117 protein-coding genes and 1 riboswitch (2 of these 118 only partly in view) are annotated in these 111,172 nt (G+C 69.8%); of the genes, 49 read left to right on the top strand and 68 right to left on the bottom strand.

The annotated features are described in order from the left end of the window. A protein-coding gene (locus ASE12_RS16505) for an NAD(P)/FAD-dependent oxidoreductase (protein WP_056403035.1) crosses the window boundary here: on the bottom strand, positions 1-1,223 show its 5' portion. Its footprint begins 118 nt before the window's first position; 1,223 of the gene's 1,341 nt are visible here — the first part of the coding sequence; the start codon lies at positions 1,221-1,223; its stop codon lies beyond the left edge, outside the window. 95 nt (positions 1,224-1,318) lie between these two features. Here ASE12_RS16505 and ASE12_RS16500 point away from each other — a divergent pair, with 95 nt between their 5' ends. Beyond that, positions 1,319-2,185: a DUF1707 domain-containing protein gene (locus ASE12_RS16500; RefSeq protein ID WP_056403032.1), complete on the top strand. Its 867-nt coding sequence runs from the start codon at positions 1,319-1,321 to the stop codon at positions 2,183-2,185. On the opposite strand, the gene ASE12_RS16495 is transcribed toward ASE12_RS16500, so the two are convergent. Next, the gene (locus tag ASE12_RS16495; RefSeq protein ID WP_056403029.1) at positions 2,186-3,385 is read right to left on the bottom strand and encodes a S8 family serine peptidase; all 1,200 of its coding nucleotides are present in this window, start codon (positions 3,383-3,385) and stop codon (positions 2,186-2,188) included. A gap of 162 nt (positions 3,386-3,547) precedes the next feature. On the opposite strand from ASE12_RS16495, the gene ASE12_RS16490 reads away from it, so the two are divergent. Continuing rightward, entirely contained in the window at positions 3,548-4,366 is an 819-nt protein-coding gene (locus ASE12_RS16490) for a DUF1707 domain-containing protein (protein WP_157413018.1), read from the top strand. On the opposite strand, the gene ASE12_RS16485 is transcribed toward ASE12_RS16490, so the two are convergent. Next, positions 4,351-4,827 (bottom strand): PGPGW domain-containing protein, encoded by a 477-nt coding sequence (locus ASE12_RS16485; RefSeq protein WP_056403023.1) that lies wholly within the window; start codon positions 4,825-4,827, stop codon positions 4,351-4,353. The two genes, ASE12_RS16490 and ASE12_RS16485, sit on opposite strands and share 16 nt — an antisense overlap. A gap of 114 nt (positions 4,828-4,941) precedes the next feature. Continuing rightward, the gene (locus tag ASE12_RS16480; protein ID WP_056403020.1) at positions 4,942-5,631 is read right to left on the bottom strand and encodes a metal-dependent transcriptional regulator; all 690 of its coding nucleotides are present in this window, start codon (positions 5,629-5,631) and stop codon (positions 4,942-4,944) included. A gap of 55 nt (positions 5,632-5,686) precedes the next feature. Between ASE12_RS16480 and ASE12_RS16475 the strand changes: the two genes are divergently transcribed. From ASE12_RS16475 to ASE12_RS16460, 4 genes are read left to right on the top strand one after another with little or no spacing between them, the layout of a single operon-like run. Further along, positions 5,687-7,036 carry a deoxyribodipyrimidine photo-lyase gene (locus ASE12_RS16475; protein ID WP_369797219.1) on the top strand — a complete coding sequence of 450 codons (1,350 nt, stop codon included), beginning with the start codon at positions 5,687-5,689 and terminating at the stop codon, positions 7,034-7,036. 9 nt (positions 7,037-7,045) lie between these two features. Further along, complete coding sequence (locus tag ASE12_RS16470) at positions 7,046-7,759, top strand: hypothetical protein (protein ID WP_056403016.1); 714 nt, start codon at positions 7,046-7,048, stop codon at positions 7,757-7,759. A 39-nt stretch (positions 7,760-7,798) separates the two neighbouring features. After that, on the top strand, positions 7,799-9,085 hold the full coding sequence (locus ASE12_RS16465; RefSeq protein ID WP_056403012.1) for an MFS transporter: 1,287 nt from the start codon (positions 7,799-7,801) through the stop codon (positions 9,083-9,085). 43 nt (positions 9,086-9,128) lie between these two features. Then, positions 9,129-9,422, top strand: coding sequence for a hypothetical protein (locus tag ASE12_RS16460; protein ID WP_056403010.1), 294 nt, complete (start codon positions 9,129-9,131; stop codon positions 9,420-9,422). Here ASE12_RS16460 and ASE12_RS16455 read toward each other — a convergent pair. Together ASE12_RS16455 and rfbA are read right to left on the bottom strand one after the other, a co-directional pair. Next, entirely contained in the window at positions 9,419-10,084 is a 666-nt protein-coding gene (locus ASE12_RS16455) for a DedA family protein (protein ID WP_056403007.1), read from the bottom strand. The genes ASE12_RS16460 and ASE12_RS16455 overlap by 4 nt on opposite strands. Before the next feature lie 71 nt (positions 10,085-10,155). Then, positions 10,156-11,022 (bottom strand): glucose-1-phosphate thymidylyltransferase RfbA, encoded by an 867-nt coding sequence (gene rfbA, locus ASE12_RS16450; RefSeq protein ID WP_056403004.1) that lies wholly within the window; start codon positions 11,020-11,022, stop codon positions 10,156-10,158. 49 nt (positions 11,023-11,071) lie between these two features. On the opposite strand from rfbA, the gene rfbB reads away from it, so the two are divergent. The 3 genes from rfbB to ASE12_RS16435 are packed head-to-tail and all read left to right on the top strand — an operon-like array spanning position 11,072 to position 13,841. Further along, entirely contained in the window at positions 11,072-12,070 is a 999-nt protein-coding gene (rfbB, locus tag ASE12_RS16445; RefSeq protein WP_056403001.1) for a dTDP-glucose 4,6-dehydratase, read from the top strand. A 2-nt stretch (positions 12,071-12,072) separates the two neighbouring features. Next, the gene (locus tag ASE12_RS16440; protein WP_056402998.1) at positions 12,073-12,540 is read left to right on the top strand and encodes an adenylyltransferase/cytidyltransferase family protein; all 468 of its coding nucleotides are present in this window, start codon (positions 12,073-12,075) and stop codon (positions 12,538-12,540) included. Continuing rightward, a complete protein-coding gene (locus tag ASE12_RS16435) occupies positions 12,537-13,841 on the top strand; it encodes a bifunctional dTDP-4-dehydrorhamnose 3,5-epimerase family protein/NAD(P)-dependent oxidoreductase (protein ID WP_056402993.1) in 1,305 nt (434 codons plus the stop codon). The genes ASE12_RS16440 and ASE12_RS16435 overlap by 4 nt, the downstream gene beginning before the upstream one ends. Here ASE12_RS16435 and pdxH read toward each other — a convergent pair. Beyond that, complete coding sequence (gene pdxH, locus ASE12_RS16430; RefSeq protein WP_056402990.1) at positions 13,838-14,482, bottom strand: pyridoxamine 5'-phosphate oxidase; 645 nt, start codon at positions 14,480-14,482, stop codon at positions 13,838-13,840. The genes ASE12_RS16435 and pdxH overlap by 4 nt on opposite strands. A gap of 36 nt (positions 14,483-14,518) precedes the next feature. Between pdxH and ASE12_RS16425 the strand changes: the two genes are divergently transcribed. Continuing rightward, on the top strand, positions 14,519-15,625 hold the full coding sequence (locus ASE12_RS16425; protein WP_056402989.1) for a citrate synthase 2: 1,107 nt from the start codon (positions 14,519-14,521) through the stop codon (positions 15,623-15,625). Positions 15,626-15,749: 124 nt separating this feature from the next. Here the strand turns inward: ASE12_RS16425 and ASE12_RS16420 are convergent, their stop codons facing one another. After that, positions 15,750-16,559, bottom strand: a complete 810-nt coding sequence (locus ASE12_RS16420; RefSeq protein ID WP_056402986.1) for an ABC transporter permease — start codon at positions 16,557-16,559, stop codon at positions 15,750-15,752. After that, positions 16,556-17,518, bottom strand: a complete 963-nt coding sequence (locus ASE12_RS16415; protein ID WP_056402984.1) for an ABC transporter ATP-binding protein — start codon at positions 17,516-17,518, stop codon at positions 16,556-16,558. The genes ASE12_RS16420 and ASE12_RS16415 overlap by 4 nt, the downstream gene beginning before the upstream one ends. A gap of 92 nt (positions 17,519-17,610) precedes the next feature. On the opposite strand from ASE12_RS16415, the gene ASE12_RS16410 reads away from it, so the two are divergent. Beyond that, the gene (locus ASE12_RS16410; RefSeq protein ID WP_200955043.1) at positions 17,611-18,393 is read left to right on the top strand and encodes a TetR/AcrR family transcriptional regulator; all 783 of its coding nucleotides are present in this window, start codon (positions 17,611-17,613) and stop codon (positions 18,391-18,393) included. Here the strand turns inward: ASE12_RS16410 and ASE12_RS16405 are convergent. Next, a complete protein-coding gene (locus ASE12_RS16405) occupies positions 18,390-18,974 on the bottom strand; it encodes a hypothetical protein (protein ID WP_157413016.1) in 585 nt (194 codons plus the stop codon). The genes ASE12_RS16410 and ASE12_RS16405 overlap by 4 nt on opposite strands. Between ASE12_RS16405 and ASE12_RS16400 the strand changes: the two genes are divergently transcribed. The 3 genes from ASE12_RS16400 (at position 18,973) to ASE12_RS16390 (ending at position 21,166) form a co-directional block, all read left to right on the top strand. Then, positions 18,973-19,257, top strand: a complete 285-nt coding sequence (locus ASE12_RS16400; RefSeq protein WP_056402979.1) for a DUF4287 domain-containing protein — start codon at positions 18,973-18,975, stop codon at positions 19,255-19,257. The two genes, ASE12_RS16405 and ASE12_RS16400, sit on opposite strands and share 2 nt — an antisense overlap. 24 nt (positions 19,258-19,281) lie before the next feature. Beyond that, on the top strand, positions 19,282-20,205 hold the full coding sequence (locus ASE12_RS16395) for a hypothetical protein (RefSeq protein ID WP_157413014.1): 924 nt from the start codon (positions 19,282-19,284) through the stop codon (positions 20,203-20,205). A 316-nt stretch (positions 20,206-20,521) separates the two neighbouring features. Next, entirely contained in the window at positions 20,522-21,166 is a 645-nt protein-coding gene (locus tag ASE12_RS16390) for an NADPH-dependent F420 reductase (RefSeq protein ID WP_056402977.1), read from the top strand. Between the two features lie 3 nt (positions 21,167-21,169). On the opposite strand, the gene ASE12_RS16385 is transcribed toward ASE12_RS16390, so the two are convergent. Continuing rightward, positions 21,170-21,961, bottom strand: a complete 792-nt coding sequence (locus ASE12_RS16385; RefSeq protein ID WP_056402974.1) for a transglutaminase family protein — start codon at positions 21,959-21,961, stop codon at positions 21,170-21,172. A gap of 43 nt (positions 21,962-22,004) precedes the next feature. Between ASE12_RS16385 and ASE12_RS16380 the strand changes: the two genes are divergently transcribed. Beyond that, positions 22,005-23,336 carry a hypothetical protein gene (locus ASE12_RS16380; RefSeq protein WP_157413013.1) on the top strand — a complete coding sequence of 444 codons (1,332 nt, stop codon included), beginning with the start codon at positions 22,005-22,007 and terminating at the stop codon, positions 23,334-23,336. Positions 23,337-23,349: 13 nt separating this feature from the next. Here the strand turns inward: ASE12_RS16380 and meaB are convergent, their stop codons facing one another. From meaB to ASE12_RS16365, 3 genes are read right to left on the bottom strand one after another with little or no spacing between them, the layout of a single operon-like run. After that, positions 23,350-24,321, bottom strand: coding sequence for a methylmalonyl Co-A mutase-associated GTPase MeaB (gene meaB, locus ASE12_RS16375; RefSeq protein WP_056402969.1), 972 nt, complete (start codon positions 24,319-24,321; stop codon positions 23,350-23,352). Further along, positions 24,321-26,501 (bottom strand): methylmalonyl-CoA mutase, encoded by a 2,181-nt coding sequence (gene scpA, locus ASE12_RS16370; RefSeq protein ID WP_056402966.1) that lies wholly within the window; start codon positions 26,499-26,501, stop codon positions 24,321-24,323. The genes meaB and scpA overlap by 1 nt, the downstream gene beginning before the upstream one ends. Next, positions 26,498-28,303 (bottom strand): methylmalonyl-CoA mutase family protein, encoded by a 1,806-nt coding sequence (locus tag ASE12_RS16365; protein ID WP_056402962.1) that lies wholly within the window; start codon positions 28,301-28,303, stop codon positions 26,498-26,500. Before ASE12_RS16365 ends, scpA begins: the two co-directional genes overlap by 4 nt. A 100-nt stretch (positions 28,304-28,403) precedes the next feature. On the opposite strand from ASE12_RS16365, the gene serC reads away from it, so the two are divergent. Continuing rightward, positions 28,404-29,510 carry a phosphoserine transaminase gene (gene serC, locus ASE12_RS16360; RefSeq protein WP_056402959.1) on the top strand — a complete coding sequence of 369 codons (1,107 nt, stop codon included), beginning with the start codon at positions 28,404-28,406 and terminating at the stop codon, positions 29,508-29,510. A gap of 86 nt (positions 29,511-29,596) precedes the next feature. Here the strand turns inward: serC and ASE12_RS16355 are convergent, their stop codons facing one another. The 3 genes from ASE12_RS16355 to ASE12_RS16345 form a co-directional block, all read right to left on the bottom strand. Next, on the bottom strand, positions 29,597-30,115 hold the full coding sequence (locus ASE12_RS16355; protein WP_056402956.1) for a gamma carbonic anhydrase family protein: 519 nt from the start codon (positions 30,113-30,115) through the stop codon (positions 29,597-29,599). A gap of 22 nt (positions 30,116-30,137) precedes the next feature. Next, positions 30,138-31,586 (bottom strand): NCS2 family permease, encoded by a 1,449-nt coding sequence (locus ASE12_RS16350; RefSeq protein WP_056402952.1) that lies wholly within the window; start codon positions 31,584-31,586, stop codon positions 30,138-30,140. 70 nt (positions 31,587-31,656) lie between these two features. After that, on the bottom strand, positions 31,657-32,676 hold the full coding sequence (locus tag ASE12_RS16345; RefSeq protein ID WP_056402950.1) for a hypothetical protein: 1,020 nt from the start codon (positions 32,674-32,676) through the stop codon (positions 31,657-31,659). A 59-nt stretch (positions 32,677-32,735) separates the two neighbouring features. Between ASE12_RS16345 and ASE12_RS16340 the strand changes: the two genes are divergently transcribed. After that, positions 32,736-33,143 (top strand): DUF2530 domain-containing protein, encoded by a 408-nt coding sequence (locus ASE12_RS16340; RefSeq protein ID WP_235508934.1) that lies wholly within the window; start codon positions 32,736-32,738, stop codon positions 33,141-33,143. A gap of 10 nt (positions 33,144-33,153) precedes the next feature. On the opposite strand, the gene ASE12_RS16335 is transcribed toward ASE12_RS16340, so the two are convergent. Next, entirely contained in the window at positions 33,154-33,900 is a 747-nt protein-coding gene (locus ASE12_RS16335) for a DUF3027 domain-containing protein (RefSeq protein WP_056402947.1), read from the bottom strand. Positions 33,901-33,961: 61 nt separating this feature from the next. On the opposite strand from ASE12_RS16335, the gene ASE12_RS16330 reads away from it, so the two are divergent. Then, positions 33,962-35,437: an MFS transporter gene (locus ASE12_RS16330; protein ID WP_235508933.1), complete on the top strand. Its 1,476-nt coding sequence runs from the start codon at positions 33,962-33,964 to the stop codon at positions 35,435-35,437. Here the strand turns inward: ASE12_RS16330 and ASE12_RS16325 are convergent. The 10 genes from ASE12_RS16325 to ASE12_RS16280 form a co-directional block, all read right to left on the bottom strand. Beyond that, entirely contained in the window at positions 35,357-36,232 is an 876-nt protein-coding gene (locus ASE12_RS16325) for an AEC family transporter (RefSeq protein ID WP_255355484.1), read from the bottom strand. The genes ASE12_RS16330 and ASE12_RS16325 overlap by 81 nt on opposite strands. 38 nt (positions 36,233-36,270) lie before the next feature. Continuing rightward, entirely contained in the window at positions 36,271-36,666 is a 396-nt protein-coding gene (locus ASE12_RS16320; protein WP_056402941.1) for a cold-shock protein, read from the bottom strand. A 43-nt stretch (positions 36,667-36,709) separates the two neighbouring features. Then, the gene (locus tag ASE12_RS16315) at positions 36,710-37,729 is read right to left on the bottom strand and encodes a YihY/virulence factor BrkB family protein (RefSeq protein WP_056402937.1); all 1,020 of its coding nucleotides are present in this window, start codon (positions 37,727-37,729) and stop codon (positions 36,710-36,712) included. Further along, on the bottom strand, positions 37,726-38,103 hold the full coding sequence (locus ASE12_RS16310; RefSeq protein ID WP_235508932.1) for a type II toxin-antitoxin system PemK/MazF family toxin: 378 nt from the start codon (positions 38,101-38,103) through the stop codon (positions 37,726-37,728). The genes ASE12_RS16315 and ASE12_RS16310 overlap by 4 nt, the downstream gene beginning before the upstream one ends. Positions 38,104-38,151: 48 nt before the next feature. Beyond that, complete coding sequence (locus tag ASE12_RS16305; RefSeq protein WP_056402932.1) at positions 38,152-39,747, bottom strand: AMP-binding protein; 1,596 nt, start codon at positions 39,745-39,747, stop codon at positions 38,152-38,154. A 160-nt stretch (positions 39,748-39,907) separates the two neighbouring features. Then, the gene (locus ASE12_RS16300) at positions 39,908-40,297 is read right to left on the bottom strand and encodes a DUF779 domain-containing protein (protein ID WP_056402928.1); all 390 of its coding nucleotides are present in this window, start codon (positions 40,295-40,297) and stop codon (positions 39,908-39,910) included. Between the two features lie 19 nt (positions 40,298-40,316). Continuing rightward, positions 40,317-41,840 carry an aldehyde dehydrogenase family protein gene (locus ASE12_RS16295; RefSeq protein WP_056402925.1) on the bottom strand — a complete coding sequence of 508 codons (1,524 nt, stop codon included), beginning with the start codon at positions 41,838-41,840 and terminating at the stop codon, positions 40,317-40,319. Positions 41,841-42,008: 168 nt separating this feature from the next. Further along, the gene (locus tag ASE12_RS16290; RefSeq protein ID WP_056402920.1) at positions 42,009-43,289 is read right to left on the bottom strand and encodes a GAF domain-containing protein; all 1,281 of its coding nucleotides are present in this window, start codon (positions 43,287-43,289) and stop codon (positions 42,009-42,011) included. A 40-nt stretch (positions 43,290-43,329) separates the two neighbouring features. Next, on the bottom strand, positions 43,330-44,148 hold the full coding sequence (locus ASE12_RS16285) for an ABC transporter permease (protein ID WP_056402917.1): 819 nt from the start codon (positions 44,146-44,148) through the stop codon (positions 43,330-43,332). After that, positions 44,145-45,062 carry an ATP-binding cassette domain-containing protein gene (locus ASE12_RS16280; protein ID WP_200955042.1) on the bottom strand — a complete coding sequence of 306 codons (918 nt, stop codon included), beginning with the start codon at positions 45,060-45,062 and terminating at the stop codon, positions 44,145-44,147. The genes ASE12_RS16285 and ASE12_RS16280 overlap by 4 nt, the downstream gene beginning before the upstream one ends. A 52-nt stretch (positions 45,063-45,114) precedes the next feature. Between ASE12_RS16280 and kynA the strand changes: the two genes are divergently transcribed. After that, a complete protein-coding gene (gene kynA, locus ASE12_RS16275; RefSeq protein ID WP_056402915.1) occupies positions 45,115-45,969 on the top strand; it encodes a tryptophan 2,3-dioxygenase in 855 nt (284 codons plus the stop codon). Between the two features lie 12 nt (positions 45,970-45,981). Here kynA and ASE12_RS16270 read toward each other — a convergent pair whose 3' ends face one another. The 16 genes from ASE12_RS16270 to ASE12_RS16195 form a co-directional block, all read right to left on the bottom strand. Continuing rightward, positions 45,982-46,641, bottom strand: a complete 660-nt coding sequence (locus ASE12_RS16270) for a methionine ABC transporter permease (protein WP_056402912.1) — start codon at positions 46,639-46,641, stop codon at positions 45,982-45,984. Further along, on the bottom strand, positions 46,641-47,669 hold the full coding sequence (locus tag ASE12_RS16265) for a methionine ABC transporter ATP-binding protein (protein WP_056402909.1): 1,029 nt from the start codon (positions 47,667-47,669) through the stop codon (positions 46,641-46,643). Before ASE12_RS16265 ends, ASE12_RS16270 begins: the two co-directional genes overlap by 1 nt. Positions 47,670-47,743: 74 nt before the next feature. Then, entirely contained in the window at positions 47,744-48,664 is a 921-nt protein-coding gene (locus ASE12_RS16260; RefSeq protein WP_056402907.1) for a MetQ/NlpA family ABC transporter substrate-binding protein, read from the bottom strand. A gap of 298 nt (positions 48,665-48,962) precedes the next feature. After that, positions 48,963-50,594 carry a chaperonin GroEL gene (groL, locus tag ASE12_RS16255; RefSeq protein ID WP_056402903.1) on the bottom strand — a complete coding sequence of 544 codons (1,632 nt, stop codon included), beginning with the start codon at positions 50,592-50,594 and terminating at the stop codon, positions 48,963-48,965. A 160-nt stretch (positions 50,595-50,754) separates the two neighbouring features. Beyond that, positions 50,755-51,324 carry a dihydrofolate reductase family protein gene (locus ASE12_RS16250; RefSeq protein ID WP_056402900.1) on the bottom strand — a complete coding sequence of 190 codons (570 nt, stop codon included), beginning with the start codon at positions 51,322-51,324 and terminating at the stop codon, positions 50,755-50,757. Between the two features lie 22 nt (positions 51,325-51,346). Beyond that, positions 51,347-52,594, bottom strand: a complete 1,248-nt coding sequence (locus ASE12_RS16245) for a hypothetical protein (protein ID WP_235508931.1) — start codon at positions 52,592-52,594, stop codon at positions 51,347-51,349. Then, positions 52,591-52,950, bottom strand: coding sequence for a hypothetical protein (locus tag ASE12_RS16240; protein ID WP_056402898.1), 360 nt, complete (start codon positions 52,948-52,950; stop codon positions 52,591-52,593). Before ASE12_RS16240 ends, ASE12_RS16245 begins: the two co-directional genes overlap by 4 nt. Continuing rightward, on the bottom strand, positions 52,947-53,135 hold the full coding sequence (locus ASE12_RS16235; protein WP_056402894.1) for a hypothetical protein: 189 nt from the start codon (positions 53,133-53,135) through the stop codon (positions 52,947-52,949). Before ASE12_RS16235 ends, ASE12_RS16240 begins: the two co-directional genes overlap by 4 nt. Then, the gene (locus ASE12_RS16230; RefSeq protein WP_082582338.1) at positions 53,132-54,961 is read right to left on the bottom strand and encodes a hypothetical protein; all 1,830 of its coding nucleotides are present in this window, start codon (positions 54,959-54,961) and stop codon (positions 53,132-53,134) included. The genes ASE12_RS16235 and ASE12_RS16230 overlap by 4 nt, the downstream gene beginning before the upstream one ends. Before the next feature lie 108 nt (positions 54,962-55,069). Next, positions 55,070-55,270: a cold-shock protein gene (locus ASE12_RS16225; RefSeq protein WP_056211909.1), complete on the bottom strand. Its 201-nt coding sequence runs from the start codon at positions 55,268-55,270 to the stop codon at positions 55,070-55,072. A gap of 82 nt (positions 55,271-55,352) precedes the next feature. Continuing rightward, positions 55,353-55,631 (bottom strand): MoaD/ThiS family protein, encoded by a 279-nt coding sequence (locus ASE12_RS16220; RefSeq protein WP_056402891.1) that lies wholly within the window; start codon positions 55,629-55,631, stop codon positions 55,353-55,355. Positions 55,632-55,656: 25 nt separating this feature from the next. Continuing rightward, a complete protein-coding gene (thrC, locus tag ASE12_RS16215; protein ID WP_082582337.1) occupies positions 55,657-56,928 on the bottom strand; it encodes a threonine synthase in 1,272 nt (423 codons plus the stop codon). Positions 56,929-56,937: 9 nt separating this feature from the next. Beyond that, positions 56,938-57,050, bottom strand: a riboswitch (SAM riboswitch). Between the two features lie 226 nt (positions 57,051-57,276). Continuing rightward, positions 57,277-57,726 (bottom strand): hypothetical protein, encoded by a 450-nt coding sequence (locus tag ASE12_RS16210; protein ID WP_056402888.1) that lies wholly within the window; start codon positions 57,724-57,726, stop codon positions 57,277-57,279. Continuing rightward, positions 57,716-58,507: a trehalose-phosphatase gene (gene otsB / locus ASE12_RS16205; RefSeq protein WP_056402885.1), complete on the bottom strand. Its 792-nt coding sequence runs from the start codon at positions 58,505-58,507 to the stop codon at positions 57,716-57,718. The genes ASE12_RS16210 and otsB overlap by 11 nt, the downstream gene beginning before the upstream one ends. 4 nt (positions 58,508-58,511) lie before the next feature. Then, positions 58,512-59,039: a LytR C-terminal domain-containing protein gene (locus ASE12_RS16200; RefSeq protein ID WP_056402882.1), complete on the bottom strand. Its 528-nt coding sequence runs from the start codon at positions 59,037-59,039 to the stop codon at positions 58,512-58,514. A gap of 8 nt (positions 59,040-59,047) precedes the next feature. Continuing rightward, entirely contained in the window at positions 59,048-59,344 is a 297-nt protein-coding gene (locus tag ASE12_RS16195; RefSeq protein ID WP_082582336.1) for a DUF3263 domain-containing protein, read from the bottom strand. 66 nt (positions 59,345-59,410) lie between these two features. Here ASE12_RS16195 and ASE12_RS16190 point away from each other — a divergent pair, with 66 nt between their 5' ends. The 5 genes from ASE12_RS16190 (at position 59,411) to ASE12_RS16170 (ending at position 65,350) form a co-directional block, all read left to right on the top strand. Beyond that, the gene (locus tag ASE12_RS16190; RefSeq protein WP_056402874.1) at positions 59,411-60,400 is read left to right on the top strand and encodes a Gfo/Idh/MocA family protein; all 990 of its coding nucleotides are present in this window, start codon (positions 59,411-59,413) and stop codon (positions 60,398-60,400) included. A gap of 30 nt (positions 60,401-60,430) precedes the next feature. Beyond that, complete coding sequence (locus ASE12_RS16185; protein ID WP_056402873.1) at positions 60,431-61,858, top strand: trehalose-6-phosphate synthase; 1,428 nt, start codon at positions 60,431-60,433, stop codon at positions 61,856-61,858. A 29-nt stretch (positions 61,859-61,887) separates the two neighbouring features. Next, a complete protein-coding gene (locus ASE12_RS16180) occupies positions 61,888-63,192 on the top strand; it encodes an MFS transporter (RefSeq protein WP_235508930.1) in 1,305 nt (434 codons plus the stop codon). Continuing rightward, positions 63,182-64,606, top strand: a complete 1,425-nt coding sequence (locus tag ASE12_RS16175) for an aminotransferase class V-fold PLP-dependent enzyme (RefSeq protein ID WP_056402868.1) — start codon at positions 63,182-63,184, stop codon at positions 64,604-64,606. The genes ASE12_RS16180 and ASE12_RS16175 overlap by 11 nt, the downstream gene beginning before the upstream one ends. A 138-nt stretch (positions 64,607-64,744) precedes the next feature. Continuing rightward, on the top strand, positions 64,745-65,350 hold the full coding sequence (locus ASE12_RS16170) for a GNAT family N-acetyltransferase (RefSeq protein ID WP_056402865.1): 606 nt from the start codon (positions 64,745-64,747) through the stop codon (positions 65,348-65,350). Here ASE12_RS16170 and ASE12_RS16165 read toward each other — a convergent pair. Together ASE12_RS16165 and ASE12_RS16160 are read right to left on the bottom strand one after the other, a co-directional pair. Then, positions 65,337-65,729 (bottom strand): OsmC family protein, encoded by a 393-nt coding sequence (locus tag ASE12_RS16165; protein WP_056402862.1) that lies wholly within the window; start codon positions 65,727-65,729, stop codon positions 65,337-65,339. The two genes, ASE12_RS16170 and ASE12_RS16165, sit on opposite strands and share 14 nt — an antisense overlap. Beyond that, complete coding sequence (locus tag ASE12_RS16160) at positions 65,726-66,193, bottom strand: Lrp/AsnC family transcriptional regulator (protein WP_056402859.1); 468 nt, start codon at positions 66,191-66,193, stop codon at positions 65,726-65,728. Before ASE12_RS16160 ends, ASE12_RS16165 begins: the two co-directional genes overlap by 4 nt. Before the next feature lie 133 nt (positions 66,194-66,326). Here ASE12_RS16160 and ald point away from each other — a divergent pair, with 133 nt between their 5' ends. Next, positions 66,327-67,436 (top strand): alanine dehydrogenase, encoded by a 1,110-nt coding sequence (gene ald / locus ASE12_RS16155; protein ID WP_056402856.1) that lies wholly within the window; start codon positions 66,327-66,329, stop codon positions 67,434-67,436. Positions 67,437-67,445: 9 nt separating this feature from the next. On the opposite strand, the gene ASE12_RS16150 is transcribed toward ald, so the two are convergent. Further along, entirely contained in the window at positions 67,446-68,660 is a 1,215-nt protein-coding gene (locus ASE12_RS16150; RefSeq protein WP_056402853.1) for an MFS transporter, read from the bottom strand. 45 nt (positions 68,661-68,705) lie between these two features. Between ASE12_RS16150 and ASE12_RS16145 the strand changes: the two genes are divergently transcribed. The 6 genes from ASE12_RS16145 (at position 68,706) to ASE12_RS16120 (ending at position 74,740) form a co-directional block, all read left to right on the top strand. Next, complete coding sequence (locus tag ASE12_RS16145) at positions 68,706-69,854, top strand: MFS transporter (RefSeq protein ID WP_056402850.1); 1,149 nt, start codon at positions 68,706-68,708, stop codon at positions 69,852-69,854. Continuing rightward, complete coding sequence (locus ASE12_RS16140) at positions 69,851-70,519, top strand: uracil-DNA glycosylase (RefSeq protein ID WP_056402847.1); 669 nt, start codon at positions 69,851-69,853, stop codon at positions 70,517-70,519. Before ASE12_RS16145 ends, ASE12_RS16140 begins: the two co-directional genes overlap by 4 nt. Before the next feature lie 72 nt (positions 70,520-70,591). Further along, positions 70,592-71,527, top strand: a complete 936-nt coding sequence (locus tag ASE12_RS16135) for a zinc metalloprotease (protein ID WP_056402844.1) — start codon at positions 70,592-70,594, stop codon at positions 71,525-71,527. Between the two features lie 37 nt (positions 71,528-71,564). Then, positions 71,565-72,698 carry an AI-2E family transporter gene (locus ASE12_RS16130; RefSeq protein WP_056402841.1) on the top strand — a complete coding sequence of 378 codons (1,134 nt, stop codon included), beginning with the start codon at positions 71,565-71,567 and terminating at the stop codon, positions 72,696-72,698. 7 nt (positions 72,699-72,705) lie between these two features. Then, positions 72,706-74,070: an FAD-binding oxidoreductase gene (locus ASE12_RS16125; RefSeq protein ID WP_056402840.1), complete on the top strand. Its 1,365-nt coding sequence runs from the start codon at positions 72,706-72,708 to the stop codon at positions 74,068-74,070. 37 nt (positions 74,071-74,107) lie between these two features. Beyond that, the gene (locus ASE12_RS16120) at positions 74,108-74,740 is read left to right on the top strand and encodes an IclR family transcriptional regulator (protein ID WP_056402838.1); all 633 of its coding nucleotides are present in this window, start codon (positions 74,108-74,110) and stop codon (positions 74,738-74,740) included. Positions 74,741-74,744: 4 nt separating this feature from the next. Here ASE12_RS16120 and fahA read toward each other — a convergent pair whose 3' ends face one another. Continuing rightward, complete coding sequence (gene fahA / locus ASE12_RS16115) at positions 74,745-75,887, bottom strand: fumarylacetoacetase (protein ID WP_056402837.1); 1,143 nt, start codon at positions 75,885-75,887, stop codon at positions 74,745-74,747. After that, on the bottom strand, positions 75,884-76,699 hold the full coding sequence (locus ASE12_RS16110; RefSeq protein ID WP_056402835.1) for a hypothetical protein: 816 nt from the start codon (positions 76,697-76,699) through the stop codon (positions 75,884-75,886). Before ASE12_RS16110 ends, fahA begins: the two co-directional genes overlap by 4 nt. A 68-nt stretch (positions 76,700-76,767) precedes the next feature. On the opposite strand from ASE12_RS16110, the gene ASE12_RS16105 reads away from it, so the two are divergent. Genes ASE12_RS16105 through ASE12_RS16095 form a run of 3 tightly spaced genes read left to right on the top strand, consistent with a single transcriptional unit; the run spans position 76,768 to position 79,866 of the window. Beyond that, positions 76,768-77,985 carry a homogentisate 1,2-dioxygenase gene (locus tag ASE12_RS16105; RefSeq protein ID WP_056402833.1) on the top strand — a complete coding sequence of 406 codons (1,218 nt, stop codon included), beginning with the start codon at positions 76,768-76,770 and terminating at the stop codon, positions 77,983-77,985. 54 nt (positions 77,986-78,039) lie between these two features. Then, positions 78,040-79,224, top strand: coding sequence for an acyl-CoA dehydrogenase family protein (locus ASE12_RS16100; RefSeq protein WP_056402831.1), 1,185 nt, complete (start codon positions 78,040-78,042; stop codon positions 79,222-79,224). Positions 79,225-79,254: 30 nt separating this feature from the next. Continuing rightward, entirely contained in the window at positions 79,255-79,866 is a 612-nt protein-coding gene (locus ASE12_RS16095; RefSeq protein ID WP_056402828.1) for a TetR/AcrR family transcriptional regulator, read from the top strand. 10 nt (positions 79,867-79,876) lie between these two features. Here ASE12_RS16095 and ASE12_RS16090 read toward each other — a convergent pair whose 3' ends face one another. The 6 genes from ASE12_RS16090 to paaA are packed head-to-tail and all read right to left on the bottom strand — an operon-like array spanning position 79,877 to position 84,097. Continuing rightward, positions 79,877-80,281, bottom strand: a complete 405-nt coding sequence (locus ASE12_RS16090) for a carboxymuconolactone decarboxylase family protein (protein WP_056402826.1) — start codon at positions 80,279-80,281, stop codon at positions 79,877-79,879. A 59-nt stretch (positions 80,282-80,340) separates the two neighbouring features. Beyond that, complete coding sequence (gene paaE, locus ASE12_RS16085) at positions 80,341-81,426, bottom strand: 1,2-phenylacetyl-CoA epoxidase subunit PaaE (protein ID WP_157413009.1); 1,086 nt, start codon at positions 81,424-81,426, stop codon at positions 80,341-80,343. Position 81,427: 1 nt separating this feature from the next. Further along, positions 81,428-81,916: a 1,2-phenylacetyl-CoA epoxidase subunit PaaD gene (gene paaD, locus ASE12_RS16080; protein WP_056402824.1), complete on the bottom strand. Its 489-nt coding sequence runs from the start codon at positions 81,914-81,916 to the stop codon at positions 81,428-81,430. Beyond that, the gene (gene paaC, locus ASE12_RS16075) at positions 81,916-82,857 is read right to left on the bottom strand and encodes a 1,2-phenylacetyl-CoA epoxidase subunit PaaC (protein WP_157413002.1); all 942 of its coding nucleotides are present in this window, start codon (positions 82,855-82,857) and stop codon (positions 81,916-81,918) included. The genes paaD and paaC overlap by 1 nt, the downstream gene beginning before the upstream one ends. A gap of 5 nt (positions 82,858-82,862) precedes the next feature. Continuing rightward, the gene (gene paaB / locus ASE12_RS16070) at positions 82,863-83,156 is read right to left on the bottom strand and encodes a 1,2-phenylacetyl-CoA epoxidase subunit PaaB (RefSeq protein WP_056402822.1); all 294 of its coding nucleotides are present in this window, start codon (positions 83,154-83,156) and stop codon (positions 82,863-82,865) included. Beyond that, the gene (paaA, locus tag ASE12_RS16065) at positions 83,153-84,097 is read right to left on the bottom strand and encodes a 1,2-phenylacetyl-CoA epoxidase subunit PaaA (protein ID WP_056402819.1); all 945 of its coding nucleotides are present in this window, start codon (positions 84,095-84,097) and stop codon (positions 83,153-83,155) included. Before paaA ends, paaB begins: the two co-directional genes overlap by 4 nt. 100 nt (positions 84,098-84,197) lie before the next feature. Between paaA and paaZ the strand changes: the two genes are divergently transcribed. Continuing rightward, positions 84,198-86,240, top strand: a complete 2,043-nt coding sequence (paaZ, locus tag ASE12_RS16060) for a phenylacetic acid degradation bifunctional protein PaaZ (protein ID WP_056402817.1) — start codon at positions 84,198-84,200, stop codon at positions 86,238-86,240. Positions 86,241-86,258: 18 nt separating this feature from the next. Further along, on the top strand, positions 86,259-86,564 hold the full coding sequence (locus tag ASE12_RS16055) for an EthD family reductase (RefSeq protein ID WP_056402815.1): 306 nt from the start codon (positions 86,259-86,261) through the stop codon (positions 86,562-86,564). A gap of 4 nt (positions 86,565-86,568) precedes the next feature. On the opposite strand, the gene ASE12_RS16050 is transcribed toward ASE12_RS16055, so the two are convergent. From ASE12_RS16050 to pdhA, 3 genes are read right to left on the bottom strand one after another with little or no spacing between them, the layout of a single operon-like run. After that, positions 86,569-87,843: a dihydrolipoamide acetyltransferase family protein gene (locus ASE12_RS16050; protein WP_056402813.1), complete on the bottom strand. Its 1,275-nt coding sequence runs from the start codon at positions 87,841-87,843 to the stop codon at positions 86,569-86,571. Further along, positions 87,840-88,829, bottom strand: a complete 990-nt coding sequence (locus tag ASE12_RS16045) for an alpha-ketoacid dehydrogenase subunit beta (protein ID WP_056402811.1) — start codon at positions 88,827-88,829, stop codon at positions 87,840-87,842. The genes ASE12_RS16050 and ASE12_RS16045 overlap by 4 nt, the downstream gene beginning before the upstream one ends. Next, positions 88,829-89,914 carry a pyruvate dehydrogenase (acetyl-transferring) E1 component subunit alpha gene (gene pdhA / locus ASE12_RS16040; protein ID WP_056402808.1) on the bottom strand — a complete coding sequence of 362 codons (1,086 nt, stop codon included), beginning with the start codon at positions 89,912-89,914 and terminating at the stop codon, positions 88,829-88,831. The genes ASE12_RS16045 and pdhA overlap by 1 nt, the downstream gene beginning before the upstream one ends. A 165-nt stretch (positions 89,915-90,079) precedes the next feature. Here pdhA and ASE12_RS16035 point away from each other — a divergent pair, with 165 nt between their 5' ends. From ASE12_RS16035 to ASE12_RS16025, 3 genes are all read left to right on the top strand, one after another. Then, positions 90,080-90,538, top strand: a complete 459-nt coding sequence (locus ASE12_RS16035) for an Lrp/AsnC family transcriptional regulator (RefSeq protein WP_056402804.1) — start codon at positions 90,080-90,082, stop codon at positions 90,536-90,538. Beyond that, entirely contained in the window at positions 90,535-91,428 is an 894-nt protein-coding gene (locus ASE12_RS16030; protein ID WP_056402802.1) for a PfkB family carbohydrate kinase, read from the top strand. The genes ASE12_RS16035 and ASE12_RS16030 overlap by 4 nt, the downstream gene beginning before the upstream one ends. A 155-nt stretch (positions 91,429-91,583) precedes the next feature. Continuing rightward, entirely contained in the window at positions 91,584-92,150 is a 567-nt protein-coding gene (locus ASE12_RS16025; RefSeq protein WP_082582335.1) for a TetR/AcrR family transcriptional regulator, read from the top strand. Between the two features lies 1 nt (position 92,151). On the opposite strand, the gene ASE12_RS16020 is transcribed toward ASE12_RS16025, so the two are convergent. Beyond that, positions 92,152-92,550, bottom strand: a complete 399-nt coding sequence (locus tag ASE12_RS16020; protein ID WP_056402799.1) for a nuclear transport factor 2 family protein — start codon at positions 92,548-92,550, stop codon at positions 92,152-92,154. A gap of 132 nt (positions 92,551-92,682) precedes the next feature. Between ASE12_RS16020 and ASE12_RS16015 the strand changes: the two genes are divergently transcribed. Together ASE12_RS16015 and ASE12_RS16010 are read left to right on the top strand one after the other, a co-directional pair. After that, on the top strand, positions 92,683-93,699 hold the full coding sequence (locus ASE12_RS16015; RefSeq protein ID WP_056402798.1) for an aldose epimerase family protein: 1,017 nt from the start codon (positions 92,683-92,685) through the stop codon (positions 93,697-93,699). Between the two features lie 106 nt (positions 93,700-93,805). Beyond that, entirely contained in the window at positions 93,806-94,228 is a 423-nt protein-coding gene (locus ASE12_RS16010; RefSeq protein WP_235508929.1) for a cyclic nucleotide-binding domain-containing protein, read from the top strand. Here the strand turns inward: ASE12_RS16010 and ASE12_RS16005 are convergent. After that, positions 94,225-95,025 (bottom strand): adenylate/guanylate cyclase domain-containing protein, encoded by an 801-nt coding sequence (locus ASE12_RS16005; protein ID WP_056402797.1) that lies wholly within the window; start codon positions 95,023-95,025, stop codon positions 94,225-94,227. The genes ASE12_RS16010 and ASE12_RS16005 overlap by 4 nt on opposite strands. Before the next feature lie 121 nt (positions 95,026-95,146). Here ASE12_RS16005 and ASE12_RS16000 point away from each other — a divergent pair, with 121 nt between their 5' ends. Next, entirely contained in the window at positions 95,147-96,655 is a 1,509-nt protein-coding gene (locus ASE12_RS16000; protein ID WP_056402796.1) for an AarF/ABC1/UbiB kinase family protein, read from the top strand. 63 nt (positions 96,656-96,718) lie between these two features. Continuing rightward, positions 96,719-97,180, top strand: coding sequence for a PPOX class F420-dependent oxidoreductase (locus ASE12_RS15995; RefSeq protein ID WP_056402794.1), 462 nt, complete (start codon positions 96,719-96,721; stop codon positions 97,178-97,180). A gap of 3 nt (positions 97,181-97,183) precedes the next feature. Here ASE12_RS15995 and ASE12_RS15990 read toward each other — a convergent pair whose 3' ends face one another. Together ASE12_RS15990 and ASE12_RS15985 are read right to left on the bottom strand one after the other, a co-directional pair. Then, the gene (locus ASE12_RS15990; RefSeq protein WP_056402792.1) at positions 97,184-97,723 is read right to left on the bottom strand and encodes a DUF1697 domain-containing protein; all 540 of its coding nucleotides are present in this window, start codon (positions 97,721-97,723) and stop codon (positions 97,184-97,186) included. Positions 97,724-97,754: 31 nt separating this feature from the next. Then, positions 97,755-99,404, bottom strand: a complete 1,650-nt coding sequence (locus ASE12_RS15985; protein ID WP_056402789.1) for a phosphoenolpyruvate--protein phosphotransferase — start codon at positions 99,402-99,404, stop codon at positions 97,755-97,757. A 110-nt stretch (positions 99,405-99,514) separates the two neighbouring features. Here ASE12_RS15985 and ASE12_RS15980 point away from each other — a divergent pair, with 110 nt between their 5' ends. Both ASE12_RS15980 and ASE12_RS15975 read left to right on the top strand, forming a co-directional pair. After that, the gene (locus ASE12_RS15980; protein ID WP_056402788.1) at positions 99,515-100,276 is read left to right on the top strand and encodes a DeoR/GlpR family DNA-binding transcription regulator; all 762 of its coding nucleotides are present in this window, start codon (positions 99,515-99,517) and stop codon (positions 100,274-100,276) included. Positions 100,277-100,313: 37 nt separating this feature from the next. Beyond that, positions 100,314-100,562: an HPr family phosphocarrier protein gene (locus tag ASE12_RS15975; protein ID WP_056404908.1), complete on the top strand. Its 249-nt coding sequence runs from the start codon at positions 100,314-100,316 to the stop codon at positions 100,560-100,562. Here the strand turns inward: ASE12_RS15975 and ASE12_RS15970 are convergent. Further along, a complete protein-coding gene (locus ASE12_RS15970) occupies positions 100,559-102,181 on the bottom strand; it encodes an AMP-binding protein (protein WP_056402787.1) in 1,623 nt (540 codons plus the stop codon). The two genes, ASE12_RS15975 and ASE12_RS15970, sit on opposite strands and share 4 nt — an antisense overlap. Positions 102,182-102,365: 184 nt before the next feature. On the opposite strand from ASE12_RS15970, the gene ASE12_RS15965 reads away from it, so the two are divergent. The 3 genes from ASE12_RS15965 to ASE12_RS15955 all read left to right on the top strand — a co-directional run bounded on the left by ASE12_RS15965 (position 102,366) and on the right by ASE12_RS15955 (position 104,705). Beyond that, entirely contained in the window at positions 102,366-103,220 is an 855-nt protein-coding gene (locus ASE12_RS15965) for an alpha/beta fold hydrolase (RefSeq protein WP_056402785.1), read from the top strand. A gap of 24 nt (positions 103,221-103,244) precedes the next feature. Beyond that, positions 103,245-104,042: a hypothetical protein gene (locus tag ASE12_RS15960; protein WP_056402782.1), complete on the top strand. Its 798-nt coding sequence runs from the start codon at positions 103,245-103,247 to the stop codon at positions 104,040-104,042. 63 nt (positions 104,043-104,105) lie between these two features. Beyond that, entirely contained in the window at positions 104,106-104,705 is a 600-nt protein-coding gene (locus tag ASE12_RS15955; protein WP_056402779.1) for a TetR/AcrR family transcriptional regulator, read from the top strand. Positions 104,706-104,744: 39 nt separating this feature from the next. Here the strand turns inward: ASE12_RS15955 and ASE12_RS15950 are convergent, their stop codons facing one another. Further along, positions 104,745-105,422, bottom strand: a complete 678-nt coding sequence (locus ASE12_RS15950; RefSeq protein ID WP_056402775.1) for a TetR/AcrR family transcriptional regulator — start codon at positions 105,420-105,422, stop codon at positions 104,745-104,747. Positions 105,423-105,575: 153 nt separating this feature from the next. On the opposite strand from ASE12_RS15950, the gene ASE12_RS15945 reads away from it, so the two are divergent. Continuing rightward, positions 105,576-107,522 carry a fatty acid desaturase gene (locus ASE12_RS15945; RefSeq protein ID WP_056402772.1) on the top strand — a complete coding sequence of 649 codons (1,947 nt, stop codon included), beginning with the start codon at positions 105,576-105,578 and terminating at the stop codon, positions 107,520-107,522. Positions 107,523-107,530: 8 nt separating this feature from the next. Here the strand turns inward: ASE12_RS15945 and ASE12_RS15940 are convergent, their stop codons facing one another. The 4 genes from ASE12_RS15940 to ASE12_RS15925 form a co-directional block, all read right to left on the bottom strand. Further along, the gene (locus ASE12_RS15940; protein ID WP_056402769.1) at positions 107,531-108,880 is read right to left on the bottom strand and encodes an NAD(P)/FAD-dependent oxidoreductase; all 1,350 of its coding nucleotides are present in this window, start codon (positions 108,878-108,880) and stop codon (positions 107,531-107,533) included. A gap of 50 nt (positions 108,881-108,930) precedes the next feature. Further along, positions 108,931-109,503, bottom strand: coding sequence for a TIGR03086 family metal-binding protein (locus tag ASE12_RS15935; protein ID WP_082582334.1), 573 nt, complete (start codon positions 109,501-109,503; stop codon positions 108,931-108,933). A 106-nt stretch (positions 109,504-109,609) separates the two neighbouring features. Next, positions 109,610-110,434, bottom strand: coding sequence for an NAD-dependent epimerase/dehydratase family protein (locus ASE12_RS15930; protein ID WP_200955041.1), 825 nt, complete (start codon positions 110,432-110,434; stop codon positions 109,610-109,612). After that, positions 110,431-111,172, bottom strand: the 3' portion of a protein-coding gene (locus tag ASE12_RS15925) for a LysR family transcriptional regulator (RefSeq protein ID WP_056402762.1). The gene runs 191 nt beyond the window's last position; only the last 742 of its 933 coding nucleotides appear in the window; its start codon lies beyond the right edge, outside the window; its stop codon occupies positions 110,431-110,433. Before ASE12_RS15925 ends, ASE12_RS15930 begins: the two co-directional genes overlap by 4 nt.

Raw genomic sequence — 111,172 nt, 5'->3', positions numbered from 1 at the left:
CCGGTCGGCCCCGCGCTGGTCGCACCGACGATGACGTCGCGGTCCGTGTCGATGACGAGCTTGATCAGCCCTGCGTTGCCGATCCCGTGGACGAAGCCCCGGCTGCTCACCGCGACGTCGGTCAGCCCCACACGTACGTTCAGCCCCTTGTCGCGGGCCTGCGCCTCGGTGAGGCCGACTCCCCCGACCTCCGGGTCCGTGAACGTCACGCGCGGGAAGCTGTCGTCGTACGCGCCGAGCGGCTCGCCGAGGATCGACTTGGCCGCCCGCTCCGCGTGATACATCGACAGGTGGGTGAACGCGCCGCGCCCGACGATGTCGCCGATCGCCCAGAGCCCGTCGGTGACCTGCATGTCGTCGCCGACGGTCAGGAACTTGCCCGCCTCGACGCCGACCGTGTCGAGGCCGATGTCGTCGACCCGCGACCTGCGCCCGGCGGCCACCAGCAGCTGCTCGGCCTCGTACGTCGTGTCGCCGCAGTTCACGGTGAACCGGTTGCCGTCGTGGTCGACCCGGTCGATGGTGATGCCGGCGTGCACGCCGATGCCTTCCGACTCGAAGACCTTGGTCAGCAGCTCGGACGACTCGGGCTCCTCGGGCGCGAGGATGCGCGGCGCGACCTCGAGCACCGTGACCTCGGTGTCGAAGCGCGAGTAGGCCTGCGCCAGCTCGAGCCCGATCGCCCCGCCGCCGATCACGATCAGCGACGCGGGAGCCTGCTCGGCCTTGAGCGCCTCGCGGTTGGTCCAGTACGGCGTGTCGGCGAGGCCCGGGATCGGCGGCACCGCTGCCGTCGTGCCGGTGTTGAGCACGACGCCTTTGGACGCGACGTACGTCTCCCCGTCGACCTCGACCGTACGATCGCCGGTCAGCCGTCCGCGCCCACGTACGAGCGTCGCACCGGCGGCGGTGATCCGGTCGGCTGCGACGGTGTCGTCCCAGTTGTCCGTGGCCTCGTCGCGGATCCGCTTGGCGACGAGCGAGAAGTCGGGGCTGACCGTCGCGGTGCCCGACAGCGTGGCGATGCGCCGCGCCTCGGCGAGCAGGTTGCCGGCACGGATGAACATCTTCGAGGGGATGCAGCCCCAGTAGGGACACTCGCCGCCGACCAGCTCGGCCTCGACGGCGACCACGGACAGTCCTGCCTTGGCGAGCCGCGCGACGAGCGCCTCGCCTCCGGGACCGAGACCGACAACGACGACATCACACTCGTGAGCACTCATGCCCCCATCCTCTGGCATGCGCCCACTCGGGAGCCAGAGCACCCGTGGGGTGATTTCGCCTCCGCGACCGCCGCGGCGTGGTTACGCTGCGCTGCATGGAGGGCGTTCCGGCAACTGACGACGATCGGCGCGGGGCGTTCGACGACCTCAAGGAGTTGCTCTCGAGCGGCCGGATCGACGCCGCCGAGTTCGCGACCCGGTCCTCGAAGATCTCGTCGGCGACCACCCTGTCGGAGCTCGCCGCGCTGGTGACCGATCACGGTCGCGCTCCGGCGACTGCGTCAGCACCCAAGGAGTCGTTCGGCACCGTGGTCGGCGACGCCCTCACGAGCCCGCAGGTCGGGCGTACGGTGGGCCGGTTCGCGACGGCCATCGGCATGCGCCGGGTGATCCTGTGGGCGCTCGCCCTCGCGGTCACCGGCGGTGCGGCCCTCGCCACGCAGTTCTTCGACAACACCGGTGGTGACCCGTCGACGGGTGCGGGCATCCCGGGCCTCACGCAGCCGACCGCCACCGCGGCCCCGCACCCGGAGCTGCTGACGCGTACCGGCTTCGCCAGGCTCCGCGACGACATGCGCGCCAAGATCGGCAGCACGCACTACCTCAGCGCCGTGATCTATCCCGACTACGCGACGATCGAGGTGCCGGTCTCAGGCGACCCCGACCACTCGCAGCGCTGGTACTACAACGGCAGCTTCCCCTACAACCCGACGCCGAGCCCGCGGCGGCCCGGCTCGAAGTCGGCCGACCTGGGCGACGTACGGGTGACGGCGCTCGCCAAGGCGATCCGGCTGGCCCCGGCGCAGCTCAACGTCCCCGATCCCGACCGGACCTACGTGATCTTCGACAGCCGCTCCGGACGCAGCGTCATGTCGGTGTACGTCACCAACCCGTCGAACGACACCGGCTACTGGACCATGCGGCTCGACGGCAGGACGGTGACGAAGTACAAGGCGCCGTGATCACCGCGACAGCATGCGGCGGGGATTGATGACGCCGTATCCGCTGCGCGTGTCGTAGCCCGCACGTCCGGTGTCGTCCGCCGTCGCCTGGATGAGCCCGCGGATCGTCGCCTGGCTGGCACCGGGTCCCAGCTTCGAGATCTCGAGTGCCGCGGCACCAGCCACGTGTGGCGCTGCCATCGACGTCCCGGACAGCGTGCAGTAGTCCGGCGGGCAGCCCAGCGTCGGGCTCGGCTTGGCCGTCGTCGTGGACAGGATGCCGCTGCCGGGCGCCGCGACGTCGACCCAGTCACCGCAGCTCGAGTACGACGCGACGTCGCCGGCCGAGGTGATCGCCGCGACGCCGAGCACACCGGGATAAGCCGCGGGATACGTACGCGGTGAACCCAGCAGCCCACAGCCCCGGTTGCCCGCGGCTGCGACGACGACGACGTTCTTGGAGATCGCGTACGCCACCGCGGCCTTGGTGGCCGTGTCGGCACGGGTGGAGGACAGCGAGAGGTTGATGACCTTGGCGCCGTGCTGCACCGCCCAGATGATCGCCTTGCCGACCGTCGCCGAGTCGCCGACGCCCGACGAGTCGAGGACGCGTACGGGCATGATCCGCGACCCGGGGGCGACGCTGGCGACACCGCGGTGATTGTTCACGAGCGCGGCGATGACCCCGGCGACGTGCGTGCCATGACCGTTCTCGTCGCTCGGCAGGGTGCCCGGCGAGATGAAGTCGTAGCCCGCCACGATGTGGCCGTTGAGATCGGGGTGGCCGGCGCGAACGCCGGTGTCGATGACCGCGACGACGACACCGCGGCCGGTCGACGTCTTCCAGGCCGTCTCGGCGCCGAGGCGGGTGAGTCCCCACTGGCGCGGACGGAGCGGATCGTTCGAGACGTCGATGCTCACCTCGTGCGCCATGTCGACGCCGATCGTGGCCGGCTTCCTGAGACCCGCGAGGATCTGCTTGAGAGCGCCGGACCGGCTCGTGGCGACCGACGTGGTGATCGTGGGGGCGCCGGCGGTACGGGTCGTGGTCACGACCTCGAGCGGTCGGCCCGGCAGCGCGGTCGCGAGGATCTTGGTCGCCGTACGGTCGAGGGCACTGGCCCCGGGACCCGGCTCGTCGTTGGCGGTGGCCCCGCTCGACGTCGTCGCCACCAGGGCCGCGCCAAGCGCGACGACTCCGGCTGCTCGTCCGATCTGCATACGCACTCTGGTCACCTCTCGTCCCCCGTGGACCAACGCCCACGGTGGGTCCCGGGTTACGACGTGCCGACGGATGGTCGGGCCGAGTGGCACTCCTGCCGACAGTACCTGAGTCGACTGATCCGGCGCGGCGAAGGCGCGAGTGCGGATATCGTGCTCGGCATGGTGGCCACCCGAGCAAGCGATGCCGACCGTGACAGCTGCCTGGAGGACATCGAGGCCGCGTACGCGGACGGCCGCATCAATGACGCGGAGCGCGAGGCGCGTACGCAGGCCGCGCTGCAGGCGACGACCCTGCAGGAGCTGGCCGATCTCGTCGCCGACCTCGGTCCCGCGGCCAAGCTCCCGACGAAGGTGGCCGCAGCCTTCAAGCCGTCGGGCAACGCCGCCGGCACCCAGCTGTCACGACGATTCCTGCGCCGGCTGCTCGTGGCCCTGCTGATCCCCGCGGCGATCGCGGTCGTCGTCTGGGTGTCGAACGCCGGTGGTGACGACCAGCCGACGACCCCCGGTTCGGCCGCGCAGGAGTCCAATCCCAAGGACCGCCTGGAGCTGCACACGGCGGCCGGCTTCGAGCAGCTCGTGGCGCTGACCAAGGCGAAGTTCGGCACGACGGTCATCGACTCGGCGGCGATCTACCCCGACTACGCCAGCATCGAGGTCGTGATGAAGGACGACGAGCGGCGCGTGGAGAACTGGTACTTCGCCAAGGGGTTCGAGGGTGAGCCGAGCAAGGGCACCCGCACCGCAGAATCCGGAACGATCGACCTGGCGGCGGTCAACCCTGCCGCGTACGCCCGGGCGCTCAAGCGCTCACCGTCGGTGCTGGGCGTCGAGGACATCACCTCGACGTACGTCGTGATCCGCAACTCCGGTGACCAGCCGACGTTCTCGGTGTACGTGTCGAACGAGTACAGCGAGAACGGCTACTGGACGTTCACGCTGGACGGCAAGGAGCTTGCCCGCTACGCGTTCGAGTGAGTCTTGGCCTTGCGGGGCTCGTGCCACCGGACGACGCTGTAGGCCAGCAGACCCCAGGCGGCGATCGCCGACGTCCACAGGCCGATCGCCGTGCCCCAGCCATGAGCCGGCAGCTCGGGGCCGAAGCCCACGCTGAGGATCGAGAACTCCGGGATCTCGGGGCTGAGCCACCACACGACGCCCAGCGCGACGAGCCACACGCCGCCGAGGAAGCTGACGGTGATGCGCGGCCAGGTCGCGACGCCGAACTTCGCCGCCTCGACCGCCTTGCGCTCGAGCGGGCCGAGCAACTTCTGCGCCCAGACGTAGTTGCGGGACAGCAGCGAGATGCCCGCGACCAGGACGAGCGTTCCGGGGCCGGGAGCCGGGATGAGGATGATGCCGGCGATCGTCAGGATCCAGCCGAGGATCTCACTGCCCGTGCGTCGAAACCAGCTCTTCAAGGCCAACCCGACGTTCATGGGACAAGTCTGCCAGCCGGTCCACCACAGAAGGGCGACAACCCGGCGAGAACAGCCAGAACCAGGGTCATCCCGGATGAGGAACCGGGACGGCGTACGGGGCGACCCCGACGATCAGACCGAGACGAAGACGTGCACGGCCGCTTCGGCGTCGATCTCAGCGGTCTCACCCTGTCGCGCGACGACGAGGCCGTCGTGTCCCTGTGACACCAGGATGTCGTTGCCGGGCAGCGCGCCGACCCTGCGAAGCACCGACATGACCTCGGTGTCCTTCTGCAGCTCCTCGGCGATGCGTCGCACCACGAGGCGGATCGGCTCGACCGCACCGCTGACCGCCTTGGTCATCGGCTGCACGCCTTCGAGGAAGTCGGCGTCCTTGCCGAGCTCGCCCAGCTCGGAGAGACCCGGGATCGGATTGCCGTACGGCGACTCGGTCGGGTGCTCGAGCAACTCGACGAGGCGACGCTCGACCTGCTCGGACATCACGTGCTCCCAGCGGCAGGCCTCTTCGTGCACGAACTCGATCTCGAGGCCGATGATGTCGGTCAGCAGGCGCTCGGCGAGGCGGTGCTTGCGCATCACGCGTGTCGCGAGCTGCCGCCCCTTGGGCGACAGCTCGAGGTGCCGGTCACCCTCGACCGTGAGCAGCCCGTCACGCTCCATGCGGGCGACCGTCTGGCTGACCGTGGGCCCGCTCTGGTGGAGGCGCTCGGCGATGCGCGCGCGCAACGGGATGATGCCCTCCTCTTCCAGCTCGTAGACCGTGCGGAGGTACATCTCGGTGGTGTCGATCAGGTCGCTCACCAGGCCATTGTTCCACGTCCTGCAGCATCGCCGTCGCCACCGGACAATGGGAGACGTGACGACGTCAGTGATGTGGTTCAGGCGGGACCTGCGGCTGGGCGACAATCCGGCGATCCTCGAGGCGCTCGCCTCCGGGCCCGACGGTGTCGTGCCGCTGTTCGTGCTCGACGACCGTCTCTGGTCGACCCGGGCCAAGGCCCGTACGGCCGCCCTGTCGGTCCTGTTGGCGGACCTCTCCGAACGCATCGGTGGCCTCCACGTGGTGCACGGGGATCCTGTCGAGGAGGTCGTCCGCGTGGCGCGTCGCGTCGGAGCCGCCAGCGTGCACGTCTCGGCCGACTTCGCACCGTACGGCGCCCGGCGTGATCGCCGAGTAGAGGAGGCGCTGGCGTCGCACCGCATCGCGCTCGTCCGGACCGGTTCGCCGTACGCCGTCGCGCCGGGGCGGGTCACGAAGGCCGACGGCTCGGGCTACCGGGTCTTCACACCCTTTGCACGAGCGTGGCGCGAGCACGGCTGGCGCGGGCCCGCGGACGAGACGACCGACGTGCCGTGGATCCGGCCCGACGGGCGTACGCACGAGATCCCCGATCTCGCGCCGCCGGACGGGATGACCCTGCCACCGCTCGGCGAGCGGGCCGCGCTGGAGCGATGGGAGGCATTCCTCGACGACGACATCGCCGACTACGACGTGGCGCGCGACCTGCCCGGCGACGACCGGACGTCGCGCATGTCCGTGCACCTCAAGTGGGGCACGATCCACCCGCGCACGATGCTCGCGGACCTCGCGCCCCTGCGGTCGAAGGGCGCCACGGCGTACGTCCGGGAGCTCGCGTTCCGCGAGTTCTACGCCGACGTGCTGCACCAGCGCCCCGACTCGGCGTTCGGCTACTACAACCCCGCGTTCGCCGCGATGGAGTACGACGAGCCCGGGGACGCGCTCGAGGCGTGGAAGGCCGGCCGCACAGGCATCCCGATCGTCGACGCGGGGATGCGCCAGCTCGAGGCCGAGGGCTGGATGCACAACCGCGTACGCATGATCGTCGCGAGCTTCCTGGTCAAGGACCTCCACGTCGAGTGGCAGCACGGCGCACGGCACTTCCTCGAGCTGCTCGTCGATGCTGACCTCGCGTCCAACCAGCACGGCTGGCAGTGGGTCGCGGGCTGTGGCACGGACGCAGCGCCGTACTTCCGGGTGTTCAACCCGATGACACAGGGCAAGAAGTTCGACCCCGACGGGACGTACGTACGCCGGTGGGTGCCCGAGCTCGCCGAGGTCGACGCGCGGCACGTGCACACGCCTTGGGAGCTCGACGAGCCGCCGGCGGGCTACCCGGCCCCGATGGTCGACCACGCGGCGGAGCGCCAGGAGTCACTGCGTCGCTACGGGGCCATCACGACCTAGGCTGGTCGGGTGGTCACGATTCCCGGTCAGTTCAACGGTCCCCTCCACTCCGGCAACGGCGGCTACGTCGCCGGCCTGCTGGGCCAGGAGGTCGACACCGACGGGCCGGCCACCTCGACCCTGCGGATCCCGCCGCCGTTGGACGTACCTCTCAGCTGGGAGCGCGACGGCGACCAGGTCCGGCTGCTGACGGCCGGCGGCGCCGTGATCGGTGACGCCGCCCCAGGGGCGTTCTCGCGTGACGTGGCGCCGTGCCCGTCGCCGGAGGAAGCCGCTGCAGGGCTCGCGCACTACCCGGGCTTCGCGCACCACCCCTTCGACCACTGCTTCACGTGCGGCACGGCCCGCGACGAGGGCGACGGGCTGCGCCTGTTCGCCGGGCCGATCGACCCCGCGCAGCCCGGCCTGACCGCTGCTCCGTGGACGCCGCACGAGGCGTTCGACGGCGACGACGGCATCGACCTCCCGGTCGCCTGGGCGGCGCTGGACTGCCCCGGTGGCTGGGCGGCCGACTTCAGCCGCAACACGATGGTGCTCGGCCGGATGACCGCACAGGTCGACCGCCGCCCCCACGCGGGCGAGCGCTGCCTCGCGGTGGGCCACCTGGAGGCGCAGGAGGGGCGCAAGTTCCTGGCCGACACCGCGCTCTACACCGAGGACGGGGAGCTGCTCGGTCGTGCGGAGCAGACCTGGATCCTGATCGACATCGCGGCGTTCTCCTGACCTGAGCCCCGTTGGGTCCGTGCCGTAGATTGTCACGACGTGGCGCGGCGATCCTTCTCTCACTTTTTCGCCGACACGAGGCCGCTGCGCAACCAGCACTTCCGCAGGCTCTGGCTCGCCAACATCATCACGGTCATCGGCGCCCAGCTGACGGTCGTCGCGGTGCCCGCCCAGATCTACGCCGACACCGGCTCCTCGGCCTACGTCGGGCTCGCGGGCGTCTTCGGGCTCGTGCCGCTGATCGTGTTCGGTCTGTACGGCGGGGCGCTCGCGGACGTGTTCGACCGCCGCACGATCCTCATCTTCACGACCGTCGGACTGATCGTCACGAGTGCGTTGTTCTGGCTGCAGGCGTTCGCCGGCAACTCCAACGTCTGGCTGCTGCTCTCGCTGTTCTCGGTCCAGCAGGCGTTCTTCGCGGTCAACCAGCCCACCCGCAGCGCGGTCCTGCCCAAGCTGCTCGACCTGACGCTGCTGCCGGCCGCCAACTCGCTCAACACGACGGTCATGATGGCCGGCGCCATCGCGGGCCCCCTGGTGGCCGGCGTCCTCATCCCCGTCATCGGGTTCGAGTGGATGTACCTGATCGACACGTTCACGCTGTTCGCGACGCTCAGCGCTGTCGTCCGACTGCCGCGCCTCCCGGTGCTCGACGCCGTCGCGGGGGCACCCGGCATCAAGGCGGTCATCGAGGGCTTCACCTATCTGCGTACGCAGCCCGTGCTGCTGATGTCGTTCGTCGTCGACCTGATCGCGATGGTCTTCGGCATGCCCCGTGCCCTGTTCCCCGAGATCGCCCACCTCGACTTCAACGGCCCTGACAACGGCGGCCTGGTGTTCGCGCTCCTGTTCGCGGCGATCCCAGCGGGAGCGGTCATCGGCGGCATCTTCAGCGGCTGGGTGTCGCGCGTGGAGCGTCAAGGCCGGGCGGTCATCGTCTGCATCGTGATCTGGGGCCTGGCGATGGCCGGCTTCGGGACCGGCGTCGGCCTCGCCGACCACTGGCGCACGCCGATGTTGGTGCTGGCCTTGGTGATGCTCGTGATCGGCGGCGCGGCCGACACCGCCTCGGCGGCGTTCCGCTCGAGCATGTTGCAGTCGGCCGCAGACGACGCGATGCGCGGACGCCTGCAGGGCGTCTTCATCGTGGTCGTGGCCGGCGGCCCCCGCATCGCCGACACCCTGCACGGCGCCACGGCCGCGGCCCTGGGCACGGCGGCGACGGCAGCCGGCGGCGGTGTCCTGGTGGTGGTCGGCGTCGTGATCGCGTCGCTCGCGGTTCCCTCGTTCGTCCGCTACCGGATCGCCCGCCCCGTGCGGGACTGACCGCGCCGGGCCCGCCGGGGACTGCCGGGAACATACTGGGCCGATGGCCACGAAGCGCGTACGCCGCGAGCTCACCACCGAGCAGGTGCAGCGGTGGGTCGTGTCGTTCCTGATCCTCGCCGTGTCGTCGTTCCCCATCGGCGCGTTGGTCGCGGTGATCCGCAGCATCGTGGACGACGGCCGCCGCAGTGACGGCGCGATCCTGCTGGTCGTCATGGCGGTCATCGGGATCGTGGCACTCGGCGCGATCCGGCTGGTGCACCGCAGGCCCGCGTTCGCGCCGTGGATCCTGCTCGGCGCCGTCCCGGCCGTCATCGCCGGAGTGCTGATCCTCTAGGGCTGGAGGTCGCTGACCAGCGGCGAGAACCTCGACCGCCGGGCAGCGAGCTCGAGAGACGCGACGTCCGGTGCGGCAGACACCGGGCGTACGCCCACGACGGTGCGAATGACCAGCACCGGGATCAGGGCGAGTGCGAGCAGCACCAGCAGCAACCACGTGGCCCGGCCGAAGGCGTCGTTCGCCATCGCGGTGACGGCAGCGACGGTCGAGCCACCACCGACGTACGCCGCGGACCAGGTCGCCGATCCGGCGAGCGACGCCGGAGCGAACCGGCGGTACTCCAGTCCCGACGCACCGGCGGCCGCAGGGGTGAGGGTCCGCACGATCGGCACGAGCCGGGTCGCGAACACCGCGACCCCGCCGCGGCGCCTCAGCAGGTCGGTCGCCCGGTCGTAGTGGCGGACGCCGAGACGCTTCACGGCCCTGGTCTCGCGCAACGCGTCACCGTAGCGCCGGCCCAGCAGGTAGCCGACGTGGTCACCGCTGGTGGCACCGATCATCACGACGATGCCGAGCGCGACCATCTCGGCGGGCGAGCCCATCGTCGCGGCCAGGACGACGATCGCGGTCTCGCCGGGCAGCACGATGCCGAGGCCGAGACCGGACTCGGCGAACGCCAGGCCGAAGCCCAGCGCGAGTGTCAGCGCAACTGCTGTCATGCCCCCAAGCGTGACCAACGCGCGTGACGCCACTCCGGCAACGAGGTGGCCGCAGGGTGAACAGTGCGCGTTCAGCCGTGCTCGAGCAGGCCCAGGAGGTAGTCGCCGTAGCCGCTCTTGGCGTACGCCTCGGCCTGGCGGCGCAGCCCGTCGTCATTCAGCAGGCCCAGACGCCAGCCGGCCTCCTCAGGACAGCCGATCGACAGCCCTTGGCGCTTCTGCACGGTCCGGATGAACTCCCCGGCCTCACCGAGCGAGTCGAACGTGCCGGTGTCGAGCCACGCGACCCCGCGCTCCAGCGGCTCGACCCGCAGGCGGCCGGCATCGAGGTAACGGCGGTTGAGGTCGGTGATCTCGAGCTCCCCGCGTGCGGACGGCTCGAGGTCGGCGGCGACCTCGACGACGTCGTTGCCGTAGAAGTAGAGGCCCGGCACGGCGTAGTGGCTCTTGGGCACGGCCGGCTTCTCCTCGAGCGACGTCGCGGCGCCGTTGCCGTCGAACTCGACGACGCCGAATGCCGACGGGTCGGCAACGCGGTAGCCGAAGATCAGGGCGCCGTCGATGTCGGTGTACTTCGCGAGCTGGGTGCCAAGACCCGCGCCGTAGAAGATGTTGTCGCCGAGGACGAGCGCGGCCGACTCCGCGCCGATGTGCTCCTTGCCGATGACGAACGCCTGCGCGAGTCCGTCGGGACTGGGCTGGACGGCGTACGTGATCGAGATGCCGAACTGCGAGCCGTCGCCCAGGAGGTGCTCGAACTGGGCCGCGTCGTGGGGCGTCGTGATGACCAGGACGTCGGTGATCCCGGCCAGGATCAGCGTGGAGAGCGGGTAGTAGATCATCGGCTTGTCGTAGACCGGCAGCAGCTGCTTGCTCACGGCACGCGTGACCGGGTCGAGCCGCGAACCGGTGCCTCCGGCCAGGATGATTCCCCGCATGCCAGTCATCCTAGGTGGCGCTTCGCGAGGCACTACTACGCTGAACCCCATGCGCAACGTCCTGGTGACCGGAGGAGCCGGCTTCATCGGCGCCAACTTCGTACGGCATGTGGTGGAGACGACCGACGTCGACGTCACGGTGATCGACAAGCTGACGTACGCCGCGAGCCGCGCCAGCCTTGACGGCCTGCCCGACGACCGCTGCCGACTGGTGATCGGTGACATCACCGACGCCGCACTCGTCGGCGACCTCGTCGGCACGCACGACGCCGTGGTCCACTTCGCCGCGGAGTCGCACAACGACAACTCATTGCTGGACCCGACACCGTTCGTCCAGACCAACCTCGTCGGCACGTTCACGCTGCTCGAGGCCGCCCGCCTCCACGACGTACGCCTCCACCACGTCTCGACCGACGAGGTCTACGGCGACCTCGACCTCGACGATCCGGCGCGCTTCACCGAGGCATCCGCCTATCGCCCGTCGAGCCCCTACTCGGCGACCAAGGCCGGCTCGGACCACCTCGTCCGGGCTTGGGTGCGCTCGTTCGGCGTACGCGCCACGATCAGCAACTGCTCCAACAACTACGGGCCGTGGCAGCACGTCGAGAAGTTCATCCCACGCCAGATCACCCAGCTGATGGACGGCCTCAAGCCTCGCGTCTACGGCGACGGGCTCAACGTGCGTGACTGGATCCACGTCGACGACCACAGCAGTGCCGTCCTGGCGATCCTTGAGCGTGGCACGATCGGCGAGACCTACCTCGTCGGGGCCGACGGGGAGAAGAGCAACCTGGACGTCGTCGCTCTGCTCCTGGCGATCTTCGGCCGCGAGCCCGACGACTTCGAGCACGTCACCGACCGGGCGGGGCACGACCGGCGCTACGCCCTCGACCCGGCGAAGCTCCGGGCCGAGCTGGGCTGGGCGCCACGGCTCGGCGACTTCGCGGCGGGGCTGGCCGAGACGGTCCAGTGGTACCGCGCCAACGAGCACTGGTGGCGGCCGAGCAAGGCCGCGACCGAATCCATGTATGCACGACAGGGGCAATGACCATGACCACGGTGCTGACCTACGGCACGTTCGACCTGTTCCACATCGGCCACCTCAACCTCATCAACCGCCTGGCGGAGATGGGTGACCGCCTGATCATCGCGGTGTCGACCGACGAGTTCAACGCCGGCAAGGGCAAGACGTCGGTCGTCTCCTACGAGGACCGGGCCAGCATCATCAGCAGCATCAAGGGCGTCGACCTCGTGATCCCCGAGACCTCGTGGGAGCAGAAGGCCCGCGACATCAAGGAGCACGACGTCGACATCTTCGCCATCGGCGAGGACTGGACCGGCAAGTTCGACGAGCTCAAGGAGCTGTGCGAGGTCGTCTACCTGCCCCGCACGGACGGCATCTCCAGCACCGAGATCAAGCAGATGCTCCGCGTCCTCGACCCCAAGCACATCACCGAGATGCAGGACGCCCTCGCAGTGATGAGCCGCCTGCTCGAGCACTACCGCGACCTGACGTGAGCGTCGAGCACACGCCGATCCCCGGGCTGCTGGTCGTACGCCTGGCGGTGCACGCCGACGGCCGCGGCTGGTTCAAGGAGAACTGGCAGCGCGCCAAGATGCTCGAGGCAGGACTGCCCGACTTCGGCCCGGTGCAGCACAACGTTGCGTTCAACACCTCGGCCGGCACGACGCGCGGCATCCACGCCGAGCCGTGGGACAAGCTCGTGTCGGTCGCCACCGGTCGCGTGTTCGCCGCCTGGGTCGACCTGCGGGCCGGCGACACGTTCGGCGCCACCCACACGGCGGAGCTCGACCCGGCGACGGCGGTGTTCGTCCCCCGTGGCGTCGCCAACAGCTACCAGACGCTCGAGGACGCCACGGCGTACTCCTATCTCGTCAACGCGCACTGGAGCCCCGACGCCGAGTACGCCAACCTCAACCTCGCCGACGAGACCGTCAACATCGCCTGGCCCCTGCCCCTCGTCGAGATCTCGGACAAGGATCGCGACCACCCACGCCTCGCCGATGTCGTCCCGGTGCCGCCGCGACGCACCGTGATCCTCGGCGCCGACGGCCAGCTGGGTCGCGCGCTCCGTGACGTCCTGCCCGATGCCCTCGCACTGACCCGGGCCGACCTCGACCTCGCGGACCCGTCGACGTACGACCGGGTGCGCTGGGACGACGTCGACACGATCATCAACGCCGCCGCCTACACCGCGGTCGATGCCGCCGAGACCCCGGAGGGCAGGCGCGAGGCCTGGGCGGTCAACGTCACAGCGGTCGCCGCGCTCGCCCGGATCGCGATCCAGCACCGGCTCACGCTCGTGACGATCTCGTCGGACTACGTCTTCGACGGCAGCGAGCCCGAGCACACCGTCGACGAGCCGGTGTCGCCTTTGGGTGTCTACGGACAGACCAAGGCCGCCGGTGAGGCGGTGACCTCGACGGTCCCCCAGCACTACGTCGTACGGACCAGCTGGGTCGTCGGCGACGGCGCCAACTTCGTCGCCACGATGCAGCGGCTCGCCCGCGACGGCGTACGCCCGCAGGTCGTCGACGACCAGCTCGGCCGGCTCACCACGGCCGCGGAGCTCGCGGCCGGGATCGTCGAGCTGCTGACGTCCCGTGCCCCGTACGGCATCCACCACATCACCGGTGGGGGCGAGCCTCGGTCCTGGGCCGACATCGCCCGCGAGGTGTTCGTCGCCGAGGGCCGTAGCGCCGACGACGTCATCGGGGTGTCGACCGAGTCCTACGGCGCCGACAAGCAGCTCGCGCCGCGCCCGAGGCACAGCACCCTGGCACCGCGTACGCCCTAGGGCGCGAGCCGGTCGCGGCGCCAGCCGTCGCCCTGGCGGAGGTAGCGGAGCCGGTCGTGCAGGCGGTTCTGCCGGCCCTGCCAGAACTCGATCGACTCCAGTGCGATTCGGTAGCCGCCCCAGACGGGCGGGCGCACGACGTCCTGCCCGTCGAAGACCCGCTCGACCTCGGCCACACGCCGCTCCAGCACCTCGCGGCTCGCTACGGGGCGCGACTGCGGCGATGCGACAGCGCCCACCTGTGAACCACGGGGTCGCGAGCCGAAGTAGGCGTCGGACTCCGCCTCGTCGATCCGGGTCACCCCGCCCTCGACGCGCACCTGACGCTGCAGCGGATGCCACAGCATCACCGCCGCGGCCCGCGGGTTGGCCTCGAGCTCCGCGCCCTTGCGCGACTCGTAGCCCGTGAAGAACGTCAGCCCGCGATCGTCCAACCCCTTGAGCAGCACGATGCGCACCGATGGCCGGCCATCGGAGGTCGCCGTCGCGAGCGCCATGGCGTTGGGCTCGTGCAGGCCGGCGTCGATCGCCTCGTTGAGCCAACGACCCAGCAGCGCCAGAGGATCGTCGCCGGCGGCCGCCTCGTCGAGGCCTTCCCGGGCGTACTCCTCGCGCATCCGCGCCAAATCAGGGGTCTCCATGACTCAACGGTAACCACGCAAGGCAGAATGCAAGGTATGACTGAAGTGCACCACGGACTTGAAGGCGTCGTAGCGTTCGAGAGCGAGATCGCCGAACCCGACAAGGAAGGGTCCGCACTGCGCTATCGCGGTGTCGACATCGACGACCTCGTCGGCCGCGTGCCGTTCGAGAAGATCTGGGGCCTGCTGGTCGACGGAGCGTACGAGCCGGGCCTGCCGCCCGCCGAGCCGTTCCCGATCCCGGTCCATTCCGGCGACATCCGCGCCGACGTACAGAGCGCGATCGCGCTGACCGCCCCCGCCTGGGGCATGAAGCAGCTCTACGACATCGACGATGTCCAAGCCCGTGAGGACCTTGCCCGCGCCGCGGTCATGGTCCTTTCGTATGTCGCACAGGCCGCGCGTGGTGTCGGCCAGCCGATGGTGTCGCAGTCCGAGATCGACAAGTGCTCGACGATAACCGAGCGCTTCCTGACCCGCTGGCGCGGCGAGGTCAACCCCAACCACGCCAAGGCCATCGACGCCTACTGGGTGTCGGCCGCCGAGCACGGCATGAACGCCTCCACCTTCACCGCCCGCGTCATCGCCTCGACGGGCGCCGACGCCGCTGCTGCCCTGTCCGGAGCCGTCGGCGCGATGTCCGGCCCGCTGCACGGTGGCGCCCCGGCGCGCGTCCTCACGATGATCGAGGAAGTCGAGAAGTCCGGCGACGCCACGGCGTACGTCAAGGGCCTGCTCGACAGCGGTGAGCGCCTGATGGGCTTCGGCCACCGCGTCTACCGAGCCGAGGACCCCCGCGCGCGCACCCTGCGTCGTACGGCCAAGGAGCTCAACGCTCCCCGCGCCGAGGTCGCCGTCGCGCTCGAGGAGGCTGCCCTCAAGGAGCTCCGCGAACGCCGTCCCGACCGAGTGCTCGAGACCAACGTCGAGTTCTGGGCCGCGATCGTCCTCGACTACGCCGAGGTCCCGCCGCACATGTTCACCGCGATGTTCACGTCGGCCCGCACGGCCGGCTGGAGCGCGCACATTCTCGAGCAGAAGCGCACGGGTCGACTGATCCGTCCCTCCGCGATCTACACCGGCCCCGCCAGCCGCAAGGCCGACGAGGTCGAGGGCTGGGATGACGCTTGGGCGAACGCGTAGGAGCTCTCTGGACGGTGCGATCGGGGCGGTGACGTGGTAGCCCATCCCGTCAGCGAGCGGTGCGCGAGTCGCCCCTCCGACTTCGGGAAAGCCAACTCACGCACCGCCGCTGGCGGCGTTCTGACTACAGGACGGTCTTGGTGACGGTGCGGACGCCGACCCACAGGCCGACGGCGGAGGTCACGATCGCGGCGATGATGCCGTAGACCACCGCGCTGTCGTCGAACGTGCCGGAGAACAGCACGCGCTCGGCGTCGACGATGTACGTCAGCGGGTTGACCTTCGACAGGGCCTGCATCCAGTCCGGTCCGGTCTCGAGCGGCAGCATCATGCCCGACAGGATCAGCAGCGGGAACAGCAAGGACTGCTGCACCGCCCAGAACGCCCACTCGTTCTTGCGCGTCGCGATCGCCAGGGAGTACGACAGCGCACCGACACCGACACCGAAGACTCCCAGGATCAGCAGGCCCACCACGATGTGCGCCGGGAACAGGTCGAAGCCGAACGGCACCGCGACCAACGTGATGATCACGGCCTGGATCACCAGCGGCGTCAGCTCCTTAAGCGCACGCCCGATCAGGAGTGCGGGGCGAGCGAGCGGCGTCGCCAGGATCCGCTCGAACGCACCGGTCATGATCTCGAATTGCAGGTTGGCGCCCGTCATGGACGTGCCGAACATCGTGATCATCACGACCACGCCGGGCAGGAAGAACTGCAGGGTCGAGCCGAAGCCCAGCCCGTCATCGGCCACGCCGGCCAGCAGGGGCGCGAACAGCCCGAGGAACACGAGCGGCTGGACCAGCGAGAAGACCAACGAGAACGGGTCGCGCAGGATCGTGAGGGTCTCACGCAGCCACACGGACGTGATGTCGCCCAGCAGCGATCGGTGGGCGATGCGTGCCGACGTGGCGGCGGAATCGAGGATGGTGCTCATGCTTCTGCTCCTTCGCGCAGGCTGCGTCCGGTGAGGTTGAGGAAGACGTCGTCGAGGGTGGGTTGCTTGAGCGTCGCCGCCTTGACGGCCACGCCCTTGTCCCCCAGCGCGTGGAGCACGCCGGGCAGTGCGGCCGGGCCGGCGTCGACCCGGAACGAGACCGCCGTGCCACCGTCGGCCGGCGTCTCCTGGACCTCCGTGCCGGCCTGCGCGACGACCTCACGGGTCGTGGGCAGGTCGTCGGCACCGACGGTCACCGTGATGCGGTCACCGGCCTGCTCCGCCTTGAGGGCGTCGGCCGTGTCGTCGGCGATGATCCTGCCGTGGTCGATCACGACGACGCGCTCGGCCATCGTGTCGGCCTCCTCGAGGTAGTGCGTCGTGAGCACGATCGTCGTGCCGAACTCCTCGCGCAGGCGCAGGATGTGGTCCCAGAGGTTCGCCCGGTTCTGCGGGTCCATGCCGGTCGACGGCTCGTCGAGGAACAGCAGCGCCGGCTCGTGGATCAGCCCGAGTGCGATGTCGAGGCGCCGCTTCTGGCCGCCCGAGAGCGTGCTGACCTTGCGCATCTTCATGCCCTCGAGGTCCAGCGTGCCGAGCAGCTCGTCCGCCCGCTGGGTGGCCCGCTGCTTGTCGAGCCCGTAGAAGCGGCCCTGCATGAGCAGCTCGTCCCACACGCGGTAGTTGTGGCCGGCTCCGTCCTTCTGGCCGATGTAGCCGATGCGGCTGCGCACGCCCGCGGGGTCCGCGGTGACGTCGATGCCGGCGACCGTCGCCGTGCCCGAGGTCGGCGGCAGCAGGCTGGTGAGCATGCGCAAGGTCGTCGACTTGCCGGCGCCGTTGGGGCCGAGGAACGCGACGAGCTCGCCCTCGCCGACGTCCAGGTCGATCCCGCGCACCGCCTCGACGGTCTCCTTCCCGGACTCGAAGGTCCGGGTCAGCTGCTGGGTGTGAATCATGTGAGCCCCTTTTCCGTACGTCGTACTGAATTCTGTCCATTACATCATACGGTGTACGGTGTGACAAAAACGTGGCGACGAACAGGACATCGATGAACGACGAGCGGCCCGCGATCCCCGACACCGACCCGCTGACCTGGGGCACCCCTGAGGGCCGTCACATGGTCCGGTTGCTGTGGGATCCGCCGACCCCTGCCGGGCGCGGCCCCAAGCAGAAGCTGACGCTCGACCAGGTCGTCGAGGCGGGCATGGCGGTGGCGGCGTCCGGCGGCGTCGACAAGCTCTCGATGCGCAACGTCGCGGCGCAGCTCGGGGTCGGCGCGATGAGCCTCTACACGTACGTCCCAGGGCGGGACGAGCTGTTCGAGCTGATGATCGACCGCGCCTGGGCGGCCCGCAAGCTGCCCGACCGGTCCCAGCCGTGGCGCGACCAGGTGGAGTTCCACGCCCGCCAGGCCTGGGAGATGTACCAGGCCTACCCGTGGCTGATCCACGCCAACCTCTGGCGAATGCCCCTCGGCCCCCACGTCCTGGACGTGCAGGAGGACCTCTACCGGGCGGTCATGCTGACCCGGCTGCCCTACGCCGAGGTCGCCCGCGTGGCGGGGCTCGTCGAGTCCCACGTCTTCGGCGTCGCGCGGAGCATGATCACCGACACCAGCATGTCCTCGAACACCGGCGTCACGGCTGATGAGTACTGGGACTCCCGCAGCAGCTTCTGGGGCACCTACTACTCGCAGGAGCGGTTCCCCACCATGACGGCGATCTGGGAGTCCGGCGCATTCGAGCGATCGGCAGGCGACGAGATCGAGTTCGGGCTCGCCCGGCTCCTCGACGGTGTCGAGCTGCTGATCGAGAGGCTGACGACGAGCTAGCCGACGTCCCCGATCCTGAACTCCGTGCGGGCCGCGTCCGCCCACTCCTGGCGTGACTGCGGCGGAGGGACCTCGATGCCGCCCATCGCGGCCACCGCGTCGAGCTCCGCCATCAGGGCCTTCGCGAGCTTCAACGCCTGCTTCCCGACGGCCGGCCTCCCGTACGGGTCGTCGAGGCTCAGCCCCAGCACCACCGCGCCGTCCCGGGTCAACGTGACGATGGCGTCGAAGTGATTCCGGGCGCGCAGGTAGAGCGAGAAGCAGTCGTCGACCTGCAGGGCGTCGTCCCTCCGCAGCTCGGCGAGCGCCTCCCGGTCACCCTCGTGCGGGGACTCGTCGACGTACGTGCGGACGAACGCCTCGAACCGCGAGTCGCCCGGCCGGACCTGGTCGACGTACGCGTCGAGGAACGCCCGCAGGGTCGCGGCGCGATCGGCGGGCTCGACCCACACGTACGCGTCGAAGCAGGGCGGCACGACGCCCATGCTTCCATCAGCCCGGATCACTTCCGGCGCGATGTCGAAATCCGGCGCCGCCGTTCGACGTACGAGTGAGACCACCCGGACGAAGGAGAGCATCATGACGTTCCAGGCCTACCTCGACACGATCGAGGCCAAGACCGGACTCACCCGACGCGAGCTCCTCGCGCAGGCGCACCACCACGGCTACGACGCCTCGACCAAGGCCGGCGTCATCGTCGACTGGCTCAAGGCCGACCATGACCTCGGCCGCGGCCACGCCATGGCGCTGGTGCACGTGATCAAGCACGGCCCCAGGATCAGCACCAAGCATGTCGGGACGACCGGGACGCACCGCGACGAGACCGACACCCTGTGGCTCGACGGCAGGGCCACGCGACCCTGAGGCTCTGCGCCTATGCTGAGGCGCGTGAGGTCCAAGTGGATCACGGTGCTCGCGGGGGCCATCGCCGCCGTGGTGCTCATCAGCGTCGCGATCGGCCTGACGTCCCCCGACGGAACCGTCGGCGACAAGGCCGAGCCCTCGGCGACCGCGACACGTACGACACCGGGTCCGACGCCGGCGCCGAGCTCGCCCACGACGTCCGCGAAGCCGACGGAACCGGCCAGGCCGACCGCGGCGCGGGCACCGTTGAGCGTACGAGGACCGTGGCCCGGACACCCCGGCTCCGTCACCGAGGACGGCGACACCGTCGACTGGTGTCCCGCCGTCCGCACGACGGGCGCGGCCGAGGCCGAGGCCGTCTTCGGCAAGGCCGCCGTCGACAGGGCCGCATGCACTGCGGTGCGCTTCATCTTCGGCAAGCGCTACTCGCGGCTGGCGATCCCGCGCCGCTCGTACGACGCGCAGGACCTCGACTTCGTGCTCCCTGCCCTCGCGCCCTCGACCGTCGACGCGTTCCGGCCACGCATCAACGCGTTCGTCGCCTACCCCGACAGCGTGGACGTCCGCGACGAGCTCGGCCTCATCGCGTTCCGCGGGGAGGGCACCCCATCCGGCGCCGCGCACACGTCGGCAGGCGCGGGCCGGGTCTTCTACGGCAAGGCGTACTCGACGAACGGCTACCGGAACCGGGCCGTGTGGATCAACCCGACGTGGTCGAAGGTCGCGATCAGCGTCGACCGCTCGAAGGCCGAGCCGCGCATCGTGGCGACCCTCGACGCGTCCGCGGCGGTGCCGGTGTTCAACCCGGCCGAACGGCGCGACGACATGCTGACCGTGCCGACACACGCCCTGCTCTACCTCCGCCAGGACGGCGGCCAGGCCTGGAAGATCGGCGGCTGGCGCATCACCAGCGGGACGTACGACTACGCCAGGCTCACGGTGCGATGAACGCACGTGGCCGGCCATCCCCCCGAGATGGCCGGCCAATCGGCGCCCCTGCGCCGGTCGTACGACGGTCCGACCATCCCCCCGAATGGGTCGGACCTGACAACCTGTGACAATGACGCTAACCGAGTCGCGCCGTCATGTGCAGTCTTGACATTAGCGCAGAATGTAGTTAGTTAGGGCTATTCGGAACTAGTCCTTCAGAGTTACTCCCTCGAAGCTGGTCCGTCTCGACGCGGAGGCACTCCCTGCCTCCGCGTCGCAATGTCTCCACCACCCCATCGGAAATACGTACGCCTCGGCGCGGGTTGTCACCTGCATGACCACCATCGGACTCATCGGCGCCGGACACATCGGCAGCCAGCTCGCCCGCGCCGCCATCGCTCACGGACACGACGTCGTGCTGAGCAACTCGCGCGGCCCGGAGACATTGACGGACCTCATCGCCGAGCTGGGGCCGGCGGCCCGGGCCAGCACGCCTGCCGAGGCAGCGGAAGCCGCTGACATCGCGGTCGTCACGACGCCGGTCCACGCGATCGGCTCCGTCCCGGCAGCGCCGCTGGCCGGCAAGCCTGTGATCGACACCAACAACTACTACTCCCAGCGCGACGGCGTCATCGCCGAGCTCGAGGACGGCTCCCTGACCAGCTCGGAGCTCCTGCAGCGCCACCTCGCCGGCGCTCACGTCGTCAAGGCGTTCAACCACATCCAGGCGGCAGCGATCACCGCCGAGGCGCAGGACGCCGGTACGCCCGACCGTCGCGCGCTGGCCGTAGCCTCCGACGACGAGGCGGCCAAGGCGACCGTCGCGGCCTTCATCGACGAGATCGGCTTCGACGTCGTCGACCTCGGTGGGCTCGCCGAGGGCTGGCGGGTGCAGCCTGACACCCCCGGCTACGGTCCGCGACTCACTGCGGCGGAGCTGCGCGAGGCGGCCGAGGCGGCCACCCGCACGGCGGCCTGAGCCTCAGCGCAGCTGGGTCAGCTGGGCAAGGTCGTCGGTCGGCAGGGAGTCGACGACGGCCGTGACGTTCATCGACAGCAGGTCGACGCGCGCCCAGTGCTGGGAGAGGAACGCCGTCTCGGAGGCGTCCTGGCCTGTCGCGATGCGCAGGAGGCTGCCACGAGGCGCCAGCGTCGTCGCGTCGACGACCTGCCACGCGTCCTCGATGTATGCCTCGGCGACCGCGTGGAAGTCCATGGGGTAGAGCCCCGGCGCGTACACCGAGGCCAGCCGAGCGGGGACGTCGAGCGCCCTGAGGAGAGCCACGACGAGGTGGGCGTAGTCACGGCAGACGCCTTCACGCGCCAGCATCGTGGCGACCGCGCCGTCGGTCGGCTGGCTCGCGCCCGGCACGTACGAGAGGTGGGCGCCCACCCATGAGGTGACCGCGTCGAGCAGCTCCTTGCCATGGACGCCGGCGAACTCGGAGTTGGCGGTCGAGAACAACGTGTCGGACTCGCAGTAGCGGCTCGGCCGCCGGTACTCGATGAGGTCGAGCTCCTCGACGGCGGCCGGCTCGGCCTGGCCGACGACCTCGGCGGCGTAGTCGATCGTCATGTGACCGGGAGGTCCCGTGAGACGGTGCAGCCGCGTGCCGTGGCGCCCGGCGATCTCGTGCGGCTCGAGCTCGACGCCGCCGGACCGGATGGTGAACGTCTCGGTCGTGGCGTGTCCCTCGGCGACCGCGATCGAGAAGATCAGGTCTGCGTGGTCGTGAAGGTGGAGCTGCAGGTGGGCCGAGACGGATCGCTTCACCGCCCGATCGTTTCACACGGCCGACGGCGGTCATACTGGGGCGATGCGGGGGCGTGCGGGGACACTGGTGGCCGCGACGATGCTGGTCGCACTGGCCGGCTGCGGCGGGGAGCCGTACGGCGACGAGAAGCTCGAGAACGCGGTCAAGGACGTCGACCACGTCAGCTCGGTCAACGGCACGTGCAGCCAGGAGGGACTCGGAAGCTGGAGCTGTCACCCAGAGGTGAGGATGAACGGGTACGCGCTGGCCAAGGACGTTGCCGCCGCGTCGGAACGGGTCGTCGACATGCTCGACCCCGATCGCGGCGACGCGGCCACGATCACCGTCGGCCAGACCAGCGAGCGCGGCGTGGAGATCGAGCTCACCGCCAGGTCCAAGGGCACCAAGAAGATCGCCGACGCGACACGCCAGATCCTGGACCTCGAACCCGCCGTCAAGGCACAGTTCCGTGAGGACGACGGTGGATGGCTGGTCGACATGAGTCTTCAGGACGGGTCGTTCGGCACGTTCGTCTCAGATGCCCGGACGATCCTCGACGTGTCGGGCGCAGCTCGTCTCAGGTTCGACAGTCGGCAACCGGAGATCCTCGGAGAGGCCGATCGCGGCACGTGGCCGCAGACGGAGCTCGACGTTCTCGCCGCCGTGCAGGGCGCAGCGCCGGTCCTCACTGCCCGAGTCGACAACGGCTTCATGTCTGTCGTCGTCCGATCGAAGGCCGGCCAGGCCCGGAAGGCCGCCGCCCGCGTCGCCGGGTTCACCTCGATCCAGTTCGTCGACATCACAACCGACGCTGGTCTGAACCTGTACGGCCTCACCCCTCGGCAGGCAGCCACGGTGGCACCGCTCCTCCGCCAGGTCCGCCGGGAACCCGGCTTCCGCACATTCGACGTCGAGGAGGGCGGGCTCGAGATCACGACCGACACCTTGGCGCAGGCGCGAAGCATTGATCAGACGCTGCATGCCGGCTTGGCGCGCGCGCACACGACCCTGCGCGTGACCTACCGCGCGGAGGAGGACGGCATCACGGTCGAGCGCGGGCGCGACGGCGAGGCATGGCTCGACACCGCAGCCGCCCTCGCGGACGCGGGTCTCTTCGACGCCATCACGATCACCCGGGTCGACGACGGACCGCCGCAGGTCGACGTCACCGTGCGCCCTTCCGCCTCACCCCGACGCGTCGGTGTCGCGCTCGCGCGGTCGTGGCGCCCTGAGCACCCGGCGAAGTACCGCGTCGACCTTCAGGCCGGCGGCGACATCTTCTTCGACGGCGCAGAACGCATCAAGCTCAGGCCGCAGGCCGGCGGCAGCCCTGAGGACAGCCAGGCGTACGACGACGTCGTCGCAGGCTGGGCCGAAGGCCGCAAGGATCCCTAGACGCCGATCCGAGCTACGAGTCGTACGCCTCGAGGATGCGGTCTGCGGCGGTGGCCGCGGGCATCTCGCCGGACAGCACGGCCTCGCGGATCTCCGCGCGCATCGCGGCGACGCGGGGATCGGTGCGGAGCCGCTGGTCGAGCTCGTCCCGCACGAGAGCCCACGTGAAGTCGAGCTGCTGCTGGGCCCGCTTCTCGTGCAGTCCCTTGCGACCCAGGAACTCCCGGTGCCGGATGATCCGGCTCCACACCGTGTCGATCCCCGTGCCCTCGAGCGCCGAGCAGGTCAGCACGGGCGGCACCCACCCGGTGCCACCGGCGTAGACCATGCGCAACGCGCCGGCGAGATCCTTCGACGTCGCCTCGGCCTCCTGCACACGCTCACCATCGGCCTTGTTGACCGCCACGACGTCGGAGATCTCGAGGATGCCCTTCTTGATGCCCTGGAGCTGGTCGCCGGTGCGCGCGATCGTCAGGAACAGGAACGTGTCGACCATGCCGGCGACCGTGATCTCGGACTGGCCGACACCCACGGTCTCGATCAGCACGACGTCGAAGCCGGCCGCCTCGAGCACCGTCATGGCCTGGCTCGTCGCCCGGGCGACACCGCCGAGGGTGCCGGCGCTGGGCGAGGGCCGGATGTATGCGTCCGGGCTCACCGCGAGCCGGGACATGCGGGTCTTGTCGCCGAGCACGGAGCCGCCGGTGCGTACGCTCGACGGGTCGACCGCGAGCACACCGACACGGTGGCCCTCCTCGACGAGGTGCATGCCGAGCGCCTCGATGAACGTGGACTTGCCGACACCCGGCACGCCGGAGACGCCGACGCGCACCGCCCCTCCGGCATGGGGCGTCAGCAGTCCGAGCAGCTCCCGCGCCTCGGCGCGGTGATCGGCGCGACTCGACTCGATCAGCGTGATCGCGCGCGAGATCGCCGCCCGCTTGCCGACGCGGACGTCGTCGGCGAGGTCAGCGACGTCGACCATCAGTGATGAGTCGTCTGGAGCTTGTCGAGCAGGTCGAGTGCGGAGTCGGCGATGACCGTGCCGGGCAGGAACACGGCGGCCGCACCCATCTCCTTGAGCGTCGGCACGTCGTCCGGCGGGATGACGCCGCCGATGACGATCATGATGTCCGGCCGGCCCATCTCGGCCAGCGCCGTCTTGAGCGCGGGCAGCAACGTCAGGTGGCCCGCGGCGAGCGACGAGACACCGACGATGTGCACGTCGGCGTCGACCGCCTGCTGGGCGACCTCCTCCGGCGTGGAGAACAGCGGGCCGACGTCGACGTCGAAGCCCATGTCGGCGAACGCTGTCACGATGACCTTCTGGCCGCGGTCGTGCCCGTCCTGGCCCATCTTGGCAACGAGGATGCGCGGGCGACGGCCCTCGGCCTGCTCGAACGCGGCCGTGGCGTCGATGACCTTCTGGATGTTGCCACCCTGGCCGGCTTCGGTGCGGTACACACCTGAGATCGTACGGATCACGGCCTGGTGGCGCCCGTAGACCTTCTCGAGCGCGTCGGAGATCTCTCCGACGGTCGCCTTGGCGCGGGCCGCGTTGACCGCGAGCGTCAGCAGGTTGTCGTCGAGCGAGCCGTCGCTCGTCGAGCCGCGCTCCGCGCTCCTGGTGAGCGCGGCGAGGGCGGCGTCGACGTCGTCCTGGTTGCGCTCGGCGCGCAGCCGCTCGAGCTTTGCGATCTGCGAGGCGTACACGGCCTTGTTGTCGACCTTGAGCACGTCGAGCGGGTCCTCGTCGGCCAGGCGGTATGTGTTGACGCCGATGACGGCCTGCTGACCTGAGTCGATGCGCGCCTGCGTACGGGCGGCGGCTTCCTCGATGCGCATCTTGGGGATGCCGGCCTCGATCGCCTTGGACATGCCACCCGCCTTCTCGACCTCCTGGATGTGCGCCCAGGCCCGGTTGGCGAGGTCGTGCGTCAGCCGCTCGACGTAGTAGGAGCCGCCCCAGGGGTCGATGATGTCGGTCGTGCCGGACTCCTGCTGCAGGAGGAGCTGGGTGTTGCGCGCGATGCGGGCGCTGAAGTCGGTCGGCAGGGCGATCGCCTCGTCGAGGGCATTGGTGTGCAGCGACTGGGTGTGGCCCTGGGTCGCGGCCATCGCCTCGATCGCGGTGCGCCCGACGTTGTTGAACACGTCCTGCGCGGTCAGTGACCACCCCGACGTCTGGCTGTGCGTACGCAGGCTCAGCGACTTGGGGTTCTTGGGGTTGAAGTCGGCGACGAGCTGCGCCCAGAGCGCCCGGGCCGCACGGAGCTTGGCGATCTCCATGTAGAAGTTCATGCCGATCGCCCAGAAGAAGCTCAGCCGCGGGGCGAACGCATCGATGTCGAGGCCGACGTCGAGGCCGGCGCGGATGTACTCGACGCCGTCGGCCAACGTGTAGGCGAGCTCGAGGTCGTTCGTCGCCCCGGCCTCCTGGATGTGATAGCCGGAGATCGAGATCGAGTTGAAGCGCGGCATCTTCTGCGCGGTGTAGGCGAAGATGTCCGAGATGATCCGCATCGACGGTGCCGGCGGATAGATGTAGGTGTTGCGGACCATGAACTCCTTGAGGATGTCGTTCTGGATGGTCCCGGAGAGCTTCTCGGGCGGCACGCCCTGCTCCTCCGCGGCGACGATGTAGAGCGCCAGCACCGGCAGCACGGCACCGTTCATCGTCATCGACACGCTCATCTCGTCGAGCGGGATGCCCTCGAACAGTTTGCGGGTGTCGTAGATCGAGTCGATCGCGACACCGGCCATGCCGACGTCGCCGACGACGCGGGGGTTGTCGGAGTCGTAGCCGCGGTGCGTCGCCAGGTCGAACGCGACACTGAGCCCCTTCTGCCCGGCGGCGAGGTTGCGCCGGTAGAACGCGTTGGACTCCTCGGCGGTGGAGAACCCGGCGTACTGGCGGATCGTCCACGGCTGCGTCGTGTACATCGCCGGGTAGGGGCCGCGCAGGAACGGCGTGAGGCCGGGGTAGGTGTCGAGCGCGTCGACGCCCTCGAGGTCCGCGGCGGTGTAGAGCCCCTCGATGTCGATGCCCTCCGGCGCCGTCCACGGCTCGGCGCCGTCGGTGGCGCGCGCGTACGTGTCGGCGTCCGGCTCGTACGGCTGCTCGGGATCCAAGGGGAGCCCGGCGAAGCTCTCGGGAACGGTCATGCCTGCAGCTCCTGTCGGATCGAGCGGAGGAAGGCGAGGGCGTCCAGCCCGGCCGCGGCGGTCACGTCGGCGCCGATCTCTGCCTTGCCGGCCACCACCACGTACGTCGCTCCGGCCTCGCGCAGCGCGGTGACCAGCTCCGCACCCCACACCTCGTACGCCTTGTCGTTGCCGACCAGGCAGACCGTCGTGGGCTGGCCGGCCTCGGCGTATGCCGTGAGGACGTCGTCGACGCCTTCGGTCGGCCCGGCGACGACGGTGTCGATGCCGCCGGCGGCCAGCAGGTTGGCGGCGAACGTGCCGCGAGCGGTGTAGGCCGCGACGGTGCCCATCGACGCCAGGAAGACCGGCTTCGACGCAGGCTCGTCCCGCAGCGCCTCGTACTCGCCGGCGTAGCGGTGCACCTCGACGGCGTGGCCGTACGGTCGGCGCTCGGGGAGCTCCTCGTGCAGGTTGGGGAACTCCGAGACGCCGGTGATGGGCCGCTTGCGCTTGGCGATGTCGAGCGCGCGCGCCGAGACGGTCCGGTCGATGCCTTCACGCAGGAAGTCGAGCGCCTCGACGAGTCCGCCCCGCTCCTCGATCTCGCCGAACAGCGCCCACGCCGCACGGGCGAGGTCGTCGGTGAGCTTCTCGACGGCGTGCGCGCCACCGGCCGGGTCGGCGACCGCGGCGACGTGCGACTCGCTGATCAGGAGGCTCGAGGTGTTGCGGGCGATCCGGCGGCTGAACGCCTCGGGCAGTCCCAGTGGCTCGTCGAACGGCAGCACCGTGACCGAGGCAGCACCGCCGACGCCTGCGGCGAACGCGGCGACTGTGGTGCGGAGCATGTTCACGTAGGGGTCGTACTTCGCCATCATCGGCCGCGACGTCACGGCGTGCTGCAGCTGGCCGGCCGCGGCGCTCGTGACCCCGCTCAGCTCGGCGACCCGGTTCCACAGGCGCCGGGCGGCGCGGAGCTTGGCGATCGTGGGGAACTGCTCGTCCGCGGCGGCGTAGCGGAAGTCGATCAGCGCTGCGGCCTCCCCCACCTCGATGCCCGCGGCGACGAGCGCGCGGAGATAAGTGGCGCCCGCGGCCAGTGAGTAGGCGAGCTCCTGGACGTCGGAGGCGCCGGCATCGTGCACCGCCGTGGCATCGACCGTGGCGGCGCGCACGCCCCGCGGCTGCGCCAACGCGGCGACCTCGGTCACGATGCCGAGGTCGGTCACGCCCTGGCCACGGATCGCCGCTCCGAGCGGGTCGGCACCGAGGGACGTACCGGGGGCTGCCGTGACTCCCTTGTCGTCGAGCACTGCTGCGAGGGCGCGGGCCGCCTCGACGGGCGCGGCCGGCGCGTCGAGGACGACCGCGGCGAGGTCGAGGAAGACCGGTTCGAGGATCGTGGCGAGCGCGTCGACGGGGATCGCTCCGCCACCGACGGTGAGCCACAGGGAGTTGACACCGTTCTCGAGGTCCGTGACGACGTCCTTGGCGGTGCGGTCTGCGTCAGGGTCGGCGAACCAGGCGCGTACGTCCCAGCCCTCGAGCTCGCTCGTCGCGACGCTGCCGCGGGTGAACGGCGCCTGACCGGGCAGGCCACCGTCCGGCAGCTCGCGGGTCAGCGACGGCGTGCCGAGGGGGGTGACCGTGATGCCGTCGAGGGTCGTGGTGGCGAGCTTGCCCCAGACGTCGCTGTCGGGTGCGTCGTCCGCGAGCTTGCGTGCCTTGCGGAGCACCGCGGCGGTCGCCTGTTCCCACTCGTCCTGCGTGTGCTCGAGCCCCTTGGACAGGGGGACATCGACCGATCCGTCAGAGGCCATACGGGGCATCGTACGAATTGACGGTGATACCAGCCACTCAATGTGACATATGTGACGAGGGTGTTACACGCCCCACCACCGCCCCTGCGAGAATCAGGACGTGAAGATTCCTGCGGAGCTGCTGCCCGGGGACGGACGCTTCGGGTCCGGCCCGTCGAAGGTACGCGTCGAGGCGCTCGACGCCCTGGCCGCGACCGGGACCTCCCTCATGGGCACGTCGCACCGGCAGACACCGGTGCGCAACCTCGTCGGCAGCCTCCGCGAGGGACTGGCCGAGCTCTTCGCGCTGCCCGACGGCCACGAGGTCGTGCTGGGGGTCGGCGGCTCGCACGCGTTCTTCGACGCCGCGATGTTCGGGCTGATCCGCGACCGCAGCCAGCACCTGGTGCACGGGGAGTTCACCCGCAAGTTCGCCACCGCCGTGCAGCGCGCCCCGTTCCTCGCCGAGCCCCACGTGCTCGAGAGCGAGTTCACGACGCACCCCGTGCCGGTCGCCGAGCCGGGCGTCGACGCGTACGCCTGGGCGCACAACGAGACGTCGACGGGCGTCATGGTGCCGGTCGACCGCGTGGCCGGTGCGGACGATGGTGCGCTCATGCTGATCGACGCGACCTCGGGCGCCGGTGGCCTGCCGATCGACGTGGCGCAGACCGATGCGTACTACTTCGCGCCCCAGAAGACCTTCGCCGCCGACGGCGGGCTGTGGGTCGCCCTGATGTCGCCGGCGGCGATCGAGCGCGCCGAGGAGATCAAGGCGAGCGGCCGGCACATCCCCGGGTTCCTCGACCTGCCGACCGCGATCGACAACTCCCGCAAGAACCAGACCTACAACACCCCGGCCCTGGCGACGCTGTTCCTGATCGACGACCAGGTGCGCTGGATGCTCGCGCAGGGCGGGCTCGACTGGGCGGTCAAGCGTACGACCGACTCGTCGACGCGGCTCTACGAGTGGGCCGAGGCGTCGGCGTACGCCACCCCGTTCGTCACCGATCCCGCAGACCGCTCGCTCGTCGTCGGGACGATCGACCTCGAGGGTGTCGACGCCGCAGCCGTCACCGAGGCGTTGCGCGAGAACGGCGTCGTCGACGTCTCCGGCTATCGCGGCCTCGGCCGCAACCAGCTGCGCATCGCGATGTTCCCCGCGATCGAGCCCGACGACATCACCCAGCTGACCAAGAGCATCGACTACGTCGTCGAGCAGCTCTGATCAACGGTTCTTGAGCTTGTCGAAAGGACGTCACCCGCGCGTGTGCGAGGGCGTCCTTTCGACAGGCTCAAGGACCGGGGGCTGCGTCAGATGACCTCGGCACCCTTGCGGTGCAGCTCGCGGTGCTCCTCGTAGATCTCCGCGTTGTGGTGCAGCTTGGCGACCTCGTCGTCGGTCAGCTCGCGGCGAACCTTGCCCGGCACGCCCGCGACCAGTGACCGGGGCGGGATCTCGACGCCCTCGGAGATCAGCGCGCCGGCCGCGATCAGCGACTCGTCGCCGACCACCGCGCCGTTCATGATGATCGCGCCCATGCCGACGAGCACGTGGTCGCCGATCGTGGCGCCGTGGATCACCGCCCCGTGACCCACCGACACCCCCTCGCCGAGGCGTACGGGCCGGCCCTTGTCGACGTGGAACGCACAGTTGTCCTGCACGTTCGACCGGGCGCCGATCGTGATCGGCTCGTTGTCGGCACGCAGCACGGCGCCGTACCAGATGCTGGCGCCGTCCTCGATCACGACGGACCCGGCGAGGGTCGCATTGGGTGCGACCCACGCCGTGTCCGCCACGCGTGGGGCCTGGTCTCCGAGTGCGATGAGCATGTGCCCAACGTACCTACGGCGTTCAGCCCACCCAGTTGGTGATCGGGTCGATCGCGAAGTAGACCACGAACAGGATGCCGATGAGCCACATCAGTGGGTGGATCGCGGCGACCTTGCCCTTGACGAGCTTGATCACGACGTACGCGATGAAGCCCGCGCCGATGCCGGCGGTGATCGAGTACGTGAACGGCATCAGCACGATCGTCAGGAACGCCGGGATGGCGATCTCGTCGTCGTTCCAGGCGATGTCCTTGACCTGACTCATCATCAGGAAGCCGACGAGCACGAGCGCCGGCACCGCGGCCTCGTTGGGGATGTGCTCGACGAGCGGCACCGCGAGCGTCGACAGCAGGAACAGCACGCCCGTGACGACCGAGGCGAGGCCCGTACGAGCGCCGTCGCCGACGCCTGAGGCCGACTCGATGTACGACGTGTTGCTCGAGATGCCGGCCGCGCCACCTGCAGCAGCGGCGATCGAGTCGACGACGAGGATCTTCTGCGCACCGACCGGGGTGCCGTCGTCGTCGTTGAGCCCGCCCTCGGCGCCGATCGCGGTCATCGTGCCCATCGTGTCGAAGAAGTCGGCGAGCAGGAGGGTGAAGACGAGCAGCGCCGCGGTCACGACACCGGCGCGCTCGAAGCCGTTGAACAGGTTGAAGTCACCGAGGAGCGAGAAGTCCGGCTTGGCGAACACCTTGTCGGGCCACTCGGGGCTGTTGAGGTTCCAGCCCTTGGGGTTGACGACCTTGCCGTTGACGACGCTGGGGCCGACATCGGTGATCGCCTGGACGATGATCGCGAGGATGCTCGTGGCGACGATGCCGATCAGGATCGCGCCGGGAACGCCACGCGAGTGCAGCGCGATCATCAGCAGCAGTCCGGCGATGAAGACCAGCACGGGCCAGCCCTCGAGGTGTCCGCCGATGCCGAGCTGGATCGGCGGGGCGCCGATGCCGGTCGTACGCACGAAGCCGGCGTCGACCAGGCCGATCAGCGTGATGAACAGGCCGATGCCCACGGCGATGGCGGTCTTGAGCTGTCGCGGCACGGCGTCGAACACCGCTTTTCGGAACCCGGTGAGCACCAGCAGCAGGATGATCAGGCCCTCGAGGACCACGAGCCCCATCGCGTCGGCCCAGGTCATCTGCGACGCGACCGAGAACGCCACGAACGCGTTGAGGCCGAGTCCCGTCGCGAGCGCCAGCGGGAAGTTGGCGACGACGCCCATGAGGATCGTCAGGAGACCCGCCACGAGTGCGGTCACCGCGGCGATCGTGGCGAAGCCCGAGCCGGGGGTGGAGCCACCGCCGAGGAACTTGCCGTCCTCGTCAGCGACGCCCGCGAGGATGATCGGGTTGAGCACGACGATGTAGGCCATCGTCAGGAACGTGACGACGCCTCCGCGTACCTCCCGCCCGATCGAGGACCCGCGCTGACTGATCTTGAAGTACTGCTCGAGCGTGCTGGTCATGGCACTCCTGGTCGGGATGGACACGTCGGTCGCAAGGGAGCATGCCAGACCCCTTCGCCCCGCGGGAAGACTAGGTCCGTTTGGTGGCCGCGGAGGCGATCGCGGCGAGGAGCGCGACCCCGCCGACCGCCCAGATCCACATGCTGCCCGCGAAGCCGTTGCCGTCCTGATCGCCGCTTTCCTTGGACGTCGCCGTGCCAGTGCTCTTGTCCTTCGCGGGCTTCGTGGTCGGCTTCTCGGCCGGCGTCCTCGGCAGCGTCAACGGGATCCGGATCAGCGCGGAGTCGGCGCCCTCGCTGCCGATCAGGAACGACTTCTGGCTGCGCTCGATGGCGATCGACTCACCCTGCGGCTGGGGCGGGGTCGACGCCGAGCGGATCTGCTTCCACGTCCTCGCGTCGTACAGGTGGACGTCGCTGTACGTCCGCAGGAGCGCGAAGCGGCCGTTCGCCGACATCACGCCGTCGGTCACCACCGCCGGCATCTCGTGGCCCGTCGCCTTGGCGACGTTCGCCCGGTTCGCGACGAGCTTGCTCGGCAGGGCGAGCAGCTCACCGGCGAACAAGCCCTTGGTGACGACGCCCTTCGCGCCCGTGCGGGGGTTGATCAGCAGGGTCTCGACGTCCGCCGGCCCGTCGGGGTACGTCAGCGGGTAGCGCGTCGCGGCGACCGAGTGGTCGCCCGGTCCGGGCTCGGGCAGGGCGTACAGGGCGACGTCCGTCCGCCGTTCCTGGTTGTCGCCGGTGTCGGCCACCCAGAGCACGCCGTCACCGTCGATCGCGATGGCCTCGGTGTCGATCGGGGTGTTGTCCGTGATCGTGGTCGTCCCCACGACGGCGCCGGTGGAGATCTTGATGGCGAACACGATCGGCGCGTTGCCCGAGTCGTTGATCGTGTAGGCCAGGTCGTCGTGCTTGACGCTGATCGCCAGCCCGCTCGACTCGGTGATCCTCGCGTCGGTCATCCGGCTGACGACATCGGGACCCGCCTCGGCGCCATCGGCCCGGCGAGCCAGCGAGCTCACGAGCACGACGACCAGCAAGGCGATGAGGAGGCCCGGTATCAGCAGGCGACGGTGGCGCGGATTCATTGCAGGATCAGCATGACAGCACCCGAAACGTCAGGAGCGTGCGGCGGTAGGGTGAGCGGGTGAGTAGTGACGACGAGTGGGTCATCCGTCAGGGCGACGGACCCGAGACGATTGAGCGCAAGATGGGGCATCGTGAGATCGCCCGGCTCGAGCGTGCCGCTCGTCGTCACGAGTTCGGCCGGCCGGACCTCACCGAGCTCGAGATCGGCAGCAAGACCCACCGCGTCGCCGAGGTCGAGCCCATGGACGTCGACGGCGTCCGCACCATGACGGTCGGCACGATCGTCTGGGGCGTCATCGCGATCGCCCTGCTGCCGTTCCTCGGCACCCTCGACGAGAACGGCCGCACCTGGTGGTTGTGGACCGCGCTCGCGGGCTTCGGACTGGGCCTGATCGGCATCGAGTACTGCCGCCGGCGCCGCAACGCCCTGCGCATGCAGCCGGGCCGTCGCCGCCGCGTCGACTAGAACCTCCGAGCTAGAAGGAGTCGACCTCGTCGACGCCGACGGTGTCGAACACCGGCGGCGGCAGCGCCTGCGCGCTCGCCGAGCGGCTCAGCCGGGCGCCCGAGTGGGCTCCGCAACCGTGGTCGAACGAGACGACCTTGCCGTCGTCGTTGGCCATGCCGTTGGCACAGACGCCGAAGCGGTCCGACAGCGGACCGGCGAGGCTGACCATGAAGCCGCACGAGTGGCACACGCCGGAGGCCTGCTGGGCGATCGCGGCGTCGGGGCCCTGCTCGCCCTCCTGCCAGCGGTCGGCGGCGAGCTCGCGGCCCTCGATCGAGAGCACCCACTCGCGGCCGAGACCGACCTCACGGGCGAAGAAGCGGTCGGGCGTCTGCTCCTCGCCGTCGCCGGCGCTCCACGACGGGACGAGGCGGATGTCGTCCTCGTCGGGAGGCAGCACGTCGCCCGGGCTGAGGTCGCCGGGCCGGATGCGCTCCTTGTAGGGAGTCCACGGCGGCGCGATGATCGCGTCGTCACCGGGCAGCAGGACCACGTCGTTGATCGTGACGCGATCGCTGTCGGGCGCGCGGGACACGCTGACCGACCAGTACCAGCCCTGGTAGCCGGGCTTGGTGCACAGGAACTGGTGCGAGACGAGACGCTCGCCGTCCTCGACGGCGCGCACGTGATCGCCGACGGTTCCGGCGTCAGCGGCCTCGTCGACGGCCGCACGGGCAACGTCGACAGCGGCGGCAAGCTGCTCATCGATGGGCATTCACCCATTGTCGCCCATGTCCGGACGGCCGCGGCTCGCGGGGTGAGGCAGGATAGACGGCGTGGACGGGTACGGAGACGAGGACGACCGGGGGCTCGATCCGACGCGCGTCGAGCCGCCCGAGCAGTCACGCCTGAGCCGCTCCGCGCAGATCGCCGGCCGGGTGTCCTCCGGCACCGCGAGGTTGGTCGCCAGGGGCAGCACGTCCGCCTTCACGGCCTCGCGGCGATTCACGCACTCCGGCGGCGCCGGCGAGAGCGGGCTGTCGCGGCTCCTCGAGCTGCACGCGTTCAACACCGCCGGTGACGCCGCCTTCGCCATCTCGCTGGCCGGCACGCTGTTCTTCACGGTGCCGACCGGCGAGGCCACTGGCCAGGTCACCCTGTTCCTCGTCCTCACGATGCTGCCGTTCGCGGTCGTCGCGCCGTTGATCGGCCCGTTCCTCGACCGCTTCCGCCGCGGCCGCCGCTGGGCCATCGGCGCGACGCTCGCCATCCGCGCGTTCTGCTGCTGGGTGCTGGCCGGCGCCATCTCGTCCGACAACCCTCCGCCGTCGTTCTACTTCGCGGCGCTCGGCTGCCTCGTGGCCTCCAAGGCGTACGGCGTGACCCGTGCCTCGGCCGTGCCCCGCCTGCTGCCTGCGGAGTTCACGCTCGTGAAGGCCAACTCGCGGATCTCGCTGACCGGCACCGGAGCCGCGGCCATCTCGGCTCCGCTGGCCGGCGGCGCAGCGGCGATCGGCGCGGAGTGGGCCGTCCGCTACGCCGCCCTGCTGTTCGTCGTCGGCACGATCCTTGCGATCCTGCTCCCCGCCCGGGTCGACTCGAGCGAGGGTGAGGAGCAGGTCGATCTCTCCAAGATCGCGACCGGTGCGGCCAAGAAGGGCATCAGCATCTCGCGCGACGTCGTCAACGCCCTGCGCAGCAACTCGGGCCTGCGGCTGCTGTCGGGGTTCCTGACGATCTTCATGGCGTTCACGCTGCGCGATCCCCCGGACTCGATGGGCTGGCACGGCAACGCGACGGTCCTGCTCGGCCTGGTGATCGGTGGCGCCGGTGCCGGCAACACGGTCGGCACGCTGATCGCGTCGTTGACCAAGTCGCGGCGCCCCGAACGCGTCGTCATCGCGGTCCTCGTGCTCGACGTCGCCGTCGTCGTGACGGTCGCCGTGTTCTTCACGTGGTGGACGGCTGTCGTCCTCGGTCTCACGGTCGGCCTGTGCCAGTCGCTCGGCAAGCTGAGCCTCGACGCCCTGATCCAGCGCGACGTGGCCGAGCGCGTCCGGACGAGCATGTTCGCGCGGTCCGAGACGCTGCTGCAGCTGTCGTGGGTCATCGGCGGCCTGATCGGCATCGGCCTGTTCACGCTCGACGCCACACCGCGGGTCGGCCTGCTGGTGACGGCCGTCATCCTCGTCGCCTGGCTCGTGTTCGTGCTCAACCGCGCCAAGGGCAAGTCAGGCGAGGACGGCCGCCAGACCGAACAGCACGGGTATCGAGAGCAGCGTGGTGACCGCGACACTGTCCCGGGCCAGTAGCTCCGACCGCTGGAAACGCGACGCGTAGACGAACACGTTCTGGGCGGTCGGCAGCGCCGCCATGACGGTCAGGCCGAACACCTCGTGGGCGTCGAGCCCGAACGCGAAACGCGCGAGGACGTACGCGACGGTGGGCATCCAGACCAGCTTCAGCAGGGCGATGACGGCGATCTCCCGTCGGTGAGCCGTGCCGATCGCGCCGCCGAACCGCAGCGAGACGCCGTACGCCAGGAGTGCCCCGGGCACCGCGATCCCGCCGAGCAGCTTGATGGGCTCACCGACGATGTCGGGAAGGTCCACGCCGAGCACCGAGATCAGGACGCCGCACACCGCCGCGACCGAGACCGGGTTGCGTACGCCCGACAGGGCCAGGGCACCGAGCGTCGGCCGGCGGCCCGTCGCCTCCAGGTCGAGCATCGAGAGCGCCAGCGGCGCGTACACGATGAGCTGCAGCACCATGATCGGCACCGCGAACGCCGCGTCGCCGAGGACGTAGACGGCGATCGGCAGCCCGAGGTAACCGCCGTTGGCGTACGAGGCCGACAACGCGCCGACCACGATGTGCGACATCGAGCGACCACGCCGGCGGGCCACCGGCACGTAGACGACGAGCACCGCGATCACGCTGAGACCGGCGATGGCGAAGCCGACACCCAGCACGTCGGAGACGTCGGTGCGCGCCAGCAGGTCGACCAGCAGCGAGGGCGTCGCCACGAAGTAGACCAGGCGCGACAGCACCCGCTGGGAGTCGCGGTCCAGGACCCCGGCGTGAGCCAGGCCCAGTCCGAGGGCGATCAGGATCCCGATGACCCCGAAGCCCTGGATGACCCCTGTCAGAGCTCGAGCTCGCTCGCGACGGCGCGGAGCACCTGGGCCGCCGACTTGGCCTTCTTGCCGTCGGGGTGGCGACCGTGGCGGTAGCCCTCACCGATCGTGTCGAGCAGACGGATGAGGTCCTCGACGATGACCGCCATGGTCTCCGGGTCCTTGCGGCGGGCGTGCGACTGCGCGCGCGAGACCGAGGTCACCGGGTCGAGGACGCGCACTTGGAGGGCCTGGTCGCCGCGGCTGCCCTGCACGATGCCGAACTCGACGCGGGTGCCGGCCTTGAGCGTCGTGACGCCGTCGGGCAGCGCGTCGGAGCGCACGTGGACGTCCGGGCCGTCCTCCTGCGTCAGGAAGCCGAAGCCCTTGTCCGCGTCGTACCACTTCACTTTGCCCGTGGGCATGGCGATGTCCTCTGGTCGTCGGTGATCTGCTGCTGCGTCCAGCCTAGTCTGACGGCTTCGGCTCGGGCGGGGGCGGCTTCGGCGTGCGGTCCTCGAACGTGACCTCGACCGACTGGAAGCCCTTGTGGCGCTGCGACTTGGCATAGGCCGCGTACGCCTTCTGGTCGGCCTTGGTCAGGATCACGTTGTCGGTGAACGGGGTCAGCAGCGCGCGCGGGTAGAGGTGCCGCCGCAGGACGACGTTCACCTCCAGGCCGAGCACGACCATGACGGCGGCGATGAAGATGAACGCGATCAGGCCGAGGACCACGGCGAACGTGCCGTTCATCTGGTTGTCCTTGGCCTTGAGGATGACCTCGCTGACGTACGTGGTGCCGATCCACTGCAGCCCCTGCCAGAGGAGCGACGTGACGACCGCGCCGGGGAACACCGAACGCCAGCCGGCGCGGCCGTGGCTGATCAGCCGGAACACGCTGACGAAGATCACCACGGTGAGCATGAAACCGACCAGGCGGATGAGCCATCGCAGGGTCGACTCGAGGTTGGGCCCGAGAGCATCCGGGTTCGCGAACACCGAGGTGGCGATCGCGAGCGCGAGGATGCCGGCTCCGCTGATCGCCAGGAACAGGATGCTGCGCAGGCGCAGGATGATCGGGTTCGCCCGGCTGTTGCGGGGCACGGACCAGGCGATGTTGGCCGCGTTCTGGATCGCCTGGCCCAGGCCCATGGCGCCGTAGAGCGCGACGACCGAGCCGATCACGATCGTCGTCGCGCTGCCCGTGATCCCCTTGGGCTCGCCGAGCTGCGTGCCGATGATCGGGAACTGGCTGAGCGCGGAGTTGAGCAGCTGGTCGCGGAGGTCGGGATTGTCCTGCAGCACGAACCCCAGGATCGACGAGCCCAGCAGCAGCAGCGGGAAGATCGCGATGAACGCGTAATAGGCGATGATCGCCGCGAGATAGGGGCCCTGGTCGTCGAAGTACTTGTAGACGACCGCGATCGGGAAGCTGACCACCCGGTGCTTGCGCTGGAAGGCGTCGACCGGGCCGATGCGCGGGGTCATGGCACGTACGGCGCCAGCGCCGCGGCGACCGCGTTGAAGCGTGCCTCGTCGAGGACGGCACCCTCACGGCGCACGGCCGTGGGGTCGATCGTGAGGAACCGGTTGAGCCGAACCTCGCTGGGCCGTCCGGCGGGATCCCAAGGGCCGCTGCCGACGTCGAACCAGAACCGGCCCTCCTCGGCTTCCTGCGCCAGGTCGCGATCGTGGTCCTTCGAGGTCATGGGGACCGCGACGAGGCTCTCGCCCTGTCGGGCCACGATCAGGACCGGCCGGTCCTTGCCCTGCGCCGGGTCGTCCTCGTAGGGGACCCACGTCCACACGACCTCACCCGGGTCTGGCCGCCCGTCGGGGTGCGGGTCGTACGCGATGTCCACGCGGTCAGCCTGCCACAGCGGTCGCTGCGCAGCCCGCTGATCGTCGCGTCAGTCGAAATCCGGGAGCTCGCGCTTCATGACCTTGCCGGTGGGGTTGCGGGGCAGCTCGTCGAGGAACATCGTGCGGCGTGGCACCGCGAACCGTGCGACGTGCTCCTTGGCGTACGCCACGAGGTCCTGCTCGGTCAGCGAGGCGCCGTCCTTGACCACGACGTACGCGGCGAGGGCCTGGCCGAATGCCGGGTCCTCGACCCCGGTGACCACGACGTCGGAGATGTCGGGGTGCTCGATGAGCGCGTCCTCGAGCTCGCGCGGGAAGACGTTCTCGCCGCCGGAGATGATCATGTCGTCGTCGCGGCCGGAGACGAACAACCGGCCGTTCTCGTCGAAGAACCCGAGGTCGCCGGTGTTCATGAGCCCGTCGGCGAACGCCTTGGTGTTGCCGTCGGTGTAGCCGCCGAACGGCATGTCGTTGCCGACGTGGATGACCCCGGTCTCACCCTGGGGCACCTCACGGCCGTCGGCGTCGAGGATCTTGACGAACGTACGGAACGGCGGCTTGCCGGCGGTGCCGGGCGCCTCGCGCAGGTCCTTGGGGCTGGCGATCGTGACCCAGCCGGTCTCGGTCGCGCCGTAGAAGTTGTAGACCGAGTCCGTGAACAGGTCCATGAACCGGTTGGCGAGGTCGCCGGCGAGCGCCGAGCCGCTGCTCGCGGTGACCTCGAGCGACGAGACGTCAGTCTTCTCGATCATGACCGGGTCGGCGTCGACGAGGCGCTGCATCATGAGCGGCACGACGACCAGGACCTTGGCCTTGTGCTCGTCGATGTCGCGCAGCACCTGCTCCGCGGAGAACCGTCGCCGCAGGACGTACGTGGGCGCGGTCGACAGGCCGAAGCCGAAGTTGATCAGGCCCCACGAGTGGAACAGCGGCGCCGCGAGCACGACGGTCGAGTTGCCCCGATAGGGAATCGCGCCGAAGAACGCGATGAGCGGCTTGAGGTCCGCCGGCTCCTCGCGCTTGGCGCCCTTGGGCAGCCCCGTGGTGCCCGAGGTGAAGATGATGATCTGGCCGTGGCGGGCGGGCTTGGGGTGCGCCTTGGTCGGCTGCCCGGTCAGGAGGCCGGCCACCGTCGGGTACGACGCCGGGGCGTCGTCGTCGGCCCAGCACAGGATGATCGAGTCGTCCTCGACGTCGGCGCCCACCTCGAGGAACTCCTGGTCGAGGATCACGAGCTTGGCGCCCTCGCGCTTCGCCAGCTCACCGAGCTGCGAGCGGCTCGCCATCGTGTTGAGCAGCAGCACCCGGCCGCCGGCCTGCATGACCGCGATCAGCGCGATGATCATGTAGCGGTGGTTGCGCGACAGCACCGCCACGGAGTCACCCGCCTCGATGCCGCGATCCTTGAGCGCCTGGGTGAACTGGTTGATCTGCTCGGCGAGCTCGGTCCAGGTGATCTGGCCGGCGTCGTCGATGATCGCGAGCTGGTTGGGGAAGCGCTTGGCCGCGGCGTTGACGCCCGACGGCAGCCCCGGGCCCCACTTGACGAGCTGCAGCCCGGCGCCGATCAGCCGATGGGGCAGGACCGGCTTCAACATCCCGATCTGACGGAAGACCTTCAGCGTGTAGCCCAGCTCGCTCATGCCGCCGCCTCCTCAGACAACCCACGATATGGAGGCGACGGCATGAGCCCTGCCTGATTGTTCGCTCGCTGTCGCTCGCTCATGCAACTCCTTGGGTGCGTTCGCCACGACGCTACTGCGCCCGGCCAGAACCTTGGAAGTGTAACAACGAGTTACGGTTTCAGGGCGTGACGTACGTCGCCAGCTCAGCGGTCTCCGCCTCGGTGAAGACCCTCGAGCGGATGATGAACCGGTTGCCGGTCGGGCCCTCGATCGAGAACCCCGCTCCCCTGCCCGGCACGACATCGATCGTGATGTGCGTGTGCGACCAGTAGGCGAACTGCTCCCGCGAGATCCACACCGGCGCCGGCTCGGATGCGCCGTAGTCGAGCTCGCCGAGGTGGACGTCCTGCGGGCCGGTCAGGAAGGTGCCCTGCGTGAAGCACATCGGCGCCGACCCGTCGCAGCAGCCGCCCGACTGGTGGAACATCAGCGGCATGGCGTGGGACTCCCGGAGGCTGCGGAGCAGGGCCGCAGCCTCCGGGGTGATCGCGACGCGTCCCACCGTCACGACGGATCTCCCTCCCACATCAGAAGAAGCCGAGCTTGTTCTGGTCGTACGAGACCAACAGGTTCTTGGTCTGCTGGTAGTGGTCGAGCATCATCTTGTGGTTCTCGCGGCCGATGCCGGACGACTTGTAGCCGCCGAACGCCGCGTGCGCGGGGTACTGGTGGTAGCAGTTGGTCCACACCCGGCCGGCCTGGATGTCGCGGCCGGCCCGGTATGCCGTGTTGCTGTCGCGCGACCAGACGCCGGCACCGAGGCCGTACAACGTGTCGTTCGCGATCTCGATGGCCTCGTCGTAGTCGTCGAAGCCGGTCACCGAGACGACAGGGCCGAAGATCTCCTCCTGGAAGATGCGCATCTTGTTGTGGCCCTGGAAGATCGTCGGCGCGACGTAGTAGCCGCCCGACAGGTCGCCGCCGAGGTCGACGCGCTCACCGCCCGTGATGATCCGGGCACCTTCCTGCACGCCGATGTCGAAGTACGACAGGATCTTCTCGAGCTGGTCGTTGCTCGCCTGGGCACCGATCATCGTGGCGTCGTCGAGCGGGTTGCCCTGGACGATCTGCTTGACCCGGTCGGTCGCCGCGGGCAGGAACTGCTCGAGGATCGAGTTCTGGATCAGCCCGCGACTCGGGCAGGTGCACACCTCGCCCTGGTTGAGGGCGAACATCGCGAACCCCTCGAGCGCCTTGTCGTAGAACGCGTCGTCCTTGCTGGCCACGTCCTCGAAGAAGATGTTGGGGCTCTTGCCACCGAGCTCCAGCGTGGCCGGGATGAGGTTCTGGCTGGCGTACTGGGCGATCAGCCGGCCGGTCGTGGTCTCGCCGGTGAAGGCAATCTTGCGGATCCGGCTGCTCGACGCGAGCGGCGCACCGGCTTCGACACCGAACCCGTTGACGACGTTGATGACGCCGGCCGGGAGGAGGTCGGCGATGAGCTCCATCAGCAGCATGATCGACGCCGGGGTCTGCTCGGCGGGCTTCAGCACGACCGCGTTGCCGGCAGCGAGGGCCGGGGCGAGCTTCCAGACCGCCATGAGCAGCGGGAAGTTCCACGGGATGATCTGGCCGACGACGCCGAGCGGCTCGTGGAAGTGGTACGCCACGGTGTCGTTGTCGAGCTGCGACAGCGCACCCTCCTGGGCGCGGATCGCACCCGCGAAGTAGCGGAAGTGGTCGACCACGAGCGGCAGGTCGGCCGCCAGGCACTCGCGCACGGGCTTGCCGTTGTCCCAGGTCTCGCCGACGGCGAGCATCTCGAGGTTCTGCTCGACGCGGTCGGCGATCTTGTTGAGGATGTTGGCCCGCTCGGCCACCGAGGTCTTGCCCCAGGCCGGCGCCGCGGCGTGGGCGGCGTCGAGGGCGAGCTCGATGTCCTCAGCAGTGCCGCGGGCGACCTCGCAGAACACCTTGCCGTTGACCGGCGACGGGTTCTCGAAGTACTCGCCCTTGACCGGCGCGACGTACTCGCCACCGATCCAGTTGTCGTAGCGGGGCTTGTAGGTGACGACGCTTCCTTCGGCTCCGGGCTGCGCGTAGACGGTCATGGTGCTCCTTCAGGTCGAGGTGCTGTGACCGTAGTCACGTGACCGTTGCCCCAACGTTGCAGCGAATGGGACTGCACGCTGCGATGTCGACTCACGAGGTTTCGTCATCTGGCGGCTTCGCCGCGATCGCTCAACCTGGCTTCGCGCCGCTCGCAAAGCTCGCTCGGCTCAGCCGAGCTCGGCGTCGAGCTGGGCCACGTGCGCGGCCACCTGCGCGTGGCGCGGCGACGTGACCGGGAGTACCTCGAGCACTCGTCGCCAGATCTCGAAGTCGTCGCGACCGTGCGCGGTGTCGGCGAACGAGAGCAGCGCATCGGCGTCGCCCGCACTCAGCAGGCACGAGCGGACGAACATGTGGAGCTCGTCGCGGCTCCGTTCGACGGCCGGCGCCGTCGAGGTCGGCAGGATCGGCCCGCGGTAGTGCGCGACGGCACTGCGGATCCGTCCGGCAGCGAGGTCCTCGCGCACGCGGCCGATGTCGGTGCTGATCTCGTTGCGGAGCCGGTACGGCCTGGAGGCGAGCTCGATCGGCCCCAGCACCGTCCGCAGCCGCGACAGCTCGGCGCGGATCGTGACCTGGGCCTGCTCGTCGTCGCTCAGCGCCACCGACAGCTCGGCGGTCGTCATGCCGTCGCGGGACTCGGCGAGCAGCAGCATGATCTCGCTGTGGCGCAGGCTCAGCCGGGTCGTCGTCGTGCCGTGGCGCAACGTCGCCCCGCGGCCGCCGAGCACGTCGAGTGCCGGGATCGACCACCCGCTGCTCGCGGTCGCGGACGGCGCCGGGCTGAGCCGTTCGATCCGCAGCTCAGCCTCGACCGCGGCGACTGTCGCGCGTACGAGCGTCAGGCTCTGCGCGGTGGCCACGTCGGGGCCACCGGTCAGGTCGAGCACGCCGAGGATCGCGCCGGTGTCGGGGTCGTGGATCGGGGCCGCCGAGCAGCTCCATGGCGTGACCTGCCGGGCAAGGTGCTCCGGGCCGAAGATCTGCACCGGTCGGTCGAGGGCGAGCGCCGTGCCGGGGGCGTTCGTGCCGACGCTGCCCTCGCTCCAGTCGGCGCCTGGCAGGAAGTGCATGCCCTCGGCCCGCGACCGGAGCGAGGAGTCACCCTCGACCCACAGCAGCTGACCTGCGGCATCGCTGACCGCCACGAGCAGCCCCGCCTCGGCCGCGCTCTCGACGAGCAGGCGCCGGATGACCGGCATGCCCGCCGCCAGCGGGTGCGCGTCACGGATGTCCGCGAGCGCAGCGTCGTCGAGCCGGATCGCGGCCAGCGCCTGCTCCGGGTCGAGACCACCCTCCACGCTGCGACGCCACGACTCGAACACGAGCTGGCGCAGGGACGGGTCGACCTCCCCCGTGCTCACGAACTGGTCGTGTGCCGCCTCGAGGTCTCGCGAGAGCGCCGCCGGATCGGCACCCGGCGGCATCGCGAGATCGTGGCGGGCCATGCCCGGAGTGTACGACCCCGTGTGACGGGGGTCACCGGCCTCAGGCGTCGCGACGCATGAACAGCGCGTACGAGCCGGCCAGCAACGCGCCGACGAAGACGCCCATGACGATGCCACCACCCACCGCTCCGAACGGGATGAAGCCCAGGAACGACAACAGGTCGTCCAGCGACGCTCGCGTGTAGAGCTTGCCGCCGGCGTCGTAGGGGAGGTACTTGAGGATGTTCATGATGCCGCCGTCGGAGCTCGGGTCGTCCGAGGCGGTCTTGATGGCGATCACGATCGCGCGGATGATCTGCTCGACGACCGAGGGCACCAGCATCAGCAGGGCGACCGCGGCGGTCTGGTTGCGGGTCAGGGCGCTGAAGGCCAAGCCTGACAGCGAGAAGAGCGCCGTGAAGATCATCGTGCCCGACGTCATGTTGACCAGGCCCTTGGCGGTCGGGAAGTCGAGGCCGAACGCGACGATGCTGAGCAGGGCGATGACGATGCACAACAGGGCGGCCGCCGCCGAGATCACGACGGTGGAGATGACCTTGGCGGCGAAGACGTGCGTGCGGTTGGGGATGGCGGTGAGGGTCGCCCGGATCATCCCGTGCCGATACTCGTGGCCGGTCGAGAACACCCCGAGCAGTCCGATGATGTACGCGATGAACAGCGGCGCGAAGCCGCTCGAGGCGCCGATCGTCGCGATGACGTCGAACGCGGCGTTGCCTCGGTCGAACGAGTCCGACTGCGAGATCACCGCGGCCAGGACGATCGACATGATGAGCTGGAACGTCATCGCGATGCCGATCAACCAATAGGTCGAGCGGAGCGTGCGCAGCCGCACGTACTCGTAGCGGAGGGCGTCGATCATGCGACGTCTCCCGTCGAGCCGCGGAACTCCTCGGACAGGCCGGTCGCCTCGAGGAATGCCTCCTCCAGCGTGGCCTGCCGCGTCACGAGCTGGTGCAATCGCGCCCCGGCGGTGTGCGCCGCCTCGCCGATCTGCTCGGCCGTGACGCCGCTGACCACGAGGCTGTCGCCCTCGCGGGTGATCGCTGCGCCGAGCGCCTCGATCGCGGGGGCGAGCACCGAACCGTCGGGCGTACGCACCTCGACCGTGCCCAGGCCGCTGTGCGAGATGAAGTCAGCGACCGCGCCGTTGGCCAGCATCTGGCCGCGGCCGATCACCACGAGCTCGTCGGCCAGCATGGCCATCTCCTGCAGGAGGTGGCTCGACACGAAGACGGAGCGACCCTCCCCCGCTAGGTGCTTGAGCAGGGAGCGCAGCCACGTGATGCCTTGCGGGTCGAGGCCGTTGCTCGGCTCATCGAGGATCAGGGTGTCCGGGTCACCGAGCAGCGCCGCGGCGATGCCGAGGCGTTGGCCCATGCCGAGGCTGAACTTCTTGGGCTTGCCCTTGCTGACGCTCGACAGGCCGACCATCTCGATGACCTGGTCGACGCGCGTGTTGGGGATGCGGTTGGCGGCCGCGAGCATCCGGAGGTGGTTGCGGGCGTGCCGGGTCGGGTGGAACGGCTTCGCCTCGAGCAGCGCCCCGACATGTCGCATCGGGTGGTCGAGCTCGGCGAACGTCCGGCCGTCGTACGTCGTGGCACCCTCGCCCCGGTCGAGGCCCAGCATGAGCCGCATCGTCGTCGACTTGCCGGAGCCGTTGGGCCCGAGGAACCCTGTGACGCTGCCCGGGTGGACCTCGAACGAGAGGTTGTTGACGGCCCGCGTGGACCCGTACGTCTTGCCGAGTCCCACCGCCTTGATCAGTGCCATGCGCACCACCCTTTCACGCGGTACCGAGCCGCCGACGGCATACCGTGCAGGTATGACGACGAGCAACGAGTCCTTCAGGCCGATCGAGGACGGGGTCGCGACCGACCTGCGCGGCGAGATGACGTACGCGAGCTACCTTCGGCTCCCGACGCTGCTGTCCGCCCAGGAGCCGGTCTCGGACCACCACGACGAGATGTTGTTCATCATCCAGCACCAGGTCACCGAGCTGTGGCTCAAGCAGCTGACCCACGAGCTGCGCTCCGCGATCGCCCTGATCGCGGCCGACGACCTGCCGCCGGCGCTCAAGCGACTCGCGCGGGTGAAGGCGATCCAACGGCAGATGTTCGAGCAGTGGGCCGTGCTGGAGACGCTGACCCCGATCGAGTACGCCCAGTTCCGAGACTCGCTCGGCAAGGCGTCGGGCTTCCAGTCGCCGCAGTACCGCACCGTCGAGTTCCTGCTCGGCAACAAGAACCCGCAGATGATCAAGGTCTTCGAGCACGACGAGGCCCTGCGGTCGGCGCTGCAGGCCGACCTCGAGGCCCCGAGCCTCTACGACGAGTTCCTGCGCTTCCTCGCCCGTCAGGGGCACGCGGTGCCGGCGGCGGTGCTGGAGCGCGACGTCACGCAGCCGTACGTCGCCGACCCGGGCGTGATCGAGGTGCTCCGCCGCATCTATGACGACCCCGACACCTACTGGGCGGCGTACGAGATGTGCGAGGAGCTCGTCGACGTCGAGGGCAGCTTCCAGTTGTGGCGCTTCCGGCACCTCAAGACCGTCGAGCGCATCATCGGGTTCAAGCGCGGCACCGGGGGGTCTTCGGGTGTGACGTTCCTGCAGAAGGCCCTGGAGCTCACCTTCTTCCCCGAGCTTCTGGACGTACGCACGCACATCGGCGCTCCCTGAGCCGACCGACGGTCAGCGGCGCAGCGCCTTGCGGGCGAGCGCGTTGCCGGCGAACTGGCCGAGCTGCACGATGACGACGATCACCAGCACAGCCGCCCACGTCACGGTCGGGTTGTACTGCGTGTAGCCGTAGACGATCGCGAAGTTGCCGATGCCACCGCCGCCGATGACGCCCGCCACCGCCGACATGTCGACGATCGCGACGAACGCGAACGTGTAGCCCAGGATCAACGGTCCGAGCGCCTCCGGGATCAGGACCGTACGGATGATCCGCAGGCGACCCGCGCCCATCGCCCGCGCCGCCTCGAGCACGCCGGTCGGCACGCTCACCAGGTTCTGCTCGACGATGCGGCTGATGCCGAACGAGGCCGCGACGACCAGCGCGAAGATGATCGCCTTGTTGCCGATGCCGATGCCGACCACCGCGCGCGCAGCGGGCTGGGCGGCGGCGATGAAGATGATGAACGGGATCGGTCGGAAGAAGTTGACGATGACGTTGAGGACGAACGACACCGGCGCGTTCGCCAGCAGCCCGCCACGTCGCGTGACGTAGAGGGCGACACCCAGCAGCAGGCCGCCCAGGCCACCGAGCACGAGGGCGAACCCGACGATGTAGAGCGTCTCCCACGTCGAGTGCCAGAACAGGGACTGCAGCTCCTGGAGGCGATCCATCAGGCCACCTCCCTCGTCTCGACCCGCGCTTGCACGGCAGCGACGGCCTCGTCGATCGCGGCCGCGTCGCCACGCAGCGCGAGCGTCAGGTGCCCGAAGGTGTCGCCCTGGATGTCCTCGATGCCGCCGTAGACGAGCTCGAACTCGACACCGCGACCGATGATCTCGGCGAACACCTGCGACTGGGACACCGAGCTGTCGCGGAACGACACCGTGATGAGCCTGCCGGAGTGCCGCTCGCGGAGGCCCTCAAGCGTACGACCCGTGGGCACGTCGTCGACGAGCGTCGACACGAAGCGCCGCGTGGCGGCCTCGGCGGGATTGGCGAAGATGTCGAACACCGGCCCCTGCTCGACGACCCGGCCCTGCTCCATCACCACGACCTTGTGGGCGATCGCCTTGATGACCTCCATCTCGTGGGTGATGACCACGATCGTGATGCCGAGCTCCTCGTTGACCCGCTTGAGCAGGCCCAGCACCTCGTGGGTCGTCTCGGGGTCGAGCGCGCTGGTCGCCTCGTCCGCCAGGAGGATGCGCGGCGACGTGGCGAGCGCACGGGCGATGCCGACACGCTGCTTCTGCCCGCCGGACAGCTGCTCCGGGTACGAGTGCGCCTTGTCGGCAAGTCCCACGAACGTCAGCAGCTCGACGATGCGGGCATGCTGCTCGCTCCGCGGCACCCCGGCGACCTGCAAGGGGTAGGCGATGTTGCCGTAGACCGTGCGGGAGGTGAACAGGTTGAACTGCTGGAAGATCATGCCGATCCCCAGCCGCACCTTCTGCTGCTCGCGCTCCTTGAGCGACGTGATCTCGGTGCCGTCGACCGTGATCGTGCCGGAGGTGACCGGCTCGAGGGCGTTGATCAGGCGTACGAGGGTCGACTTGCCGGCACCGGAGTAGCCGACGATGCCGACGATCTCGCCCGCGTGGATGTCGAGGTCCACGCCGGTTACGGCATGGACCGGTGGTGCACCGCGGCGGGCGGGAGCGAAGACCTTCGAGACGTCGCGCAGCTCGACGAGAGCCATGGGGTTCCTTCCTGGGAGGCGTCGGGCCCGGCCGCGAGGATCACCCGCGAGCCGGGCCGACAGCCCCGGTGGGACTACTTCTTGCTGGCGGCGGTGTCCGCCTCGACCTTCTTGAGCGAGGCGACCAGGTCGCTGACCGGCGTCTGCACCGGCACGGCGGTGTCGCCCGAGACCTTCTTCAGGCCGGCGATGACGGTCTTGTCGGTCTGGAAGATCTTGACGAGCTTCTGGTACGTCTTGTTGTCCTTGTCCTCGGGGCGGACCGCGAAGATGTTGACGTACGGCAGGGCGTTGGGATCCTTCGGGTCGTCCTGGGCGATCGCGTCGGAGAACTTGAGCCCGGCCTTCTCCACGAAGTCGTTGTTGATGATCGCAGCGGCGAGGTCCTTGAGCGAGCTGGCGGTCAGTGCCGCGTCGAGCGCCTTGACCTTGACCTTGGAGGCATCCGTGTCGACGTCGCTGAGGTCGGAGAAGATCGTGCCGCCGTCCTTGAGCTTGATGAGCCCGGCCGACTGCAGCACCAGCAGGCCGCGGGCCTGGTTGCTGACGTCGTTGGGCACCGCAACGGTGTCACCGTCCTTGATCTCGTCGACCGAGTCGTACTTCTTCGAGTAGAGCCCGAGCGGGTAGATCGCCGTGGCGCCGATCGGCGTGAGCTTCTTGTGGTTCGCCACGTTGTAGTCGGCGAGGAACACGATGTGCTGGAACTGGTTGATGTCCAGCTCACCCTCGGCGAGGGCCGGGTTGGGCTGCGCGTAGTCGGTGAAGTTGACCAGCTTGATCTTGATGCCCTCGTCCGCGGCGGCCTTCTTGTAGTCGTTCCAGTACGGGTCGGCCGCACCGACGACGCCGATCTTGATGGTCTTGCCCTTGGCGTCGCTGTCGCCTCCCCCGAAGATCAGGAATCCGGCGATGACGAGGACCGCGACGACGGCCGCGATGATCGCGTAGAGGGGTCCGCGGCGCTTGGGCGCCTCGATGATGTTCTCGGACATCGGTGCTTCCTTTCGTCCGGCTCGTGGCCGGTGGTTCCGGTGGGCGGAGGTGTTCCGCAATCACCACGCTAGGAACCCGCACTGGACCGTCCGGACGGTTCTCACGATGTGAAATCTGGCGGGTGAGCCGCTTCACATCGGGTACGAGGGCGCACGACGAAGGCCCCCACCGAGCCGAAGCTCGGTGAGGGCCTTTGTTTTGTCCTGGACTCCTGGTGAGGAGACTCCCCAGCGCTGGGACTCCCCGGCGCTGGCTGACCTCGAGGCGTGACCTCGATGGACCAGAGTCGCTACGCGACTAGAACCCCATACCGCCCATATCGCCCATGTCCGGGGCGCCTCCGCCGGCCGGAGCAGGCTCCGGCTTGTCGGCGACGACGGCCTCGGTGGTGAGGAACAGTGCGGCGATCGAGGCTGCGTTCTGCAGCGCCGAGCGCGTCACCTTGGCCGGGTCGATGATGCCGGCTGCGATCAGGTCGACGTACTCGCCGGTCGCGGCGTTGAGGCCCCAGCCCGACTCGAGTCCGGCAACCTTCTCCGCGACGACACCACCCTCGAGACCGGCGTTGATCGCGATCTGCTTGAGCGGGGCGGACGCCGCGGTGCGAACGATGTTCGCGCCGGTGGCCTCGTCACCCGTGAGCTCGAGCTTCTCGAAGACCGCAGCGGTGGCCTGCACGAGTGCGACGCCACCACCGGCGACGATGCCCTCTTCGACGGCCGCCTTGGCGTTGCGGACGGCGTCCTCGATGCGGTGCTTGCGCTCCTTGAGCTCGACCTCGGTGGCCGCGCCCACCTTGATGACGGCGACGCCGCCGGCGAGCTTGGCGAGGCGCTCCTGGAGCTTCTCGCGGTCGTAGTCCGAGTCGCTGTTCTCGATCTCGGCCTTGATCTGGTTGACGCGACCCTGGATCTGGTCGTCGGAGCCACCGCCCTCGACGATCGTGGTCTCGTCCTTGGTCGTGACGACCTTGCGGGCCGTGCCGAGCAGCGTCAGGTCGGCGGTCTCGAGGCTGAGACCGACTTCCTCGCTGATGACCTCGCCACCCGTGAGGATCGCGATGTCGGCCAGCATGGCCTTGCGACGGTCACCGAAACCCGGGGCCTTGATGGCGACGGACTTGAACGTGCCGCGCATCTTGTTGACGACCAGCGTCGCGAGAGCCTCGCCCTCGACGTCCTCGGCGATGATGACGAGCGGCTTGCCCGCCTGCATGACCTTCTCGAGGACGGGGACCATGTCCTTCACGGAGCTGATCTTGGAGTTGACGATGAGGATGTAGGGATCCTCGAGCACGGTCTCCTGGCGCTCGGCGTCGGTGACGAAGTAGCCCGACAGGTGGCCCTTGTCGAACCGCATGCCCTCGGTGAGCTCCAGGTCGAGGCCGAACGTGTTCGACTCCTCGACCGTGATGACGCCTTCCTTGCCGACCTTGTCCATGGCCTCGGCGATGATCTCGCCGACCGTGGTGTCAGCAGCGGAGATCGAGGCGGTCGAAGCGATCTGCTCCTTGGTCTCGACGTCCTTGGCCATGCCGAGCAGCTGCGAGCTGATGGCCTCGACGGCGGTCTCGATGCCCTTCTTGAGGCCCATCGGGTTGGCGCCGGCCGCGACGTTGCGCAGGCCTTCGCGGACGAGGGCCTGGGCCAGGACCGTGGCGGTCGTCGTGCCGTCACCGGCGACGTCGTCGGTCTTCTTGGCGACCTCCTTGACGAGCTCGGCACCGATCTTCTCGTAGGGATCCTCGAGCTCGATCTCCTTGGCGATGCTCACACCGTCGTTGGTGATCGTGGGGGCGCCCCACTTCTTCTCCAGGACGACGTTGCGGCCCTTGGGACCGAGCGTGACCTTGACGGCGTCGGCGAGCTGGTTCATCCCGCGCTCGAGGCCGCGCCGTGCTTCCTCGTTGAAAGCAATGGTTTTTGCCATGTGTACGTTTCTCCGACTTGGTTGTCGACGTGGATGACCAGGCGATGCCCGCGACGGACGGCTGCGGCGTGCGGCGAACCCTTCTCGCCGCGGCCCACAACCTCATCGGTCTGATCCTGTTAGCACTCTCATCATACGAGTGCTAATCAACGCCGCGCAATCAGGTGGACGGTTTGCTTGCCACGTCGTAGTGGAGCTCGGCGAACTGCCCGGCCTGCTTGACGGCTGTGAGGGTCAGCCGGTCCGACCGGATGTCGCGCGGCAGCAGCGGCGCGCCGGCGCCGAGGGTGACGGGGGCGACCGACACCATGACCCGGTCGAGCAGGCCCGCGTCGTCGAACTGGCCGACGAGGTCGCCCCCACCCATCAGCCACACGTCCCCCTCGCCTGCGGCGGCCACCATGTCGGCGTGCACGCTGCGGACGTCGTCGCTGGTGACGCGCAGGTCCGCACCCGGGATGAGCGGCAGGTCGCGGTGGCTGAACACCCAGGTCGGCCGCTCGGCGTACCACTCCTGCCACTTCTCGGGGTGGTCCATCATCTGCTCGTGCTCGAGCACCCACTCGTACGTCGTGGAGCCCATCGCGAGGGCCCCGACGCCGGCCACGAAGTCGCCCACGCTGGACTCCGCCTCGGATGCACCGGGCACCTCGAAGAGCCAGTCGAGCGAGTTGTCAGGGGTCGCCAGGAAGCCGTCGAGTGTCGTTGCGGTGTAGTAGATCGTCGCCATGTGCGCGACGCTACTGATCGGGTCAGACAGAGAACAGCAGGAACAGCCCCGTGAACGTGTAGGCCACCATGAGCAGCAGCATCGCGACCTGACCGCTGAGCCGGTGCGCCCTCGGCAGCAGCGCCAGCGCCTTGTCGTGGGCTGCGACGACCGCGAGCACGTGGCCCGCGACGACGAACGTGACCTTGAGGGCGGCGAGGGTCGCGGAGTGCTGCGACAGCACGTACGACGTGCCGTGCTCGCCCAGCGGGTGCCAGCCTCGGCCGAGCGGGTCGAGCAGGGCGAAGAACACCGCCTGCCCCTTCTCGACGAGGTAGGTCAGGTAGTGGGCGAAGATGTAGCCGACCACGATCGGGACCAGCGAGTGCGCCAGACGTCCGGGCAGCGCCTTGCGCTCCCCCGCACTGACCCCGCCCGTCGCGCGCGCCGCACCGATGAACAGCATCGCGACGACGGCGCAGAAGCCCAGCAGCGTCAGCGAGTGCTGCCACGTCGAGAGGGTCTTGCTCTGCCAGAACGACGAGGCGGAGAAGCTGTCGTACGCCGTCGAGCCGAGCAGCGTCGCCAGCACGGCAACGAGGCCGGCGTCGATCGGCACCCCGGGCAGCGAGCGGAGGGGGTTGTGCACGCGCCAACGACCGTCATGGACGAAGGGCGAGAGCTTCGCGACGATCGCGCTGTACACGTCGAACGGGTCCGCACGGTCGTACCAGCGCGGCCCGAACGCGACGCCGCCGGCGATCGTCACCACGACGTACGCCGCGACCCACACGCGTACGGCGTGGATCGAGCCCGGGTCGGGCGAGGCCAGCTCGAGCCAGACGAACGCGAACAGCCCCGCGACGGCGGGCCAGTAGCCCAGCCGCTTCGGGTACGTCCACAGGCCCGGGCCCAGCAGCGACTGGATCGTGCGCCACGGCGAGAGGTCGCGCCACACGTGGCCGGCGACCAGGGCCAGCGGCACGAGACCGACCCAGACGAAGATGTAGAACCCGCCGAGCCCGCCGTTGGAGGCGTCCGACGGTCCGGCGTACAGGGCCACCAGCAGCCAGGCCGTGAGCACGACTCCCACGACGGCGAGCCACGGGCGGCGAGCCGGCGGGTCCGACGGCTCGGGCTCAGCGGCGAACCGCGGCTCCGTCCACGCGAGCGCCAGCACGCCGAACGAGATCGTCAGCGCCCACGAGGCACCGACCATGGCGTACAGGAACGGGATCGGCAGGTCGGTCGACCCACCGAGTCCGTGTGCCTGGAGCCCGGCGGAGATCACGGCTTGACGACGAGCTGCACGATCGTGACGTCGAGATGGTGCGCCTCGACGGCGACCTGGCCGGGGGTGTCGATCGTGAACGTCTCGTCGAGCTGGTCACCGGGTCCGACCTCGTACTCGTGCTCGGGGTCGGAGTGCACGTGGATCTCCTCGTCGGCGTCGGACGTGATCCGCAGCGTCACGGGCTTGCCGGCCTTGACGTCGACCCGCTTGCCCTGCGGCGTGACCTTGCCGTCCTTGATGACGATGCGCACGGTCACCGCCCCCTTGGCAGCGTCCGAGCCGTCGGACCCGTCACCGCCGCCGCAGCCGGTCAGGACGAGGGCGCAGGCCAGCAACGTCGCAGCGATCTTCACTCGTTCTCCTCCGTGTCGTCGGGCTCGAAGGCCCGCTCGATGATCTCGCGCTCCTCGCGCTCGTCACGCCGGTCCTTTCGCGCGATGTAGAGGATCACGCCGACGACCACGAGGGCCGGGACGATCGCCGGGATCGCGAGCAGGGCGGCATGGTGCGCAAGGATCTGGTCTCCGCCCGGCGTCATGAGGTCAGGGTAGGCGTACGGTCTCCCGGCGAGTCGGCGTCGTGCTCCTCGATGCGGCGCGCCACGCGGGCGACCGCGACCGAGATGCCGATGATGATGGCGAGGCTGCAGAGCAGGACGACCATGTTGGCCGCACCCCACAGCCATGGCGAGGTGTCACCCTTGCGCTCGCGCTGGAGGATGTCGATCTCCGGCACGAACTTGCGGGTGAACTCGGCAGAGGCGGGAACCTCCTTGACCTTCAGCGGCGCGTCGGCCGGCATGAAGATCGGCACCGCGGCGAGCGTACGTCCGTCCTGGACGCGCAGCAGCGTCTTCCAGTTGCCGCCGACCGGCACGGGCTTGGTCGACTCCCACGTGTTGTCGCCCGTACGTCGCAGGCGATCCGTCACGACGCCGGCGCCACCGCCCTGCCACGCCGTGATCTGGACCCACGTCGGGTGGTCGTCGATCAGGTCGGCGGGCTTGACCGTGATCTTGGCGGTGACCTCGGGGTGATCCGTCGTCCCGACCTGCGTCAGGGCGAAGCTGGCCGAGGCGTTCTTGGGCACCGTGGCGTGCAGCCCGTTGGCGACGGCGGCCGCGATGACGAGCACCGAGACCGTGATGATCGTGCGGCTGATCTTCGCCGCCGGCAGCCGGCCCTGGAGGCCCAGCGCGAACAGCGCACCGCAGAGGCCCGACGCGATCGCCACGGGCACCGCCATGAGCAGACCCTCGAGCCACACGTCCTGGGTCCACGGGAACTGGAAGACGCGGTCGTTCCAGAACTTCTCGATGACCAGGCCGATGGTCCCGATCAGGAGGCCACCGATCGCGCCGAACCACAACGGCTTGTTGCGCAGCTGGGTGAACGCCAGCAGCTCGATCAGCACCGCGCTGCCGAGGTAGAGCGGGAACACGTGGTGCGCCTCGCCGAAGAAATCCGTGACGATGAACGAGATGATGCCGCGCATCAGCAGGAAGAACACCGCCGCGACGATCGCGGCGCCCGGGCCGACGTACAGCCGGGCGGCGACCAGGGTGACGCCCGCGGCGGCGACGATCATGAGCGGCGCGAACACCATGCGGAACTGGGCGATGCCGAAGTCGAACTCGGCCTGGAACACCGAGAGCCCGATCAGCAGGGCGCCGAAGCTGATCGACAGCGTCGCCGTACGCATCCAGGTCGGCATCTCCTTGCCGTTCTGGCGCAGCGCGAAGTCGGCCTCACGGTGCAGCAGGATGATGCCGGCGGTGGACAGTCCGGCGCCGCCGATCAGCATCAGGTGGGTCGGTCCCCAGAGGGTGACGTCCTGGCCGAACAACCGGTGCCAGACGTCGTCGAGCGGGAAGCCGATCAGGGCGTACAGGCCGCACGCGGCGATGAAGATGCCGCTGACCGGGGCGTACCAGTTGCGGGTGATGCGGACCGCGGCGATGCCGGGCTTGTCACCGTCCCGCGGGTAGATGACCGCCGACATGCCGGCGACGAACAGGGCGAAGAGCCCGTAGAGGATCAGGTAGTGCGCAGGGTTGGCGAGCGGCCCGGCGTCGCGGCCGCGGCCGGCGTGCAGGCTGACGTCCCACATGAACCCGAGCAGCGCGACGATCAGGGAGCTCGCGACGAACAGCGTGGGGATCGCCGCCCAGCCGGGCTCGCCGGTGCGCGCACCGAGTCGCTCACCCGCGCGCTGGATCCAGTCGATGCGGTGCGTGCGGTGCGCCCAGGCGACGGCCAGCAGGATGGCCGTGACGATGCCTGCGGCGATCGACAGGCCGATGACCTGGCCGATCGCGGCGCCTCCGGCGGGTGCGGTGACGGGGTCGGCTGCAGAGAGGAACATACCGGGAGTATGTCAGCGAGTATGTGACATCGCAAGTGTCACATGCGTCACGCGGAGGTTTCGGGCATGAAAAAACCCGGTCCCCCCGGACCGGGTTCGTTCACGGGCTCAGTGCCCGATGACCTCGTGGGCCTCGCGACCCTTGGGGCCGTCGACGACCTCGAACTCGACCTTCTGGCCGTCCTCGAGGGTCTTGTAACCGTCTGACGCGATCTTGGACCAATGGACGAAGACGTCGTCCTGGCCCTCGACCTCGATGAAGCCGTAGCCCTTGTCAGCGTTGAACCACTTGACGGTGCCTTGCACCATGCCGCCACTCCCACCTGATCCTGGAGGAACCCACCTGCCGGAGCCCCTTCATGCGCAGAGCCTACAAGGCTGTGCCGCGAGTTCAGCAACCCCCGGCGACGGCGGGGATTATGGAGACCTGCGTGCCGGCCGGGGTCGGCGTGTCCAGACCCTGGGCGAAGCGCACGTCCTCCTCGGCGACGTAGATGTTGACGAAGCGGCGCAGCTTGCCCTGCTCGTCGACGACGCGCGCCTTGATGCCGGGGAACGCGCCCTCGAGGGACTCGATGACCTCGGTCAGCGTCGAGCCTTCGGCGGTGACCTGCGACTGGTCCTGCGTGTAGGTCCGCAGGATCGTCGGGATGCGTACGTTGATGCTCACAGTGCTCCTTGGGTGTTCTCTGGACTCAGGCGATGCCGGAGGCCACGAAGGCCTCGTACGTCGGTGCGATGGTGGCTGCGGGGCGGACCAGGTCGGTGACCGCGTCGAGGGTCTTGAGGCCGTGGCCGGTGTTGATCACGACGGTCTCGAGCTCGGGGTCGAGCTGGCCGGTCTCGACGAGCTTCTTGAGCACGCCGACGGTCGTGCCGCCGGCGGTCTCGGTGAAGATGCCCTCGGTGCGGGCCAGCAGCACGATGGCGTCGCGCACCTCGTCGTCGGAGATGTCGGCGATCGCACCGCCGGTCTCGCGGCAGATGTCGAGGACGTACACGCCGTCGGCGGGGTTGCCGATCGCCAGCGACTTGGCGATCGTGTCGGGACGCACCGGGCGTACGACGTCCCAGCCCTCGCGGAACGCCTCGGAGACCGGGGAGCAACCCGTGGCCTGGGCGCCGAAGACCTTGTAGGGCTTGTCCTCGACGAGGCCGAGGGCGATGAGCTCCTTGAACGACTTGTGGACCTTGGTCAGCTGCGAGCCCGAGGCGACGGGGATGACGATCTGGTCGGGCAGGCGCCAGCCGAGCTGCTCGGCGATCTCGTAGCCGAGCGTCTTGGAGCCCTCGGCGTAGAACGGGCGGACGTTGACGTTGACGAACGCCCAGCCGTCCTCCTCGCCGGCGATCTCGGAGGCGAGCTTGTTGACGTCGTCGTAGTTGCCGTCGACCGCGACGAGGTTCTCGGTGTAGACCGCCGAGTTGACCTGCTTGGGCGTCTCGAGGTTGCTGGGGATGAACACGACGGTCTTGATGCCGGCTCGTGCACCGGCTGCGGCGACCGCGTTGGCGAGGTTGCCGGTCGACGGGCAGGCGAAGACCTTGCTGCCGAACTCGCGAGCGGCGCTGAGCGCGCAGGCCACGACGCGGTCCTTGAACGAGTTGGTGGGGTTGGTGCTGTCGTCCTTGACCCAGAGGTTCTTGAGGCCCAGCTCGGCGGCGAGGTTGTCGGCCTTGAGGAGCCGCGTGAAACCGGGCTCGAGGTTGGGGCTGAGCTCGATGTCGTCGGGCACCGGGAGCAGCGCCTTGTAGCGCCAGATGTTGTTGGGGCCGGCCGCGATCTGCTCGCGGGTGATGGCCGGGAAGTCGTACTTGATCTCCAGCGGGCCGAAACACTCGGCACAGGCGTAGTGCGGGCCGAGCTCGCGGGTCGTGCCGCACTCGCGGCAGACGAGCTCGACGGCGTTGCCGAAGGCGCCCTCGCGAAGGACGGGTGCAGCCAGGCTTGGAGCGGATGTACTCACAGATGTGACCTTTCATCTTTCCCGGATCGACTGTCGTCCGGGACGGATTGAGCACCTGGTCGATGAGCGACTGGTTGCTGGGGCGTCATAGGGCCGTGTCCCTGTACCCCTCGTGATGAGTGGTTTCAGCCTACGGGCGCGTCTCACGATGTGTCCACTCGGTCCAGATGCCGGACACGGAGTGTTCGCTCCTCGGTCAGCTGGGCCTTGGCGGTTTACCAAGAGGTCACGGCAGACAGCCACTCCGCAGGGTGCGCGCGCCTTGCGGAGTGGCAGATTGCCGTGCGGAGTCAGGGCGATCGCGAAGTTTGCCCTGACCTCTTGGTAAACCGCCACCCAGCTCCTCGGTCAGCGGTGACGGGAGAAGCGGGTGCGGGGCGGCGGGTAGTTGCCGTCGGCGAGGTTGGCGAGGCGTTCGAACGGGTTGTACGACGAGTGGTCGCCGGCGATCGCGTACGAGATGCCGACGCAGAGGAAGTAGAGCGGCAGCATCGCGACGCCGAGGACGAACGCGTACTGCGTGCAGTGCCTGTCCTCGTGCCGCAGCAGCACCGGGCGTTCGCGGAACCAGCCGGCGTCGTGCCTGCTCGTGATGACGCTGCCGACGGTGAACGCGCTGGCGACCGGGAAGCCGAAGCGGTAGCCCGTCGCGAGGTAGGTGCCGCGGCCCCGCCGGGCGATCGTCGCGCCGCCGATCCGGGCGATGAGCAGGCCGAGCGGCGTGCTGAGGTTGATCCAGTTGAGCACCGTACGCACGCGGGTCCACCGCGTGTGGGGCAGCACCGGATCAGAACTCATCCGCCAGGGCCTCCAACCAGTCGGCGACGGCATCGGGTCCGTCGAGGACGATGTCGGCCCGGGCCACGAGGGCATCCTGCTCCGTCGACGCCGAGCAGATCAACAGGCCGCCGAGCCCGGACTCCCGCAGCTCCTCGACCGCCGCGAACGCCGGCAGGTCGCCGAGGTCGTCGCCCGCGAAGATCACCTGACGCGCGCCGAGGCGCGAGGCCAGGGCGCGTACGGCATCGCCCTTGTCGCTGCCGGGGGCGCGCAACTCGACGACCTGACGACCGGGCTCGACGACAAGTCCGAGATCGGCGGCCAGGTCCGAGAGCGGCTGCGACAGCTCGTCGAGGAGTCCCGGGTCGATGCCGCGGGTGTGCACGGCGATCGCGAGGCCCTTGTCCTCGATGCGTACGTGGCCGGCGCCGCGCTGCTCGAGCCAGCCGGGCAGCTCGTCGGCGAGCCGGCTGATCGGCTCGGGACGGTCGGGCTCGATCGTCTCCGACGTCGCGGCGTCCCACTGCTCGGCGCCGTACTGGCCCCAGATCACGAGCCGCTCGAGACCTGCGACGCCGTCGAAGCCGCCGAGCTCGAGCGCCTGGCGCACGGGGCGCCCGGTGACGATCGCGACCTGGCCGAGCACGCGGCCGAGCCGGGCGAGCGCCGCGACCGACCGCTCGTGCGCGTACGCCTGGGTCGGGTCGTCGACGATGTGCGCCAGCGTGCCGTCGAAGTCGAGGGCGAGCAGGGTGCCGGCCGGATCAGCGATCACGGCGGTGCGGACGGGTGCGGGCATCCGCCTATTGTTGCGGGCCGGACAGGATGATCGTCAGCCGGTCGGTCCGCATCGGCGCGACGCTCGGCAGCACGCGGCCGATGTCGAGGTCGTCGGCGAGCAGCTTGGCCTGCTCAGCGAGCTGCGGCGGGAAGTAGACGGTGTTGCCGGCGATGGAGCCACGCCAGTTGCCGATCGTCACGGTGGTCCAGCCGGCCGAGCGCACCTTGGCGGAGTAGGTCGCCGCGAGGCCCTGGATCGTCGTGTTGTTGAGCACCGCGACGGGCGTCGTGCGATCGGCCTCGGGCTCGTCGGTCGTCTTGGTCGGCGTCGGCGAGGGCGTCGTCTCGGTCGTCTTGTCCGGGGACGGTGTCGGCGTGGTCCTGGTCGCCGGGGGCGCCGAGGTGCTGCTGGTCGGCGGTGTCTCGGGGTCGTCGTCGACGAACAGCCAGCCCAGCCAGCCGGCCGCACTGACGCACAACAGGATCGTCAGGACGATGAACCAGCTGGCGGGGACGTATGCCTTGCCAGTCGGGGTCCTGCGGTGGTCCATGGGAACCTTCAGAGGTCGATGCCGAGACGCCTGGCCGAGCGGCTGCGCTGGCGCTGGGCGCGCAGGCGGCGGAGACGCTTGACCAGGAGTGGATCGTACGCGAGCGCGTCCTCACGATCGATCAGGGCGTTGAGCACCTGGTAGTAGCGCGTCGCGGACATGTCGAACTTGTCGCGGATCGCCTGCTCCTTGGCGCCGGCGTACTGCCACCAGAGCCGTTCGAGTGCGAGGATCTCGCGGTCGCGCTCCGACAGCGACTCGGCGGCAACCGGCGTGCCGGCGTTCGACTTCTCCACAGCGCTCATGCAGGTCATCTTAGGCCACGAATCACACCGGTGTCATTTGCTTCGCCGAATGGCAGGGTAGGTGTCATGACGGTCGATTCGGGGACACGTACGCCCATCCGCTGGGGAATTCTGGCCACGGGCCGCATCGCGGAGTCGTTCGCCGCGGACCTGGCGCTCGTCGAGGGCAACGAGCTGGCCGCCGTCGGGTCGCGCCGGCCCGACGCCGCGCGGACGTTCGCCGACCGGTTCGGCGCGGGCCGGGCCCACGGCTCGTACGAGGAGCTGGCCGCCGATCCGGGCGTCGACGTGGTCTATGTCGCGACGCCTCACAGCCGGCACCTCGAGGACGTCATGCTGTGCTTCGAGGCCGGCAAGGCCGTGCTGTGCGAGAAGGCGCTCACGATGAACCTCGCCGACGCCGAGACCCTCGTCGCCGAGGCACGGAAGCGTGGCCTGTTCTTCGCCGAGGCGATGTGGATGCGGGCCAACCCCAACATCTGCCGGATCGCGGAGCTCGCCAGAGACGGAAGTCTCGGGACGATCGGTCAGGTGCGCGCCGAGCTCGGGTTCGTCGGCCCCGCCGGCACCGCACGCCTGTGGGACCCGCTGCTCGGGGCCAGCGCGCTGCTGGACGTGGGCATCTATCCCTTGACCTTCGCGCACCTGATCCTCGGCGAGCCGGTCGGCATCGCCGCCGGCGGCACGCTGTCGGACGCCGGCATCGACGTGAGCGGCGGAGCCACCCTGACGTACGCCAGCGGCGCCGTGGCGAGCATCGCCTGGACCCAGGTCGCGCACAGCGACAACCGCGCCTCGGTCGCCGGCGACGCGGGGCTCGTCGAGGTGCCCGCCCGGTTCCACCACCCCACGCTGTTCACCCACTGGCACGACGACCAGCTCGACACGATCAGCGAGCCCGTGACGGGCCGCGGCTACGCCCACGAGATCGAGGAGGTCGCCGTGTGCCTGCGGGCCGGCGCGACCGAGTCGGCGCTGCTCCCCCTCGACGAGACGGTGTCGATCATGCGCCAGATGGAGACGATCCTCGACCAGCTCGGGGTCGCCGGCAGGTGAGCACCCTCATGTCCGACTAGGCTGCGTGGCATGGTGACGGGAACCGCAGACTTCGTGGTGATCGCCAACCGTCTGCCGGTCGACCGGGTGACGTCGCCCGACGGCGGCACGATGTGGCGCACCTCCCCCGGCGGTCTGGTCACCGCCCTCGAGCCCGTGATGCGCCGCAACGGGGGTGCATGGATCGGCTGGCACGGCGCCGCGGACGAGAAGCTCAAGCCGTTCGAGCACAACGGCCTGCACCTCGTGCCGGTCCACCTGAGCGAGGAGGAGGTCGCCGAGTACTACGAGGGCTTCTCCAACTCGACCCTCTGGCCGCTCTACCACGACGTCGTCGCGCCCCCGGAGTTCCACCGCGAGTGGTGGGACGCGTACGTCCGCGTCAACCGTCGCTTCGCCGAGCGGGCCGCCAAGGTCGCCAAGCCCGACGCCGTCGTCTGGGTGCAGGACTACCAGCTGCAGCTCGTGCCCAGCATGCTGCGTGAGCTGCGCCCCGACCTGCGCATCGGCTTCTTCCTGCACATCCCGTTCCCCCCGGCCGAGCTGTTCCAGCAGCTGCCGTGGCGTCGCCAGATCCTCGAGGGACTCCTGGGCGCCGACCTGGTCGGCTTCCAGATGCCCGGCGCCGCACAGAACTTCGTCCGCCTCGTACGCCAGCGGGTCGGCCACAAGACCCACCGCGACATGATCTACCTGCCTGACGGGCGCACGGTCCTCGCGCAGGCCTACCCGATCTCGATCGACGCGGCCGGCTTCGAGGAGCTCGCCCGTACGCCCGAGGTCATCGCCCGCGCCGCCGAGATCCGCGAGAGCCTCGGCAACCCCAAGACGATGCTGCTGGGCATCGACCGGCTCGACTACACCAAGGGGCTGCGCCAGCGGCTCCGGGCGTTCGGCGAGCTCATCAGCGACGGTTCGCTCCACGTCGACGACGCGGTGTTCGTGCAGGTCGCCACCCCGTCCCGCGAGCGGGTCGACCAGTACAAGATCCTCCGCGACGACATCAACCGGCTCGTCGGGCGCATCAACGGCGACGTCGCGCGCATCGGCCAGCAGCCGGTGACCTATCTCCACGCGTCCTATCCGCGCGCCGAGATGGCCGCGCTCTACCGGGCCGCCGACGTCATGGTCGTGACGCCGCTCCGCGACGGCATGAACCTCGTCGCCAAGGAGTACGTCGCGTGCCGCTACGACGACCGCGGCGCGCTCGTGCTGAGCGAGTTCGCCGGTGCCGCGTCGGAGCTCAAGTCGGCCTACCAGGTCAACCCGCACGACATCAACGGCATGAAGAGCATGATGCTCGCGGCGATCAACGCCAGCCCGCGCGAGAACGCCCGCCGCATGAAGGCGATGCGCAAGCAGGTCATGGAGAACGACATCGAGCTCTGGGCGGCCAACTTCCTGCGCGAGCTCACGATGGACCGCGACCCGCACGCCAAGAACCCCCGCCCGGTCTGACCGTCTGCATGGCTCCGCTCTCTCCTTCGGTGCGCCGGGGGTACGCGTTGGGGAGCGTCGCGACCGGGACGTTCGGCACCGTGCCGGGACTGCTGCTCCTGCCCTACCTGACCGACTCGCTCGGCATCGCCGCGGTCGTCGCGGGGTTCATCGTGTTCGTGCCCAAGGCCTGGGACGTCGTGCTCAACCCGATCGCCGGCCGGATCAGCGACCGCTCGTCGTCGCCGGCTGGTCGCCGCCGACCGTTCCTGCTGAAAGGTGGCCTCGCGCTGGCCGCCTGCTTCGCCCTGCTGTTCGCCGGGCCCACGGGACCGCCGGCACTCGCCGGCGCCTGGGTCGTGGTGTGGTTCCTCGCGTGCGCCACGGCGTACGCGTTCTTCCAGGTCCCGTACGTCGCGATGCCGGCGGAGATGACTCTCGACTACGCCGAGCGGACCACGCTCATGACGTGGCGGGTCGCGGTGCTGGCGCTGGCGATCCTGCTCTCGGGGGCCACCGCGCCGATGGTCGTCAACGCGTTCGGCGGCGAGGAGACCGCCAAGGGCTACCGGTTCATGGGCGCGTACGTCGCGGTGATCCTGGCGATCGGGGTCTACGGCGCGTGGCGCGGCACCCGCGACGCCCGTGAGCACCGGGTCGAGACCGCGGCCGGCTCGCTCCGGGACCAGCTGCGGCTCGTCTCGGCGATGCCCGACTTCCGCGTGCTGCTGGTGACGTTCGTGCTGCAGGCCATGGGCGTCGGGGCGATGCTCGGCGGCGTCGCGTACGTCTCCGACGACCTGCTCGACAGCGACGCGGCCTCGACGATCCTGTTCGCGGCGTTCGTCGCGCCGGCGCTCCTCGTGACGCCGCTGTGGGAGCGGTACGCCGAAGGTCGCGGCAAGAAGTCGGGCTACCTCATCGCCTCGGGATTCCTCGTCGTCGGGTCGCTCGTCCTGTTCACCGCACGCGCCGACCACGCCGTCGTGGTCTACCTCGCTGCCGCGATCGCCGGCGTCGGCTATGCCGGTGCGCAGGTGTTCCCGATGGCGATGCTGCCCGACGTCGCCGCCCATGACGCAGCGACGTCCGGCGAGAACCGCATCGGGGTCTACACCGGCGTGTGGACCGCCGGCGAGACGCTGGGCCTCGCGATCGGTCCGGGCCTGTTCGCACTGGCGCTGGCGATCGGCGGGTACGTGTCGTCGACCGACCACACCGCCGTGCAGCCCGACAGCGCCCGCACCGCGATCGCCGTCGGGTTCTCGCTCGTACCTGCCGCCCTGATCGCGGTCAGCACCTTGTTCCTCCGCCGCTACTCGCTCGACGACCTGAAGGCCATACGTGAACACTGACGACCTGCTCCAGCGGCTCGAGGAGCTGCGCGCCCACGACCTGCCGACCCACGGCGGCCGCACGATGGCGTACGTCTACGACTCCGGGCTGGCCGACGCCGACGAGCTCGGCAAGCGGGCGCTGGCGATGTACGCCTCGACCAACGGCCTCGACCCGACGGCGTTCCCCAGCCTGCTGGCGATGGAGCGCGAGCTGGTCGGGTTCGCCCGCACCCTGTTCCACGGCCCGTCCGCGGTCGGCACGGTGACGTCGGGTGGCACCGAGTCGATCCTGCTCGCGGTCCAGGCCGCCCGGGACGCGCTGCCCGGCACGGCGGACCCGGTGATGATCGTGCCGACCACGATCCACGCGGCGTTCCACAAGGCCGCGCACTACTTCGGGGTCGAACGCGTCAGCATCGACGTCGACCCGGTGACGAAGCGTGCCGACCCGGCGGCCATGACCGCGGCGATGGACGCGTACGGCGACCGCGTCGTGCTGGTCGCCGCATCTGCGCCCTCGTACGCCCACGGCGTCATCGACCCGATCGAGGCGATCGCCGCCGAGACACTGCGACGCGGACTGCGGTTCCACGTCGACGCGTGCATCGGCGGCTGGGTCCTGCCCTGGGCCGAGCGGCTCGGGCACGACGTCCCGCCGTGGGACTTCCGGGTGCCAGGGGTGTCGAGCATCTCGGCGGACCTGCACAAGTACGCCTACACGCCCAAGGGTGTCTCGTTGCTGTTGCACGCGACGCCGTACCTGCGGAAGACCCAGTACTTCGCCAGCGCCGACTGGCCCGGCTACACGATGCTCAACGCCACGATGCAGTCCACCAAGTCGGGCGGACCGCTCGCGGCGGCGTGGGCCGTGGTCAACCTGATCGGCGACGACGGCTACCTCGACCTCGTACGCACGACGCTCGACGGGACCGCGGCGCTCGCGGACGGCGTCGAGGCGCAGGAGTACGTACGACTCGTGGTGCCGCCGGACTCGTCGCTCGTGGCGCTCGAGACGGACGGCACGTGCGACGTGTTCACGATCAGCGACGAGATGCTGGCCCGCGGTTGGTTCGTGCAGCCCCAGATGTCGTTCGGCGACATGCCGGCGTCGCTGCACCTCACGGTGTCGGCGGCGACGGCTCCGGCGGTGCCGGAGTTCCTGACGGCGCTGGCCGAGTCGGTCCAGGCTGCGGTGGCGGCCGGCCCGATCGTGATCGACGACGAGCTGCGCGGCGCGGCGATGGCGATCGACCCCGCGACGTTGGACGACGAGGCGTTCGACGGTCTGCTGGCCTTGGCCGGCCTCGGCGCCGGTGACGGCGAGGTCACCGTCCCGGATCGCATGGCCCCGGTCAACGCGCTGCTCGACGTGGCGCCGCCAGCACTCCGAGAGGCGCTGCTCATCGCCTTCCTGGACCGGCTCTCCCGCTGATCCCCTTTCGCTCCCCCAACGGGGCTATGCCCTGTTGCTCGGGGGACCCCCAGGGCTCAAGGAGAGTGTGGTCGCCGAGCTGCATCCGGTCCTTGAGCTTGTCGAAAGGACGAGAGCCTCGGTCGATAGGTTGGCCGCATGACCGTGAGCCCTGATGACTACTACGCGGCACCGACCCTGGCCGGCAAGCACGTACGCCTCGAGCAGCTCCAGCCGCACCATGCCGCGGGAGTCCTCGGGGCGTCGGACGACGACGAGGTCTTCACCTGGCAGTCGTTCGCCCGGCCGGCCTCGATCGAGCAGGCCGAGGCGTTGGTCGGGCTCTACCTGACCAGGCCCGGAACGGTCCCGTGGGTCCAGGTCGACCAGGCCTCCGGCGAGGTCGCCGGCCTCACGACCTACTACGACATCGACCCTTCAGTCCGCACCGTCGCGATCGGCTCGACCTGGCTGGGCCGGCGGTTCTGGCGCACCGGTGTCAACACCGAGGCCAAGCTCCTCCTGCTGCGCCACGCGTTCGACGACCTCGACTGCGCCCGCGTCGTCTGGCACGTCGACATCAAGAACGAACGCTCGCAGGCCGCTGTCGCCCGCATCGGCGGAGTCCGCGAGGGCGTGCTGCGCAAGCACCGCATCAGGCGCGACGGGTCGTGGCGCGACACCGTGCTGTTCTCGATGACCGACGACGAGTGGCCCGCAGCCCGCGACAAGCTCGAGGAGCGGCTGGCCGCTAACGCACCGTGACCGGGAAGCCGGCGCGCACGGCGCCCAGCACCGTCGAGGCCTCGACCGCCTCGTCCACCAGCGCCTTGCTGTCGACGCCCTCGGGCACGACCAGACGGATCACCACGTCGGCGGACGTCACGACCCCGTTGTCGATCTCGAGCGCGACATCGACCTGGACGTCGTCGATCGTGTCGTTGCGGACCGCCGCCACGTAGCGGACGTCGTTGGCGAGGCAGCCGCCGATCGCGAGCGCGAGGAGCTGCCCGCCGTTCATCCCGGCTCCGGCACCACCCGCGACACCGGCCGGCCGGTCGACGACCACGGCATGCCCACCCGTACGTCCCTCGGCCGCCTGCGTGCCCGGTATGGTCCGGAAGCTCGCCTCGATCGCTGTCATTCCGCCAGTCTGCCCCTCTTGTGCTCGAAGATCAGGTTGGTCTCGGTCAGCGCCACCTCGGGCGCCGAGCTCAGGTGGTCGACGACGAACGCCCGCAGGTCGTCGGGATCCTGCGCCGCGACGTGGACGTGGAAGTCGTCGGCGCCGGCGAGGAAGTAGACGTTGAGCACCTCCGGCATGCCGGCCAGCCGGTCGGAGAACTCGTTGATCGCGCCACGCGCGTCACCCCGCAGCCGCACCGCGATCATCGCCTGGATCGGCCGGCCGATCCACGCCGGATCGACCTCGGCGTGGAAGCCCGCTATGACCCCACGGTCCATCAGGCTGCGCAACCTCGTCAGGCAGGTCGAGGCCGCGATGCCGACCTTCTCGGCGAGCGCATTGTTGGGCAGTCGGCCCTGGCGGCGCAGCTCCGCGACGATCCTCTGGTCGACGTCGTCGAGCTCACGAACATCATTCGGCACGGGTGCTCCTGAGGGCCATCAGTCGGTGCTATCTGCAGGACATCCCCATCGTACAGAATGTTGTTCGCTCAGTTGCGCATAGATCCGCAATTGATTCACGATGGAAGCAACTTTCCGTCTGAAGGAGCACGTCATGCTGGTCGGTGTCCCCCGCGAGGTCAAGAACCACGAGTACCGCGTCGCCATCACGCCCGCAGGCGTCCACGAGCTGACCCGGCACGGTCACGACGTCGTCATCGAGCACGACGCCGGTCTCGGCTCCTCGATCACCGACGACGAGTACGTCGCGGCGGGCGCCAAGATCCTCGACCGCGCCGACGACGTGTGGGCCGACGCCGAGCTGGTGCTCAAGGTCAAGGAGCCGATCGCCGAGGAGTACGGCCGCATGCGCCGCGGCCAGACGCTGTTCACCTACCTGCACCTCGCCGCGAGCCGGGAGTGCACCGACGCCCTGCTCTCGGCCGGCACGACCTCCATCGCGTACGAGACGGTGCAGCTGCCCGATCGCTCGCTGCCGTTGCTGGCCCCCATGTCCGAGGTCGCAGGCAAGCTCGCTCCGCAGGTCGGCTTCTACCACCTCATGCGCAGCGGCGGCGGCCGTGGCGTGCTGCCCGGCGGCGTGCCCGGCGTCCATCCCGCCGACGTCGTCGTGATCGGCGCCGGGGTCTCCGGCGTCAACGCCGCGCAGGTCGCGCATGGCATGGGCGCCCGGGTCCAGATCCTCGACCTCAACGTCGCCCGGCTACGTCAGGTCGACGCCCAGTTCGGCGGCGCCATCACGACCGTGGCCTCCAACGCGTACGCGATCGAGAAGGCCGTGAGGCAGGCCGACCTCGTCGTCGGTGCCGTGCTGGTGCCCGGCGCCAAGGCGCCCAAGCTCATCAGCGACGACCTCGTGTCAACGATGCGTCCGGGCTCGGTGCTGGTCGACATCGCGATCGACCAGGGCGGCTGCTTCGAGAGCTCGCACGCGACGACCCATGACGACCCGACGTTCAAGGTCCACGACTCGATCTTCTACTGCGTCGCCAACATGCCCGGCGCCGTGCCGCACACCTCGACGTACGCGTTGACCAACGTGACGCTGCCGTACGCGGTGGCGCTGGCGGACAAGGGCTGGAAGCAGGCCGTGACCGACGATGCCGCCCTCGCCGGCGGCCTCAGCACGCACGACGGCCACCTCGTGAACGCCGCCGTCGGCGAAGCCCTCGAGCTCGAGGTCACCCCGCTCGACCAGCTCTGACCCACCGAGCTAGGCGACGTACGGGCGGGCTTCGCGCAGCGCCTTGTTGGCCACGCCCGCCAGGAGCACCGCGACGCCGGCCGCACCGACCGTGACGGCGAACGCCGGGGTGTGGCCGCCCTCGTCCGCGAGCCGGCCGGCGACCGAGGCGCCCAGGGCGTACCCGATGCCGGTCGCCCCGGCGAGCAGCGTCATGGCGGTCCCCACCCGGTGCACGGGCACGAGGATCCCGGCAAGGGCAAAGTTGCTGATCATGTAGGGCGCCACGGCGAAGCCCAGCAGCGCGATGACGAGGACCAGTGAGCCGATCGAGTCCACGAGCAGCAACGGCGCCGACAACAGGAGCAGTCCGACCGCCGCGACGAGCATGCGCGTGGCGTAGAGGATCCGCTCAGGCAGCGCGGTGATCGCCAGCCCTGCCGTCACGCTGCCGATGCCGAGCACCGCATGGATCAGCCCGGCACTCCCGGCGTGACCGTCGGCGCGGGCCAGCACCGCGGTGCCGGTCTGCACGCTGCCGAAGATCGCGCCGATGCACAGCTGGGCGACCACGAGCACCGCGAACGCCACGGACCAGAGCGGTTCGGAGCCGACGCCACCGGTCGTCGAGCGCTTCGACACGAGCTCGGAGGTCCAGTGGATCGCGAACCATGAGCCGAAGACCGCCAGGATCGCCGCCGCAGCCAGCAGCGCGCCGGCCGGCTCAGCGAGGATCGCGAGGATGCCGATCATCGCCGGGCCGAGCACGAACGACGCCTCGTCGGCCGCCCCCTCGTAGGAGAACGCCGCGTCCACGAGCCGGCGCTGGTCACCCTCGTCGCGCGTGATGGGCCGCCACCGTACGCGGGCGAGCGGCCCGACCTGCGGCATCGCGAAACCGGTGATACCCGCTACCGCGAAGATCAGTGCGCGGGACGCGTCGGGGTCGGTCACGAGCACCACCGACGCCAGGCCCGCGGCGCCGACCAGCGACTGCACGAGCACGACCGGGCGCTGGCCGATGCGGTCGGCGAGGGCGCCGGCGAGCGGCGAGCCGATCGCGTTTGAGACCGCGAGGATGCCCGCCGCGGCACCGCCCGCGCCGTAGCTGTCGAGCTTGGAGCTGACCAGGACCAGCACGCCGAGCTGGCTCATGGCAAGCGGAATCCGCCCGAGGAAGGCTACGAGGATGTAGGCGGGCCCGACGATCCGCAGGAGTGCGCGGTAGGCGGCGATTGCTGACACAGCCTGACAACTGTAGGGCACCAGGCGCCTCGATAGGGTCGGAGCATGCCGCCATCCGCCGCGCGAAGGTCCACCTTCGCGATCTTCGCGTTGAACGGGTTCCTCCTCGGCATGTGGGTCGTCAACATCCCGGAGATCCGTGACCGCACCGGGGCCAGCACGGTCGTGCTCGGCTACCTGCTGCTCCTCCTCGGCGGCAGCGCGCTGCTCGGCATGCAGGTCGGCGGCCGGCTGATCGACCGCTTCGGCAGCCGCGTCGTCGTGGTCATCGCCGGGCTCGCCCTGAGCGTCTGCCTCGTCGGGCCCGGCCTCGCGACGAACGTGCCGGCGCTGGCGGTGGCCCTCGGCCTCCTCGGCGCCTTCAACGGCGTCATCGACGTGTCGCAGAACGCCCAGGCCGTCGAGGTCGAGCGCGCGTACGGCCGGCCGATCATCAGCGCGTTCCACGCGTTCTTCTCGCTGGGCGGGTTGCTCGCCTCGATCATCGGCGGCGGGCTGATCGCCCTCGACGTCGACGTGCGGCTGACCTTGGCGGCTGCCGGCCTGCTCGGCTTCGTCCTCACCCTCGCGGTGAGGCCCTCGCTGCTGCCGCCGTCGCCAGGCACGATCCGCGAGTCCGGTGCCCCGCGCGCCCACGCGCCGTGGACGCCTCGCGTCGTGGTGCTGTCGCTGCTCGCGTTCATGCTGCTGCTCTCCGAGGGCGTCGCGTACGACTGGAGCACGGTGCACCTGCACGACTCCCTCGACGCGAGCAAGACGGTCGCGGCCTGGGCGTTCGGCGCGTTCTCGATCACCATGACGCTCGTGCGCCTCGTGGCCGACCGGGTCGTCGCGCGCATCGGCGCCGCCGCGTACGTCCAACGGGCCGCGCTCGTCGGTGCCGCCGGCCTGCTCGGGGCGGCGCTCGCGCCCAACCCCGCCGTCGCGATCGTCGCCTGGGCGGTCTTCGGCGTCGGGCTCGCCGGTTGCGTGCCGCAGTTCTTCAGTGCCGCCGGCAACATCGACCCGGCCGCCTCCGGCACCTACCTCGCCCGGGTCACCGGGACGGGCTACCTCGGCCTGCTCGCCGGCCCCGCGATCATCGGCATCCTCACCAACTGGGTGTCCCTGACGACGGCGTTCGCGGTGCCGATCGTCGGGTGCCTCCTCGCCGGCCTGCTCGCCCCGTCGGCGCTGCGCAAGGAGCAGTCGTGAAACCCCTGAGCGAGATCATGGCTCCGGACTGGGCCGAGGCCCTGGCACCGGTCGAGGAGCAGATCCATGCCATGGGCCGGTTCCTCCGCGAGGAGATCGCGGCGGGGCGGCCCTACCTCCCGGCCGGCGACCACATCCTGCGGGCGTTCGCGGAGCCGATGTCGGGCGTACGCGTGCTCATCACCGGTCAGGACCCCTATCCCACGCCGGGCCATCCTGTCGGGCTGTCGTTCTCGGTGGCGCCCGACGTACGCCCGCTCCCCCGCAGCCTCGTCAACATCTTCACCGAGCTCGAGACCGACCTCGGCATCCCGCGGTCGGCGTCGGGAGACCTCACACCGTGGGCCCGGCAGGGCGTGCTGCTGCTCAACCGAGTGCTGACGGTGCGACCCGGCACACCGGCGAGCCACCGGGGCAAGGGCTGGGAGGCCGTCACCGAGCAGGCGATCCGTGCCCTCGTCGCGCGCGGCACCCCGCTCGTGGCGATCCTCTGGGGTCGTGACGCGCAGGGGCTCGCGCCGATGCTGGGCGACGTGCCGCGCATCGAGTCGGTGCACCCGAGCCCGCTGTCGGCGTCGCGGGGGTTCTTCGGCTCCAAGCCGTTCAGCCGGGCCAACGAGCTCCTCGTCGCCCAAGGCGCCGAGCCGGTGGACTGGCGCCTGTAGGCGCCGAGCACTCGCCGACCGGGCCCGCAGGGCGTACCTTGACTGAAACTGCCCGTCGTCAAGGGAGAAGTCATGCGTCGTCATTCGTTGGTCCGCTGGCTGCCGGTGGCCGTCCTGGTCGGTGGCATGATGACCGCGGCCGGAGCCACGCAGAGCGTCTCCGCTGCACCGTCGCCCGGGGCCGAGGACTGCGCACCCAGCGCCGCACGTGTGGCCAAGGGCAGCAAGGCCAAGGAGCCGGAGCTCTACTCCAAGAACGAGGCCAATGCGTACGGCGTCATCAAGGACGCCCCGCGCCTGCCGAACGGCAGCGTGCACATCCCGACGATCTTCCACGTCGTCTCCGACCACACGCTGTCGGGTCCGGAGAAGACGCGCTGGACGACCATGATCAACGCGCAGACCAAGGTCCTCAACGACTCGTACGCCGGCAAGACCGGGACCGGCGCGGCGAACTCACCCTTCCGTTTCTCGCTCGCCAAGATCACCTGGACGACGAACCCCGCGTGGTACACCGTCGTGCCCGGCAAGAACGAGCGCGACATGAAGAAGGCGCTGTACGAGGGCGACTCGACCACCCTCAACGTCTACACCGCCAACATCGGCGACGGGCTGCTCGGCTGGGCCTACTTCCCCAAGGGCTACAACAACGGGCGGGACTTCATCGACGGCGTCGTGATGCTCGACGAGTCGATGCCGGGCGGCACGGCCGGCAAGTACGCCCTCGGCGACACGCTCACCCACGAGGTCGGCCACTGGCTGATGCTCGAGCACACGTTCAAGAGCGGCTGCTCGGCCTCCGGCGACTTCGTGGCGGACACCCCGCGTGAGGCGATCCCGCAGTTCGACTGCCCCAACGGCGCCGACACCTGCACCGCGCCAGGCAAGGACCCGATCCACAACTTCATGGACTACAGCCAGGACTCGTGCATGTACATGTTCACGCCCGGCCAGGTCGAGCGCATGAACGACGCGTGGGTCGACTTCCGCGCAGGCGGCGCCGGCTAGGACGTGCCCGGGACCCGCATGGCCCTAGGCTGAGCAGGTGGCCAAGAACAAGAAGATCCGTGACCGCGGTGTCGTGATCGACGAGGGGCTCGACGTCCTGCAGCGCTGGGGCCTGCGGCTCATCGTCATCGCCCTGGCGGCCTGGGTCGTGGGTCACATCCTCGGGACCGTGTGGATGGTCATCTATCCCGTCTCGCTCGCCCTCATCGTGACGACGGTGCTCGGCCCGCCGGCGGCGTGGCTCCGCTCCAAGGGCTGGCCCGACGCCCTCGCCGCCATCACGATCGTGCTGGGATTCATCGGCGCCGTCGTCGGCGTGATCGCCGTCCTCACCCCGCAGGTCGCCGGCCAGGCCAGCGAGGTCGCCGCCGGAGCGTCCGACGGCCTCCAGAAGGTCCGCGACTGGGTCACCGGCGAGCCGCTCAACCTGTCCGACGGCCAGATCACCCGCGCCATCGAGGCGGTGCAAGGCAAGCTCACCGAGAGCGCCAGCGCCATCAGCTCCGGCGTCTTCTCGACGATCGGCACCGCGACGTCCGTCATCGTCAACCTCGTCCTGGTCCTGATGCTGACGTTCTTCTTCGTCAAGGACGGGCACAAGTTCCTTCCCTGGGTCCGGACGCTCGGAGGTCAGCGTGCAGGCGTGCACCTCGTCGAGGTCCTGCAGCGGGCGTGGAACACGCTCGGCGGCTTCATCCGCACCCAGACCCTCGTCGCGCTGATCGACGCCGTCATCATCGGCGGCGGTCTGGCGATCCTCGGCTCGCCGCTGGCCGTGCCCCTCGGCGTCGTCACGTTCTTCGGTGCGTACATCCCGATCATCGGTGCCTTCGTCAGCGGTGCGCTGGCCGTGCTCGTCACGCTCGTCACCAACGGCACGAGCGACGCGCTGTTCGCCCTCGGCATCGTGGTCTTCGTCCAGCAGCTCGAGGGCAACGTCCTGTCGCCGTGGCTGCAGGGCAAGAACATGAACCTCCACCCCGCCGTCGTCCTGCTCTCGGTGACCGCCGGCAGCACGCTGTTCGGCATCACCGGGGCGTTCCTCGCGGTGCCGGTCGTCGCGACGGTCGCCGAGGTGCTGCGCTACCTCAACGAGCGGATCGACGACTCGGTCTCGGTGCTGGCGCCCAAGGAGGACTCCGAGTCCGCCGAGACCCTCGCCGAGGACTGACCCGCCGGTGACGCCCGACCTCGACGAGCTCGCCGCCGGGCTGCCCGACGGGGCGCTGCTGGTCGACCCGGACTCGATGGCCGGCTACCGGTGGGACCGGGCCAACGACCCCGGGTCCGGTGTCCCGCTCGCAGTCATACGCGCGACGTCGACGGCGGACGTGCAGGCGGCCGTACGCTTTGCCGCCGCGCACCGGCTCGCCGTCGTGCCCCGTGGCGCCGGGACCGGGCTGTCGGGCGGCGCGTCGGCGCTCGCCGGGTGTCTCGTCGTGTCGCTCGAGCGGATGCGAGCCGTCGAGATCGACCCGGCGACCCGCATCGCCGTCGTCGAGCCCGGCGCCCTCAACGCCGAGGTCAAGGCGGCGGCCGCCGCGCACGGTCTCTGGTATCCCCCGGACCCCTCGTCGTACGAGATCTGCTCGATCGGCGGCAACGTGGCGACCAATGCCGGCGGGCTGTGCTGCGTCAAGTACGGCGTGACGAGCGACTACGTCCTCGGCATGACCGTGGTCCTCGCCGACGGCACCGTGGTCGAGCTCGGCGGCCCGCGGCTCAAGGACGCTGCGGGGTTGTCGCTGACCAAGCTGTTCGTCGGCAGCGAAGGAACGCTCGGGATCATCACGCGGGTCGTGCTGCGGCTCGTCCCGGCGCAGCGGCCGCCCTGCACGCTGGTCGCCACGTTCGGCTCGCTCGACGACGCGACCCAGACCGTCCTCGACATCACCCGCACGATGCGACCGGCAATGCTCGAGCTCATGGATCGCACCTCGATCAACGCCGTCGAGGACGTCACCAAGATGGGTCTCGACCGCAGCGCCGAGGCGATGCTCGTGGTGCAGTCGGACGAGCCGGCGGCCCACGGTGTCGCCGAGATCGCGGAGGTCACGGCCCTCTGCCAGGCCAACCACAGCACCGAGGCGTTCTCGACCGACGACGCCGAGACCGGTGAGGCGTTCGTCGTGGCCCGCCGCATGGTCATCCCCTCGCTGGAGCAGAAGGGCTCGCTGCTGCTCGAGGACGTCGGAGTGCCCGTGCCGCAGCTCGGTGCACTCGTCCGCGGCATCGAGGCGATCGCCGCCGAGCACGTCATCACGGTCGCGGTCATCGCCCACGCCGGCGACGGCAACACGCACCCCTTGATCGTGTTCGACGCGTCGGATCCTGACGAGACCGTGCGGGCCAAGGCGGCGTACGGGCAGATCATGGACCTCGCGATCGGCCTGGGCGGCACGATCACGGGCGAGCACGGCGTCGGCCGGCTCAAGAAGGGCTGGCTGCCGGCCTACCTCGGCCCCGAGGTCATGGACCTCAACCGCCGGGTCAAGGCCGCCCTCGATCCGGCCGGCATCCTCAATCCCGGCGCCATGCTCTGACGCCTGCCAGACTTCAACGACCGACCGAGGAGGACCGATGGCCGCCGAGACCGCGCAGACGCTCGACCGTGGGCTGCGCATCCTGGCCCTCGTCGCCGGGTCGGACTCGCGGTTCACGATCAACGAGATCGCCGAGTCGCTGGGCATCAGCCGCACCGTGGCGTACCGGCTCATCGTGACGCTCGAGGAGCACGACCTCCTGCACCGCGACGACCAGGGCCGCATCGGCGCCGGGTTCGGCATGATGGCGTTCCGCAACGCGTACCTGCCCGAGCTCAAGTCGCGCGCGACGCCGGCGCTGACGCGGCTCGCCGATGCCAGCGGAGCCACGGCGCACCTGACGATCGCCGACGGTGACGACGCGGTGGCGCTCGTCGTCGTCGAGCCGAGCCGCAGCGACATGCACGTGGCCTATCGGGTCGGTGCGCGTCACCGGCTCGACACGGGCGCGGCGGGCAAGGCGATCCTGCTGGGCCGTGCTGACGCTGACGGCGTCGCCAGCACGTCCGGCGAGCTCCAGCCCGGTGCCGCCGGCCTCGCTGCCCCGGTGCGGGGCGTGCCCGGGCTCGAGGCGTCGGTCGGCATCGTCAGCCTTCACGACATCGACGCCGCGACGGTCGAGCCGCTGGTGCTGGCGGCGGCCCACGCCGTCGCCGACGCACTGGCCTAGGACCTCAGGCGGTGATCGTGCCTTCGACCTCGCCCAGAGTGATCGAGCCGGCGGTGGCGCGGAGGATGACGGTGTCACCGTCTAGGAGGTACGTCCGCGTGGTGCCGTCGTCGAGGGTGAACGGTTCGCTGCCGCCCCACGACAGCTCCAGCAGCGAGCCGCGCTGGTCGCGCTCGACCCCTGAGATCGTGCCGGAGCCATACAGGTCGCCGGTGCGCAGCGACGCGCCGTTGACCGTCATGTGGGCCAGCATCTGGGCGGGCGACCAGTACATCGACGCGTACGGCGGCCGCGACACGACGGTGTCGTTGACCACGACCTCGAGTTCGATCGCCAGCCCGGCCGGCTCGGCGACCTGGAGGTAGTCCAACGGCTCGGGATCCTGGCCGGGCAGCGGCGCCCGTGCATCGTCGAGCGCCGCGAGAGGCGTGATCCACGGCGAGATCGAGGTGGCGAACGACTTGCCGAGGAACGGTCCCAAAGGGACGTACTCCCACGCCTGGATGTCGCGGGCCGACCAGTCGTTGAGCAGCGTGACACCGAAGACGTGGTCGGCGAAGGCGCCCGTCGGCACCGGCTGCCCCATCGCGCTCGGGGCGCCGACGACGAAGCCCAGCTCGGCCTCGATGTCGAGAGCCTGCGACGGACCGAACCCGGGACGCCCGTCCGGGCCGGGACGCCGCTGACCTCTGGGCCGGACGATCGGGGTGCCCGACGGGACGACCGTGCCGGCGCGACCGTGGTAGCCGACCGGCAGGTGCCGCCAGTTGGGCAGCAACGGCTCGGCGTCGGGGCGGAAGATCTTGCCGACGTTGGAGGCATGGTTGAGCGAGGCGTAGAAGTCCACGTAGTCCGCCACCGCGAACGGCATCCGCATCTCGACCTCGGCCAACGGAATGTGGCTGGCCGGCGCGTCAGGGAGGGTGTCCTGCAGCCACGAACGTACGACCGCCCACACCTCAGGGCCCGCAGCCATCAGCGGAGCAAGCGACGATCCGGCCAGGACCGATGCGTCGAAGCCCGGAGGCGACGCGGCAGCCAGCGCAGCAAGATCGACGACGTCGTCGCCGAGGCGTACGACCACGAGGTCACGACCCTGGTGGGACGCCACACCGTACGGCAGATGGTCCAGCCCGAAACCCGTCATGCCAGCCCCAGTCCCACGAGATCCTCGTACGGCTCGGTCACGCCGCAGCAACCGAAGCCGCGGAACGTACGCCGCACCGCGACCCGGTCATCATCACGCCACGATGCCACCTCGGCCGCGAGCACTCCGCCATCGCGACTTGCGAGGACGGCAGCGGCCTCGTCAGCGGTCGACCCGGCGAGCAGCCGGTGCACCGCCACCATGACGTTGAGGAACCCGTGCTGCTCGAAGCCGGTCCCGGCCTGGGTGTTGCGGACGGCACGATGCAGTCCGGCGGTCAGCTTGAACCGTCGCGGCACCAGGGCAGCGAGCACCATCGCGAGCTCCTTCTCGTCGGGGTAGGCGGACGCCTCGACGCCACCCGTCCGGAACTTCACCTGGAAGCCGGCCGCGGCGACCTCGTCGGCGACGGCGAGCCAGTCGTCGGACACATAGGCGCCCGGTCGCGGCAGCTCGACCGACACCGTGACACCGTTCGATCCGCGCAGGGCGCTCACCAGGTCCCGTGCCGACAGGTCGCCGAGTGCGATCTCGTACGCGACCAGGTGGACGTGCGGGAAGTCGTGCAGCGTCGCCGCCGACTGCTCCAGCCCACGAGGGCCCGTGGTCGCGACGACCCCGATCTCCAGCGCCTCATGGGCCAGTCCCGGAACGTGCGCGACGTCCACGTCGCGCACCAGCAACGGCCCGACCATCGCGGCGTACGCACTCGAGCGATGGCCGGCGTGCTCGCGGACGGCGACGTCGAGCGGCGCGTTGCCGGGCGGGAAGATCGCGGCGTCGTCGACCAGGCGATCGAGCAGGGTTGACACGCTTCCCACGGTATCGCATGGTGTTTTTATCGGACATATTCATCCGTTATCCGGACACAGGAGACTTCGTGGCCCACTACCGCAGCGTCGGGCAGATCCCGCCCAAGCGCCACACGCAGTTCCGTACGCCCGAGGGTGCCCTCCACCGCGAGGAGCTCATGGGCGAGGAGGGGTTCTCGAGCGACTCGTCGCTGCTCTACCACCTCGGCGTCCCCTCGGGGATCGTCGCGTCGGAGGTCTGGGACCTCCCTGACCACGCCACGACCGCCAACCACCCGCTCAAGCCCCGCCACCTGCGGCTGCCGGCGCTGTTCGCCGACACCGACCCTGCGGCCACTGACCTGGTGACCGGCCGGCGCCTCGTGCTCGGCAACGGCGACGTCCGCATCGCGTACGTCGTGGGCAGCGCGCCCTCGCCGCTCTACCGCAACGCGATCGGCGACGAGTGCGTCTTCATCGAGGCCGGCTCCGGCACGGTCGAGACGGTCTTCGGCGCGCTCACGTTCCGCACCGGCGACTACGTCATCATCCCCCGCGCCACGACACACCGCTGGGTCCCGGACGCTTCGGCAGGCTCGACGGGCGGGGTGAAGGCGTACGCGATCGAGTCCAACAGCCACGTGGCACCGCCCAAGCGCTACCTGTCGCGCTACGGCCAGCTGCTGGAGCACGCGCCCTACTGCGAGCGCGACCTGCACGGCCCCGAGGCGCCACTGCTCGTCGAGGGCACTGACGTCGGGGTCCTGGTCAAGCACCGCGGCTCGGGCGCCAACGGCATCGTCGGCAGCCGGATGACGTACGACACCCACCCGTTCGACGTCGTCGGCTGGGACGGCTGCCTCTACCCCTACACGTTCAACGTCTCCGACTACGAGCCCATCACCGGTCGCGTGCACCAGCCGCCGCCGGTGCACCAGGTCTTCGAGGGCCAGAACTTCGTGATCTGCAACTTCGTGCCGCGCAAGGTCGACTACCACCCGCTGGCGATCCCGGTGCCCTACTTCCACTCCAACGTCGACTCCGACGAGGTCATGTTCTACGTCGACGGCGACTACGAGGCCCGCAAGGGGTCGGGCATCGACAAGGGCTCGATCTCGCTCCACCCCGGTGGCTACGCCCACGGCCCGCAGCCGAGTGCCATCGAGGCGAGCCTCGGCGTCGAGGCGTTCGACGAGCTCGCGGTCATGGTCGACACCTTCCGTCCTCTCGAGCTCGGCGAGGGTGGCCTGGCTGCCGAGGACGACGCCTACGCGTGGTCGTGGGCCGGCCGCAAGCTCGACTCCTAGTCACCCGCCCGTGGCCCGTGAACGACCGACACCCTGCTCTGAGAAGGTGGATCCATGGACACCCGTCATGACCTGCTCGACGTCGACCACCTGCTGACCGACGAGGAGCGGGCCATCCGCGACACCGCGCGTCGCTTCGCCCAGGACAAGCTCGCCCCGCACGTCGCCGAGTGGGCCGAGAGCGGCGAGCTGCCGGCGCGCGACATCGCCAAGCAGATGGGCGGCGCCGGACTGCTGGGCATGCACCTCGAGGGCTACGGCTGCGCGGGCGTGGGCCCCACGGCGTACGGGCTGGCGAGCATCGAGCTCGAGGCGATCGACAGCGGCCTGCGCTCGCTGTTCTCGGTGCAGGGCTCGCTGGCGATGTACTCGATCCACGCCTACGGCTCCGAGGAGCAGAAGCAGCAGTGGCTCCCCGGCATGGCCGCCGGCGACTACGTCGGGGCGTTCGGCCTGACCGAGCCCGACCACGGCTCCAACCCCAACGGCATGCGTACCCGCGCCAAGCGCGACCCTTCGACAGGCTCAGGACAAGCGGCAGATTGGGTGCTCAACGGCTCCAAGATGTGGATCACGAACGGCAGCGTCGCCGACGTCGTGGTCGTGTGGGCGCAGACCGACAACGGCATCCGCGGCTTCGTCGTGCCGACGGACACGCCTGGCTTCTCCGGCCGCGCCATCAAGCACAAGATGTCGATGCGCGCATCGGTCACCAGCGAGCTCACGTTCGAGGACATGCGCCTGCCGGCATCGGCTCTGCTGCCTGGCGCCGAGGGCCTGCGCGGCCCGCTCGGCGCGCTCAACGAGGCCCGCTTCGGCATCGTGTTCGGGACCACCGGCGCGGCGCGCTCGTGCCTCGAGACGGCGATCGAGTACGCCACGACCCGCACGCAGTTCGACAAGCCGATCGGCGCGTTCCAGCTGACCCAGGGCAAGCTCGCCGACATGAGCGTCGCGCACGGCACGGCGTTGCTGCTGAGCGTCCACCTCGGCCGCCTCAAGGAGGCGGGGGTCCTCAAGCCCGCGCAGGTCAGCGCCGGCAAGCTCAACAACACCCGCGTCGCCCTCGAGATCGCCCGCACGGCGCGGACGATCCTCGGCGCCAACGGCATCTCGGGCGAGTACGCCGTCATGCGCCACGCCAACAACCTCGAGTCGGTGCTGACGTACGAGGGCACCGCCGAGATCCACCAGCTGACGATCGGCCGCGAGCTCACCGGACTGTCGGCGTTCGCCTAGGCGGCCGCGTCTGCGTGAGACGCTTGAGCCATGACCGAGGCGGCGGCACCCCGACGCGGGCGGCCCGGCTACGACCAGCAGACCGTGCTGCGTCGTGCGATCGAGCTGTTCAACCGGCAGGGCTACGACGGCACCAGCATGGGCGACCTCGCCAAGGAGCTGGGGCTGACCAAGTCGGCGATCTATCACCACGTGCCGAGCAAGGAGCACCTCCTCGCCGCTGCCCTCGACGAAGCCCTCAACGGGCTGTCGGCTGCTGTCGACTCCGCCGCGGCTGCGGCACCGGGCACCAGCGCGTACGAGCGGCTGCGCACCGTCGTGCAGGAGTCGGTCGAGATCCTCGTCGAGCACCTGCCGGCCGTGACGCTGCTGCTGCGCGTGCACGGCAACAGCGAGGTCGAGCTCGCCGCCCTCAAGCGTCGCCGCCGCATCGACGAGCGCCTTGCGACGCTGGTGCAGGCCGCGGTCGACGAGGGCGCCCTGCGCGCCGACATCCCGCCCGACCTCATCAGCCGGCTGCTGTTCGGCATGGTCAACTCACTCGTCGAGTGGTACCGCCCGGGTGGTCCGGTCGACCCCGACGTGCTCGCCGCGTCGATCGCCACGCTGGCGTTCGACGGTCTCTCGCTGCACGAGGGCTAGCCGGGACCGGTCAGGCGAGCGGCAGCAGCCCGCGCTCGTCGAAGACCTTCTTCGCGGTGAACGTGGCGTTGAGGGCGCGCGGGAAACCGCAGTAGACCGCTGAGTGGAGGAACGCCTCGACGATCTGCTGCGGGGTGAGCCCGACGTTGAGTGCCGCGTTGACGTGGACCTCGAGCTGCGGCTCGCAACCGCCGAGGGCGGTCAGCATCCCGAGGGTCACGAGCTGCCGGTCTCGCGGCTCGAGCCCGGGCCGCGCGTAGATCTCGCCGAACCCCCATGCGACGACCTGGTGGGCCAGCTCTGGCGAGATGTCCCCCAGCGACTCGATCACGTTGGCGCCGGCCGCGCCGTCGACGGCGTCCAGCACCGCCTTGCCCTGCTCGAACCGCTGCTGCCGTTCCGTCTGCTCAGTCATGTTCTGGAGCCTAGGAGCTGGAGCGCGCTCCAGGTCAAACCGAATGCCGGGGCGAGGCCTCAGGCATCGAAGTCGACCGTGACGGTCTCGGTGACGGGATGGCTCTGGCACGTCAGGACGAACCCGGCCGCGACCTCGGTGTCCTCGAGCGCATAGTTGCGCCGCATCTCGACCTCGCCGTCGACGACCCTGGCCCGGCACGTGCCGCACACGCCACCCTTGCAGGCGAACGGCAGGTCGTTGCGGGTCGCCGCGGCGCCGTCGAGCACGCTCTGGTCCCGCGACATCGCCGCGGTGGTCGTACGCCCGTCCAGCACGATCGTCACGTCGCTCGTCACGCCGGACACGACCGCGTCGGCGCGGTGCAGCTCCGGTGGCGGCTCGTCGACGTAGAACAGCTCGAAGTGCACCTTGCCCGGCTCGACGCCGAGCTCGTCGAGGACCTCGCGGGCGTCGCCGATCAGGCCGAAGGGACCGCACAGCCAGGCGTGGTCCACGGCGCCGACCGGCACCAGGGCCGTCAGCAACCGGCGGAGGCGATCGGCCTCGAGCCGGCCGGAGAACAGCTCGACGTCCCGAGGCTCACGCGACAGCACGTGGATGAGGTCGAAGCGCGGGCCGTAGCGGTTCTTGAGGTCGGCGAGCTCCTCGGCGAACATCACCGATCGACTCGTGCGGTTGCCGTAGAGCATCGTCACCTGGGCGTCCGAGTCGCGCAACAGGGACGACACGATCGAGATCATCGGGGTCACTCCGGAGCCCGCGGCGATGCAAAGGTGCCGGCCGCCGGCCTCGGGATCGGCGCGGAAGCTGCCGGTCGGCGTCTGCACCTCGACGCGGTCGCCCGGGCGCACGTCGTGCACGAGCCAGCGCGAGAACACGCCATCGGGGATCTCCCGCACGCCCACACGCGGCCGTTCGCCGACCGCGGCGCAGATCGAGTACGTACGCCGGTGGTCCTGTCCGTCGATGATCCGGCGGATCGTCAGTGACTGGCCCGCCTCGAAGGCGTACTCCTCGCGCAGCTCATCGGGCACGTCGAACGTGATCGCGGCCGAGTCCTCGGTCAGCCGCTCCACCGACGCCACCGTGAGGGTGTGGAACGCGGCGCGGGCGGCCGAGACCGGCGGGGTCATGACGGTCATGTCAGATCTCCTTGACGTGCTCGAACGGCTCGAGGCAGGCCGTGCAGCGGTAGAGCGCCTTGCACGCCGTGGGCCCGAACTCGGACGTGAGCTCGACGTCGGACGAGCCGCAGCGCGGGCAGGCGAGCGTACGGCGGGTGGGCAGCAGGGACAGGACGACCTGGCCGTCGTGCGACGGTGCCGGCCCGGGTGCCGAGAGGCCGTGCTCGGTCAGTGCGGCCCGCCCGCGTGGCGTGATCCAGTCGCTGGACCAGGCCGGGTGCAGGCTGACCCGCACCTCGACGTCGTCGAAGCCCTCGTCGCGCAGGCGGTGCACCAGGTCATCACGCATCGTGGCCATGGCCGGGCACCCGGAGTAGGTCGGCGTGATCGTGACGACGACGCGTTCGTCGTCGACCTCGACGTCGCGCAGCACGCCCAGGTCCTCGAGGGTCAGCATCGGCATCTCCGGGTCCGTCACGGACGCGGCGATCTCGCGAGCGGCGACCATCACCAGCTACCCATCGGATGAGCCCGCGCCACGACCTGCATCTCAGCGAGCAGACGGCTGAACGCCTCGGTGTGCAGCCCGTCGCGGCCGGTCTCCCCGCGTACGCCTGCGAGTGGCGCCACCGACGGGCGGTCGACGCCGCTCATCGAGAACACCTGCTCCAGCAATACGTCGACCTCGTCGGCCACGGTCGACGGATCGACCCCGACGCCCGACTCCGCGACGGCCAGCTCGACGGGATGGGGCGTGAAGAGCTCAGCGCGCAGGGGCCAGGTCGCCTCGAGGCCGGCGAGCAGCCGGCGGCGCGACTCCTCGGTGCCCCGCGCGAGCGTGAGGAACCAGCGGCCGGCGTAGTCGCGGTGATAGGTCATCTCCTTGACCCCCTTGACCGCGACCGCCGACAGCACGCGGTCCCGGCTCGCGGCGAGTCGTTGCAGCAGCGCGAGCCGCCAGGTCGAGAACAGCAGCAGCCGCGCGATCGTCACCGCGAAGTCGCCGTTGTCGGTCTCCACCAGGCGTACGTTGCGGAACTCGCGATCGCCGCGGAAGAACGCCAGCGCGTCCTCGGGTGGGACCGGGGACCTTTCGGGCAGCGCCGGCACGACCGACGGATCCGCCGCGGCGGCCCGGGCCAGCAACAGTCGCGCCTGACCCAGCAGGTCCAGCGCGATGTTGGCCAGGGCGATGTCCTCCTCGAGGTCGGGCGCGTTGCTGCACCACTGCGACAACCGGTGCGACATCACGAGCGCGTCGTCGGCGAGCATCAGGCAGTACGTCGCGAGCTCGTGCGTGTCGACGCCGTCCGGCACCGTCGTGTCGACGCCGGCGAGCGGGTCCTCGAAGTCGGTGCCGAACGCCCACTGGGAGTCGTCGCTGCCGAGCAACCCGTCGTAGACGGAGTCGTGGTCGGGCAGGTGGCTCGGATCAGGTGTGTGGTTCATGGCGCCTACATGTGTGGGACGTCGTCGGGAATGTCGTAGAACGTCGGGTGGCGATAGACCTTGTCGCCGCTCGGCGCGAACAGCGGGTCCTTCTCGTCGGGGCTCGACGCGGTGATCGCGTCGGAGCGGACGACCCAGATGCTGACGCCCTCGTTGCGGCGGGTGTAGACGTCGCGCGCATGGCGCACCGCCATCTCGTCATCGGCGGCATGCAGCGAGCCGACGTGCACGTGGTTGAGCCCCCGCTTGCCGCGGACGAACACCTCGTACAGAGGCCAGTCACCCTGGATCCCGGTCATGCGATGCTCCTCTCGGCGAACGCCGTGGCGGCCTCGCGCACCCAGGCGCCGTCCTCGTGCGCGCGACGGCGGTGCGCGATGCGTTGCCGGTTGCACGGGCCGTTGCCCTTGATGACGTCCTTGAACTCGTCCCAGTCCGGCGACCCGAAGTCGTACGACTGGCGCTCCTCGTTCCACTTCAGCTCGGGGTCCGGCAGCGTCACGCCGAGCGCCTCGGCCTGCGGCACGGTCATGTCGACCATGCGCTGGCGCAGGTCGTCGTTGGTGTTGCGCTTGATGCCCCACGCCATCGACTGCGCCGTGTTGGGCGAGTCGTCGTCGGGCGGCCCGAACATCATCAGTGCGGGCCACCAGAACCGGTTGACCGACTCCTGCACCATCTCGCGCTGCTCGTCGGTGCCGCGCATCATCGTCGCCAGCAGCTCGTAGCCCTGGCGCTGGTGGAACGACTCCTCCTTGCAGATGCGGATCATCGACCGGCCGTAGGGCCCGTACGACGTGCGGCACAGCGGCACCTGGTTGCAGATCGCGGCCCCGTCGACGAGCCAGCCGATCGTGCCGACGTCGGCGTACGACAGCGTCGGGTAGTTGAAGATCGAGGAGTACTTCTGCTTGCCGTTGATCAGCATCTCGGTGAGCTCCAGTCGGGAGACGCCGAGCGTCTCGCACGCGGAGTAGAGGTAGAGCCCGTGCCCGGCCTCGTCCTGCACCTTGGCGAGCAGAATCGCCTTGCGGCGCAGCGACGGCGCCCGGGTGATCCAGTTGCCCTCGGGCTGCATGCCGATGATCTCGGAGTGCGCGTGCTGGGCGACCTGGCGGATGACGGTCTTGCGGTACGCCTCGGGCATCCAGTCGCGCGGCTCGATGCGGTCGTGCCGCGCGATCGTCGACTCGAAGACCGCCATCAGCTCGCCCTCGTCAGCCTCGGGTGCCAGCGTCATGTACGCCTCCAGAAATCTCGCGTCAGCCATTTACTGACCGAACGGTCTGTAATAGACTTGCACGCGACATCAGGTTCATGCAACGGAAGGCCCAAGACCCGTGAGTGCACTGCTCGAAAGCTATGCCGGAGGCTCGTGGTTCCAGGCCGCCGACGAAGGCAAGCCCCTTCTCGACGCAGCCACCGGTGAGGAGGTCGCCCGGATCTCGGCAACCGGTCTGGACCTGTCGGCCATGGTCGAGCACGCCCGCACGGTCGGCGGCCCGGCCGTCCGCAGCCTGACGTTCCACCAGCGTGCCGGCATCCTCAAGGCCGTCGCCAAGCACCTCGGCGAGGACAAGGACCCGCTCTACGCACTGTCGGCGCGTACCGGCGCGACCCTGCGCGACTCGCAGGTCGACATCGACGGCGGCATCGGCACGGTCTTCAGCTACGCCAGCAAGGGCACGCGCGAGCTGCCCAACGACACCGTGATCCTCGACGGCGGCACCGAGCAGCTCGGCAGGACCGGCGTGTTCCTCGGCCAGCACCTCTGGACCTCACGTCCCGGCGTCGCGGTGCAGATCAACGCGTTCAACTTCCCGGTGTGGGGCATGCTCGAGAAGCTCGCACCCGCCTTCCTCGCCGGCCTGCCCACGATCGTGAAGCCGGCGAGCCAGACGGCCTACCTGACCGAGCTGGTCGTGCGCCGCATCATCGAGTCGGGACTCATGCCGGAGGGCTCGCTGCAGCTGCTGTGCGGCAGCCCCGACGGCCTGCTCGACCAGCTCGGTGCGCAGGACTCCGTCGCGTTCACCGGCTCCGCGAGCACCGGCGCCACCCTGCGCCAGCACCCCTCGGTGCTGCACGGCGGCGTGCAGCTCGGCATCGAGGCCGACTCGCTCAACTGCTCGATCCTCGGACCCGACGTCACGACCGACGCCCCCGAGTTCGACCTCTACGTCAAGGGCGTCGTCGCCGAGATGACGGTCAAGGCCGGGCAGAAGTGCACGGCGATCCGGCGCACGATCGTGCCCTCGGCGATCGCCGACGAGGTCGTCGCGGCGATCAGCGCACGGCTCGCGAAGGTCACGGTCGGCAACCCCGCCAACCCCGACGTACGCATGGGAGCGCTCGCGAGCCTCGCGCAGCGCGACGAGGTGCGCAAGGCTGTCCAGATCCTGCGCAGCTCCGCCGAGATCGTGTACGGCGACCCGGACCACGTGGACGTCGTCGACGGCGACACGGAGGCCGGCGCGTTCATGTCGCCGATCCTGCTGCGGGCGACCAGCGGTGCCGGTGAGCCCCACGAGGTCGAGGCGTTCGGCCCGGTCAGCACCGTCATCACGTACGACTCGGTCGACGAGGCCATCGCGCTCGCCGCACGCGGACAGGGCAGCCTTGCGGGCTCCCTCGTCACGCACGACCCCGCCGTCGCACGGGTGATCACGCTCGGCCTCGCGCCGTGGCACGGCCGCATCCTCGTGCTCGACCGCGACGACGCCCCCGAGTCGACCGGCCACGGTTCTCCGCTGCCGATGCTGGTGCACGGCGGGCCGGGGCGCGCCGGCGGCGGCGAGGAGCTCGGCGGCATCCGCGGCGTCCTGCACCACATGCAGCGCACCGCGATCCAGGCCTCCCCCGACATGCTGACCGCGATCACGGGTCAGTGGATCAAGGGCTCCGAGCAGCTCGTCGACGACGTGCACCCGTTCCGCAAGAGCCTCGCCGAGCTGCGCATCGGCGACACCATCCGGTCGGCGTCGCGCACCGTCACGCTCGACGACATCGGCCACTTCGCGGAGTTCACCGGCGACACGTTCTACGCCCACACCGATCCCGAGGCGGCGGCCGCCAACCCCTTGTTCGGTGGGATCGTCGCGCATGGCTACCTCGTGGTGTCGCTGGCCGCCGGCCTGTTCGTCGACCCCGACCCCGGCCCGGTGCTGGCCAACTTCGGTGTCGACAACCTGCGCTTCCTGACGCCGGTCAAGGCCGACGACACGATCGACGTGACGCTGACCGTCAAGCAGATCACGCCGCGCAACAGCGCCGACTACGGTGAGGTGCGATGGGACGCCGTCGTCGCCAACGCCGAGGGCCAGCCCGTCGCCACGTACGACGTCCTGACGCTCGTCGCCAAGACCTGGCCGCCGGCCAGCTGACCCGACCCGGAGACCTTCATGCACCGCATCACGATCCAGTACGGCGCGCCCGCCGACCCCGAGGCGTTCGAGCGGCACTACACCGAGGTACACGTCCCGCTCGCCTCGACGCTGCCGGGACTACGGCGCTACGTCCGTTCGCACCCGCGCGGCATGGGCGGCGATGCGCCCTATCTCGTCGCCGAGCTGTGGTTCGACGACGCCGATGCGCTCAAGGCCGCGCTGAAGTCGCCGGAGATGGCCGAGACCGCCGCCGACGCCCAGACGTTCGACGTCGCCTCGATGACCACGTTCACCGGAGAGGTCACCGAGACCGAGCTCTGATACGTCAGAGGTTCGCGATCGCCGAGCCGGGCGACTCGATCGCGTCGGCGACGATCCGCATGAACGACGCCGCGGCGCCCCCGTCACAGACCCGGTGGTCGAAGACGAACGACATCTGCGCGATCTTGCGCACCGTCAGCTCGCCGTCCACGACCCACGCCCGGTCGATGACGCGGCCGAGGCCGAGGATCGCGACCTGCGGGTGGTTGATGATCGCGGCGCTGCCGTCGACGTTGAACGATCCGTAGTTGTTGAGCGTGAACGTCCCACCGGTCAGCTCGTCCTGGGTGGCTCGTCCTTCCCGCGCCGCCTCGGTGACCCGGCGGATCTCGGCGTCGAGCTCCGCCGTCGTCAGCAGGTGCGCGTCGAGCACTGCCGGTGCCAGCAGCCCGCGGTCCGTCTGCACGGCAAGGCCGAGGTTGATGCCGGCGTACTGGATCAGCTCGTCGTTGACGGTGTCGACCTCACCGTTGAGCTCGGGGTGCGCCTTCAGTGCAGCGACCGTGAACCGGGCGAGGTAGGCCAGCAGGCTCGGCACCGGCTTGCTCGCGGCCTTCGCCGCCGCCCGGATCGCGAAAAGCTCGGTGAAGTCGACGTCGACCCACACTGTGGCCTCCGGGATCTCGCTGCGGCTGCGTGACAACGCCGAGGAGACCGCCTTGCGGAACCCGCTCATCGGCGTGCGCTGCGCGACCTCAAGACCGGCCCGGCCGGTGGACTCCGTGCGCGGAGCAGCGGCATCGATCGCCGACTGCACGTCACGGCGAGTGATCAGTCCGTCGACGCCGGTGCCGGTGATGCCGAGGATCGACACCCCGGCCTCGCGGGCCAGTCGGCGTACGAGCGGGGACGTCACCCGCGGCACGGACGATGACGAGACAGGGGTCGCGGCGACGGGGGCAGAGCGTGGACGCCGCCGACGGCCGCTGCCGGCGCCTTCGGGCGTCCCGTAGCCGATCAGGACGTTGCCGGAGCCGGCCTTCTCCTCCTCGCGGTACTGCTCGGCAGCGACCTGGGCGGGCTCCGGGGCCACCAGCAGACCGGCCTCCACGGAGATGAGCGGCGCGCCCACCGCGACCGTGCCGCCCTCCTCGCCGTGCAGCTCGCTGACCCGGCCGGCGTACGGCGACGGGACCTCGACGATCGACTTGGCGGTCTCGACCTCGACGACCGGCTGGTCGACGACGACCTCGTCGCCGACCGCGACGAGCCAGCGGACGACCTCGGCCTCGGTGAGGCCCTCGCCGAGATCGGGCAGGGTGAACGTCTGCAGGGTCATACGTCGTCCCACTGCAGGGTGTCGATGGCATCGAGCACGCGGTCGACGCTCGGCAGGTGGAGGTGCTCGAGCTTGGGGGGCGGGTAGGGGATGTCGAAACCGGTGACCCGGCGAACCGGCGCGGCGAGGTGGTGGAAGCACCGCTCGGTGACCCGCGCGACGATCTCCGACGAGACGCTGGCGAACCCGGCCGCCTCGGCGATCACGACGGCGCGACCGGTCGAGCGTACGGCGGCGCAGACGGTCTCGTCGTCGAACGGCACGAGCGAGCGGACGTCGACGACCTGCAGGCTCCGGCCCTCGGCCGCCGCGGCATCGGCAGCCTCGAGCGCGATCGGCACCGACGTGCCGTAGGCGATGAGCGTCGCATCGGTGCCCTCACGGCGTACGACCGCGCGGCCGATGCCGGGCTGCGCCTCGTCGAGGTCGACCTCGTCCTTGCTCCAGTAGAGCTTCTTGGGCTCCAGCACGACGACAGGATCCGGTGACGCGATCGCCTCCCGCATCAGCGTGTAGGCGTCGGCGACCGTCGCCGGCGCGACGACAGTCAGCCCCGGCGTGTGCACGTAGTAGGCCTCCGACGAGTCGCAGTGGTGCTCCACGCCGCCGATGCCTCCGGCGTACGGGACGCGGATCGTGATCGGCATGCTGAGGGCGCCACGCGTACGGTTGCGCATCTTGGCGACGTGGCTGACGATCTGCTCGAACGCGGGATAGGCGAACGCGTCGAACTGCATCTCGACGACGGGTCGCATGCCGTTCATCGCCAGGCCCACGGCGAAGCCCATGATCCCGGACTCGGCGAGCGGAGTGTCGAAGCAGCGGGCGTCACCGAACTCGGCGTTGAGCCCGTCGGTCACCCGGAACACCCCGCCGAGCGCGCCAACGTCCTCGCCGAACATCAGCACCGACTCGTCGGCGGTCATCGCGTCGCGCAGGGCCTGGTTGAACGCCTGCGCCATCGTGATCTTCTCGTGCTCGGCCATCAGCTGACCCCTTCCCGGGAGAGCTCGTCGGCGAGGAACGCCGCCTGCTCACCCAGCTGCGGCGTCGGCGTCGCATAGACGTGGTCGAACAGGTGGGCCGGATCCGGCTCGACGTCCAGCATCAGCCCGTCCCGCATCGCGGTGGCGACGGACTCCGCCCTGGCGGCGATCTCCGCGGTCCGCTCGCCGGTGAGCAGGTCGCAACCCGCGAGGTACGCCTCCGAGCGCAGCAGCGGATCGCGGTCCTGCCACTTCTCGACCTCGTCGTCGGCGCGGTATCGCGTCGCGTCGTCGGCGTTGGTGTGCGCCTGCATGCGATAGGTGTGCGCCTCGACGAGGGACGGCCCACCACCGGCCCGAGCCGCAGCGACCGCGTCACCCAGGACCGACAGCAGAGCGGCGACGTCGTTGCCGTCGACCCGCTCCCCCGGCATGCCGTAGCCGACGGCCTTGTGCGCCAGCGACGGTGCGACGGTCTGGCGGGCCAACGGCACGGAGATCGCGTACTCGTTGTTCTGCACGAAGAACACCACCGGCGCCTTGAACACCGCCGCGAAGTTGAGCGCCTCGTGGAAGTCACCCTCGCTCGTGGCGCCGTCACCGCACATCGCCATCACGACGGTGTCGTCGCCGCGCAGGGTGGCCGCATGCGCGACGCCGACGGCATGGATCAGCTGGGTCGCCAATGGTGTGGTCTGGGGCGCCACGCGGTGCTCCGTCGGGTCGTAGCCGCAGTGCCAGTCGCCCTTGAGCAGGGTCAGGGTCTCGACCGGGTCGACACCTCGGCCGATGATCGAGACCACGTCGCGGTAGGTCGGGAAGAGCCAGTCCTGGTCGCCGAGCACCATCGCGGCCGCGACCTCGCACGCCTCCTGCCCGTACGACGACGGGTAGACCGCGAGCCGGCCTTGGCGCACCAGCGCGTACGCCTGCTCGTTGATCCGCCTGCCGACCACGAGCTCCTCGTGCGCTCGCAGCATCGCCTCGTCCGACGGGAACACGCGCCCCGCGTCCTCGACCCGTCGACCGTCCTGGTCGAGCAGCTGGACGGGTTGCTCGGACGGCAGGAACTCGTGGCTCGGCACCGGGTCTCACACCTTTCGGGAACAGACGTCTGTTCACAGAACACTGCGCCTCATGGCCATCCGGGTTCAAGTGCTGCATGATTGTCGAGAAGATGTCTCGCCAGAGGCGCATTCACATGGCCGTACGTCCAGCATGAGCCACGTCACACCAGTCAGGAGAGACAGATGGCCGGAGCGCCGATCGACGAGATCGACACCCGCATCCTCGACGCCCTCGAGCGCGACGGGCGGCTGTCGATGCGCCAGCTCGCGGAAGAGGTCCATGTCTCGCGCGCCAACGCGTACGCCCGCGTCGAACGGCTCTCGGAGTCCGGCATCATCAAGGGCTACACAGCGCTCGTCGACCCGGTCGGTCGCGGGCTCGGCACGTCGGCCTACCTGACGCTGAACGTGCGGCAGCCCGACTGGCGCAACATCCACGCCCAGCTGCGCGCCCTCGACGGCGTCGAGCACATCGCGCTGGTCGGCGGAGAGTTCGACGTCGTGATGCTCGTGCGCGCCCGCGACAACGCCGACCTGCGGCGCCTCGTGCTCGACGAGATCCAGTCGATCCCGGGCATCCTCAGCACCCGTACCCTGCTGGTGTTCGAGGAGTCCTCACCCGATCGGTCGGACAAGGCATGACCGGTCGGGTCGTCGTGGTCGGCAGTCTCAACGTCGACGTCTCGCTGACGTGCGACACGATCCCGGCGCCCGGGGAGACGGTCCTCGCGTCCGCCGTGCGTCGGAGCGCCGGCGGCAAGGGCGCCAACCAAGCCGTCGCCGCTGCCCGGGCGGGCGGCGCGTCGACGAGCATCGTGGGAGCCGTCGGCGACGACGCGGATGGCCGCTACCTGCTCGACCAGCTGGCGCAGGACGGCGTCGACACCGCACACGTCGCACTGCTCGCAGGGCACCGCACAGGACTTGCGCTCATCACGGTCGACCGGGCCGGCGAGAACGCCATCGTCGTGGCGCCGGGCGCCAACTCGGCCGCCGTCCTCGACCCGACGACTCACGAGCCCATCCGCACCGCCGACGTGGTGCTCGCCCAGCTGGAGACCCCGCAACCCCTCCTGGTCGAGGCCGCGCGCTCACGGCGTCCCGGCGTGCCGTTCATCCTCAACGCCGCTCCGGCCGCGTCGCTCACCGAAGAGCTGAGCTCCGAGGTCGACCTGCTGGTCGTCAACGAGCACGAGGCCCGATCGGTGAGCGGCGCCGGAGATCTCGGTGAGGCCGTACGCATCCTGGCCACCGGCTTCCCCGCGGTCCTGGTGACCCTCGGCGCAGGCGGCTCCGAGCTGCATCGCCACGACACCCCGGTCATACGGTCACCAGCCGTCACGGTCACCGTCGTCGACACCACCGCGGCCGGCGACACGTTCTGCGGCGTCCTCGCCGCGGCTCTCGCTGCCGGCGAGCCGGCGGAGCGGGCCATGGCGTCCGCCAGCACGGCAGCGACGCTCGCGGTCCAGCGCCCTGGGGCGCAGGACTCGATCCCGACACTGGCCGAGGTCCGGGCGCTGTTGGCGTAGACCCCCGGTTTGGCCGGCGCGCCGGGGGGTATCGCGGCAGGGCAGGCGCCGGCGGAGTCGCGGTTCTCGCGGCAACGGCCCCCGCCGGCGCTCTGCCCGACGTCCGCCTACCGGCCACCCCCGACGCCCGTGGATGGTGACCGTACGATCGACGCATGGACCGCAGACCAGGCCGGCCACGCTCCCTCAGCCTGGAGCTCATCGTCGACGCCGTGCTCGAGGACGGGATCGCCACCTTCAGCATGCCGTCGATCGCGGCCCGGCTCGGAGTCGCCCACTCCGGTCTCTACCGGTACGTCAAGGATCGCGACGAGCTGCTCGTCCTGGCCATCGAGAAGGCCGCCCTCTCGGTCGACTGGCCCGAGGCCGATCTGCCCTGGCGCGACCTGCTCAGCGACGTGGCCCGCTCGGTCTGGACGATCTGTGAGCGCTACCCCGGCTATGACGTCGTGGCCCTCTCCCCGCCCAAGTGGCCGGAGCGCATCGTCGCCCAGGTCACGCCCTACATCTCGTCGCTGCACCGCCAGGGGTTCACGATCGAGGACGCGACGGTCGCAGTCCAGATCGCCGGCAACCTCGCGCTGACCACGTCCGTCCGGGGCACGGGGTCCTACCCGCTGGCCCGCACCAACGGCGAGCGCACCCTGTCGCAGCGCCACGACTGGCACGACCGGATCCTCGACATCGTCCTCGACGGCCTCGGCAGCCGCCTGCTGGCCTGACCTACGGTCGCTCGCCCTCCGCCTCGAAGACCGGCCGCACGTTGGCGGTGTCGTACAGGATGTGCAGCGAGGTGAACCGGCCGTCGTCGTCCAGCGTCACCGCGTCGATGACGTCGAACGGCGCTGCAGCCCCCGAGGGCAGGCGCCAGTCGAAGTGGAACCAGAAGCTCATCGTCCGCGCGCCGCTCGTGTCGCGCCCGTGCATCACGGATCGCAGCTCGAGGTTGGCCGCACTGGTGTCCGCGAACAGCGCCGGGTAGAAGTCGGCCGCAGCCATGACTCCGTAGAGCGGCGAGTGCACGAGCGCCTCCGGGGCGAACAGCGACAGCACGCGTCCGACATCGGCCTCGCGCAGGGCGGACAGGTAGGTCACGACGGCGGCCTCCAGCTGCTCTTCCATCACCGGAGCGTATGCCCGTGACCTCGTACGCAGGTCTCCCGGCCGCCCGATAGAGTGCTGCCGCGGTGAGGAGGAGCTCCGTGACCCACCTTTGAGGGTGGGGCAACGACCCCTTTCCAGAAGGAACTTCCGATGCTCGAAAGCTTCACGGCCACCGCCGGCGACCAGCAGATCACGGTCGTCACGATCTCCAACGAGCAGTGCCGTGTCGTGCTGACCGACCTCGGCGCCCGCATCCTCGAGCTGCACGCCCCGGATCGCGACGGCGTGCTCGCCGACGTCGTGCTGGGCCGGAAGTCGTACGACGAGCTGCCCGGCGACCAGTACTACTTCGGTGTCACCGCGGGCCGCTACGCCAACCGGATCCGCAAGGGTCGCTTCGCGATCGACGGCACCGAGCACGAAGTCACGCGCAACGAGGGCGAGAACCACGTGCACGGCGGCAAGCGGGGCTTCGACACGTACGTGTGGTCGACCGAGCTCGACGCCGCGCACGACGCCGTGACGTTCTCGCACACCTCCCCCGACGGCGACGAGGGCTATCCGGGCACGCTCGAGGCGCGCGTCACGTACACGCTCGACGGCTCCGCCCTGGAGATCCGCATCGAGGCCGAGACCGACCGCCCGACGCTCGTCAACCTGGTCAACCACGCCTACTTCAACCTCGCGGGCCACGACTCCGGCACGGTCCTCGACCAGGTCCTGCAGATCGACGCCGCCGCCTACACCCCCGTCGACGCCGAGCTGCTGCCCACCGGCGAGGTGCTCAGCGTCGCCGGGACGCCGTACGACTTCCGGGAGCCGACGCCGATCGGTGCGCACATCGACGAGGTCGACAACGCCGGCTACGACCACAACTGGGTGCTCGACGGCGACGGCATGCGCCAGGTCGCGACGCTGACCGACCCGGCGAGCGGGCGGCGGCTCACCCTCGTCACGGACCAGCCGGGCACGCAGGTGTATGCCGGCGGCTACCTCGAAGGGGCCAGCGCCAAGGGCGAGCTCGGGACTTACGAGGCGTTCGCCGGTGTCACTGCCGAGATGCAGACGTTCCCGGACTCGATCAACCACCCGGACTTCCCACAGCGGGTGCTGCGGCCGGGCGAGACGTACGTCAACGTCGTGCGCTACGAGTTCTCCGTCGTCTGACGGCGCCACAGGATTTGCCGGGACAATCCGGGTGGCCGGCGGCTTTTGTCGCTACCGTGGGCACCGGCAGGCATGCCGCAGCCGCACTCCCGATCGAAGGACTCCCATGATGCGTAGGCAGAAGATCGACCCCGAGGTCCAGGAGGACCTGAGCCGCGTCACCGACTTCGACGCCGAGCTGGTCAAGACGCTCGCCACCGTGGGCACGCCGGTCTCCATCCCGCAGGGCTGGTCGATCATCATGCAGTCCACGCCGGCGGACTCGGCCTACATCGTGCTCGAAGGCGAGGTCGAGATCCGCAAGTCCGGCGAGGTCCTCGCGACCCTCGGCCCCGGCGACGTGTTCGGCGAGATCGCCCTCGTCAACCACCGGCTGCGCAGCGCCTCCGTCGTCGCCTCGAGCGCGATCCGGGCACTGCGCCTGGAGGCTTCCGCGCTCGAGTCGCTCATCGAGCAGGACCCGACGTTCGCCGACACGCTGCGCAGCACCGCCGAGAGGCGCATGGCCAACGACGCCAAGGACTCCTAGCGGCGGGCGCGCCAGTCGATCGGATAGAGCTGGTGCGTCCCCGGTACGCCCTTGAGCTCGGCGCCTCGGGGCTCGAGCACCGTCACCGAGTCCTCGGGCAGTGAGTCGACGACGCTCTCGCTGACGAGGATCTCGCCGCCCTCGGCCTGGGCGGCGACCCGTGCGGCGAACGCCACGTTGCGGCCGAACAGGTCGCCGTCGCGGTGCACGGCCGAGCCCTTGTGCGCGCCGATCCGGACCTTGACTCCCGACAGGCGCGACCCCGGACGTACCTTGTGGAAGCGTCGCTGGATGTCCGACGCCGCCGCCACCGCCTCGCTCGCCTCGGCGAACGCGACCATGAACCCGTCGCCCTGGCTCTTGATGACGTGGCCGGCATGCGCGCCGATCGCGTGCTTGAGCAGCCGGTCGTGCTTGGCCAGCAGCTGCACCCAGCCGCGATCGCCGAGCCGGTGGTTGAGCGAGGTCGATCCCTCGATGTCGCTGAACAGGATCGTCACCGAGCCGTCCGCGCTCGCGAGGCGGGCCAGGTCGGGACGTTCGACGTCGGCCCACAGCGCGAGCTCGTCGATCGAGCTGCGCAGCGCGCCGCTGAACCCGTGGTCCCGCACCTTCATCGCGGTGCCGACAACCGTTCGCACCGCGTCGGTCGGTGAGGGGACGAGTCGGCTCCGGTCGGTCCGCCGGCTCAACCGCTCGATCTCCCGCCGAGCCCCACGCAGCCTCAGCGCCGTGACCAGCAGCCCGACCGCCAGCAGTGCGGTCGACGCGGCCAGCACCACCTCGAGCGATGTCACCGGCTCACACTATCCGCTGCCGGGCCGCTGACCTGCTGCTTTGCGAGTGCACCTCCACGCGTGATGGGACTCACCCGCACGGGCCCTCCTGCTGGACCGGAACCTGGGACATACTCCGAGTATGGAATCTGCCATCGACAATGTCACGTTCTCGGCCGAGCCGGCGGTCGACGAGCTCATCCGCCGCTCGATTCGACTGCGTGCCGTTCCCGGGCTGACCGAGCAGGCGCTCGTCTGGCACCGCGAAGCGGTGAACCGCCGCAAGACGCTGGCCCGCGACGCCGAACGCCTCGCGACACCTCGACTCTGGCCCGACACCATCGCCTCGCTCGCGTCGACGGGCTGGCGGCTGCTGGCCACGGCTGCGCCCGACGCGCCACTGCAGCTGCTCGCGGCGGGCGCGTGCGCCGTCGGGCTCCGCGTCGAGCCGCCCAACGCGAGTGCCGGCACGCTGGACCGGGCCCAGCGGCTCGTACGCGCCGGCGGTCCTGCGTACATCAAGCTCGGCCAGTTCATCGCCACAGCCGAAGGGCTGCTCCCCGCTGACTGGGTCGAGGCGTTCGCGTGGTGCCGCGACGAGGCTCCCCCGCTGGACACCGGTGTCGCGCACGCCGTGATCGACCGTGAGCTCGGCAGCCAGCGCAGCCGGTTGGCCTGGCTCGACGACGAGCCGCTCGCTGCCGGGTCGATCGGCCAGGTCCACCGTGGACGCCTCGACGACGGCACCGAGGTCGTCGTCAAGGTGCGCCGGCCCGGCCTGCGCCGCCGGTTCCGCGCCGACATCGAGACCTTGGCGATTGCCGCGGCCGCCGCGGAGAAGCTGCATGCCGGCGCCCGCTCGGCGAACCTTCGCGGCTTCGTCGAGCTGTTCGCGCAGCTCGCGCTCGAGGAGCTCGACTTCCAGCTCGAGGCGGCGAACCTCGTCGACTCCAGCGCCGTCCTCGAGGCCCTCGGCGCCGACCACATGAACGCACCGCGGCCTGTCCCGGGCATGGTCACCGAGCGGCTCCTGGTCATGGAGTACCTGCCCGGTGTCTCGTACGCACACCTCGAGGGACGGCTCAGCCCGACCGAGGGACAACGCCTGCTGCAGCTCGGCATCAAGGGTGTCCTGGAGGCGACCATGCGGCACGGTGTCTTCCACGGCGACCTGCACGGCGGCAACGTGCTGATCGACGAAACCACCCAGACGTTCTCGTTGGTCGACTTCGGCATCACCGGGCGGCTCAGCGCCAAGCAGCGTGCCGGGCTCGTGGAGTACCTCGCCGCCTGGGCGATGAACGACGCCGACGGCCAGATCGTGGCGATGCAGTCGTTCGGCGCGATCGCCGCCGATGCCGACACCACGACGGTCGTGGCCGAGCTGCAGGCCGAGCTCGACCTCCTGCAGGACCGGTCCCGCGGCCAGGTCACGTTCGACCAGCTCGGGCTGACGCTCGGCAGGCTCCTGCAGGTGCTCGCCCGCAACGGCTTCCGGATGCCCAAGGACCTCGTGCTGTTCTTCAAGAACCTGCTCTACCTGTCCGGGTTCGCCGCGAACGTCGCGCCCGACACCGACGTCCTCGAGGTCGTCCAGGAGATCCTCCTCGACCTGTTCGCCGAGCCCTCGGACGCCGTGGAGGTGGCCTGACCGGTTCGCCGGCGTCCGTACGATCGAAGGAGCCGCACCCGTGCCGCCGGAAGGACGTACGTCATGCCCCGCCAGATCGCCACGTCGACCCAGGTCAGCCAGACCGAGCTCGTCGAGTTCGTCCGGCCGCGCCACCGGATGATCGTCATCACCCAGCGCGCTGACGGCTCACCGCAGGCCTCGCCGGTGACGGGCGGCGTCGACGACTCGGGCCGGATCGTCATCTCCACCTATCCCGAGCGCGCCAAGGCCAGGAACGCCCGCAAGCGCCCGGACGTCAGCGTGGTCGTGCTGTCGGACGACTTCAACGATCCGTGGGTGCAGGTCGACGGGACGTGCGAGGTGCTGGACGTGCCGGAGGGGCTCGATGCGTTCGTCGAGTACTTCCGCAACATCTCCGGCGAGCACCCGGACTGGGCCGAGTACCGGCAGGCCATGGTCGACCAGGGCAAGTGCCTGATGCGGATCACGCCGACGCGCTGGGGCCCCGTCGCGACCGGCGGCTTCCCTGCGCGGCTGGCCTGACGTTCACTCGTCGAGCAGCGCCGCGAGCTTGGTCGTGGTGTTCCAGTTGCGGATCGTGAGGCCGGCATAGACCGGGGAGCCGATGATCTTGTTGACCCGGCTGCGGGTCGCCAGCGCCGCGACGCGGCGGTGGTAGAGCGCGCGCTGTCCGACGAAGACGTCGTCGACGTCGGGATTGACGACGACGTAGGGCTCGACCTCGGCGGCCGTGACCCCCATGTAGAAGAACACGTCGTGGCGATAGGTGTCGGCCTCGGTGCCGAACCCCGCTGGCGCCTCGTCGATGACCTCACGGAACGCGCGGGCGTCCAGCACCAGGACGCGTACGAGGTCGGAGTCGAGCGTGAACGCCGACCGCAGGTTGGCGTCGATGTGTGCTGCGACCTCGGGCGCCGAGAGGTCGCTGTCGAGCAGCACGTTGCCGGACTGGATGTAGGTCCGGACGTTGGAGAAGTCAGATTCCAGGTGTTCCCGCAGGGCCGCCATCGGGACCTTGTTGCGGCCGCCGACGTTGATGCCACGGAACAGCACGACATACGTCATGAGGTCGATCCTCGCGCACGGGTCGGACAGCTCACAGCAGCCCGGCCGCGGCTTCCCGGGCCGCCGCAGGATCCTTGGCCTCCAGCGCCGCCTGAGCTGCCGATCGGCACGCCTCGAGCGAGACGCCGGCCAGCGTCGCGCCCACGAGGGGCGCTGCAGACGCTGCCGAGGACAGTGAGCTGACCCCGAGCCCCACCAGCACGCAGCCGAGCTGCGGGTCGGCGGCGGCCTCGCCACATACGCCCACCGGCTTGCCGGCCTCGAGTCCCGCCTGCGCGACGCGCTCGATGAGTGCGAGGAGCGCCGGCTGCCAGGGGTCGGTGAGCTCCGAGAGCGACGGCGCCATGCGGTCGGCCGCGAACGCGTACTGGCTCAGGTCGTTGGTGCCGATCGAGACGAAGTCGACGTGACGCAGGATCCGGTCGGCGAGCAGCGCGGCGCTCGGGATCTCGATCATCACGCCCGGCACCAGGCCGCGCTCGCGCACCTTGGCGCCGAACCACGCGGCCTCGTCCTCGGTGGCGACCATCGGCGCCATGACCCAGACAGGTGCGGCCGACCCTTCGGCGGCCAGCGCGATGGCATCGAGCTGGCGGTCCATGAGGCCTTCGTCGCGCAGTCCGAGTCGCATGCCTCGCACGCCGAGGGCCGGGTTGGGCTCGTCCTTGATCGTCGCGAAGCCGAGCGGCTTGTCCGACCCGGCGTCGAGCGTACGGATCACGATCTTCCGGTCGCCCATCGCTTCGAAGACCTCGCGATAGATCGCCGCCTGCTCCTCGACGGTGGGCTCCACGTCGCGGTCGAGGAAGCACAGCTCGGTGCGGAACAGCCCGACGCCCTGCACCTGGGTCTCGGCGGCCTTGCGCGCTCCCGCACCGTCCTGGACGTTGGCGAGGATGTCGACGGCGTGGCCGTCAGACGTCGCGCCGGGGCTGCGCCACGACGCGGCCGCCGCACCGATCGCCGTGGCGGCCTCCGTGCGCTCGCGCACGAGACCGGCATCGGGGTCGAGCACGACCTCGCCCGTGGCACCGTCGACCAGCACCGTCGTGCCCTCGGCGATGTCGTCCAACCCCTCGGTGCCCACCACGCACGGGATGCCGAGCTGGCGGGCGATGATCGTGGTGTGGCTCGTCGCCCCGCCCAACGACGTCGCTATCGCCACGATCGCCGCCGGGTCGAGGGTCGCCGTGTCGGCCGGCGCGAGGTCGACGGCGCACAGCACCGACGCGACGGCGGGTGTCGGAATGCCCGGCTCGGGCTGGCCCGTGAGCTCGGCCACGACGCGATCGCGGATGTCCTCGAGGTCCGTGACACGTTCGGCCATCAGCCCACCGGCGGCGGCGAACATCGTGCTCAGCTCCTCGACCGCTCCGGCCGTCGACGCGCAGATGCCCATGCCCTCGGCGAGCCGCTTCTGCACCAGCGCGACCAGGCCGCGGTCACGCGCGAGCGCCGCCGTCGCGTGGAGCACCTCGGCCCCCTCTCCTGAGGCGTGCTCGGCACGCGTCGCAAGCCGGTCGGCGACTGCGCTCGCCGCCTCGCTGAACCTCGCGGCACCAGCCTCCGGGTCGAGGCTGTCCTCGTCGGTGGGCACCTCGGGCCGGGGCCTGGGCCGTACGACCGGCCCGCTGCCGATGCCCGGGACCACGCCGTTGCCGTGCAGAATCGTCGACGCCATGCCGCTCCTCCAGCGCTGGATGGTGATGTTTGACTTTACACACACTCGGGCGTAAAACAATACGTATCGAAGCGATAACCACACAAACCCACTTTGGTCCGAGGAGCGCCGTGTACGCCACCGAACGCCAGCAGCTCCTCGTCGACCGGCTGCAGCAGGACGGCCGGCTCGCCGTGATCGAGCTCGCCGAGGAGCTGGATGTCAGCAGCGAGACGATCCGCCGCGACCTCGCCGTGCTCGAGCGCGACGGGCTGGCCCAACGCGTGCACGGCGGTGCCGTCGCGGCACGCGGACGGAGCTCAGCCGCCGGCCCGACGCTCGCGATCCCGAACGCCGACCAGAAGGGCCGCATCGCCCGGGCTGCAGCGGCTCACCTGCCGGCCGCCGGAGGCAGCATGGTGCTCGACGCCGGTACGACCATCAGCCACCTCGTCGACCTGATCCCGCCGGACCGCCGGCTCACCGTCATCACCCACGCGATCCCGACGGCGGCGAAGCTCATGGCGATCCCGTCGGTCGAGCTGCACATGCTGGGCGGTCGGGTCCGTGGCGTCACCTCCGCGGCCGCGGGGCACGCCACCGTCGACGCGCTGGCCTCGGTGCAGGTCGACGTGTGCTTCCTGGCGACGAGCGCCGCCTCGCCCCAGCACGGCCTCAGCTCGCCCGACAGCGAGGAGGCCGCCGTCAAGCGCGCGTTCGTGCGCTCGGCCCGCAAGGTCGTGGCCCTGTTCGACGCCTCCAAGTTCTCCGCCGAGCACGTCTTCGCCTTCGCGTCGTACGACGACCTCGACATCGTGATCACCGACAAGGCCGCCGACCAGCGCGAGGTCGACGCACTACGCGCCCACGACGTCGAGGTCGTGCTCGCATGATCCACCCCGACCGCAACCAACCCAGAGGATGAGCACCATGGCAACCAAGACCGTCACCGTCGGATCGACCGTGGGCCTCCACGCCCGGCCGGCTGCCCTGATCGCCCAGGCGGCGACTAGCGGGGTCACGCTCGCGATGGAGGGCAAGCCCGCCGTGGATGCCGGCTCGGCGCTCATGATCATGACGCTGGGTGCCAAGTTCGGCGACGAGGTGATCGTGGAGTCGGAGGACGAGGTGATGCTCGCGACGATCGCCGACATGGTGGCGAGCAACCTCGACGGTTAGCCCCCTTCGCGGAGCAGCTCGACGGCGGCGTTGCGCATCTCGACCTTGCGGACCTTGCCGGTGACCGTCATGGGGAACTCGTCGACGACGTGGACGTAGCGCGGGATCTTGTAGTGCGCCAGCTTGCCGCTGCAGAACTCGCGAAGGGCAGGGGCGTCGACCTGCGCGGCACCCTCGCGCAGGCGAAGCCAGGCCATGAGCTCCTCCCCGTACTTCTCGTCCGGCACGCCGATCACCTGGGCGTCGAGCACGTCGGGGTGGGTCATGAGGAACTCCTCGATCTCGCGAGGATAGATGTTCTCGCCGCCGCGGATCACCATGTCCTTGATGCGGCCGGTGATCGTCACGTAGCCGTCGGGATCCATGACGCCCAAGTCGCCCGTACGCATCCAGCCTTCGGCGTCGATCGCTTCGGCGGTCTTCTCCGGCTGGTCCCAGTAGCCGAGCATCACGGAGTATCCACGCGTGCAGAGCTCGCCCGCCTCCCCGTACGGCAGCGCCTCCCCCGTGCCCGGGTCGGCGATCTTGACCTCGAGGTGCGGCCCGACCCGGCCGACGGTCGACACGCGGCGCTCGAGCGAGTCGTCGGTGCGGGTCTGGGTGGAGACCGGCGACGTCTCGGTCATGCCGTAACAGATCGAGACCTCGGTCATGCCGAGCCTGCCGATGACCTGCTTCATCGTCTCCACCGGGCACGGCGACCCGGCCATGATGCCGGTACGCAGTGAGGTCAGGTCGAGCGTGTCGACGATCGGCTGGTCGAGCATCGCGATGAACATCGTCGGCACGCCGTAGAGCGACGTGCACCGCTCCGCCGCGACGGCCTCGAGGGTGGCCACCGGGTCGAACGACGGTGCGGGGATCACCATGGCGGCACCGTGGGACGTGCACGCGAGGTTGCCCATCACCATGCCGAAGCAGTGGTAGAACGGCACCGGTATGCAGACCCGGTCCTCCTCGGTGTAGTCGATCAGCTCGCCGACGAACCAGCCGTTGTTGAGGATGTTGCGGTGCGAGAGCGTCGCACCCTTGGGGAACCCGGTCGTCCCCGACGTGTACTGGATGTTGATCGGGTCGGCCGCGTCCAGCCCGCTCTCGATCCCGGCGAGCCGGGCGCGGTCGCCGCGAGCCCCCGCCTCGCGCAGCTCGTCCCACGAGTCGGTGCCGATCAGCACGACGTCGGAGAGCGACGGGTGCTCGGCCTGGGCCTCCGCGATCATGTCGGCGTAGCTGGAGCCCTTGAACGCCGGCACCGCGACGATCGTCCGCATGCCCGACTGGCCGACGACGAACGAGAGCTCGTGGCTGCGATAGGCCGGGTTGACGTTGACCAGGATCGCGCCGATGCGCGCGGTCGCGTACTGGACGAACGTCCACTCCGGGCAGTTCGGTGCCCAGATCCCGACCCGGTCGCCCTTCGTCACGCCGAGCGCCAGCAGCCCCAGCGCGACGGTGTCGACCTCGGCGAGCAGCTCGGCGTACGTCCAGCGGCGGCCGCTGGCGCAGTCGACCAGAGCCTCGCGGCCACCGTGCTGCTCGACGGTGTCGACCAGGTTGGCACCGATCGTCGTGGTGAGCTGCGGCGACTCGGTCGTGCCCGTTGCAACGCTGAGATCCATGCTTGACGTTTCCTCCCGTGGTGACCTCCCTGCATCGTCCCCCACCGGCGACCCGAGTTCCACAGCAGCACGCGTGCCTGCCCGTGCGTTCCGGTTCCCGCGGTCCTCTTGACATTGTTTCTGAGTCGACTCATAATTGAGCATGCTCGTTTCTGAGCACACATCACCTCACAGGAGCTCGATCATGAACAGCACGGACGACACCATCACCACGTATGCCAAGGCACCGGCCAAGACGGTCACGACCGACGGCACGACGTACGCCTACCGCGAGCTGGGCCCGAAGGAAGGCATCCCCGTCATCTTCTTCGTCCACCTCGCCGCGACCCTCGACAACTGGGACCCGCGCATCGTGGACCCGATCGCCAAGACCCGGCACGTCATCACGTTCGACAACAAAGGCGTCGGCGGCTCGTCCGGCAAGGTGCCTGACAGCGTCGAGGCCATGGCCGACGACGCGTACGAGTTCATCAAGGCACTCGGCTTCGACCAGGTCGACATCTTCTCGTTCTCCCTCGGCGGCATGATCGCCCAGGACCTCGTCGTCAAGCACCCCGAGCTCGTCCGCAGGCTCGTCCTGACCGGCACCGGACCGCGCGGCGGCAAGGACATCGACAAGGTCGCCGGCACCACGTACTGGGACATCCTCCGCGCGACGCTGACGCGGTCGGACCCCAAGGAGTTCCTGTTCTTCAACCGCAACGCCACCGGCAAGCCCGCCGCCAAGGCGTTCGTCAAGCGGCTCGAGGAGCGCACCGAGGACCGCGATGCCAAGATCAAGACGCGGGCGTTCCAGACCCAGCTCAAAGCCATCAAGAAGTACGGCCGCAGCACCCCGGCCGACCTGTCCAAGGTGACGCAGCCGACGCTCATCGCCAACGGCGACAACGACCGCATGGTGCCATCTGTCCTCTCCGAGGACCTGCACCGTCGCATCGCGGGCTCCGAGCTCGTCATGTACGCCGACTCCGGGCACGGCGGCATCTTCCAGTTCCACGAGCAGTTCGCCCCCCTCGCGGTCGAGTTCCTCAACCGCTGACCGCCACCACCCCGGAGGAACGACATGAGCACGATCACCACCCCGCCGAAGGCCAGGAAGCAGCTGTCCAGCTCGATCCTGCTGTGGGTCCGCACGGATCAGCCGCGCCAGACCGGCATGGACTACTGGAAGGGCCCGCACTCCGGGATCATCTCGGCGAACCCCGGCCTCAAGGAGTACCGGCAGGTCCACATGGCCGAGGACAATCCCGGTCGCTGGCCCGCGACCGCAGGCATCGCGACGCGCATCCCGCTGGACCACAAGGTCGACGGCATCGCCGAGGTCACCCTTCGGTCGGTCCTCTCGACGCTCCGGGGACGCAAGCAGAATGCCGTGGCGTACCAGGACGAGATCAACGTGTTCCGCCGCACCCTGCTCTACGCGGGACTCCCGGGCATGTCGCGGTGGTACGACGTGGCGCCGGGCGACCCGGTCGGCTCTCGCGCGGTCATCTACCTACGCCGGCGCGACCGCGTGAGCGCGCGAACCTTCCGGAAGCTCGTCAACACCGAGCTGGTGTCGTCACTGGCCGGGACCGGCGTGCTCAAGGAGCTGCGCACGCAGACATTCCTGCCCTGGAGCCACAAGCTCTGGAACACCCCGAACGTGGCTCACGACAACCCCGAGGACCAGCGTTTCCACGCGCAGGTCATCGTCGGGTTCGCCGACGACGCGGCCCGCGATGCGTTCTTCGCCGGCGACGCCGTTCGCGACCTGTCCGAGCAGCTCGCGCCGTTGGTCGCGACCATCCACGCGTACGACGTCACCGCCGCGCTCGCCTACGTGAAGGACGCCCGTGTACTCCCGCACTACGAGGCGTAGCCAGCCCGCCGCGTGGAAGGATGAGTGGCGGCACCATCAGAGCCCAGCTTCGGAGGACGCATCGTGACCCTGGACTCCCAGCCGCTCGGTCGGCGCGAGCGCAACAAGCAGGAGAAGCTCGACCGCATCATCGCCGCGGCCAGCGAGCTGTTCGCCGAGCACGGCGTCGAGGACGTCACGACCCAGCAGATCGCCGACCAGGCGGACATCGGCACCGGGACGTTGTTCCTCTACGCCAAGACCAAGGGGGAGCTCCTGCTGATGGTGCAGAACACGCACTACGCCGAGGCTCTCGAGCGAGGCCGGGCCGCGGCCGGCGACGTCGCCGACGTACGTGATGCGGTGATGGCGATCGTCCAGCCGATCGTGGAGTGCAACCGCACGCAGATCGCCAACGGTCGCACGTACCTGCGCGAGATGGCCTTCGGCGATGCCGAGGAACCCCATCACGGTGAGGCGCTGGCGATCTCCGCGCGCACCGAGGAGGCCCTCGCTGAGGTCCTGCGACGGGAGACGTCCTTCGCCGACGACGCCGCGACACTGGCACACATCGTGTCGTCGATCAGCTTCCTCAGCATGGCTGCGCACGCCGACGCGAGCATCAGCGACGAGACAGTCGTGACCGATATCCGCAACCAGGTGAACGCGCTCCTCAGCCGCTGATCCACAGCACGTCTGCGATTCTCATGATGACGCCGGGGTTCACCGCACCGACGCCGCGTGGCGGCGCATCGCCTCGTCGAAGGAGGCCCGCACACGCCCCGGGTCGCCGCCGAGGCCCACGGTGAACACGACGCCGGTTGGCAGCATGATCGACCTGACCGGATCGTCGAACTCGAGGAAGTGGTCGGCCAGCTCAAGGCTGATGTAGCCGTGCGTCGTGCTCCACAGCCCTGCGGCGACGGTCCTGGCGTCGTACGTACCGATCTCGTCGGAGTCCACGAGCCGCTGGCACGCGGCTGTCAGGTGTGCGTACGCAGCCCTGAACGCCTCGGAGTGCCCGCTCCTGCGGATGGCCTCGTCCGGAGCCGGCCTGTACGTCGCACGGGTCGAGAGACCGAACATCAGGTCATAAAGGTGGGGGTTCGCCCGGGCGATCTCGCGGACGGCCAATGCCATCGTGAACAGGTCGGCGACCGGATCCTCCGTGGCCGGCAGGCTGGCGAACGCACGCTCGAGCCCGGTGAATCCGTGATCGATCACCGCCCCGACAAGCTCAGGGATACCGCCGAAGTGGTGGTAGACGACCATCGTCGACACCCCAGCCTCCGCGGCGATGGACCGCGCCTTGATCGCCGACGGCCCATCCTCCGCCAGGAGCTTCACCGTGGCGTCGATCAGTCGGACCCGCGGATCGCGCGGAGCCACTTCCTCGGACATGGTTTCCATGCTCCCATCGGCGCGAGCATTCCGTCGCCCGCGCGGCTGAGACCGCATGCCGGAAAGGAGGGGTTGCCGGGTCCGCACTTTACATATACGGTCTAGATGTCAAGCATAACTTGATTATACGCCGCTGACGAGAGCGAGACCTTGATGACCACCGCGACCCAGCAACACCCCGTCCTCGGGCTGCCGGACCCGGGTGAGCGCGTCCCCCTCGTCGCCTGGCCGACGATCGCGCTGTACGTCGCGACACTGGGACTGTTCGCCATGGAGATGTACGGGGCGCTGTCGGCGGGCTGGTCGCCATGGATCACCGTGCCGATGGGCGCCGCCGTCACGTTCTTGATGTTCAGCGTCCTGCACGAGTCGACGCACCACGCGATCAGCACCCGCACGCGACTGAACGACGCCCTCGGCTACCTGTCGGTCCCCTTCGTCGCGCCCTACGCCTCGTTCCGTTTGCTCAAGTTCATCCACATCGAGCATCACCGGAACACCAACGAGGCGAAGTCCGTCGACCCCGACGCCTGGACGAGCGAGGGCCCCTGGTGGCAGCTGCCGTTCCGGTGGATGACGATCGAGGCCTGGTACTTCGTGTTCTACGTGCGTCGCATCTCGCAACGTCCGCGCGGCGAGGTCATCGGCACGGTCGCGACCGCTGTGGGCGTCGTCGCCGCATTCGCCGGCCTGGTCGTAGCCGGGTACGGGGCCGAGCTCGTGGTGGTGTTCCTGATCCCGCAGCGCATCGGGATGGGCGTGCTCGCTTGGTGGTTCGACTACCTGCCGCACCACGGGTTGCCGTTCACGCAGCGGCAGGACAAGTACCGCGCCACCCGGATACGCGTGGGCGGCGAGTGGTGGATGACGCCGCTCTTCGTCTACCAGAACTACCACTTGGTCCACCATCTGCACCCGAGCGTGCCGTTCTACCGGTACGTCCGCGCGTGGCGCCGCAACGAGCAGGCGTACCTCGATCGCAACGCCGCCATCTCGACGGTCTTCGGCCGGTCCCTCACGCCGGCGGAGTACCGCACGTGGCGCCGGCTCACCGACGAGATCGACCGGCCCTCCGACCAGACCTCTGGGCAGCGACCGGCCTTCCACCCGCTGCGCGTACGGTCGATCGAACGGCTCACGGCCGACAGCTGCGCCATCACGTTCGACGTGCCGGACGACCTCGCCCGCGAGTACCGCTACGTCCAGGGCCAGCACGTCACCCTGCGCGCCATGATCGGCGGCGTCGACGTGCGTCGGAGCTACTCGATCGTGACGCCGGTGTCGGAGGACACCGTGCGAGTCGCCGTCAAGCAGGTGCCCGGAGGCACCTTCTCGTCGTACGTGAACCAGCAGCTCGAGGTCGGCGACATCCTCGACGTGATGACCCCGACCGGCCGGTTCCACACCGCGCTGGACCCGAGCGTCGCCCGCTCCTACGCAGCCGTTGCCGCCGGGTCCGGCATCACACCGCTCATGTCGATCATCGCCACCACGCTCGAGATCGAGCCGGACAGCACCTTCACCCTCGTGTACGGCAACCAGACCTCCGGCTCCACCATGTTCGGGCCGGAGCTCGCTGCGATGAGCGACCGGCTGACCATCCACCACGTGCTGTCCCGCGACGATGGAGCAGCGCTGCGTGGCCGCGTCACCCCTGAGCTCGTCGACGAGCTGATCACCCATCCGGTCGACGCCTGGTTCCTGTGCGGGCCGCAGGAACTCGTCGACGCCATCGCGGTGTCGCTGGCACCGCGAGGAGCCCAGGTCCTCACCGAGGTGTTCCACACCGAGCCCGCGACCAGCTCCGTCGAGGTGGACGTGGAGAGCCGGGTGACCGTCGCCGTCGACGGGAGGGAGACGACGTTCGCGCTGCGCTCGACCGGCGACAGCATCCTGGATGCAGCGATGCAGCACGGCGTCGACCCGCCCTACTCCTGCGCCGGCGGCGCCTGTGGCACGTGTCGTGCCAAGGTGCTGCGAGGCCGGGCTGTCATGGACCAGAACCACGTCCTGGGCGACGAGGAGATCGACGCCGGGTACGTCCTCACATGCCAGGCGCATCCGGTCAGCGACGAGCTGCGACTCGACTACGACGCCTGATCTGACCCTCAGCGCCCGACGATCGCCGCGGCCAGCTCGGCACCCACACGAAGTGCGCCGTCGACGTGCTGGAACCCGAGACCCGCGACGTCAGAGCTGCCGATCTGGATCGGGCCGACGGGCTCCCGTAGGCGCGGACCGAAACGGGTGAGCCCGCCGATGTCGAAGCTCGAGCCGTACGCCCCGCTGCCCAGCTCCTCGGAGATCCAGTCGCTCTCGAAGTACGTCAGCGGCGCTGCAGCCTGCGGGCCGAAGTACGTCGACAGCGACGACAGGATCACGCCGCGGCGCTCTGCGGCCGAGAGCCTGAGGACGGCATCGGCCTGCAGGTCCGAGACGAAGCCGACGAGGGTTCCCCGCGACTCGTCGTGGTTGGTGTTGTCGTACGCCTCGTGCACCACCTCGTACGGGCTGAACGCCGTCCCCGACAGGCCGGCGTCGCGCCAGAACGGTGTCTCGTACGTGGCGTGCACCTTGATGACCTGACCGAACGACTGGTGCTGGCGGGTCTCCCGCTGGATAGACGGGAGCGGCGGCTCGAACCGTACGCGCGTGACGGCGGTCGGCGGGATCGCGAGGACCAGGTGACGGGCGCTGACCGTCAGGTCGCCCGACGAGACCGTGACGCCGTCGTCGGTCCACACGACCTTCTCGACGTCTCGCCCGGTGCGCACGGCGCTGCCGAGCCGCTCGGCCAGGCGGAGCGGCACCTGCTGCAGGCCGCCGATGACCCGCTTGTCGAGGATGAACTCGGAGTCGACGAGGTTGCTGAAGCTGCCGGCGCTCGCGGCCATGTGCACCGCCTGCAGCGCCGAGAACGTGTGCGCCGGCTTGGTCAGCATGGCCTGCGCGATGAACATCGCGATGTTGTCGCGGGCCTCCGGCTCGGCGCAGCTCTGCTCCAGCCAGCCGAGGAGGGTCACCCGGTCGAGCTCGTCAGCGCCAGGCATGTCCCACGGCCGCGCCGGGTCCATCTGCGCCGACAGCTCGTCGAGCAGGTCGGTGAGCCGGGTCATCTCGGCCTCGACGGCGCCGTCGACAGGGAGCACCTCACCGGTGAACGTACGCCGCTCGCCGTCGAGGCCCACGTAGATCGACTCGCCCTCACGGTGCCGCTCGAACGTCTCCAGGCCCAGCTCGTCGAGCATCGCCAGCAGCGCGTCCTGGTCCGGTGACACCCACTGGCCGCCGATCTCGAGGTCGACGCCGTCGACCTCGTCGGTCCACAGCCGTCCACCGACGCGCTCGCGCGACTCGAGCACCAGCACGGACCGGCCCGCGCGCTGCAGGGCGTACGCCGCGGACAGTCCCGTCGCCCCGGCGCCCACGACCAGGACGTCGACCTCTTCATTCGTCATGGTCCAGTCCTACACGGCCCCCACTGGTGGCGGTGCCGGTGGTGCCAGGTTCACGACCAGGCTGGATCGCGCCCCAGGTAGCGCAGCAGCGCTGCGGCCTCGTCGTCCCCATCAACCTCCGGCAACGCCGGCGCGTACGCGAATCCCCGCAACGAATCGGCGGTCGCCTCTGCAGCAGGGCGAAGCTGCGCGGCCAGCGGGTTGGTCAGGGGTGAGGGCTGTCCGGTGGCAACGGCGACGTCCCACGCATGGACGGCGGCGTCGAGGGCCGCGGCGCCGGCCGCCAGCTCGGGCGTGAGAGCCGGCACAGGTGGGAGAGGCGTGGGCAGCTCGTCCGCACCCGCATCGACGCCAGCCCAGGTCTCGGCGGCCACGTCGGCCGCTGACCGTACGGCCTGCGCGACGCCACCTTCGGCGTCCTGCGGCGGGTCGAACGGGTTGTAGGTAGGCATGCTCGCGGTCCCGACCGTCGCCGCCCAGGCGTGCTGGTCCCCAGCGGCGTGCATCAGCACCTGGCCGACCGTCCAGTCGCTGCACGGCGTCGGCTGGTCGAGCCGATCGGTCGCGCCGTCGGCGACACCTCGCAGGGCATCGAGTGCTGTGGTGAGTACGTCGAACGTCACGTGAGTTCCCCCTCGGATCCAGGTGCGCACCGGTCGTCGCAGGGCCGCACCGTTTCGTCGGGAACTTAGCAGACAGGCTTTCCTCCTGTCCCGTGAATCGGCCTCGCTACCTTGCCCGGGCGGCGTATCCCTCTCGGTACGTCGGAAAGTCCGGCACCCAGCCGCTGGCGCGCAGGCGCGCGTTGCTGAACCGCTTGCCGTGTCCGAGCTCCGCATCGGCGGCAGGCGGGGCGGGCGCGCCCAGCTGTGCGGCCAGGTGAGCGGCGACGTCGCCCAGGAGCGCGGGCTCGTCATCGGTCCCCACGTACAGAGCCTCCGGGGCCGCGTCATTGGTGAGCAGGTGGACCACGGCCGCGGCTGCGTCGTCGCGGTGGATGCGGTTGGTCCACCTGTTCGGGTCGGTCACCGCACCTGCGCGCACCTGGTCGACGAGCCGCGTGCTGCCACGACCGTAGAGCCCTGAAAGACGCAGCACCGTGCCGCCTGGCACCCGCTCGCGGAACACCTCTTCGGCTCGAAGCAGCATCCGAGCGGGCCCATCGGCAGGGCTGGGCGTGGTCGACTCGTCAGCCAGCACGCCCGGGTCCAGGTCACCGAACACCCCCGTCGACGACACGAGGACGGCACGCCGGGCCACCTGGCCGGCGTCGGCCAGGGCGTCGAGTGCGCGCACCATGCCGTCGACGTACGTCGCGCGGTAGCTCTCCTCCGTACGCGGCCGGGCCGTCAGCGCCACGACGAGGTAGGCCAGGTCGAGCGGCGGGAGCTCAGGCTGGTTGCGGGTGAGGTCCACCGACAGGCCCTGCAGCGGAGGCGGGACCAGCTCGGCCCGGCGTCGCAGCGCGAGCACCGAGTGGCCCCGTGCAGCAAGGCGTACGCCCACGTCAGCCCCCAGGTCGCCGCAGCCGACGAGCAGCACGTCCGGAGTCACGTGTTGAGACCCCTGGCAGGGTGCGCGGTCGCAGCCCCCGACCGGCGAGGAGGAACCGGACCGGTCAGCTGCGCCTTGGCACCGTGAACACAGTCGGTGAGCGCCTTGATCATCGGGTCATCGTTTGGCCGGGTCACCATGACGACGACGCTCGGTTCGATGTTGTCGAGCTCGCGTATCACGACGTTCGGATGTCGGTAGAACTCTGCGGTTGACCGAGGGAGCACGACAAACCCACGTCCCGATGCGACCTGCTCCAGCTTCTCCTCGACCGAAGAAGCGGGAGTGTGTCGGCTCGACCGCTCCCTGAGAGCGTCCGATGCGATCGCCTTCCACTCCGGCACCGCGTCGGGATCCTGGAGAAGGCGCAGCCCGGCGGTCTGCGCGAGGTCGAACGGTGCACGCGTCGCGAACTCCGGTAGTCCTGGTAGCACCGCGACACGCGGCTCCTCGGCGACCCGGACTGCCACGAGCTGGTCGGCGGTGAGTGGTTCGCGGGCAAGACTCACGTCCACCCGATTCTGGCGCACCAAGGCGACCTGCGTCTGCCACGTCGTCCGGTAGACCTCGACGGCGCACTCAGGATGATCGCGTTCGAAGGCCTGGACGGCCGCAGTGGCCACCAGACCAGGCATCACTCCGAGCACGAGGCGCCGCGCCGGCTCAGCGGCCCGGCGGGCGCGAAGAGCGACGGCATCCGAGTCCGCCAGCAGGCCGGGCGCGTCGGCAAGCAGCTGC

It is taken from the genome of Aeromicrobium sp. Root236 (genome assembly GCF_001428805.1).
Lineage (GTDB): Bacteria > Actinomycetota > Actinomycetes > Propionibacteriales > Nocardioidaceae > Aeromicrobium.
This window is presented reverse-complemented; position numbering and strand designations above follow the sequence as displayed.

Bases quoted from the DNA above. Each gene is read 5' to 3' on its own strand.
- ASE12_RS16500 (WP_056403032.1), top strand. From the start codon at position 1,319: ATGGAGGGCGTTCCGGCAACTGACGACGATCGGCGCGGGGCGTTCGAC.
- ASE12_RS16495 (WP_056403029.1), bottom strand. From the start codon at position 3,385: ATGCAGATCGGACGAGCAGCCGGAGTCGTCGCGCTTGGCGCGGCCCTG.
- ASE12_RS16490 (WP_157413018.1), top strand. From the start codon at position 3,548: ATGGTGGCCACCCGAGCAAGCGATGCCGACCGTGACAGCTGCCTGGAG.
- ASE12_RS16485 (WP_056403023.1), bottom strand. From the start codon at position 4,827: ATGAACGTCGGGTTGGCCTTGAAGAGCTGGTTTCGACGCACGGGCAGT.
- ASE12_RS16460 (WP_056403010.1), top strand. From the start codon at position 9,129: ATGGCCACGAAGCGCGTACGCCGCGAGCTCACCACCGAGCAGGTGCAG.
- ASE12_RS16455 (WP_056403007.1), bottom strand. From the start codon at position 10,084: ATGACAGCAGTTGCGCTGACACTCGCGCTGGGCTTCGGCCTGGCGTTC.
- rfbA (WP_056403004.1), bottom strand. From the start codon at position 11,022: ATGCGGGGAATCATCCTGGCCGGAGGCACCGGTTCGCGGCTCGACCCG.
- rfbB (WP_056403001.1), top strand. From the start codon at position 11,072: ATGCGCAACGTCCTGGTGACCGGAGGAGCCGGCTTCATCGGCGCCAAC.
- ASE12_RS16440 (WP_056402998.1), top strand. From the start codon at position 12,073: ATGACCACGGTGCTGACCTACGGCACGTTCGACCTGTTCCACATCGGC.
- pdxH (WP_056402990.1), bottom strand. From the start codon at position 14,482: ATGGAGACCCCTGATTTGGCGCGGATGCGCGAGGAGTACGCCCGGGAA.
- ASE12_RS16425 (WP_056402989.1), top strand. From the start codon at position 14,519: ATGACTGAAGTGCACCACGGACTTGAAGGCGTCGTAGCGTTCGAGAGC.
- ASE12_RS16420 (WP_056402986.1), bottom strand. From the start codon at position 16,559: ATGAGCACCATCCTCGATTCCGCCGCCACGTCGGCACGCATCGCCCAC.
- ASE12_RS16415 (WP_056402984.1), bottom strand. From the start codon at position 17,518: ATGATTCACACCCAGCAGCTGACCCGGACCTTCGAGTCCGGGAAGGAG.
- ASE12_RS16410 (WP_200955043.1), top strand. From the start codon at position 17,611: ATGAACGACGAGCGGCCCGCGATCCCCGACACCGACCCGCTGACCTGG.
- ASE12_RS16400 (WP_056402979.1), top strand. From the start codon at position 18,973: ATGACGTTCCAGGCCTACCTCGACACGATCGAGGCCAAGACCGGACTC.
- ASE12_RS16405 (WP_157413016.1), bottom strand. From the start codon at position 18,974: ATGATGCTCTCCTTCGTCCGGGTGGTCTCACTCGTACGTCGAACGGCG.
- ASE12_RS16390 (WP_056402977.1), top strand. From the start codon at position 20,522: ATGACCACCATCGGACTCATCGGCGCCGGACACATCGGCAGCCAGCTC.
- ASE12_RS16380 (WP_157413013.1), top strand. From the start codon at position 22,005: ATGCGGGGGCGTGCGGGGACACTGGTGGCCGCGACGATGCTGGTCGCA.
- meaB (WP_056402969.1), bottom strand. From the start codon at position 24,321: ATGGTCGACGTCGCTGACCTCGCCGACGACGTCCGCGTCGGCAAGCGG.
- scpA (WP_056402966.1), bottom strand. From the start codon at position 26,501: ATGACCGTTCCCGAGAGCTTCGCCGGGCTCCCCTTGGATCCCGAGCAG.
- ASE12_RS16365 (WP_056402962.1), bottom strand. From the start codon at position 28,303: ATGGCCTCTGACGGATCGGTCGATGTCCCCCTGTCCAAGGGGCTCGAG.
- ASE12_RS16355 (WP_056402956.1), bottom strand. From the start codon at position 30,115: ATGCTCATCGCACTCGGAGACCAGGCCCCACGCGTGGCGGACACGGCG.
- ASE12_RS16350 (WP_056402952.1), bottom strand. From the start codon at position 31,586: ATGACCAGCACGCTCGAGCAGTACTTCAAGATCAGTCAGCGCGGGTCC.
- ASE12_RS16345 (WP_056402950.1), bottom strand. From the start codon at position 32,676: ATGAATCCGCGCCACCGTCGCCTGCTGATACCGGGCCTCCTCATCGCC.
- ASE12_RS16335 (WP_056402947.1), bottom strand. From the start codon at position 33,900: ATGCCCATCGATGAGCAGCTTGCCGCCGCTGTCGACGTTGCCCGTGCG.
- ASE12_RS16320 (WP_056402941.1), bottom strand. From the start codon at position 36,666: ATGCCCACGGGCAAAGTGAAGTGGTACGACGCGGACAAGGGCTTCGGC.
- ASE12_RS16315 (WP_056402937.1), bottom strand. From the start codon at position 37,729: ATGACCCCGCGCATCGGCCCGGTCGACGCCTTCCAGCGCAAGCACCGG.
- ASE12_RS16305 (WP_056402932.1), bottom strand. From the start codon at position 39,747: ATGAGCGAGCTGGGCTACACGCTGAAGGTCTTCCGTCAGATCGGGATG.
- ASE12_RS16295 (WP_056402925.1), bottom strand. From the start codon at position 41,840: ATGACCGTCTACGCGCAGCCCGGAGCCGAAGGAAGCGTCGTCACCTAC.
- ASE12_RS16290 (WP_056402920.1), bottom strand. From the start codon at position 43,289: ATGGCCCGCCACGATCTCGCGATGCCGCCGGGTGCCGATCCGGCGGCG.
- ASE12_RS16285 (WP_056402917.1), bottom strand. From the start codon at position 44,148: ATGATCGACGCCCTCCGCTACGAGTACGTGCGGCTGCGCACGCTCCGC.
- ASE12_RS16280 (WP_200955042.1), bottom strand. From the start codon at position 45,062: ATGGCACTGATCAAGGCGGTGGGACTCGGCAAGACGTACGGGTCCACG.
- kynA (WP_056402915.1), top strand. From the start codon at position 45,115: ATGACGACGAGCAACGAGTCCTTCAGGCCGATCGAGGACGGGGTCGCG.
- ASE12_RS16270 (WP_056402912.1), bottom strand. From the start codon at position 46,641: ATGGATCGCCTCCAGGAGCTGCAGTCCCTGTTCTGGCACTCGACGTGG.
- ASE12_RS16265 (WP_056402909.1), bottom strand. From the start codon at position 47,669: ATGGCTCTCGTCGAGCTGCGCGACGTCTCGAAGGTCTTCGCTCCCGCC.
- ASE12_RS16260 (WP_056402907.1), bottom strand. From the start codon at position 48,664: ATGTCCGAGAACATCATCGAGGCGCCCAAGCGCCGCGGACCCCTCTAC.
- groL (WP_056402903.1), bottom strand. From the start codon at position 50,594: ATGGCAAAAACCATTGCTTTCAACGAGGAAGCACGGCGCGGCCTCGAG.
- ASE12_RS16250 (WP_056402900.1), bottom strand. From the start codon at position 51,324: ATGGCGACGATCTACTACACCGCAACGACACTCGACGGCTTCCTGGCG.
- ASE12_RS16235 (WP_056402894.1), bottom strand. From the start codon at position 53,135: ATGACGCCGGGCGGAGACCAGATCCTTGCGCACCATGCCGCCCTGCTC.
- ASE12_RS16230 (WP_082582338.1), bottom strand. From the start codon at position 54,961: ATGTTCCTCTCTGCAGCCGACCCCGTCACCGCACCCGCCGGAGGCGCC.
- ASE12_RS16225 (WP_056211909.1), bottom strand. From the start codon at position 55,270: ATGGTGCAAGGCACCGTCAAGTGGTTCAACGCTGACAAGGGCTACGGC.
- ASE12_RS16210 (WP_056402888.1), bottom strand. From the start codon at position 57,726: ATGAGTTCTGATCCGGTGCTGCCCCACACGCGGTGGACCCGCGTGCGT.
- otsB (WP_056402885.1), bottom strand. From the start codon at position 58,507: ATGCCCGCACCCGTCCGCACCGCCGTGATCGCTGATCCGGCCGGCACC.
- ASE12_RS16200 (WP_056402882.1), bottom strand. From the start codon at position 59,039: ATGGACCACCGCAGGACCCCGACTGGCAAGGCATACGTCCCCGCCAGC.
- ASE12_RS16195 (WP_082582336.1), bottom strand. From the start codon at position 59,344: ATGAGCGCTGTGGAGAAGTCGAACGCCGGCACGCCGGTTGCCGCCGAG.
- ASE12_RS16190 (WP_056402874.1), top strand. From the start codon at position 59,411: ATGACGGTCGATTCGGGGACACGTACGCCCATCCGCTGGGGAATTCTG.
- ASE12_RS16185 (WP_056402873.1), top strand. From the start codon at position 60,431: ATGGTGACGGGAACCGCAGACTTCGTGGTGATCGCCAACCGTCTGCCG.
- ASE12_RS16170 (WP_056402865.1), top strand. From the start codon at position 64,745: ATGACCGTGAGCCCTGATGACTACTACGCGGCACCGACCCTGGCCGGC.
- ASE12_RS16165 (WP_056402862.1), bottom strand. From the start codon at position 65,729: ATGACAGCGATCGAGGCGAGCTTCCGGACCATACCGGGCACGCAGGCG.
- ald (WP_056402856.1), top strand. From the start codon at position 66,327: ATGCTGGTCGGTGTCCCCCGCGAGGTCAAGAACCACGAGTACCGCGTC.
- ASE12_RS16145 (WP_056402850.1), top strand. From the start codon at position 68,706: ATGCCGCCATCCGCCGCGCGAAGGTCCACCTTCGCGATCTTCGCGTTG.
- ASE12_RS16135 (WP_056402844.1), top strand. From the start codon at position 70,592: ATGCGTCGTCATTCGTTGGTCCGCTGGCTGCCGGTGGCCGTCCTGGTC.
- ASE12_RS16120 (WP_056402838.1), top strand. From the start codon at position 74,108: ATGGCCGCCGAGACCGCGCAGACGCTCGACCGTGGGCTGCGCATCCTG.
- fahA (WP_056402837.1), bottom strand. From the start codon at position 75,887: ATGACGGGTTTCGGGCTGGACCATCTGCCGTACGGTGTGGCGTCCCAC.
- ASE12_RS16100 (WP_056402831.1), top strand. From the start codon at position 78,040: ATGGACACCCGTCATGACCTGCTCGACGTCGACCACCTGCTGACCGAC.
- ASE12_RS16095 (WP_056402828.1), top strand. From the start codon at position 79,255: ATGACCGAGGCGGCGGCACCCCGACGCGGGCGGCCCGGCTACGACCAG.
- ASE12_RS16090 (WP_056402826.1), bottom strand. From the start codon at position 80,281: ATGACTGAGCAGACGGAACGGCAGCAGCGGTTCGAGCAGGGCAAGGCG.
- paaE (WP_157413009.1), bottom strand. From the start codon at position 81,426: ATGACCGTCATGACCCCGCCGGTCTCGGCCGCCCGCGCCGCGTTCCAC.
- paaD (WP_056402824.1), bottom strand. From the start codon at position 81,916: ATGGTCGCCGCTCGCGAGATCGCCGCGTCCGTGACGGACCCGGAGATG.
- paaC (WP_157413002.1), bottom strand. From the start codon at position 82,857: ATGAACCACACACCTGATCCGAGCCACCTGCCCGACCACGACTCCGTC.
- paaB (WP_056402822.1), bottom strand. From the start codon at position 83,156: ATGACCGGGATCCAGGGTGACTGGCCTCTGTACGAGGTGTTCGTCCGC.
- paaA (WP_056402819.1), bottom strand. From the start codon at position 84,097: ATGACGCTGGCACCCGAGGCTGACGAGGGCGAGCTGATGGCGGTCTTC.
- ASE12_RS16055 (WP_056402815.1), top strand. From the start codon at position 86,259: ATGCACCGCATCACGATCCAGTACGGCGCGCCCGCCGACCCCGAGGCG.
- ASE12_RS16050 (WP_056402813.1), bottom strand. From the start codon at position 87,843: ATGACCCTGCAGACGTTCACCCTGCCCGATCTCGGCGAGGGCCTCACC.
- ASE12_RS16045 (WP_056402811.1), bottom strand. From the start codon at position 88,829: ATGGCCGAGCACGAGAAGATCACGATGGCGCAGGCGTTCAACCAGGCC.
- ASE12_RS16035 (WP_056402804.1), top strand. From the start codon at position 90,080: ATGGCCGGAGCGCCGATCGACGAGATCGACACCCGCATCCTCGACGCC.
- ASE12_RS16030 (WP_056402802.1), top strand. From the start codon at position 90,535: ATGACCGGTCGGGTCGTCGTGGTCGGCAGTCTCAACGTCGACGTCTCG.
- ASE12_RS16025 (WP_082582335.1), top strand. From the start codon at position 91,584: ATGGACCGCAGACCAGGCCGGCCACGCTCCCTCAGCCTGGAGCTCATC.
- ASE12_RS16020 (WP_056402799.1), bottom strand. From the start codon at position 92,550: ATGGAAGAGCAGCTGGAGGCCGCCGTCGTGACCTACCTGTCCGCCCTG.
- ASE12_RS16015 (WP_056402798.1), top strand. From the start codon at position 92,683: ATGCTCGAAAGCTTCACGGCCACCGCCGGCGACCAGCAGATCACGGTC.
- ASE12_RS16010 (WP_235508929.1), top strand. From the start codon at position 93,806: ATGATGCGTAGGCAGAAGATCGACCCCGAGGTCCAGGAGGACCTGAGC.
- ASE12_RS16000 (WP_056402796.1), top strand. From the start codon at position 95,147: ATGGAATCTGCCATCGACAATGTCACGTTCTCGGCCGAGCCGGCGGTC.
- ASE12_RS15995 (WP_056402794.1), top strand. From the start codon at position 96,719: ATGCCCCGCCAGATCGCCACGTCGACCCAGGTCAGCCAGACCGAGCTC.
- ASE12_RS15990 (WP_056402792.1), bottom strand. From the start codon at position 97,723: ATGACGTATGTCGTGCTGTTCCGTGGCATCAACGTCGGCGGCCGCAAC.
- ASE12_RS15985 (WP_056402789.1), bottom strand. From the start codon at position 99,404: ATGGCGTCGACGATTCTGCACGGCAACGGCGTGGTCCCGGGCATCGGC.
- ASE12_RS15975 (WP_056404908.1), top strand. From the start codon at position 100,314: ATGGCAACCAAGACCGTCACCGTCGGATCGACCGTGGGCCTCCACGCC.
- ASE12_RS15970 (WP_056402787.1), bottom strand. From the start codon at position 102,181: ATGGATCTCAGCGTTGCAACGGGCACGACCGAGTCGCCGCAGCTCACC.
- ASE12_RS15965 (WP_056402785.1), top strand. From the start codon at position 102,366: ATGAACAGCACGGACGACACCATCACCACGTATGCCAAGGCACCGGCC.
- ASE12_RS15960 (WP_056402782.1), top strand. From the start codon at position 103,245: ATGAGCACGATCACCACCCCGCCGAAGGCCAGGAAGCAGCTGTCCAGC.
- ASE12_RS15950 (WP_056402775.1), bottom strand. From the start codon at position 105,422: ATGTCCGAGGAAGTGGCTCCGCGCGATCCGCGGGTCCGACTGATCGAC.
- ASE12_RS15945 (WP_056402772.1), top strand. From the start codon at position 105,576: ATGACCACCGCGACCCAGCAACACCCCGTCCTCGGGCTGCCGGACCCG.
- ASE12_RS15940 (WP_056402769.1), bottom strand. From the start codon at position 108,880: ATGACGAATGAAGAGGTCGACGTCCTGGTCGTGGGCGCCGGGGCGACG.